Origin of the sequence: Bartonella florencae (assembly GCF_000312525.1) — a bacterium.
Lineage (GTDB): Bacteria > Pseudomonadota > Alphaproteobacteria > Rhizobiales > Rhizobiaceae > Bartonella > Bartonella florencae.
Genome location: NZ_HE997454.1, coordinates 49,913 through 165,255, shown reverse-complemented (window position 1 = coordinate 165,255; position 115,343 = coordinate 49,913). Strand labels below are relative to the sequence as shown.

The following is a 115,343-nucleotide window of genomic DNA, read 5'->3' as shown; positions in this document are numbered from 1 at the left end:
TTATGGGAGTGTCACTTTTGGTGGTAAAGGTAAAGTCGCAACAGCTCTTCATAATGTAGCGGATGGTGTGATTTCTGAGAATTCCCATGATGTGGTTACAGGTAGTCAGCTTAATACGATCTCTCAAGATGTTGCCAAGTTCTTAGGAGGTAGCGCATCCTTTACAGAAGGTACTTTTACAGGTCCGACCTATAAATTATCTGATGTTTCTGCAGCAGGCAATGTTACAGAAAAGGTCTTTAAAGATATTGGTACAGCGTTTAGCGGTCTTGATCAGAACATCCAGAATGTGAATAAGCGTATTAAAGAAGTATCGCAAGGTATTGCTGATGATTCTTTATTATGGAATGATGCTGAAGGAGCATTTGTAGCCCTTCATGGGGAAGGTAAAGACAGAAAAGATAGCAAGATTAGACATATTAAATCTGGAGATATTGCTGCTAATTCAAGTGAAGCAGTGAATGGTGGTCAGCTTTATGCAACCAATCAAAATGTGAATGCTGTATCTGATAATTTACAAACAGCAGGGACCAATATAGCGAATTCTTTTGGTGGTGGCGCTCGTTATGAGAATGGTGAGTGGACAGCTCCAAGCTTTACGGTTCACACTGTCAGTGAAGATGGTAGCAAGGTTGAAGAGCATAGCTATGATGATGTAGCACAAGCCTTTGCAAGTGTAGGTACATCTTTCAGCAATCTTCATAATGAGCTTAAGAATGAGATTAGCCAAGTTGTTAGTGATAGTCTTGTCAAGCAAGATAAAGACAGCAAAGTTATCAAGATTGGTGCTGAGAAAGAAGGCACAGAAATCACTATTGCAAATAGTGACGGTGCAGCCCGTAGTCTCTCTGGTGTAAAAGCAGGAGAGCTTTCAGCAGGTTCAACAGAAGCAGTGAATGGTAGCCAGCTTTATTCGTTGAATCAGACGTTAGCGAGCTATTTTGGTGGCGGTGCAGGTTATGAAGAAGGCCAATGGACAGCACCAAGCTTCAAGGTTTTGAGCTTTAAAGAGGATGGCAGTTCTGAAGAGACGAGCTATAATAATGTTGCGGCAGCTTTTGCAGGAGTGAATCAATCTTTCACGAAGCTTCACCATGATCTTTCAGACAATATTGAGCAGAATGCGTTGTTGTGGAGTGATGCGGATGAGGCATTTGTAGCGCTTCATGGCAAAGGTTCAGAGAAGCACAATAGCAAGCTGAGCCATCTTGTTGATGGAGATATTTCATCTGGTTCGACAGAAGCGATTACAGGTAATCAGTTGTATCATTTGAATCAGACGTTAGCGGCTTATTTAGGAGGAGGAGCAGGTTATAATGATGGTCAATGGACAGCGCCCACCTTCTCTGTTACTCAATTCAATGGCGATAGTCATGGTGATAACAAGAAGGATTATCATGATGTAGCATCTGCGTTTGAAGGAGTTAATGGAAGTCTTTCGAGTATCAACGAGCGTGTTAATGAAGTTTCTCAAAATGTTACATCGAATAGTTTACATTGGAATGATGAACTAGGAGGCTATGATGGTCGGCACAATGGATCGGACAGTAAGATTACGCATGTTGCTGATGGTAATGTAGAAGAAGGTTCGAAAGAAGTTGTGAATGGAGGACAGCTTTGGGAGACAAATAAGAAAGTTGAAGCTGTTGAGGAGCGTGTAGAAAGCCTAGATCAACATGTTAAGGATGTTGAAAGTGCTGTTACGAACGGTGCCGTTAACTACGATAAAGATGAAGAAGGGCATAAGACTAACAAGATCACGTTAGTTGGAGGTAATGAGAGTGATCCAGTTTTGATAGATAATGTATCGGAAGGTCGGGTTGAAAGTGGCTCGAAGGAAGCTGTCAATGGTGGTCAATTGCATGATTATACGGATAAACAGATGAAGTTAGTACTTGAAGATGCGAAGAAGTATACGGATGAGCATGTTGATAGTATGGTGAACAAAGGTCTTGAAGAGTCCAAAGCCTATACAGATATGAAGTTTGAGACGTTAAATTATGCCATTGAGGATGTTCGCAAGGAGTCCAGACAGGCTGCAGCTATTGGTTTAGCAGTATCGAGTTTACGTTACTATGATATACCAGGATCTTTAAGTGTTTCATTTGGTACGGGTATGTGGCGCAACCAATCTGCTTTTGCTATTGGAGCGGGTTATACGTCTGAAGATGGAAATATTCGTTCTAATTTATCTGTCACAAGTGCTGGAGGTCACTGGGGGGTAGGTGCAGGGATTACTCTGAGGCTGAAATGATAGTGAAAAGTAGTATCATGATAAAAAAACAAAATATTTTTGTGAAGATTTTGTTCGTTCTTGCCTTATTAGGCAAGAGCGAAAGCTTTGCTCAAGAGAACAATAATATTTATACTGTGCAACCGCCGCGTTTATCTGTTCCTAAGGGAGAGTCTGGTGAAACACGTCGCATCATTATGCAGTTTTTTCATTGGACCTTGATTTGCGATGAAAAACAGGATGAAAAACAAAAACTTAAGCAAGGCATATGTAATGTGACGCAGACTGTGCATGATCAGGAGGATAATACTATTTTTAGTTGGTCTCTTGTTTCTACGAAAAATGGTCAAGCAGTAATGCTCTTTCGAACATTGCCAAATGCTGATACAAATGTTCCCATTCGAATATTTATGGAAGGCATTAAAAAGCCTATTCTCGTTCAGTATACGCAATGTAATGAGACGATCTGTTTGGCGCAATCGCCTGTAGGGCCAATTCTTAGTAAACAAATAGAGAAAAATAAAAAAGTGCGTATTTCCTATAAAGTTAAAGAGGGAAAGATATACTCTTTAATTTTGCCTTTTAAAGGGTTAAGTGCAGCAATTAATTCCCTACAACGATAGATTACATAAAGTTTTTTAAAAGAGTAGGATATTCTAAATGGTATGATATAGACGCAGATTCAAACAAGAAGACATTTTACAAATATACAATAAAAATCAGAATTATATGTAAGAAAAAATCAAGTTAAATTTTTTCTACAAAACTTATAGAGTTAATTACGTAATTTGTTAAGCAGAAAAACTATAAAGAGAGCGAGTCAAAATAGCCAGATTACGGTTTTCTCGAAGACGAAAAAGATGTATCATTTTATTTCCATAAAAATTCTTTATGGATTTTTTAGAGCGATCTTATTTGATATAAATAATTTTCAATTGAAGTACTGTAGTCATTTTATAAAATACAATGATAACACTGAGCTCTCATGAGTACTAAGGGAAATGATAGTTAAAAAGTAGTTTAGAATATAAATTTATCTGTATACAATAGAAATAAATTTCATATGAGCAATATGATATAAAGAGAAATTAGCAAATTACAAAAATGGATAGAAAATCTTGAAGATAGAAAAAGAAGTAATGTTTTCTTGATATTTATCATTTAATATCGCATTGCTACTTTAGCTTTGTGAATGAGCAGAAGAGTTCTCGCGTTTGTTTATTGGGGGAAACGCTTAAGGGATAAGGAAAAATGACCCCATTAGATTATGATTTAAAAGAGTCAAAGCGGGGAAGGGTATCTGAGACTAAAGCAAAGCGAAAGCGATTATGTAATCACCACGGGCAAAATCAAAATAATCATTCTGGATTTTTACAGACAGGAACGTACTCTATTTCTGTTGATATAGAAAAACAACAGAGAAAAAGACAAGATAAACAAAAACGGGTATTTTTGCAATCGAATACAGCTTTTGAAGTACATAATCGAGCAATTGTAGGTGTAAAAAAAACAAAATATCTCAAAGCGCCTTTTTTTCCACGTTCTTCTCAACTAAAATCGCCACCTCTTTATGCGGCACTTGATTTGGGAACGAATAATTGTCGTCTTCTTATTGCATCTCCCAGTAAACCGGGATATTTTCACGTTGTTGATGCTTTTTCACGTATTGTACGCTTGGGAGAAGGTTTAGTAAATAACGGATTTCTTAATACACAAGCGATGGATCGTGCAATTGAAGCATTAAAGATTTGTCATTTAAAGCTAAAACAAAGGCGTATTAAAAGTTATCGCTTGGTAGCAACGGAAGCTTGCCGTTCGGCGAAAAATGGTAGATATTTTATTCAACGTGTTTTGGATGAGACTGGCCTTGAATTAGAAATAGTTGATCGTAAAACAGAAGCGCGTTTTGCTGTTGCGGGGTGTGGTACGCTTGTTGAGCGCAATACCGATGCAATTGTGCTTTTTGATATTGGAGGAGGCTCATCAGAAATTGTGCTTCTTGATGTTTCTAAAAAGCGTTCTTTTCGTTTAGCTGAACAGATTACAGCGTGGACTTCTCTCCCTGTTGGTGTTGTCACGCTTGCTGAGCGCTTTGGAGGAAATGAAGTTAGTTTAGACGATTTTGAAAACATGAAAAGCTATGTGCGAGGTTTTTTAAATAATTTTTCAGATCGTCATAAATTGGGAGCTTTAACGCAAAGTTCGAATTTTCATCTTTTGGGAACCTCTGGTACGATTACAACTTTAGCAGGAATGCACCTTAATTTAGAGCGTTATGATCGGAGAAAAGTTGATGGTATGTGGATGAATGATGCAGACATTAATCTTATGACAAAACGCTTATTGTCATGGGACATAAAGAAACGTGCAATAAATCCTTGTATTGGACGAGGAAGAGCAGATTTAGTTTTAGCTGGTTGTGCAATTTTAGATGTTATTCGAGAGGTTTGGCCAAGCCAACGTTTAAGAGTTGCTGATCGTGGATTGAGAGAAGGAATTTTGATAGAGTTGATGCTGCGCGATGGTGTATGGTATCGTCATAGGAAGGGAAAAAGCTTCAAACATTAGGATTATTAAGGATAGGGAGATGAATGAGTAACGATGAAAAAAACGATAAAAACACCGACTGGAGGCTATGGTGGTGCAGGATCGCATGAATTATATCAGCGTGTAAAAAAGAAAGCGGGAACCATTAAAGCATCGTCACGGCGATGGTTAGAGAGGCATTTGAATGATCCTTATGTTCATCAGTCGAAAGTGGATGGTTATCGTTCGCGTGCGGCCTATAAGCTCATAGAGATTAATGAGCGCTATAAGTTTCTCAAAAAAGGTCAAAAGATTATTGATTTAGGAGCAGCACCTGGAGGATGGTGTCAGGTTGTAAGTCGTATCGTTGGATCGAATGAGCAAAAGCCTAGTGTAGTTGGTATTGATTATTTACATGTTGATCCATTGCCTAGAGTTATTATGCTAGAAATGGATTTTTTACATGCTGAAGCACCGCAAAAATTAGTTGATGCTTTAGGAGTAAAGCCGGATGTGGTACTTTCTGATATGGCAGCACCAACGACAGGTCATCGTCAGACAGATCATTTAAGGACAATTTATTTATGTGAAGTTGCTGCTGATTTTGCCCTTTCAGTCCTTAAACCTGGAGGACATTTTTTAGCAAAGGCTTTTCAAGGTGGGGCAGAAAACAATCTTCTTACGACACTGAAACAGAATTTTAAAACAGTTCATCATGTTAAACCACCGGCAAGCCGATCGGAATCTGTGGAGCTTTACCTTTTAGCTCTTGGATTTAAAGGAAAAAACAAAAGCACAACATAGCTTCTTTTTAAAATATTTGAGTTTAGTTACATATTGAGAATATCAGAGTATTTTCAAACGGTTATCGGTGATATTGTGAGAAGTTTTTTATTTAAATAATGAAAAACTGGTAAAATGAACACATTGCCTATAGAGGTAGAAGAATTGATTCCTCAGTGAGTATTTCCAATGAAATTTCTTGATCAAGCTAAAATCTATATTCGTTCTGGTAATGGAGGAGCAGGGGCAGTATCATTTCGTCGTGAAAAATTTATTGAGTTTGGGGGACCTGATGGGGGCAATGGAGGGCGTGGAGGTGATGTTTGGGCACTTGTTGTTGATGGGCTCAACACGTTGATTGATTATCGCTATCAAAAACATTTTAGAGCAAAAACAGGAGGTCATGGCAAGGGACGAAACATGACGGGTGAGAAGGGTGATGATATCATCCTTAAAGTACCGGTTGGAACGCAAATTTTTGAAGAGGATAATAAAACGTTAATTTGTGACTTAACACAAGTGGGACAACGTTATCGTTTAGCAAAAGGTGGGAATGGCGGTTTTGGAAATTTGCATTTTACGACATCTACGAATCGAGCACCTCGCCGTGCGAATCCGGGTTTAGCAGGAGAAGAACGCACATTATGGCTTCGTTTGAAATTAATTGCTGATGGTGGGCTTATTGGTTTGCCTAATGCTGGAAAGTCAACTTTTTTAGCCTCTGTGACGGCAGCAAAACCGAAAATTGCGGATTATCCTTTTACCACTCTGCATCCTCATCTTGGTGTTGCTCGTATTGATGCTCGTGAGTTTGTTTTGGCTGATATTCCTGGTCTTATTGAAGGGGCGCATGAAGGTGTAGGCATTGGAGATCGTTTTTTAGGACATGTAGAACGTTGTCGTGTTTTACTCCATTTAATTTCTGCTCAAGAAGAAGATGTAGCCAAGGCATATAAAATTGTGCGTCATGAATTAGAGGCTTATGGAAACAATCTGAGTGATAAGACTGAAATTATAGCTTTAAGTCAGATAGATACTCTCACCAATGAAGAACGGAGAACTAAACAAGAGATTTTACAAAGCGTAACGGGTAAATCTGTGATGATGTTTTCTGCGGTTAGTCGTGAAGGTTTAGAAAATGTATTGCGTGTTATTGCACAAATTATCGAAATGGCACGTAGCGAGGATGATGGCGAAGAAGAGTAGGAGTGCTTAAGATGGCCGTTAGATTACAAAAACTTGCGCAGTATAAACGCATTGTGATCAAAGTTGGATCTGCACTTTTGGTTGACCCTCAGACAGGTTTACGGGCTGAATGGCTCAATAGTTTGATAAGTGATGTTGCCAAGTTGCGTCAAAAAGGCGTTGAGATTTTGTTGGTGTCTTCAGGTGCTATTGCTTTGGGAAGGACATTGCTGCAGCTTCCTAAAGGAGCTTTGAAATTAGAAGAGAGTCAAGCATGTGCTGCTTTAGGGCAAATTGAATTAGCCAAAACCTATGGTGATGCGCTTGCACAGTATGGATTAAAAACGGGACAAATTTTACTCACTCTATTTGATACAGAAGAACGACGGCGTTATCTTAATGCGCGTGCTACGATTAATGTACTTTTACATTTTGGAGCGGTGCCTGTTATTAATGAAAATGATACTGTTGCAACAAGTGAAATTCGCTATGGTGATAATGATCGTTTAGCGGCGCGTGTGGCGACGATGATGGGGTCGGATCTTCTGATACTTTTATCAGATATAGATGGTCTTTATACAAAATCTCCCCATCGTGATCCAAAGGCTGAGTTTATTCCTTTTATTGCATCAATTACCAGCGATATTGAAAAAATGGCAGATGTTGCTGCTTCAGAGCTTTCTCGCGGAGGAATGAAGACGAAGCTTGATGCTGGAAAAATAGCAAATTCTGCTGGAACGGCGATGGTTATTACTTCAGGCAAGCGTATGAATCCTCTTGCAGCTCTTGATAAGGGAGAACGTAGTAGTTTTTTTGCTGCCGGTGAAAAGCCTGTTAATGCTTGGAAAACTTGGATTTCTGGTCATTTAGATCCCTCTGGTATTTTGACGATAGATCAAGGAGCGGTTAAGGCTCTTGAATCTGGAAAATCATTATTGGCTGCAGGAGTTGTTGGGGTTGAGGGAAGGTTTAATCGTGGAGATACAGTTGCGATTGTGGATACAAAGGGGGTTGAGATTGCTCGCGGACTTGTAAGCTATGGTAAAGAGGAAGTTTTACGCATTATGGGGCATAAAAGTGAGGAAATTGAATCTATTCTTGGATATGAAGCACGCTCTGCTATGGTGCATCGTAACGATATGGTTTTACGCTGCTTGACCGATTCTGCTTAAAAAGTTATCTTTTTCTTCTTTATTGTTTTACAGAGTGGATGATATTATGGCTTTAAAAGAGCAGATGCAGGAGATGGGGAAAAAAGCACGCTATGCCGCTGCAGCACTGGCTGTTATGTCTTCTAAACAAAAGAACCAAGCGTTAGAAATGATAGCTTTAAGTTTAGAAGCTCAATCAACTGAAATCTTACGAGCTAATCGTCAAGATTTAGAGAATGCTGCTCAAAATAATTTGAAAGCAGCGATGGTTGATAGGCTGAAATTAGATGAAATGCGTTTGCGTGCAATTATAGATAGTGTTCGCCAAATTATTTCTTTGCCTGATCCTGTTGGACAAGTGATAAGCGAATGGACTCGTCCCAATGGACTTCATATAAGCCGTGTTCGTACACCTCTTGGTGTGATTGGTATCATTTATGAGAGCCGACCAAATGTTACGATTGATGCAAGCGCTTTATGCCTAAAAGCTGGAAATGCCGCAATTTTACGCGGCGGTTCGGATGGCTTTCATTCTTCTCATGCTCTTCATAATGCATTGGTGAGAGGATTGGAGAAAGCTGGTTTTCCTAAAGACGCTATTCAAATGGTTGGAACGAAAGATCGTGATGCTGTTGGAGAGATGCTCAAAGGATTAGATGGAGCAATTGATGTAATTATACCTCGTGGGGGAAAAAGTCTTGTTGCACGTATTCAATCTGATGCACGTGTTCCCACTTTTGCCCATTTAGAGGGGCTCTGTCATATTTATATTGATCAATCAGCAGATTTAGATATGGCACGTAATGTTGTTTTAAATGCAAAGCTGCGAAGAACAGGGATATGTGGTGCTGTTGAAACAGTTCTCATTGATCGTGCAGCATTAAAAAAGTTTCTTCCTGTTTTGACAGCCTTACAAGAGAAGGGGTGTGAAATTCGTGCAACAGAAGATATTGTTTGTCTTTTACCTGACCTCAAATTAGCTACTGAAGAAGATTGGTCGTATGAGTATCTTGATGCAATTCTTTCTGTCAAAACAGTTGAAGGTATTGAGGGAGCTATTGCACATATTCAGCGTTATTCATCGGGACATACAGAATCGATTATTGCTGAGGATATGAGGGTGGTCACAATATTTTTTAATCGTTTAGATTCAGCCATTTTGCTTCATAACGTATCTACACAATTTGCTGATGGAGGTGAGTTTGGTTTCGGGGCGGAAATTGGTATTGCAACAGGAAAAATGCATGCGCGTGGTCCTATAGGTGTCGAACAACTAACGTCATTTCAGTACCATGTTAAAGGAAATGGACAGGTTAGACTTTGAAAAATCCATTTTTTCCGTGGCGAGATCGCATGCCCCATGTTGAGAAATCCAATATTGTCGGGCTTTTTGGTGGCTCTTTTAATCCACCCCATGCTGGGCATCTTCTTGTTGCAAAAATTGCTATCCGGCGTTTGCGTCTTGATCAATTATGGTGGATGGTCACTCCAAGAAATCCCTTAAAAGTTTGCACACAGTTAGCCTCTTTAGAGGAGAGAATGCATTTGAGTGTTGGACTGATTGACCATTCGAAGATTCGTGTCACGGGTTTTGAGCAGGCAATAGGGAGTAAAGTATCAGTAGATACAATTTCTTATATTCTAGCGCATTGTCGCGGGGTACGTTTTGTATGGATTATAGGGGCAGATAGTTTTGCAATGATTCATCATTGGTATAGATGGCATGATATCATATCGATGCTTCCTGTTGCGGTTATTGATCGTCCTTTTGTGCGCATATCAGCACTCTCTTCACCTATGGCACATATTTACCGTTCTTTTCGTTTAGATGAGAGAGAAAGTATACGATTACCTTTTATAAAACCACCGGTTTGGACGTATTTACATGGACCTTTGTCTTTTCAGTCTTCGACGAATATTCGTTTAAAGCAGAATCATTTTTCTTGAATATTTTATCCGTAATGCTGTAAAATATTGTTTTTCAGGATGGTGATATAAAGCATATTGATACATGCCAGAAATGCAATGACGTCTATATGTGATTTTAATTTTGCATCAATTAAGTGTAGAAAGGTGAAGTCAAATACGATATTGAAGAAAAAATTTATTTGGCGAGCCTGTAAAGTGATCATGCAAGTGACGATCCGATAAAGTAAACTTGAGAGAAGCCAATATGATGAGGGATTGGTTGTGGTTCAGAATTTTCACTCTAAAAAGCAAAGAGGAGAGCAAAACCTTTCGCTTTTCTTTTGAAAATGCCCTCACTTAATTAAGAAAGGATATTAATCTGGAAAACATTTCACAAAAAAACTCTTATAATAATATTACATCATGTACAGAAGAGAAAATCTTTTCTGCGTGTGATAATCTTGAAATTATTCTCAAGAGTTTAGAAGATGCAAAAGCAGAAGATATCATCTCTATTGATATTCAGAGAAAGTCATCTTTAGCTGATTACATGGTTATAGCCTCAGCACATTCACAGCGCCATGTATCTGCTATTGCTGACCATTTATTACGTACTTGGAAAAACAATGGGTGTGGTCTTGCACGTGTAGAAGGGCTTGCGGGAGGTGATTGGGTATTGATTGATACAGGTGATATTATCATTCATCTTTTTCGTCCAGAAATCCGTCTCTTTTACAATTTAGAAAAAATATGGCAGGCTCCAGATTTCAACAATGCAAAACCGCTTCTTTTCGGAGATTATTAACATGCAAATTTCTATTTTTGCTGTTGGTCGTATGAAAAGGGGAGCGGAGCAAAAATTGGTTGATCATTATTTGAATCGTTTTTCTAAAGGTTCTGGAGCTGTAGGGTTTCATTTTAAAAGATTACAGGAAATATCAGAAAGTCGTGCGCAAAAAGCGTGCCAGCGTATGGAAGAAGAGGGGAGAAAACTTATTGAATTTTTGCCTGAAAAATGTCGATTAATCGTGTTGGATGAACGTGGAGAATCGATTTCGTCATCTTCTTTTGCTGAGAAACTAGTGCTTTATCGTGATGGAGGTATTCGTGATCTCGTCATTGCTTTGGGAGGACCTGATGGGCACAACGGACAAATAAGAAATCGTGCTGATTTTCTGTTATCTTTTGGTTTTATGACATGGCCACATCAAATTGCACGTATACTTCTTACAGAACAACTTTACCGTGCCGTAACGATTGTAAGTAATCATCCCTATCATAGGTTTTAAAAATTTTTATATAATTTTAGTACTTATTTATATATTTATTAATATTGTTTTAGCTGACACCCTTTAAAGCATCATTAGTTTATGCGATGATGCTTAATGGTTGGGCAAATGAAGAAGTTTCTTCATAAAAAGATACAACGTTTATATGAGAAATGCGTGATATTTGTCGTGCTGTTCTTGAGTATGGGGCTTTGCTTTCCTATATCACATGCTGAAGATACAATTTCAAGTATAGAAGCAGCACAAAAAGCATTGGGGGAAATTCGCCAAAATATTTCCATCTCGCGTGAACGTGTTGCTTTTCTTATGAAACAAGTTGAACGTTTAAAGAAAGATCAACGAGCTTTGAGTGATGCACTTATAAAAACTGCTAAAGGAGAACGTGCAGTAGCAAATGATATTGCTGAAAGTGAAAAAAAGCTAAAAAAAATGATAAAAAAGCGCGCACAAGTTCATCAAAATTTGAAAAACCGCCGTGCTGAATTTTCAGAAATTCTTGCCATCTTAGAACGTATGGGATTAAAGCCGCCTCCTGCTCTGATAGTTCGTCCTGAGGATGTGTTAGCTTCTGTACGGAGTTCTGTTTTACTAGGAGCTGTCGTACCTCAGATGCAAGAGAAAACGCGAGACTTAACAGAGAGTCTTAGGGAATTGACGACTTTGAGCGCTTCAATTTCTACGGAATATGCAGCATTAAAGACTAAAATGCAAAATCAAGCGGAGCAGAGAAAACGTTTAGAGCTTTTATTAGAGGAAAAATCTAAACTGCAAAAAAAGTCAGAAGTAGAACTTACAGACCAGCAACAAAAAAGTATTTTTTTTACTAAAAAAGCCCAATCTTTGGAAGAATTGATTTTAGAACTTGACCGTCAATCAAAACTTAGTACTGATACATCGCTACAGATGCAGAAAAATTTACAATTATTAGAACAATCCAATTTTGAAAGCAGAAAGGGCTCTTTGTTATTTCCTGTTTTGGGGACAAGAGTTGAGCATGCCCATAAGAATTCGCAGATTACACGCTTTGGTGAAATGATAGAAACAGAAGCATCAGCAGTTGTTATATCACCTGCTGATGCTCTTGTTGCTTTTGCTGGACCATTTCGTTCTTATGGACAGTTAATTATTCTCAATGTTGGAAATGGTTATCATATTGTTCTTATTGGAATGTCGAGAATTAATGTCACTCAGGGACAATTTGTTCTTGCAGGTGAACCTCTTGGAACGATGGGGAAGCAATTTATTGCGAACAGTATTGCATTGGATATAGGCAAAACTGTTCCAATGCTTTACATTGAGTTTAGAAAGCAGGGGAAGCCTGTAAATCCAACTCCTTGGTGGGGGACTAAAAAAACGAGAAGGAACCAAAATGATTCGTAAAGTTATTCTTTTGGTCGCTGGGGTATTGCTCGGCGCCAGTTCAATGATTATGGTGCAGTCTGTTGCTGCCAATAATGAAGGTGATGCATATAAAGAGCTGGCGCTTTTTGGTGATGTTTTTGAGCGTGTACGTATGCAGTATGTAACGGTTCCAGAGGATAAAAAGCTTATAGAGAATGCTATCAATGGAATGCTTACATCACTTGATCCCCATTCCTCTTATATGAATGCGCAAGAAGCCAAAGATATGCGTGATTCTACGAAAGGAGAATTTGGAGGTCTTGGTATTGAAGTGACTATGGAGAAAGGTTTAATTAAAGTTGTTTCTCCAATGGATGATACACCTGCTTCAAAAGCGGGCATTTTGGCGGGAGATCTCATTTCAAAAATCGATGGTGTGCAGACCAATGGTCATACATTGAATGAGGCTGTTAATAAGATGCGGGGAGCTCCTGGAACCCCCATTACATTAACAATTATTCGTTCTGGTGTTGATAAGCCACTCGAAATTAAGGTTGTTCGTGATATCATCAAAGTGAAGGCGGTAAAATATCGTGTTGAGGACGATCTTGGTTATTTAAGAATCATCCAATTTTCTGAACAGACTTTTGGTAACCTTCAGGTTGCAATTAAAGATATTCAATCTAAAATTCCTCAAGATAAATTAAAAGGGTATGTTCTTGATTTACGACTTAATCCTGGTGGGCTTTTAGATCAAGCTGTTAATGTTTCGAGTGCTTTTCTCAATAAAGGTGAGATTGTTTCAACCAGAGGGCGTAAAAAGAGTGATGTTACAAGATTTGATGCCAAGCCTGGGGATATTATCAATGGAAAACCTCTCATTGTGCTGATTAATGGTGGTTCAGCCAGTGCTTCTGAAATTGTTGCAGGTGCATTACAAGATCATCGTCGTGCGACAATTTTAGGAACGCAATCTTTTGGTAAGGGATCTGTTCAAACGATTATCCCCTTGGGTGAAGATGGGGCTTTACGTTTAACAACAGCGCTTTACTATACGCCGTCTGGGACTTCAATTCAAGGAACAGGGATTACGCCTGATATTATTGTAGAGCAGCCACTTCCTGAAAAATATAAAGGCTATGATGTAAAAGTCGGTGAGTCTGCATTAAAAGGGCATATCAAAGGCAAACGAGAAGACAATAAAGGATCTGGATCAGCTGCTTTTGTTCCGCAAGATCCAAAAGATGATGTTCAATTGCATGAGGCTTATAAGCTGTTACGGGGTGAAATGGCAAATGCAGCATTTCCACCAGATCCTAATAAGGATATTTTAAAGTAAGGTCTACAGTTTATGTCTTTTGGAGATAATTGAATGAATGCGGTGGTTAATTTGAAGGCTCTTCCTTATAGAAAATCTGTTGGGATTGTTGTTTTTAATGATATGGGTCAAGTTTGGGTTGGGCGCCGTTTAATGGCGTGCGCTCATGCCGATACTGAAATGTCTCATCGTTGGCAGCTTCCTCAAGGGGGGATCGATGAAAATGAAGAACCTTTCGATGCAGCATGTCGTGAACTTTATGAAGAAACGGGTATTCGATCTGTAAAGTTGATTAAGGAAGCACAGGATTGGTTCCATTATGATTTTCCACAAGAACTTGTTGAGTGCACATTAAGCAACAAATATCGTGGACAAATGCAAAAATGGTTTGCTTTTCAATTTACCGGAGATCCGCATGAGATCGCGATAAATCCTCCACCAGCTGGGAATAAAGCAGAATTCGACCAATGGAAATGGATTGATTTAGAAATCCTCCCGTCTATTGTGATTTCTTTCAAAAAGCAGATCTATACGAAAATCGTCAACGAATTTCGAGGTAGCCTTAAAGGATTATAAAAGCTATATAAAGACAGAAAGCTCTTTTTTATGAAGACGCTTTATATTATGTAAATCACTAAAAGATAATAAACATGTTTCTCTTTTATGTAAAGAACTGGAATATAAAATGAAAAAGTTATTTAATTTACTGATAGTTTTTACTCTCTTGAGTATTTCTTCTGTGGCATTTGCCTCAGATTCAAAACCAGCAGCAACCAAACCTGTGGCAGCTACATTGCCCAATGGTGCTTCTTCTTTAACGGAAACTTATGGTTTGTGGACCATTAACTGTGGTGTACAGGAAGGAAAAAAGATTTGTTTTATGGGCCGCCAAGAGGTGAATGATCAGGGCCGTGTTGTGGTGGCTATGAACGTTATTCTCAATGGGGATGGTGTTGTCTCCGGTAATTTAACAGTTCCTTTTGGCATTTTGGTTTCTAAGCCTGTTCGTTTACAAGTCGATGAAGGGAAAGCTGTGATTGAGACTGGTATTCGCACTTGTGTACCAGCAGGTTGTATTGTTCCAATAGTTTTTGACAAAAGTCATGTAGCAGCTTTACGTGCTGGAAAGCATTTGAAATTAGCTATGTCAATTGCTGCTCCAGGTGAACCACCTTTGAATGATTTATTTGTTCAGCTGAATGGTTTCAGCAATGCTCTTAATCGCTTGACTGCTTTGCAGAAATAATCTTGAAATATAAAAAAGACGGCCTTTTAAGGCCGTTTTTTTGTTTAAGCGCGTTTTTTATCAAACTTACGATTAAGACAACAGGATCATTATATAACGAATAGGAATGTTCAAAGTTTTTTTGAAGATTCTCAGACGATTTCCTGTTGTTTCTGTTTTAACAGCTCTTTTTATTTCGATATTTATTTGTTAGATTCATCATCATAATTATAAGAGATGAATCATTAGCATGTTATTTTCTCTTCATGGAAGAGGAACGATGGAGTGTAAAACCATTGTTCGGTAAACAGGCTTATTTCCATGAAAATTCTTAAGATCTTCTATTTCTTTGCTTAAAAGAAGGATAAGGTATGGTTTATACATTATTTCAAGTGATTGATTTGATTTTAAATATTTATATTGATATTCTTATTGCAAGTGTCATTTTTTCTTGGCTTTGTGTTTTCAATATTATAAATGTGCGCAATCGTTTTGCTATTTTAATAGGAAACTTTTTGTATCGTCTTACAGAACCGGTTTTAAGTCGTATACGGCGGCTTTTGCCAAATCTTGGAACAGTTGATATTTCACCTATTATCGTATTTGTGATTATTTATTTTATTCGTACTTTTATGTGGCGTGCTTATACAAACATCTATCTGTAAAAATAGTGCATGAAGGAAATGCAGATGTTTTATCAAGTTGATAAAAATGGCTTGATTTTATTTGTATATCTCATTCCAAAATCTTCTGTAGATCAAATAATAGGGAATGAGTGTAGGGACAACGGGAAGCAATATTTAACTGTACGTCTTCGTGCTGTTCCTGAGGATGGCAAGGCAAATAAAGCACTTATTAAATTTTTAGCTAAGCAATGGAAAATTCCAGCTTCTTGTATTTCTTTAAAATGTGGCACAACATCTCGCTACAAACAGCTTTATTTTTCAACACATTTAGAAGAGCTAAAGCAAATATGGCAATCCTTAGAAAATGGTAGTTCAAAGGAAAAGCCTATTTAAAAAATAGGCTTTATTTTTAAAAGAGTTACACTTCTTTATTTTTATTGCGCTCAATAGCTTGTTTAATAAGTTCACGAGCAAAATCTTTATTACGCCAACCTTCAATTTTGGCCCATTTTCCAGGTTCAAGATCTTTATAATGTTCGAAGAAATGTTCAATCTTCTTGAGTGTAATTTCAGGAAGATCTGTATAATCATGAATATTGATATAATGTTGCGTTAATTTTGGAGTAGGAATAGCAATGATTTTTTCGTCTTTTCCACCATCATCTTCCATAATCAGAGCTCCGATGGGGAGCACATTGATAACACAGCTAGGAAGGAGAGGACGGGTATTACAGATAAGAACATCAATGGGATCACCATCCTCTGAAAGTGTATGGGGAACAAAACCGTAGTTTCCAGGATAAACCATTGATGTATGAAGAAAACGGTCAACAAACAATGCTCCTGATTTTTTGTCCATTTCATATTTTATTGGTTGACCACCAAGAGAGACTTCTACAATAACATTGACATCTTCTGGTGGATTTTTACCAACGGGAATTTCTTTAATATTCATGTAAATATCCTTTCCGGAGTGTGAGGAAATAAGGTCTTATAAAACCTTTAATCGAAGAGATTATAAGATTAACTTGAAATTGAGATACGTGTTTTTTCAAAACGTTTTCGTTCATTGGGATCTAGATAAAGTTTACGGAGACGAATATTTTTAGGGGTTACCTCTACCAGTTCATCATCTTGTATCCAAGATAGGGCACGTTCTAATGTCATTTTAAGAGGAGGGGTTAATTTTACGGCTTCATCTTTTCCAGAAGCACGCATATTAGTTAGTTTTTTCCCTTTTAACACATTGACTTCTAAGTCGTTATCACGTGAGTGAATACCGATAATCATACCTTGATAAACTTTTACACCGGCATCAATGATCATAGGTCCACGGTCTTCAAGATTAAAAAGAGCATAAGCAACGGATTCGCCATTATCATTTGAAATCATCACACCATTGACACGACCACTAATGTCTCCTTTATAAGGTTCATAGGCATGAAAAAGACGATTCATAATGGCTGTACCACGTGTATCAGTTAAAAGCTCCGATTGGTAGCCAATAAGTCCTCGCGTTGGTGCATAAAAAACAAGACGGACACGATTTCCTCCAGAGGGGCGCAATTCAACCATTTCCGCCTTACGTTCAGACATTTTTTGTACAACGGTGCCAGAATATTCTTCGTCAACATCAATAACAACCTCTTCAATCGGTTCAAGCGTTGTTCCGTTTTCATCTTTTTGCATAACAACACGTGGTCGTGAAACACTAAGCTCAAATCCTTCACGACGCATATTTTCGATGAGAACGGCAAGTTGCAATTCTCCTCGTCCTGAAACATAGAAAGAATCTTTATCAGCTGATTCTTCAATTTTAAGAGCGACATTACCTTCAGCTTCTTTTAACAAACGATCACGGATAACACGGCTTGTTACTTTATCGCCTTCAGTTCCTGCAAGGGGGCTGTCATTAACAAGAAAACTCATAGTAACCGTGGGAGGATCAATGGGTTGAGCAGTGAGTGGTTCATTGACGGTAGGATCACAAAAAGTATCAGCAACGGTACCTTTTTGTAGACCTGCAATTGCTACAATATCTCCAGCAACACTCTCTTCAATAGGTTGCCGTTCCAGTCCACGAAATGCCAAAATTTTTGAAATACGTCCAGTTTCCAAAAGCTTGCCATCTTGTCCAAGAACTTTCACATTTTGATTGGATTTTATAGAGCCAGAATGAATGCGACCTGTAATAATGCGACCAAGAAACGGATCTGCCTCAAGAATCGTCCCAATCATACGAAATGGCCCTTCTGCTACACTAGGAGCAGGGACATGGCGGGTTACAAGATCAAATAAAGGACTTAATCCTTGATCTTTTGGTCCCTCAGGAGTTTCAGCCATCCATCCATCACGACCTGATCCATAAAGAATAGGAAAATCAAGCTGTTCATCACTTGCGTCAAGAGCGGCAAAAAGATCAAAAACCTCGTTAATAACTTCATCAGCACGAGCATCAGCTCGGTCAATTTTATTGATGGCAACAATGGGACGTAAACCCACTTTCAATGCTTTACCAACCACAAATTTTGTTTGCGGCATTGGTCCTTCAGCAGCATCAACAAGCACAATGACTCCATCCACCATATTTAAAATACGTTCAACTTCTCCGCCAAAATCAGCATGTCCTGGTGTATCAACAATGTTAATTCGAGTATCTTTCCAAACAACGGATGTTACTTTTGCTAGAATTGTAATACCGCGTTCTTTCTCAATGTCGTTTGAATCCATCATACGTTCACTGGTACGTTGATTATCGCGAAAGTTACCTGATTGTTTGAGAAGCTCGTCTACAAGTGTTGTTTTGCCGTGGTCAACGTGGGCAATGATGGCGATATTGCGCAATTGCATAAATTTTCTTCTTTTCGTTTAGTGGGATCTTATTTGAAGCAACAACCTTGCGTTTGTTACCTTACTATTACAAAAGCCTTTTACATGTTTTTTTACAATTTTGGAAGATGAAGGAAATATTTTTATAACCAAGTGGTTGCAAAGGCTTTTAATGGTTTGTTGGCGTAGAAAAGTTTTTTCAAAAATTTTGAGTATAGGGACATTCCATATGAAATATGCGCTAAAGAAAATCAATAACGCAATTTTCTCTCTTATAACCAAACTGTGTATTTTAGCTATTGCCTGTAAATCAAAATTTAGGTCCAATATGATTATATGTTTGAGCAGAGATTTAAATGATTTAAAAATTTTAGAAATTATTTCATTTTTGTATGCTACAGAGGAGTTAGAATCTCTCTCTTTTTATTTTCCATATTCTTTCATGAAATCATACATTTTATCAAAAAGAAGAACACACCATAAGTTTTTATTTGTACTCAATCCTATTTCCTAGGATTATCCAATAATATCATAAAACAGGATATATTGGATACACTGAAATTATAATTAGAGCTCTAAGTAAGAGTTATCTTTTATTTTGGCTCTACCATTGAAATGTTTTTCTGCTCATTCAGAACGACAGAATATTTGAAACAGCATAATATGATACTCCATAAAAGAAGAATAACTTAATAGGTATTATGCTGTTTATGCTCAATAATTAAGTGTTGCTTTGTAGAAACGATTTGAGGTTACATAAGATGCTTTTTCTTCCTATTTTAGAGTAGAGTTCCAGACAATATAAGGGAGGCAACAGAAAAATAGATTACGATCCCCATAACGTCCACTAAAGTTGCCACAAGAGGAGCTGAAGCAATTGCTGGATCAAATCTAAGACCTTTAAGGATAAAGGGAAGCATGGAGCCGGATAAAGAGCCAAAGGTAACAATTCCAACTAAAGCAGCACCAACTGTTATGGCAATAAACATCCAATGTTCACCGTAGTTATAAATACCCAGTTCTTGCCAAAGAGCAATACGTGTCATTCCAATAATTCCCAGTAAAAGACCAAGGGATATCCCAGCTGGGATTTCACGGAGGATAATTTTCCACCAGTCTTTGAGTGTGAGTTCTCGGAGAGCTAAGGCACGAATAATAAGAGAGGTTGCTTGTGAACCAGAATTTCCTCCTGAACTCATAATAAGAGGAATAAAGAGTGTGAGAGTAATGGCTTTTTCAAGTTCTGTTTCGAAATATTGCATAGCGCTTGCTGTTAGCATTTCGCCAAGAAAAAGCAATGCGAGCCAGCCCCCACGTTTTTTCATCATTCCTAAGAAGTTTATCTGCATATAGGGTTTATCAAGAGCTTCCATACCTGCGAATTTATAAGCATCTTCACTCATTTCATCAACCATTGTATCAAGCACGTCATCAACCGTCACAATACCAATGACGTGATTGTCATCATCAATAACCGGTACAGAGAGAAGATCATGGCGCTGAAAAAGACGTGCAATATCTTCATGATGTGTAAAAGGGGATATTGTAATAGGTGTGTCATGTGTGTGGACATTTAGAATTTGATCATCAGGTGAGGCAAGGATGAGGTTACGCAGTGAAACAGCCTTGAGAAGAGTTCCCGTTTTTGGATCAATGACATAGCTTGTATAAACTGTTTCACGGGTTCGTTCGACATCACGAATGTGATCCAGAGTTTTTTTAACAGTCCAGTTTGCGGGGACAGCTATAAACTCTGTTGTCATCAATGCACCGGCCGTATGATCAGGGTAACTGGTCAGTTTTTTTAGTTCAGCACGTGTTAAAGGTTTGAGCAGTGCATAAAGCCGCGTACGGGTTTCTTTATCCATTTCTTGAAAGACGTCGGCGGCGGCGTCAGCAGACATGCCATCAAGAATTTCAACGGAACGATTAACAGGAAGAAGTTCAAGAATAGCTGCTGGTTGTTCAAGTTCTGGTTTATCAAAGAGTTCAATAGCATAATCAAGAGGTAAAAGGCTTAAGATAGCTACGCGTTCCATGATATCGAGATCATTGATGATATCAATTGAGTCAGCAAAGTGATAGTTTTTTAATTCTTCGGCGAGAGCTTCAGGAGAAGAATTTTTAAAATCGAAGGACGTTTTAATTTCAGTCATAATAAAGTACCTTCTGAAAGGTTAGAGGATAATAAATTGAAATCATGGATTAAAAAATAAACTTGTGGAAGATTTAAGAAAAGCCCTCTCCAATTGTATTCTCCCAATTGTTAATATTTGTAATAAAGTCAAGGATAGATCACAGGTTATAAACAATTTCATGAATCAAATAGGCAGCGATACTTATTTTTGTTTATTGCTTAGTATTATAACGTATCCTTTATTTCTGCTCTTACAATAGTGGTCTGAAAGGCATTTTAAAGCACACGAACAGTTTAGTGTATCGCTTTGTATCGTGGCTGGTAGTTATACCTTAAATTTATAATTGGAGATAGGTCGTATTATGACAAAAATAGCAGTACTGGACTGGAAGGGATTTTCATGGCTTCCTGATTTTTCCTCGATAAATGATGAAGATTTTAAGCCTGCTTTTGAGCAAGCCCTTCAAGAAGCAGAAAAAGAAATGGAAATGATTGCAACGGTGCAAGAAGCACCAACACTTGAGAATTTTTTGCAGCCTTTTGAACTTTCTGGCAAAGCACTTGATCGTGTATGTTCAATATTTTTCTTACGCTCAGGTGCGCATAGTAATGCTCTTATTCAGCAATTAGAACAAGAATTTGTTGTAAAACTTTCCCGTTATTCTTCGAAAATTATGATGGATGCACGGATATTTGCAAAAATAGATAAACTTTATAAACAATCGCAGCAGGGCATGTATGATAGTGAAACAACACGTGTGCTTGAATTATGGTGGAAAAAATTTCGTTGTAATGGTGCAAAACTGGATGAAGAAGCGAAGAAACGGCTTGTAGAAATTAATGAACAGCTTGCTTTTTTAAATGCTACTTTTGGCCAAAATGTCTTAAAAGATGAAGCTGAATGGGTTTTATTTTTAAAACAAACAGATTTGTCTGGTTTGCCTGAAGATCTCATTGCTTCAATGAAAGAAATTGCACGTGAAAGAGGAAATGAAGGAGCCTATGCCTTAACATTAGCACGCTCCATTGTTGAATCTTTCTTAAAATTCTCTCATCGTCGTGATTTACGTGAGAGTGCATTTCAAGCTTGGTCTCAACGTGGTGAAAATAAGAACGAAAATGATAATAGAGCAATTATTGTAGAGATCGTTGCACTTCGAGATGAAAAGGCTAAATTATTAGGATATCAATCCTTTGCAGATTTGAAACTTGATAATACCATGGCCAAGAATGTTGATGCGGTTATGGATTTGCTCATACCTATATGGGAACGGGCAAAAACAAAGGCTTCTAGCGAACAGGTTGAATTGCAAAACTTTGCAAATAATCAGGGAAGCAACGAAACTTTAAAACCTTGGGATTGGCGTTATTATGCAGAAAAACTTCGTGCCGAAAAATTTTCTTTCGATGGCTCTGAAATTAAATATTATTTTCAGCTTGATCGGATGATTGAAGCAGCTTTTGCTGTGGCAGAAAAACTTTTTGGTATTACATTTGAAGAAAAAAGTGCTGTTACACTTTGGCATTCTGATGCACGTTTGTGGGAAGTAAAGAAATCTGATGGAAGTTTGCTTGGGCATTTTATTGGTGATTATTTTGCGCGCCCTTCAAAACGGTCTGGTGCATGGATGAGCAGTTTGCAATCTCAACATAAATTGGATGATGGACAAAAGCCTATTATCTACAATGTGTGTAATTTTGCTAAGCCACCCAAAGGGGAAGTTGCACTTTTATCCCTTGATGATGCACGTACACTTTTCCACGAGTTTGGCCATGCATTACATGGTTTGCTTTCTGATGTTACGTGGCCATCTATCTCGGGAACATCTGTTGCGCGTGATTTTGTTGAACTTCCTTCTCAACTTTACGAACATTGGTTAACGGTACCAGAGGTCTTAAAATCCTACGCTATACATACAAAAACAGGACTTCCTATGCCACAAACATTGATGGATAAAGTTTTAGAAGCACAGACATTTAATGCTGGTTTTTCTGCAGTTGAATTTATCTCATCAGCTTTAGTGGATATGGCGTTTCATCGAGGAGAAATAGTAACTGATCCAACAATATTTGAGTTTCAAGAATTAGAAAAGTTGCAAATGCCCGATGCAATTATTATGCGTCATCGTTCCCCACATTTTACACATATATTTTCGAATGATGGCTATGCCGCCGGTTACTATTCTTATATGTGGTCAGAAGTGCTTGATGCTGATGCTTTCCAAGCTTTTGAAGAAACAGGTGATGTTTTTAATTCAGAACTTGCTAATCGTTTAAAGCGTTTTATCTATTCTGCTGGGGGAAGTCGCGATCCCGAGGAGCTCTATAAAGCTTTTCGTGGACGGATGCCTTTACCAGAAGCGATGATTCAAAAACGTGGATTATAAAAGTAAAACGGTATGGTGTAAGCCATACCGTTTTTATATTTTTTGTTATTAAGGTAACGCAAACTCTTATCTCATCAATAACAAACTGACCCCATCATACTATTTGCCAATGCCCAATATTGCGATATTCTTGGCATCTGAGACGGTTTATAAAAAGCATTTTTACTTCTTTCTTCTATAATTTTATCCACACGCTAATCACGCTTTTAACGTGCAAGCGAATGGTTTGAATTAATTCTATATCAACAGATTTGAAATGAGAGAATCTTAGGGTATCAAAGTTTTTCATTTGGTATGAATAATAATAAATTATCATTATAAATCAATGAATTGTTGGTATACAATAGAGTTTTTAAATTTGTGAAATATTTTAAAAGACATCAAGGGAAAGAAAAATTATCAGCACGGTCTTTTTGATGTCCATTTGCAGGCGACCATAACTTTTTTATGAAATTTTGCTCTATTTTGTCCAATAGGCGGGTATTTTTTTGTGCTATGTCATCGAGGCTCATAGGCAATTGGCGCACAATATTATTTGGTTTTTGTGGAACGAGTGGAGTGTTGCCATTGAGTAAAAGTAGATTTTCTTGGGAGAATGTATGAAGATTTAAAATATTTTCTAATTTTTTTTCTAAATAAGAAGCAAGTTTTCTCTTTCCTGCAGATGTAAAATTGATACCATCATGCGTGCGCAATCTCATGATCTTCCCATTTGTATCATAGCCTGAAAAAGAAAATTGACCTTGTTCATCAGTAAAGCCGTTCCAGATATCAACGAAATACCCTCCTGCTTTTTCTGTTGCTTGTTTGTAGAGCGCATTAAAAATTTTCATTTTTTGTGTCAAATTATCATTTTCAAAAGCAGGTTGGCCCATCCATATCCATGGTTTTCCTGAATTGTGAAGGGTCTCAACAATTTCGATAATTCTTTGTTTGTAAATGTTAAACCATTCTGGCTGAGCTGTACTAAATATACCATAAGGCGTTGTGATTGATTGATTATCATTTGCGCCGATTACTATGACAAGAGCATCAGCTTTATTTTTATCAATGTATTGAGAAATAATGCTTTGCCAAGAAATGAGATCAGTTCTAACTAAACCAGAATTTGGGATTGTATCATTTATGATAATAATATCGGTATTATCAATAAAAAGCTTTTTGAGTGCATCCGCAAGAGCAGAAGCAACAAAATCTCCCATGATAAGAACGCGTTTTGCATTCTCTTTTTTTAGTTTTTCTACAGCTTTTTGTGTGACAATCTTTTTTGGGGGTTTGTATCTTTTTTGTTCTATAGTTTGTAATTGTTGTGGTGGTTGCACTTGTTGGTTACGTTGTGACAACCATTTAAAAAAGTTTGTTGCATGACTTGGAGAAGGGTATATGCTTCCCATGGCAAAGAAAGAAAAAAGCAAGAAAATCAAATATATTGAGCGAGAATGAGACAAACATTTTACTCCAAATTATTTTTTCTTAGCAAAGAGAGAATTTCATGGTTTGGATATCCATTTGCTGTTAAGCCATGGCGCAGTTGAAAAGCTTTAATTGCTTTTTGAGAGGCGCTACCAATTTTTCCGTCAATTTCTCCTTTATAATAGCCAAGTATAGCTAAGCGAGTTTGCAATTCTTTACGCTCACGAAAGTTAAGAGGTTGAAATGGGCGTTGCCAATCTTGAACCAATCCAGGATGTCCAGCAATGCGGTTAGCAAGAAGGCCGACAGCGAGAGCATAACGATCTGCATTATTATAGCGTTTAAGAACAAAAAAGTTTTTTGTAACTAAAAACACAGGTCCTTCTGGTCCATCTGGATATTTTAATATTGCTTGTTCAGAGGATGAAGGCAAAGGTTGTCCATTGGCCTGTTTGATACCTAGCTTTGCCCATTGTTCAAAGGAATGCCAATTCTCAGGGAAGTTTTTACCTTTCAGCAGTTTAACTTCTACTCCCCAAGGAAGTTTAGTCTGCCAACCATTCATATGGAGAAGATTAGCAGCGGTAGCCAAAGCATCTGGAACAGATGTCCAAATATCACGCCGTCCATCTCCGTTCATGTCAATGCCATAAGCAAGATAACTGCTTGGAATAAATTGCGTATGTCCCATTGCACCGGCCCAAGATCCAGTAAGTTGTGTACGTGTAATTTCATTCCTTTGGAGAATTTTCATCGCAGCAATCAGTTGAGTGTGCGCATATTTTGCACGTTTTTTATCAGCATAGGCTAGGGTTGCAAGTGAGCAAATGGTATCACGCATTACACCTTTATTTGTTAAAATTTTCCCATAATTACTTTCCATTGACCAAATAGCGAGAAGGATATTGCGATCAACACCAAAACGTTTTTCAATCTGGGAAAGCCATTTTTTCCATTTTTGAGCTTGGCGCTGTCCTTCCACAATTGCAATATCATGAACACGATTATCGAAATAGTTCCATGAAGGATCAACAAATTCTGGCTGGTGTGCAGCTCTTTTTAAAACTTCTGGATCAATTGCATTGATGCCTTTAAAAGCTATATCAAAAGTAGAGGATGAAATATTATTGGCGAGAGCTGTTTTTTTAAATTCTTTAATCCAAACTTTAAAACCACTATCAGCATGTAAAAATGATATAGAAAATATGCAAAAGATACAAAAAAGAGTGATTAAACCTCTGATAAAAGCTTTCCTATTTACGGATTCTTTTGAAGAAGAGAAAATTTTAGATTTTGTGTTTTGCATTTAAAAATTCTCCTCAATATTCAAGTATTTTTATGTGCAAAGGTCTCATTCTTTATTTTGTTTTATTGAGAATGTCACCAAGCGGAAAAGAAACGTTGAAACGAATTCTTTATTTTACAGGAATATTCTCAATAAATTATCATACTCTTGCATTTCTTTTCTGTCCATTATAATGGCAATCAAAATAATAAGATATCTTTTTTACTATTTGGTAAAAGCATATGTTAAATTAAATCAGAAATTTATATGATTCATGAGGAGCAGGAGAGTGAGCGCGCGTAAAATCCGGAAAGCAGTATTTCCCGTAGCTGGCCTTGGTACACGTTTTCTTCCTGCAACAAAAGCAGTTCCTAAAGAAATGCTGACAGTTGTTGATAAACCTGTTATCCAATATGTTGTGGACGAAGCACGTGAAGCTGGTATTGAGCATTTTATTTTTGTGACTGGACGCAATAAAGCAGTCATTGAGGATTATTTTGATGCGCAAGTTGAATTATATGCAACTCTTGCTGAACGTGGTAGAAAAGAAGAACTGAAGCATTTATATGGTTTGCAGCCTCCACCAGGTACCACTTCTTTTACGCGACAACAACAGCCTTTAGGGTTAGGGCATGCTCTTTGGTGTGCACGTGAATTAGTTGGAAGTGAGCCTTTTGCTTTATTGTTACCCGATATGCTCATACAAGCAAAAAAGGGATGCCTTTCTGAGATGATCAGTCTTTATGAAGAAATCGGTGGAGGAAATATTGTCGCGGTTCAAGAGTGTGATCCAAAAGAAGCGCATAATTATGGTATTGTTGGACAAGGAGAGAAGGTTGCAAACGGTTTTAAAATCACAACAATGGTAGAAAAACCAATCAAAGGAACAGCACCCTCAAATCTGTACATTAATGGGCGTTATATTTTGCAACCAGAAATTTTTAATATTCTCTCTAATCAGGAGCGAGGAGCAGGGAATGAAATTCAATTGACAGATGCAATGGTCCGGCTTTCAAATGAACAAAAATTTTTTGGTTTCCGATTAGAGGGGCGCACATTTGATTGTGGTTCTAAAGTTGGTTTTATTGAAGCCAACGTTGCATTTTCTTTAGCACGTGCTGATATGCATAGCCAAGTTTCTGCTTCATTAAAAAATTTACTAGAAATTATTAAAATTGAGAAATGATATAGATCTCATGTTTAATTTCATTTATCAAATTTAATTATGATAATACAGTCTCCTCATACGCCTTTACAGGGTGCCGTTGCTTCGGCGTTTAAAACTCTTGTCAGTGAAAAGCAAGGGCTTGAAGCCCTTGAGGCCGCTCTTCTTGGGAGCCTTTCTTCTTCTTTTGAAGCTGCTGTACAAACCATCAGAAATGCTCGTGGTCATGTGGTAATTACAGGCCTCGGGAAGAGTGGACACATAGGTACAAAAATTGCAGCGACCTTAGCCTCCACTGGGACACCTGCTTTTTTTGTTCACGCTGCGGAAGCTAATCATGGTGATCTTGGTATGATTGGATCTGATGATGTTATTCTTGCCTTATCATGGTCAGGTGAAACTTTGGAATTAAGTGGTATTATCAATCATGCTGCGCGTTTTCGTATATCACTTATTGCTATGACATCTGGTGAAAACTCCGTACTAGGAAGACAAGCTGATATTGTACTTTTGTTGCCAAAGATAGAAGAAGCTTGTCCTCACGGACTTGCTCCTACAACTTCAACCATTATGCAATTAGCGATGGGAGATGCATTAGCTGTTGCTCTCCTAGAAATACGTGGATTTAGTGCAATGGATTTCAAAATTTATCATCCGGGTGGTTCTCTTGGTGCAAGCCTAAAATATGTACGTGATATCATGCATGGGGGCGATCGTATTCCTTTAGTTGTGCAGGGGACAACCATGACTGAAGCGATGAATGTTTTGGTTGAAAAACATTTTGGTTGTGTTGGTGTTGTAAATCAAAAAGGGGAATTAATCGGAATTGTGACCGATGGCGATCTTGCACGTAATATACACTTTAATTTATCGCAATTTAATGTTGATGAAATAATGACAAAAAACCCCAAAATTGTAGAACCAAATACATTGGTTGGTGCTGCAACAGCATTTATTAATGATCACCATATTGGTGCTTTTTTTGTCGTTGAGGATAAAAAACCCATAGGTATTGTTCATTTTCATGATCTTTTGCGTATTGGCGCTGCGTAAATACAAATGCCTATATAAGATCAAATTTGATTCCATGATAAAATAGATTCAATAACAAAAAAGCAAAATTTTATTGGAATAGTAGCTTTACGCATTTCATGGCGTTTGCAAATTTTTCTGGTAGAGGATTGTGTCAATGTTTTTGTGTATTGTGGGAGCGAAATTCATCAGGAGGAGAATTTATACCTCCCGATATGTAGATTTACTATATTTCTAAGAGAAGCTATTAAAATTTTCTCTTAAGAAAAAATTGTGATCCTGTATATGATGTGCAGAGAAGCTGTGTTGCGTCTTGTGATATCATACAACTCACTTTAGAGATTGTTCCACGGAGAATGGAACGTATTTCAATTTCTATATGCTGGGCACTAACATAATTATAGGTGCCTTCTGACAGTTTCTCTTCTGTATCTGCAGCATGTGTTTCAAAAATACCTTCGCGAAAAGAAGAAATAATACCGTTTTCATCGATCCATTTACCATCGATTCTAGCCGGCATATTTGAACCATAATATTGCGAAAAGCTACAGGCACTTAATAGCAAAGTGGTAATTGTAAGACATAAAATGCGACAGATGTGTTTCATTTGTTTTGCTCTAAATTTATGATATTTTTCTCTCTGATCTCTATAACATTGTTAAATTACTCGCTGAGTCAAGATGAAAAATTTGATGAGAATCAATGAAAAAGCAAAACAATAGAAAAAAAAGCCTTAATGTTGTATTTAATTAACAGCTTTATGAAGTTAGTAGATAAAACACAAGAGGTAAATATTTCTTATGGTTTACAACAATTTTTATATTAAGCTGTTTAGTAGTCTCAAAGGAGATTATTAAAATTATGACTGGTCCCATTCTTGTTGCGAGTGAAGATTATGGAAGACGTATAGAGCTTTCTGCTATGCTCCGAGGTTTTGGTCACCGTGTCATTGAAGCAGAAAATGGCCTGCGTACGATTGATCTTTTACACAGACGTAAAAATATTGTTCTTGCACTCCTTGATGTTGCTATGAGTGATCTGAGTGTGGGTGATTTGATTAAAATGATTAGAGTTGCTGGTGTTTTTATTCCTATTGTTGTGATAGCACAACAAGAGAATCAAGAGTTACTCCAGAAAGCTTTAACAGCTGGAGCTATTGATTATTGGATTTATCCGGTTACACCGCTACGGTTAAGGGTCACTTTGGATACTCTTTCTCTTCTTTCTGCATTGGAGCGTGAGGTGAGCTATATTCGGCGCAAAAATGAGAATCATTTGCGATTTTCTGATCTTTGCATAAAAAGCAAGGCTATGCAGAGAGTTCTAGAACAGTCTAGGAGTGCAGCGGCTTCTTTACAGAATCTTTTGATAGAAGGTGAAGGTGGTACTGGTCGCGAAACATTAGCGCGCATTATTCATCATGAGAGTTTGTTATCGGAGGGGACTTTTATTCGCTTCCAATGTTCAGCTATCATAGATCCAGAGGAAGAAGATCGCCAGTGGTTTAAAGAATTTCTACCACTAGTTTCTTCTCTTGAAAAAAGCACACTATGCCTTTGTGATGTTGAGCGTCTCGAGCCTATACAGCAAAAGCGTTTCGCTAGTTATCTTGAAGAGAGGGCGAAGAACACAAAGACCAATTCTCCTTCCTTTCGTATTATGGCTATTTCAGCATCACGGCTTTTAGATCTTGTTAAAGAAGGTTGTTTTTCGCGTAGTTTGTTTGAACAACTTTCTCAATTATCGATCAGTGTTCCTGCTTTGCGTGAATTAAGAGATGATTTTTCAGAGCTCACGCAACGTTTGATTGACCGTATCGTTATCGAAACGGGACGATCGCATATACATGGTTTAGCAGGATCAGCTCTTTCATTGCTTATGCAGTATGATTGGCCTGGTAATCGGAACGAACTTGAAAATGTTTTGTTTCGTGCGGTTTTACTCAGTGAGGGACCATTGTTGACTGTACGGGATTTTCCCCAATTAATGGGGAATCCATTCATAAATATCCCCAATATTATTGAGAGTGATGTTCAAGAAGATCATGAACAAAAGTCGATACAGTTTTTAGATGCTGATGGTCATGTTCGAACTTTTACGGAGATGGAAAATGATATTATCGAGAAAGCGGTTAAACATTATAAAGGGCATATGAGTGAGATTGCTCGCCGTCTTCATATTGGTCGCTCTACACTTTATAGGAAACTAGAGGGATTGAGAGCAAGAAAAAGCCAAGAATGGAAATAAAATCTATGATAAATCTTCATCTATGGAAGCATAATTTTCAAAATTAAAGTATGGTGGCTTTTAATACATGCCGTAGATGGTTGTAGGCTTTTAAAAGAAGTAAAGAAGTATTGTGTATTGGAGATCTTAACTGTTGAAGGTAATTTAAAAAATGTCGGTTCCATTTAATGGAGTCATTTTCAATACTCTTTCTTTTTCGTCTTTACAACTTTATCTGAGTTTACGTTCATTTAAGATGAGAGATGATTTTATGCTTTTAGCAGTGAAACTAAAATTTTGAAATCATTGATATTAAGTTTATATTCTTTTAAGCAAAAGATGACATTCTGTCTGTTGCAATGGTAAAGATAGTATCATTATTTTAATATTGTGGTTCGTATTACGAATGGTGCAATGGCTTGAAAAATGGAAAGTTTGTCCTCTTTGACTCTGTTACAGATTATTATCGGTTTTATTATCTTTTTTTTGTTTCCTCTATGTTGGCTATTTACACATATGGGCGTTTTATGAAAAATGCTAGGGGAGAGTGTTCTTATGCATTAACTGTTGAGAAAGATGAAACCAAGCTTGATCGTATAGTAAATCAATTGGCAGAAGAAACAGGTGGATTAGGAGTTGAAAAAGACGCTCTTTCACTCATCATTAGCAATTTGGATGCATTTTGTGTTCGTGCGATAGGAGCAGCACAGGCTGGGCGTAGCCTTGATCTTATGTATTATATTTGGGATGATGATTTAACAGGGCGCTTATTATTAAGTGAAATAGTAGAGGCAGCAGATCGTGGTGTTCGGGTGCGTCTTCTTTTAGATGATATTAATGCTCAAGCACGTGATCCAGCTTATATTGCGCTGGATAAACATCCCTATATTGAGGTAAGAATGTTTAATCCAGGGCGATCACGTAAGTGGGGATTACGCCGTGGTTTAGAGATTATCTTGCGCGCAATTACTGTAACACGCAGGATGCATAATAAAGCTTTTATTGTGGATGGCCGAGTAGCTTTTGTAGGAGGACGCAATCTTGCAGATTCTTATTTTGATGCTGGTGATGAATCGCATTTTAGAGATTTAGATTTGATGTTAATTGGTCCTTCGGTTAAAAATGTGGAAAGCATTTTTGATGACTTTTGGAATAGCGCTGTCGTTTTGCCTATTCATACTTTAGTTGTTCCTAAAAGTGCAAGCGACCTTGGTTATTGGAAGGATAAATTACGAAAATTTCGTGATTCTAAAGCTGCAAAAGTTTATCTAGACTATGTCAAAGAGCATATTAATTTTGATTATTTTGTCGAGAGAGGAAAGCGATTATTTTTAGCAGATAAAGTTGTTGTTCTTTCTGATCCTCCAGAAAAAGCATTACGCAAAAAAGCAGGAAATTGGCTCATGAAGGCCCTCTCACAGGTTATTGATGATGCCAAAAAAACAGTCCAAATTACGTCGCCTTATTTTGTTCCTGGTAAAGTGGGTACACAGAATCTTCGCAATTTGGTTTCAAAGGGTGTTGATGTCAAAATTCTTACGAATTCATTAGCAGCAACTGATGTGGCACTTGTGCATGGTGGTTATGCACCATATCGTAAAACACTATTGAAAAATGGTGTTAAGCTTTATGAGTTAAAACCAGACGGAAATGCGCACGGACTAAGATTATTTCGCTCAAGTAAAGCAAGTTTACATACCAAAGCTTTTTTAGTCGATCGTAAAACCGCTTTTATTGGGTCTTTAAACTTTGATCCCAGATCTGTTGCGTTGAATACAGAAATGGGCATTCTTTTTGAGTGTGCACCGATTACAGCAAGATTAGATTTGCTTTTTTCTGAAGAAACAACGGGTGAAATGAGTTATCATCTCCGTCTTGGTAATAATAATCGTATTTATTGGGATTTTATTGAAAATGAAAAACAGCATAGCATTGATTATGAGCCAGAAAGCAATTTTTGGCGCCGTGCATTTGCTAAAATAATAAGTTGGTTACCTATTGAATCACAATTATAGGTCTTATAAACTATATTTTGAAAATTATTTTAATTTTTCTTTTCATTTTTTTGTAGCGTGGCATAATTTTGTGCCAATCCACAACGTGTGAAAACCGCAGTTGATAAAACTACATGCGGTGTTTTGTTATAAAAGGAATTTGGTAATGGCAAAGATTGTTGAAACGGGGACAGGTGTATTGGCATTGACTTTTGATGATGTGCTCTTACAGCCTAGTCATTCTCTTGTTATGCCTAGCCAAGTAGATTTGAGAACGCGTATTGCTGCTGATATTCAGCTAAATTTGCCTTTGCTTTCTGCTGCCATGGATACTGTAACAGAATCACGTTTGGCAATTGCTATGGCTCAAGCAGGTGGACTTGGTGTTATTCATCGTAATATGTCTCCTGCAGAGCAAGCTGAAGAAGTTCGTCAGGTTAAAAAATTTGAATCTGGTATGGTTGTTAATCCAGTAACAATTGGACCAGATGCAACACTTGAAGAAGCAAAAGCTTTAATGCGCTCTCATGGTATTTCGGGTATTCCGGTTGTTGAAAATGGTGTTAAAGGTGAGACTGCTGGACGGCTCGTTGGCATTTTGACCAATAGAGATGTGCGTTTTGCATCGGATCCAAAACAAAAAATTTATGAATTAATGACCCATGAAAATTTGATCACAGTGCGTGAAAATGTTCAACTCAGTGAGGCGAAGTATCTTTTACATCATCACCGTATAGAAAAATTATTAGTTGTGGATGAGCAAAATCGCTGTGTTGGCTTAATAACAGTTAAGGATATTGAAAAAGCAAAATTAAATCCAAATGCGGCGAAAGATTCTCAAGGCCGCTTGCGTGTTGGAGCTGCCAGTAGTGTAGGAAATGATGGGATTGAACGGGCTGAACGACTCATTGATGCAGGTGTTGATGTATTGGTAATTGATACAGCGCATGGGCATTCTCAACGTGTATTAGAAACCGTTGAGCGAATAAAAAAAATGACACCCTCTCCAGTTGTTATTGCTGGTAATGTAGCGACTTCTCAAGCAACGCAGGCATTGATTGATAGTGGTGCAGATTCGGTAAAGGTTGGTATTGGCCCTGGTTCTATTTGTACAACACGAATTGTTGCAGGGGTTGGTGTGCCTCAACTAGCAGCCATTATGAATGCTGCAGAAATTGCTGAAAAGGCAGGTATTCCTGTCATCGCTGATGGTGGGATCAAAGCTTCGGGTGATTTTGCTAAAGCTTTGGCTGGTGGTGCTTGTGCAGTTATGATTGGATCTCTTTTAGCTGGTACAGATGAAAGTCCCGGAGAAGTTTATCTTTATCAAGGGCGGTCTTTTAAAGCCTATCGCGGTATGGGGTCTGTTGGTGCTATGGCAAGGGGATCGGCAGATCGCTATTTTCAAGATGAAGTGCGTGATGAACTTAAATTGGTGCCTGAAGGTGTAGAAGGACAAGTGGCTTATAAAGGTCCTATAGCATCTGTTCTACACCAACTTGCTGGTGGATTGCGTGCTTCAATGGGCTATGTTGGAGCGAAAGACCTTGTAGAGTTTCGTGAAAAAGCGACATTTGTTCGTATCACCAATGCTGGGCTCCATGAAAGTCATACCCATGATGTTTCTATCACGCGGGAGAGTCCTAATTATCGCCGGCCTATTTGATGTATAAGAGCGTAGAAATCTATATATGATATAAGAATCTTTTGAGAAAATGCGAGCAGGTTATCATTTTTCTCTTTGTGCTTTGGTGTATAATTGCAAGGAAGAAAGAATTGGAGGCTAATATTCCAATTCTTTCCGTGGGTTATATGAAATTAAGGGAATTAACCTTTTGTTGTCTTCCGAGCCGACTTTGACGCACGTTGGCGAGTGTTAGCCTGATCACCTTGCATGGATTTCTTTCCATTGTTTGAGGGCATTGTATTGTGACGGCTTTTAGATGAAGGTGTTTTCCCATTATTGTAAGTATTCATTATTTTCTCCTTTTAAATTATCTGGCTTACAGCCAGTAGGATAAAAACGGTCATGCCAAATAGTGGTTCCAAGTATTTTCTAAAAAGTTAATATTTTGTTGGGAATAAGATGCGTTTTTCTCCCGTTTTACACAGTAATGAGAAGTTTAATGGTTTTTACATAACACATGACTGGAAGGGAATCTTTATGGATGATAACCTATTCTTTCATCTCAAGGAGGATTTAATATCTTTTAGAAGAAGAAAAGATAGCAAATAGAGAATAGATCAGTGATATAATTTCGATACACTAAAAAGCGTAAGTAATAAAATTATTTGGTTTTCAAGTCACATGTCCAATAATTTTGAAAGAATTCTATTGGAAAATGACAGAGATAATACTGTTTTTTGCTTAAAATGTTCAAAACTTTATGGAAATTTAATAGGAGCAATGGATGCGATTAGGTGGGCGTTTGCAGGCAGCAATAGATGTTCTAAAAGAGATAGAAATTCGGCATCGCCCCGTAGGAGAAGCTTTAAAAGATTGGGGGCTTTCTCATCGTTTTGCTGGAGCAGGTGATCGTGCCGCAATTGGTACAATTGTTTATGATGTTTTAAGACGACGTTATTCTTTACAATGGCGTATGGAGAGTGATGATATTCGAGAGATTGTTTTCGGTGCCTTATTGGATACTGGAAAAATGACGATTGAACAAATTGACAGTGAATTAGCAGGAGATCGGTTTGCGCCGCAGTTATTGGGGAACAAGCAACGTCAATCATGGCAAAGACGGCAATTAGTTGATGCACCAGATTATGTTCGTGGTGATATTCCCCAATGGTGTGAAGTGCATTTGCGTCCTGTATTTTCCGATAATTGGGTCATCGAAGCAGCTGCGTTAGCAACACGCCCTTCTTTAGATTTACGAGTCAATATTTTAAAGGCAACACCAGAAAAGGTTTTGCAGGAATTAGCCAAAACCAAACTTCAATCTCTGTCATGGTTCCGCCAAGCCTTAAGAATTGCACCAAGTGAAAAATTTGGTCGTCATCCCAATGTTCAAGTTGAACCAGCTTTTCAAAAAGGGCACTTTGAAATACAGGATTTAGGGTCGCAAATTGTTGCGCATCTTGCAGAAGCAAGGGAAAGCATGCAGGTATTGGATTATTGTGCAGGTGCTGGAGGAAAGACATTAGCTTTATCTGCCAATATGAACAATCGTGGGCAAATTTATGCTTATGATTTAGAGAAAGCGCGCTTGGCTCCTATTTTTGATCGTCTTCGCCGTGCTGGTGTTCGTAATGTACAGATACGGGCGCAGAAAGAAGAATTGAAGCCGTTAGTAGGTCAGATGGATAGAGTTCTGTTAGATGCACCATGTAGTGGTACAGGAACATGGCGTCGACGTCCTGATGCAAAATGGCGTTTAACATTAGAACAGGTAAGACAACGCCAGAGTGCACAAAGAACTATTTTAAATGAGTCTATAGATTATCTTAAACAAAATGGGCACTTAATCTATATCACATGTTCTCTTTTTGTGGATGAAAACGAGGAGCAAATTTCTCATTTTCTTCAACAGAATAGCAATTTTTGTCCAATCGATATGCGTGCACTTTGGCAGAAACATTTTAGTCTTTCCAATGTACAACCCACCTTTTCAAATTACGGACTCATCTTATCGCCAGCAACGACAAAAACAGATGGTTTCTTTTTATCTGTGTTACAAAAAAAACATTAATACATATTTTTATATTATTCTATAAGAATAGCTTTTTTCTTAAGAAAATAGACTTGTGAAAAGAGAAAGATTAAATAATAAACCTTATTGGTTTTCTTTTACAATTGTTGATTGGTTTTCCATGAGCATATCACATCTAGACACTGTTCTTATTATTGATTTTGGTTCACAAGTGACACAACTTATTGCACGTAGAGTACGCGCAATGGATGTGTACTCCGAAATTGTTCCTTTTCAATCCGCTTTAGAAGCTGTTCAGAGGATAAGACCTAAAGCTATTATTTTGTCAGGCAGTCCCTATTCAGTGATTGATGAGGATTCGCCACGTCTTCCGATGGAAATTTTTGAACTAGGTATTCCAGTTCTTGGTATTTGTTATGGTGAACAAGTGATGTGTGTGCAGCTTGGTGGAAAAGTTGAAGCTGGACATGAGCGTGAATTTGGACGGGCTTTTTTAGAGGTGGAAGAAGAGAGTGCACTTTTTGATGGTGTGTGGGAAAAAGGTTCTTGTTATCAAGTATGGATGAGTCATGGTGATCGTGTAACAGCTTTACCAGAAGGTTTTCGCGTCATAGGAACATCCAAAGGTGCGCCCTATGCTGCTATTGCTGATGAAAAAAGACACTTTTACGCAGTGCAGTTTCATCCTGAAGTGGTTCATACACCCAATGGTGCAAAACTTTTGCAAAATTTTGTTCATAAGATTTCTGGTCTTAAAGGTGATTGGTCAATGGCTTCTTATCGTGAACAGGCTATTGCGGCGATACGGCAAAAAGTTGGAAAAAGTCGTGTGATTTGTGGTCTTTCCGGTGGTGTTGATTCCTCCGTTGTTGCTGTACTCCTTCATGAAGCAATAGGGGATCAACTAACATGTATTTTTGTAGACCATGGGTTGATGCGCAAGAATGAAGCTAAAGAAGTTCTCACGCTTTTTCGTGATCATTATAATATAGAACTTATTCATGTGAATGCTGCTAACATATTTCTCAGTGCTCTAGAAGGAGAGACAGATCCAGAGAAAAAGCGCAAAACAATAGGGCGTCTTTTTATTGAAGTTTTTGAAGAAGAAACAAAAAAGATGGGGGGAGCAGAATTTTTAGCACAGGGTACACTGTATCCAGATGTCATTGAGAGTGTTTCAGCAATTGGTGGATCGGTCACAATTAAAAGCCATCATAATGTAGGTGGCTTGCCAGAACAGATGAATATGAAACTTGTAGAACCGTTGCGTGAGCTTTTTAAGGATGAGGTTCGCTCGCTAGGGAGGGAGTTAGGGTTACCTGAGCAGTTTATTAGCCGTCATCCTTTTCCAGGTCCTGGTCTTGCAATTCGTTGTCCAGGAGCAATTACACGTGAAAAATTAGAGATTTTACGCGAAGCAGATGCCATTTATCTTGATGAAATCCGTAAATCTGGTCTTTATGATAAAATTTGGCAAGCTTTTGCTGTTCTTCTTCCTGTTCAGACTGTCGGTGTGATGGGTGATGGTCGTACTTATGAATTTGTTTGTGCTCTTCGTGCGGTCACATCTGTAGATGGAATGACTGCTGATTTTTATCACTATGATATGGAGTTTTTAAGCAAAACAGCAGCGCGTATTATTAATGAAGTGAAAGGTATTAATCGTGTTGTTTATGATATAACTTCAAAACCTCCTGGTACCATTGAATGGGAATGATGAAAATAAAGTACAATCCTTACAGCCGTACATCTGATCAAAGAAGTAAGAGCTATTCATCATCTTATCTATGAGATAACCTAAAAGCCTATTCAAAATAGATTGTTATTAGAATTTGGTATTTAAGCGTATGAGCAGGAGAAGGTAGTTTCTAAAAAATTGTTTTTTACTGTCTATGATATTAAAAAAACTATTACCTGATTGTATGTTAATGCATATCGTTTAAAATTAAGAAGTGTGAAGTTTTGTATGTCTGAGAAAAAAATTGTTGCCCACCGTGGTGGAGCATGTCTTTATCCTGAAAATACGCTTTCAGCATTTGTTAACGCCATAGCGTTAGGTGTTGACGAGATTGAATGTGATGTTCATCTGCTTAAAAGTGGTGAGGTGGTTGTATTTCACGATTTTCGTTTAGAACAATTGGTTGGAAAAACAGGATATATTCATGATATTGATAATGAAACACGCAAACAACTGTGCGTAAAAGGAAGTACAGAACCACCTCCTTTGCTAGAAGAAGTACTTGATCTTTTAGCACCAACCAATGTTGGATTGCATCTTGAAATCAAAACTTGTGGTGAGGTTGAGCGTGAAACAATCTTATCTCAAAAAGCACTTGCATTAGTAAAAAGTCGAAATTTAGCAGAGCGAGTTTCTGCAATCAGTTTTGGTCCTGCAAGCCTTCGCTCCTTTATTGAAGCAGGAATAACATCTGGCCCATGTATTGATAGCTTTGAAGGTGATATGTACCAGCATTTTTCTGAATGGAAAAAATTAGGATATCGTGATTTGAGTTTATATGGCTCCATTGTCTCACAGGATTTTATTGAAGCTGCACTTGAAGCTGGCTTTATTGTGGGAGTATGGACAATCAATGGGAAAGCTCGGTTATCGTATTGGCTTGATATGCCTGTTCATTATATTACAACAGACCAACCCGATCTCGCTTTACAATTGCGTACACAGAGAGAAAGGGCATGATCGGTAATACAAAGAAACTATATCTCTTAACAAAGAATGGGATTAAGAGGAGAAAGTAAGAAGCCTTTTTATAATGCTGCTTATGAAATAAAAGCTCTACTTCATTTATTGATTTGTGCGCTTTCCTGTAGCTTTATTAAAAGTATGAAAATTCTGATGAGGAACAGTAAAGCTGAGCTTCTGACCATAGTTACTTGTCAGGCGCTCTTTTATTTCTATGGTAAAAATATTGCTATTCCAATGTGTTAGAACGTGGCACCCTGTCCCTACAGGTTTGATAAGTTCAATTTGTGTATGAAAAACAGACCCTTGATCTGGATATTCGCCTAACAAGATTACTTCAGGTCTGAATCCTAAAAGATCAGTATCCTTACAGTAAGATAATGAATGACCTAAGTGTTGTTCTAGAATTTGGCAATCAAGAAAATTCATGGGAGGAGAACCAATAAAATCAGCAACAAATGTTGTTGCTGGATAATCATAAATTTCCATTGGTGTTCCAATTTGCTCAATAGCGCCTTTATTCATGACAACGATTCTATCGGCAAGTGTCATTGCTTCTAGTTGATCATGGGTAACGTAAAGGCTGGTTGTACCCAATGAACGCTGGAGTGTTTTAATCTCAATACACATTTGTGCTCGCAATTTTGCATCAAGATTTGAGAGCGGTTCATCAAAGAGAAAAACACGTGGTTGACGTACAATCACACGCCCCATAGCAACACGTTGGCGTTGCCCTCCTGATAATTGTTGTGGTTTACGATCTAGAAATGTCTCTATTTGCAAGAGTTTTGCGGCGTGTGCGATACGTCTGTTTATCTCATCCTTAGGCGTTTTACGATTTTTAAGACCATATTCTAAATTTCCACGAACTGTCATATGAGGATAAAGTGCATAATTTTGAAAAACCATAGCGATATCACGATCGGCTGGTTCACGATTATTGATATATTCATTATCAATATAAAGTTCCCCTGCGGTGACTTGTTCAAGTCCGGCAATAATGCGCAAGAGCGTTGATTTTCCACATCCTGAAGGACCAACAAGAACAAGAAGTTCTCTATCGGAAACCGTTAAATTTAAATCATCAATGACCAGAATGCCGTTGTCATACTGTTTTTTTATATTTAATAACTGGATTATGGCCACAGCTATTTCTCCGTTTCAATAAGGCCTTTAATAAAAAGTCGTTGCATAAGAATAACGACAAGAACAGGGGGTAGCATAGCAACAACCGATACTGCCATAAGTATATTCCATTTAGGATCATGTTGAAGTGATTCCACAATAAGCTGTTTGAGAATAATCAGAATGGTTTGATGGTTTTGATCAGTTGTAATAATGAGAGGCCAGAGGTATTGTATCCACCCGTAAATGAACATAATAATAAATAAAGCGGCGATATTGCTTTTGCTGAGTGGTAGAAGGATATCTTTAAAAAATTTAAATGGTCCCGCACCATCAACGCGAGCAGCTTCTAAGAGTTCATCAGGAACAGTTAAAAAAAACTGGCGAAATAAAAATGTAGCCGTTGCAGAGGCAATAAGTGGAATAATCATTCCGCTATAGGTATTTATCATACCTAATTGTGCAACGATTGCATAGGTTGGAATAATACGAACTTCAACAGGAAGCATCAGTGTAACAAAGATAAGAGCAAAAGCGGTCTTTCGGAAAGGAAAGCGCATATAAACGATTGCATAAGCAGACAAGAGCGAAATAACAATTTTTCCAATACTAATTCCAAGTGCCATAATAAGCGAATTCATCAACAATGGCCAGAGATTGGGTAATCCAAGTTGTACAAGACCATCACCGAAGATAGTTTTATAATTTTCCAGAGTGTGATTTCCCGGCAAAAGTGGAAGTGTTCCTGAATTAAATGCTGCTGAACTATGGGTTGATGCAATAATAGCAACGTAAACTGGAAAACAAATAATGATAATACCAACGATGAGGATGAGATGAGTTAGAAATTTCAAAATAGGGCGATTTTCAACCATAATTTGCTTCCTAATATTGCACGCGACGTTCAATCCAGCGAAACTGGATAAACGTTAAGACAATAACCATCAACATTAATATTGCTGATTGTGCCGCTGATGCACCAATTATTTGGTTTTTAAAACCATCATCATACACTTTGTAAACGAGAGTGCTTGTTGCACGTGCAGGACCTCCAGAGGTTATGTTATCAATAATTCCAAATGTATCAAACATAACATATTGGGTATTAACGATAAAAAGAAAAAAGGTTGTTGGTGAAATTTGCGGAAAAATTATAGTCCAAAATCGTTTAAAAGGACTGGCTCCATCAATTGCTGCTGCTTCTATTTGGGAACGTGGCACAGATTGTAGACCGGCAAGAAAAAAGAGAAAATTGTAAGAAATTTGTTTCCAACTTGCAGCAATCACAATAAGGATCATTGCTTGGGTGCCATTAATACGATAATTCCATATAATACCTATTTTCTCCAAAAGAACGGGGATAATTCCGATGGTGGGATGAAAGATGAACAACCACAATATACCTGCCAATACCGGAGCAACAGCATAAGGCCAGAGCAAAAGCGTTGTGTAAGCCTTTTTTGCACGGATAACACGGTCAACACAGACAGCTAAAAGAAGTGCTATTGTCATTGAAATGACAGTAACTGAAATGGAAAATATTGCTGTTGTAAAAAGTGATTTCAGATACGCTAAATCAGAAAGAATTGTTACATAATTTTCAAAACCAATAAAAGTTGTTGTAAAACCAAAAGGATCTTCACGCTCGAAAGACGATTTTATTGCCTGGAGGGCAGGCCAAAAGAAAAACAAAAAAGTCACAATAAGCTGAGGAAAAAGCAGCCAATAAGCGAGGAGACTATTTTTGAAATGTGCTTGTTTTTGCATTCGTAGGGTTCTTTAAATATAGAAACTTTAGAAAACCGAACAAAAAAGAACTAAAAGAACTAAAATGTTCGACCAAGATTTTGATATTTAACGATAAAACAACCTTAATGATTAGCTTTTTCGAATTCACGTAAGAGCTTATTACCACGTTTAACAGTTTCATCTAATCCATCTTTTGGTGTTTTGGAACCGTTAAGGACAGCTTCTAATTCTTGATCAAGAAAGGAACGAATTTGCGGTAAATTACCAAATCTTACGCCCTTTGAGTTAACATTGGGTGGGTTAAGATTAATTTGCTTAATAGCAATATCTGCGCCAATATTTTTATCGTAGTAATGCTGTTTTTTGCTCAGTTCATAAGCAGACGTTGTGGTTGGAAGGTATCCTGTCGTTTGATGCCATTTTGCTTGGTTATCTGCCCTCGATAAAAACTTAAGAAAAGCAGCAGCTCCTGCATATTCTTTAGGGGTATGACCTTTTAGGACCCAAATAGAAGCACCACCAATAATTGAATTTTGTGGCGCATCTTTTATATCATCATAATAGGGAAGCATACCAAACCCAACTTTAAATTGCGCCTCAGAGAGGATTCCTGCACGAGACCCTGAAGACTGCATAAAAATTGCACAATTTTGCGTCATAAACATCGGTGTTGCATCTAATGCTCCAGCTGGACCTCCATAGCGAAAAATACCTTGATCAGACCATTTTTTAAGGTCAGTCCACATGCGCACTTGTAAAGGCCCATTAAAAGTAAGTTCTGAATCAAGTCCACTAAAACCATTTTCTTTTGTTCCAAAAGGAACATTATGCAATGCTGAGAAATTTTCCATGCCAATCCACTGCGCAGCATAAGACATTGTAAAGCCACAACTTGCTGCTTTAGCTTCAAGAATTTTTTTAGAAAAGTTTTCTATATCTTTCCATGTTTTTGGTGGCTGTTCTGGGTCAAGCCCAGCTTTTTTAAAGATATCTTTATTATAATAAAGAATTGGTGTTGAAGCGTTGAATGGCATGGAAAGCATTCGTCCCTGAACATCTGAGTAATAACCACTGATAGCAGGTAAATAATCTGTAGGATCAAATTCTTGTTTTGTATCAGCCATAAGTTGATAAACGGGGTAAACAGCACCTTTTGCAGCCATCATGGTTTCCGTGCCGATTTCATAGATTTGGACAAGAACTGGTTGTTGTTTTCCACGAAATGCTGCAATGAGTGAGACCAGACCTTCTTCATATTCACCACGAAATGAAGGAACAACTTTATATTCAGACTGGCTGGCATTAAAGTCGTTAATGAAACGCTCAGTTTGTTTTCCTAGCTCTCCGCTCATAGAATGCCAAAAACTAATTTTTGTTTGCGCAAACCCTGCTGTTGCCATACTGGTAGCAATTGCAAATGCTGCAAGAGAAAAATAAAAACGATTCATGGTTTCCCCTTTCTGAAGTGATCGAATACAGAGTGCCCTAATTGTATGGTATTACACATAAACACGCCATGATAGTTTTATTTTAGACATATATTGGTCCATTTAAACAGGAACCATCAAAAGGTCAAACGAATTTGTTTAGATGAGCTTGTTTTCTTTTGTGAAAGCTATTTTATGTGAACCAGATAATACCTTGTAAATATCTGGTAAGAAAAGACATAGCGCAAATAAGCAAGATCAATGATACAAAGAGTAAAGACCATTCTGTTGTAGCTATTCAGTATACAGATTTATTCTTTTAAAAAGAGAGAGTTTTTTATTCTATGTGTTAGGTAGCTTTTGAACAGTCATATTATGGTGAAACGTTTGCATTCGACTTGAATAATAATCTTTGCTAAAGCAAACTTTTTAAATTTATTTAACAGGTTATCGTCTTCCAAGATTTTTAAGTGTATTAACCAAAATGATTTTAGAACCCAGCCTTTAGAGACAAATAAGCCTTGATTTGAGGGGGATAAACACTTTCTGATCAATTAGCAGTATTTTTGATCTATAAAATGGTCTATTTTAGCGTGTCTACATGATGCTAAAACCGTGATTTATCTTAAGGTAACTGCTATGAAATTTTAAAAAGCCTTATAAGAGGCTTCAAACTTTTTGTGTAGCTGTTTTTTTATTTAATGTATCCCTAAATGTATTTTGATAACAAAGGGGATTTTTGCCGCTGAAGTATGATTTCACAGTTGTATGCTAAACCGTTTGGTTATGAGAAAAAGAGACTATGAGGCGCCGTAAAAAAGTTTTTTTGCTTTTAAGAAGCACGTTTTTTTATTTTTTCATTAAACATGGTTCGTAATCATATTTTTTATAGGTATAAAAGAAGTGGCAAAAACATACATAGTTTACTTTCTCATACAGACATCTTAGTGTTTTGTTATTGCATCGATAAGAGTGTTAACATTATGTTCCATCATATCGAGATAAGTTGCAGCAGGGCCATTTTCATTTGACAATGCATCAGAATACAATGTTCCACCGATTTTTAAGCCTGTTTCTTTTGCAATTTGTTTTATAAGACGTGGATTAGAGATATTTTCAACGAACAGTGCAGCTGCTTTATTGGTTTTAATTTGTGTGATAAGTTTGGCTATATCGGCCGGTGTTGCTTCAGCTTCTGTTGAAGCACTTTGGGGGGCCAGTATGGTAAAACCGTATTCTTGAGCAAAATAACCAAAGGCGTCATGAGATGTGATAATAATACGCTGATTTTTTGGAATAGTGGCAATTTTTGTTTTAAGTGTTTCTTGTACTGCTTTAAGTTTTTGTATGTAGGTTTCAGCATTTTGGTTGTAATTTGCGCAGGATTGTTGATCAATTTTACAAAAAGCAGCGGCGATATTTTTGATATAAATTTCAACATTTGGGATAGTTTGCCAAGCATGTGGATCAATATCACTGTGGTGGTGATGTTGTTGGGCACTGTGTTCTTGAGTTTTAATTTCACGAGGGGGGATGTTGGCACTTGCTTCGATAAGAGACGCTTTTGTACCGCTTGCTGTGATGAGGCGATCAATAAAACCCTCTAAATGAAGTCCGTTGATAAAAATAATATGCGCATTTCTAAGAACTTTGGCATCATGGGGAGTTGGCTCATAAGTGTGGGTATTCGCATTGGGGCCAACAAAAGTCGTCATAGAAATATGATCACCTCCTACATTTTTTACTAAATCTGCAAGAATAGAGAAGCTAACGACAACTCTAATCTTATCCTGCTTATCTGCAGTAGCAGAACATGGAAAAAGGGTAGGCAATAAGAGTGTTCCAAGCAGAACAAAGAAGTGAACAAATTTAGACACATTATTTCCTTAAACTAGGGAAGGACATATAAAAGAAACGTGGAAACCATGCCACAATAAAGCCGCGTGGACTGATGAAACAGGAAAAAAGATAAATACATCCTGCGACAATTATGATAGCGGGACCGGAAGGTAGTGACAGATGAAAAGAAAGCAATAGGCCACATATGCTAGCAATGATTCCCAAAAGGGTAGAAAGTATGCAAATAGGGCCAAGACGCGAAAGCCAAAAACGTGCTGTAATAGCTGGGATCATCATAATGCCGACAGAAAGGAGGGTTCCTAGTGATTGAAAACCACCAACCAGATTCAATACGACAAGTCCAAGCAATGATATATGAACATATTTGCTCAATGGAGAGAGTGATTTAAAAAAGAGTGGGTCAAAGCTTTCTAATACCAGTGCACGCCAGAAAATGAAAAGACTGCATATTGTAATCAGCATGATAGTGGTGATGAGTAAAAGGGCTTGTGTATCAAGAGCAAGCACCGAACCAAATAAGAGATGAAGCAGTTCAATAGTTGAGTTTTTTAGAGAAACAATAATAACACCTGCTGCAAGTGCAATGAGATAAAAGACTGTCATTGATGCGTCTTCTTTTTGGACGCTGTTTCGTGAAGTGAGAGCGGTTGCTAAAGCAACAATGATGCCAGCTAAAATACCCCCAAGTGTCATAGATAGTAGCGAAAATCCACTAATTAGAAAAGCAGTTGCAACACCAGGAAGAATGGCATGGGATATAGCATCTCCTGTTAGACTCATTCCCCGCAGCATCAAAAAGACCCCAATAGGGCAGGCGCTGATAGACAGAAGAACTGAGCCGATAAGAGCATTTTGCATAAAATGGAAATCAATGAAGGGGGCAAGAAAAAATGCGTACACGTATTATAACCTAGGAGAGTAAGAATCGTGAAGGGGGAAAAGTTGTTTTAGTGTGCTGGCATGCAAAGGGTTAGATGGAGGAGGTGGCAGAATGTGATGAATATTATCATGGAAAAACAGGGCGGTTTCTCCATAGTGGGCGTTTTGTTGATGAATGTGAATCATTTGGGGAAAACATTTTTGCACAATGAGGGGATCATGAAGCGCTGTGAGAACTGTTCGTCCTTGTTGTTGCCAATGTATAATTAAAGCAAGAAGATCCTTTTGGGTTTTACGATCCACACCATTGAAAGGTTCATCGAGCAAGATAATTTCGGCATCTTGTACAATAATACGTGCAAAAAGAGCACGTTGTAATTGTCCACTTGACAATGTATCAAGAGGACGGCTGGCAAGTGCTGTAAGCCCAACCATTTCAAGTGCATTCTGAATTTTAGAATAATAAGGACGCTGTTTTTTCCACAATCCACAAAAAGACCACAGCCCTGTTTTAATAAGCGTTTTCACATCAATCGGAAATGTTTGATCTATATCACATTGTTGAGCAAGATAAGCAATACTGCTTTTTTTCGGTTTTATAATTTTACCTTTGAGAGGTTTTATTTCACCAGCGATGGCTTTCAACAATGTAGATTTTCCTGCACCATTATCACCGGTTATTGCTACCAAGGAGCCCATTTTTAACTTTGCTGAAAAGCTTCTTATTGCTATTCTATTTTTATAGCCTAGTGTTGCACTATCAAAATGCAGATCCATAATTTATACCATCTTTAATGTTTCTCATGAACATATGTAATAATATAACGTTTGTCAATAAAACGTTATATTATTACATATGTTTTGGGTGTTGAGAATTTTAGTGGGAAGATCGTGGAAAATTCAAAATAATAATTGAATTCATCTTGACGAAAGAGAGTGTGTGTATACTATATATAGTATTAAAATGATTGGCGATTCTAAATAGGCACAAGTGAGGGTAGAGTGTGTTTCGTTTGGTTTCTAAGTTATCTCCACAATGTGATTGTAAAAAGTTTATTGACTAAGGGTAGAACAGCATTCTTGTTGAGGTACCTACTTTGGAAGGGTTTCCTTTCATTTTTGTGAGTTGATTTTTGTCATGAAAGAGTAAGGCTGAGCTATCGGGGCACGGTGGCTTGAGCCGTTATCTCTTCAGACTACAGGAGGGAATCGTAATGCAAGCAAAAGATTATTTTATAACTGGGGGTTTGTTTAGGTTGTAGAATGATCACTTATCCTCATCATAGTTTTAAAATTTGATGGGGATTTCTGTTAAGTTCTGGAAGCTATGTGTTATCTAAATAAGGTATAGCTATATGTGTTTGCGTACGATTTCTGTTTCTGTTTTTTGTTATCCTTGAGTATTTATAAAGTTATCAGAATGAACCCTTTAGGGTTGATTTTTTAAAATTATGAAAGTTGAAAAAAATGTCGATCACTATTTATAGCAAGCCATCTTGCGTTCAATGTGACGCTACGCGTCGCGCTTTTGATGCTAAAGGTATTCATTATCGTGTTGTAGACATTTCCCGCGATGAAAAAGCGTACAGTTTTGTTCAATCTTTGGGCTATCGTCAGGTTCCTGTCGTTGTTTGTGGTGAAAATCATTGGTCTGGTTTTAGACCAGATATGATTAGTGGTCTTTGTGTTTAATGGGGCTTATTGTTTATTATTCGAGTGCAACGGGTAATACTGAATATTTCGTTTTGCAGCTTGCTCAACGACTCTTCAAAATTGATAAAAAAAAGCCATCTGTGTTGGTTGATGAACCTTATGTGTTGGTTGTTCCTACCTATGCGGATGGTGAGGGAAGGGGGGCAGTGCCAAAAGCAGTTATTCATTTTCTTAATGAAGATGAGAATCGCAAATTTATTCGTGGTGTCATTGGTGGTGGGAATCGTAATTTTGGTCGCTATTATAATTTAGCAAGCAAGATCATTTCTGAAAAATGTTGTGTGCCTTGCCTTTATCGTTTTGAGTTACGTGGAACTGATGAAGACGTTATTTGTGTAAAGAAGGGATTAGAAAGATTTTGGAAACAATTGGGATAGAACAGTCGCAGAAATCAGGTCAAATTACTGATTATCATGCATTGAATGCCATGCTTAATCTTTATGATGAAAATGGTCATATTCAGTTTGATATGGATCGGCTTGCTGCACGGCAATATTTTCTTCAGCATGTTAATCAGAATACGGTTTTTTTTCATAATTTGAAAGAAAAAATAGACTATTTGATAGAAGAAGGTTACTATGAAAAATCTTTATTTGAGCTTTATGATTTTTCTTTTATCAAGAAACTTTTTAAGCGTGCTTATGCATTTAAATTTCGTTTTCCTACTTTTTTAGGTGCATTTAAGTATTATACCAGCTATACGCTGAAAACTTTTGATGGGAAGCGTTATCTGGAGCGTTATGAAGATCGTGTCTGCCTTGTTGCATTGTATTTAGCACAGGGGAATAGAGCTCTTGCCGAGATTCTTGTAGATGAAATTATTACAGGCCGATTTCAACCTGCAACACCGACATTTTTAAATGCGGGAAAAAAGCAGCGTGGCGAGTTGGTATCGTGTTTTTTGTTGCGTGTTGAAGACAATATGGAATCGATAGGTCGTTCGGTCAATTCAGCTTTACAGCTTTCTAAACGCGGTGGAGGTGTAGCGCTTTGTTTGACAAATTTGCGGGAAGCAGGTGCACCAATCAAGCAAATAGAAAACCAATCTTCAGGTGTACTCCCTGTAATGAAACTCTTGGAAGATTCTTTTTCTTATGCCAATCAACTTGGTGCACGGCAAGGGGCTGGTGCTGTCTATTTACATGCACATCATTTAGATATTATGAAGTTTTTGGATACGAAGCGTGAAAATGCTGATGAGAAAGTTAGAATTAAAACGCTTTCACTTGGTGTTGTAATTCCTGATATTACTTTTGAGCTTGCGCGTAATAATGAGGATATGTATTTGTTCTCATCTTATGACATTGAGCGTGTGACAGGAAAACCTTTTAGTGATATTTCTTTGACGGAGCATTATCGATCTTTTGTTGATGATGCGAGAATTCGTAAAAAGAAAATAAGTGCACGTGTTTTTTTCCAAACTTTAGCGGAAATTCAATTTGAGTCAGGTTATCCCTATATTTTATTTGAGGACACTGCTAACCGTGCCAATCCGATAGCTGGACGTATAAGTATGAGCAATTTATGTTCAGAAATTTTACAGGTCAGTGAGGCGAGTGAATTAGAGATAGACTTAACTTATCGCACTGTTGGAAGTGATATATCTTGTAATCTTGGTTCAATGAATATTGCAAAAGCAATGGAAAGTCCTGATTTTGGAAAGACAGTGGAAACTGCTGTTCGTGCTCTTACGGCTGTTTCTGATATGAGCGATATTGCTTGTGTCCCGTCCATTGCGAAGGGCAATGCTGAAAGTCATGCTATTGGTTTGGGACAAATGAATTTGCATGGTTTTTTAGCGCGTGAGAAACTCTATTATGGATCTCCAGAAGCAATAGATTTTACCAATATCTATTTTTATACTGTAGCATATCATGCCATACGTGCTTCTAATTTAATTGCACGCGAGCGTCAGAAAGTTTTTGCAGGATTTGAGAAGTCAGATTATGCAGATGGTCGTTTTTTTGCAAAATATATTGAGAAAGAATGGAAGCCGCAATTTGCACTGGTAAAAGAGCTTTTTGCACGGAGTAATATTATTATACCAGATCAAAAAGATTGGCAGGAACTTAGGGATTTAGTTGTTGAGTACGGATTATATAACCGTAATCTGCAAGCCGTTCCCCCTACAGGGTCTATTTCTTATATTAATAACGCGACATCTTCTATTCATCCAATTGCTTCAAAGATTGAAATTCGCAAAGAGGGAAAAATTGGGCGTGTTTATTATCCTGCTCCTTACATGGATAATACAAATTTAGATTTTTATCAGGATGCTTATGAGATTGGTCCTGAAAAAATTATTGATACCTATGCTGCTGCTACGCAGCATGTTGATCAAGGTCTTTCATTAACATTATTTTTTCCTGATACTGCGACCACACGTGATATTAATCGTGCACAAATTTATGCTTGGAAAAAGGGTATAAAGAGTATTTATTATATACGGTTGCGGCAGGTAGCGTTGAGTGGCACAGAAGTAGATGGCTGTGTTTCGTGCAGTCTGTAGGAGATAATCATATGACAAAGATTACAACCAAGAATCCTGTTGTTTGCGCTGTCAATTGGAATAGATTGCATGATGAGAAGGATCTGGAAGTATGGAATCGTTTAACTGGAAATTTTTGGTTGCCTGAAAAGGTCCCACTTTCTAATGATATTCCTTCATGGTCAAGTTTGACAGAAGAAGAACGCAAGCTAACGATTCGTGTTTTTACTGGATTGACTCTTCTAGATACCATTCAAAATACTGTGGGTGCCATTTCATTGCTTTCTGATGCAATCACAGAGCATGAGGAAGCAGTCTTGACAAATATTGCTTTCATGGAAGCAGTTCATGCACGTTCTTATTCCTCTATTTTTTCAACTCTTTGTTCGACGGTAGAGGTTGATGATGCATTTAGGTGGTCAGAAGAAAATATTCATTTGCAGAAAAAAGCAAGATTAGTGCTTGAGCGTTATGAAGGAAATGACCCGTTAAAGAAGAAAATTGCCTCAACTTTTCTAGAAAGCTTTTTATTCTATTCTGGCTTTTATTTACCAATGTATTGGGCAAGTCGCGCTAAATTAACAAATACAGCGGATCTCATTCGGCTTATCATCCGTGATGAAGCTGTACATGGTTATTATATAGGTTATAAATTTCAATTGGGATATGCAAAACTTGACGATGCCAAAAAGCAGGAAGTTAAAGATTTTGCTTTTAGCTTGCTCTTTGATCTTTATAATATTGAGTGCAAATATACTGAAGATCTTTATGATGCACTTGGATTGACAGAAGATGTCAAGATTTTTCTTCACTATAATGCAAACAAGGCTTTAATGAATTTAGGTTTTGAAGTTCTTTTTCCACCTGAAGTTTGCCGTGTTAATCCCGCTATTTTAGCAGCTTTATCACCAAATTCTGATGAAAATCATGATTTTTTTTCAGGTGCTGGTTCTTCCTATGTCATTGGCAAGGCAGTTGCGACCACAGACGATGATTGGGCATTTTAAAGCTCACACACAAAGAGAAGGGCACGGGGTATATTATTCAAATCTTTGCGCATTTCTAAACATTTAAAACCATTTTCTTCAAACAAGTTACAAACCGCTTTTTCTTGAGAATATCCGATTTCAACAGCGATAAAGCCTTTTTCTTTTAAGTGATTTGCTGCTTCATGAGCGAGTTTTCGATAAAAATCAAGGCCATCTTTTCCACCGATCAGTGCGCGCAATGGATCATAGAGTCGTACTTCTTTGGAAAGATTTTGAATATCTTTTTCTGGAATATAGGGTGGATTGGAAATAATAAGATCAAATTGACCAGAGATAGAAGCAAACCAATCACTAAGAAGAGGTGTAAAACGGTTGATAACTCCCGCCATCTCTGCATTTTTTGTCGCTGTTTTAAGGGCATCTTCAGATATATCAACAGCCACTGCGTGAGATATAGGAATTTGTTTAAGGAGTGTAATGGCAAGAACGCCACTGCCTGTTCCCATATCAAGCAGTGTTATTTTTTCTGAATTTTCAGCATGTTTTTTAAGCAGAGGGAGAACAAGATTGATGAGTGTTTCTGTATCAGGGCGTGGTTCTAATGTCTCTTGAGAGAGTGCGAAAGATATGCCATAAAACTCTCTCATCCCTATAATACGGAACACAGGCTCGCCAGCAACACGTCGTTGTATGAGCTGTTCTAATTGTGCAATTTGTTCAAAAGAGAGGCACATATCTGGTCGGAGAATTCTATCAGAGGAATTTGTACCTGTTACCCATTCAATGAGTATTTTTGTCTCAAGTTTGGCTTCAGAAATTCCTTTTATGCGCAATTTTTCTTGAGTTTGTTGGATGACACTGTTGAGAGAGTATTTGTTCATCCATTGTTATCCATTTCCATCAGGAGTGCTGTTTGGTGATCAGAGATGAGTGCATGAATAATTTCATTAAGATCGCCTTCTAAGATGCGGTCAAGTTTATACAGAGTGAGATTAATACGGTGGTCCGTGACACGTCCTTGTGGAAAATTATAGGTACGAATACGCTCTGAGCGATCACCGGAGCCAACTTGATTTTTACGAGAAGCTGAACGTTCATTTTCTGCTTTTTGTCGTTCAATATCAAACAAGCGCGCACGCAAAATTTGCAGCGCCCGTGCGCGGTTTTGGTGTTGTGATTTTTCTGCTTGTACAACCATAATTCCTGTTGGAATATGGGTGATACGAACAGCTGAGTCCGTTGTATTGACATGCTGCCCTCCTGCGCCGGATGCACGCATGGTGTCGATGCGAATATCTTCTGGACGAATTTCAATATCAATTTCTTCAGCCTCTGGAAGAACTGCAACTGTAGCAGCAGATGTATGAATACGCCCACCGGTTTCTGTCTCAGGAATACGTTGCACACGATGAACGCCTGATTCAAATTTCAGTTTAGAAAAGACCCCCTTTCCTGAAATGCTCGCAATAATTTCTTTATATCCACCAACTTCTCCCTCATTAAGTGAAACAACTTCTACTTTCCAGTTATGAGAAGCGGCATAACGTTCATACATGCGGAAGAGATCACCAGCAAAGAGTGCTGCCTCTGACCCACCTGTTCCTGCTCGAATTTCCACAATAGCACTTTTTTCATCAGCAACATCTTTAGGCAAAAGAAGAATCTGGAGTTCTTTCTCAAGTGGTTGCATTTTCTGACATAATAACGGGAGTTCTTCTTGAGCAAGATGTCGCATCTCTGCATCTGTTAGTTTATCATTAATGATCGTTTCTAGCTCTGTGATCTCTTCGTAAAGTGCATTTAATGTCCTTATAGAGGCAATAATTGGCTGTAGTTCTGCATATTCAGAAGCTAATTTTACATATGTTTCAGCATCTGGATTTTGGGCCATTTGGCTTTCAATTATTTCAAAGCGCTTTTCGAGTTGCCTCATACGATCTTTTGGCAAAGAAACCATGATAATATTGACCTAAGTTGTTATAATATTTTTTATGATACAAACAATTGATTGCCTTATAGCATCAGATAAAATCGGGTAATAAAGCAGAAAAACTTACTTGCCAATGAAAACTATAATTTTTTTAATTAAACTTATAGAAAATCTCGTTTTTATAAAGCATTTTTTTGATGACATATATGAGATCAGCTACTCAAGAGTTGTTTTTTTTCCGTAAAGTTCAAGGCGATGATGAATAATATCATAGCCAAGCGATTTAGCAATTTCTTCTTGCAACTTTTCGATGATATCAGAATGAAATTCGATAACTTGCCCTGTTTCCACATCAATGAGGTGATCATGGTGTTGCCCATCTGCTTGCTCAAAACGAGAGGGCCCACCACTAAAGCTATGGCGATGAATTGTTCCGTTTCCTTCTAATATTTTCATTGTTCTATAAACAGTAGAGAGCGAAATACTCGAATCTATTTTGTGAGCACGCTGAAAAATTTCAAACGCATTGGGATGGTCTTTTGTTTCAGTCAAAATATCAAGAATAATGCGCCTCTGACGTGTTACTCTTAAACCTGCGGTGCGTAATTCTTGCTCATAATTTCGCTTTTTATTCATCTTGCTCATTGTTTTTTCAAACGAAGGCACCATGACAATGTTTGTATTTTTTCTCTGAACCACAGGGGCAACGCTCATTGCGTCCAACTTTTCCCCATGTCGTTACATCGTTAGGATCACGGTCTTTCGGGTTAACAATTCTATTTTCCTGTGTTCGTGCCCACAGGGTAGGAGTATTTTCTTCTCCTTGATCATGGGAGAAAGAGTTATCGGCATCCAGCTGTTCAGGCATGAGTGGTTCTGTGGGTTGTTGAATAATTTCAAAACGCATGAGTTTAGAAGTCACGATTCTGCGTAAATTTCTCAGCATGTTCTGAAAAAGTTCAAATGACTCTGTTTTATATTCGTTAAGTGGATCTCTTTGTGCATAGCCACGAAAACCAACCACAGAACGCAAATGGTCTAAACTAACCAGATGTTCACGCCATAACGTGTCAATAGTTTCAAGTAATATTGCCTTATGAAAATAAGCCATAACTTCTGGAGTGTAGCGTTCAGTACGTTCGTTTTCAAGTTTTGTAACAGCATCTGATACGCGTTCTAAAATCTGTTCTTCGGCAATTCCATCTTCTTTTGCCCATGTCTCGATTGGAAGTTCAAGATTGAAGAGTTGGAGAATTTCCTCTTGTAAAGCTTTCACATTCCATTTTTCAGAATATGTTCCAGATGGGATGTAGGTTTCCACAAGATCTTCAACCACTTCATGACGCATTTCAAGGATCATTTCTGTCAAATCATCCGCATTCATCACTTCCATACGCTGTTCAAAAATAACCTTGCGTTGGTCATTCATGACATCATCGTATTTTAATAAATTTTTACGGATTTCAAAATTTCGTGCCTCGACTTTTTTCTGCGCTTTTTCAAGAGCTTTATTAATCCATGGATGGGTAATAGCTTCATTTTCTTTTAATCCAAGTTTTTGCAGCATACCATCCATACGGTTAGAACCGAAGATACGCATGAGATCATCTTGAAGAGAAAGAAAGAATTTTGAGCGACCAGGATCACCTTGGCGACCAGAGCGGCCACGCAGCTGGTTATCAATACGACGACTCTCATGGCGTTCAGTAGCGATGACGTAAAGACCACCAGCAGCTAATGCTTTTTCTTTAAGTTTCTTGACATCTTTTTTTATTTCTTCAATTTTTTCAGTCCGCTCTGCTCCATCTGGCAGATCCTGTAATTCTTGTTTGATACGCATTTCAACATTACCGCCAAGCTGTATATCAGTACCACGACCAGCCATATTAGTTGCGATAGTGAGAGCTCCAGGAACCCCTGCTTGAGCAATAATGTAGGCTTCTTGTTCGTGATAGCGGGCATTTAAAACTCTAAAATCGGTAATGCCTTCTTTTCGTAAACGCTCTGCTAATTGTTCTGACTTTTCAATGGATGTTGTTCCAACAAGAATAGGTTGTCCTTTTTCATGTGCTTGACGGATATCACGTACAATAGCACGATATTTTTCTTCTGCTGTTCGATAAATTTCATCATCTTCATCAAGACGCTGAATAGGCAAGTTGGTGGGGATTTCTACAACCTCAAGACCATAAATATTATTGAATTCTTCAGCTTCTGTTGTAGCAGTTCCAGTCATCCCAGACAATTTCCTATACATACGGAAATAATTTTGGAAAGTGATAGAAGCGAGTGTCTGATTTTCTGGTTGAATAGCGACATGTTCTTTAGCTTCCAGAGCTTGATGAAGCCCTTCAGAATAACGCCGTCCTGGCATCATACGACCTGTGAATTCGTCAATGATAACAATTTCATCATTGCGTACAATGTAATCCTTGTCACGGACAAACAGTTTATGCGCTTTAAGGGCGTTATTGACATGGTGAACGATAGCAACATTTTCTATATCGTAAAGACTTTCACCTTTAAGATAGTCGGCTTGTTCGAGCATTTTTTCAATTTTTTCAGTACCAACTTCAGTAAAGGTTGTTGTTTTTTGTTTTTCGTCTATCTCATAATCTTCTGGAGTTAATGCAGGAATAAATGTATCAATAAGGTTATAGAAGTCAGTACGATCTTCTAGAGGACCAGAAATGATAAGAGGGGTACGTGCTTCATCAATGAGAATCGAATCAACTTCATCAACAATTGCATAATGATGTCCCCGTTGAACCATTTGATTACGATCAAAGGTCATATTATCGCGCAGATAATCAAAGCCTAATTCATTATTTGTTGCGTAGGTGATGTCGCATGCATAAGCTGCTCGGCGGGCATCATTATCAAGATCATGAAGAATCACACCTGTTGTGAGTCCCAGAAAACCAAAGATTTTTCCCATTGTTTCAGCATCACGACTAGCAAGATAATCGTTTACTGTTACGACATGAACACCTTTTCCTTCCAATGCATTGAGGTAAATTGGCAAAGTTGCCATCAATGTTTTACCTTCACCAGTGCGCATTTCAGCAATACCACAGTCATGAAGCACCATTCCACCAATAAGCTGTACATCAAAAGGGCGCATATCATAAACACGTTTTGCTGCTTCACGAACTGTTGCAAAAGCCTCTGGTAAGAGCGAGTCAACGGTCTCACCTGCAGCGAGACGTTTACGAAACTCGTCAGTTTTTTGGCAGAGCTGTGCATCACTTAATTTCACAAATTGTTCTTCTAATGCATTAATTTTGATAACTTTTTGGCGAAGAACTTTGAGACGTCTCTCATGAGCTGAACCAAAAAATTTACGTGCAAATACACCTAAATTGACCATCTCTGGCCCTTTCTTTTAATTTTTGCCACTATTATTAGGTCATTCATATGCTATCCCCATATTTTGCATCCCTCAAGGTGTTTAATATAATTGGAAGCAAGTGATACCATTATACTTGTGGATGTGCAATTTTTCACTTTGATTATAGAGTAGAGATAAGAGGCGAAGTGCATCGTGTCAACTTTAGGTATGTCATTTTCTCTATTATCATATTTCCCATGAGCATTAGATAGGGTGAAATAAACGAAGATAAAAGGATAAATTTATGCTTTTTAAAATAAAATTACTGATTTATTTATCTTTGTTTAGAGATTAAACTGTTACAGTCAAAGAAAATTAGAATCTTGAACCTGCCTTCATTTTTAAGGAGTATATTTATGAAATTCAACTTTATCACGCTGTTTTTGACATCAGCCTTATTGACGAGTACGAGTTTAGGCGTAATAGCTCAAGAAAATTTGAATTCACCGTCAAGTGATTTAAAGACTTTGGAGAAAGCTTCGGAAAAGGCAGTTTCTCCCTCTCATGTTATGGCCGTTATTGATGGGAAGGATATTACCGCAGGACAATTGGATGAGTTAGCGCTTGAAATAAATCCTAGTTTAGTACGTTTTCCTGATGAACAACGCCGTATAATGGTTTTAAAAGCTTATTTAGATATGCAGGCACTTGCTAAAGAAGCAAAGAGTAAGGGTATCGATAAGACTGAGGCTTATGATAAACGTATGGCAGTTATGCGCGATAATGTCCTTCAGCAGCTTTATTTTAAACAGACAATTGTTGATCAGATTTCGGATAATGATTTGGAAGCTCTTTACAAAAAGGAAGTTGCTGCTTTACCCAAAGAGGATGAGATTAAAGCGCGTCATATTTTGGTGAAAACGAAAAAAGAGGCAGAAGCTATCATTAAACGTTTAAATAAGAAGGAAAATTTTGAAGAGATTGCAAAAAAGACGTCAACAGATGGTTCTGCTGCTGTGGGAGGGGATCTTGGCTATTTTAGCCATGGTCAAATGGTTAAGTCTTTTGAGGATGCTGCATTTGGCTTGAAAGTTGGTGAATATACGAAAGATCCCGTTGAAAGTCCTTTTGGTTGGCATATTATCAAACTAGAAGACCGTCGTGTAAAACAACCTCCTGCATTTGATGATGTTAAAGAGATGTTGCGTACACAGCTAATAAAAGAGCGCTATCAAAAATTGATTGTTGATTTACGTAGCAAAATGGATGTGAAATATCCTGATTCTAATGTAATAAAACTCATGCAATCTCTTAATCAAAACGGAACACCGCTTTCGGATGGAACACCAGACGAAGAAGATACGGAGTAGCAAAGGGGAGTAGGTAGATAATATTTTTGCTAGGTGATTTGAGAGATGATTTTTGTTCAAAAAGCCTAGCAGTTATTTTATGAAAGATTATTTATCTGCAATTATTTTATTTGTTTTTATGGAAAGCATAGTGTGGTTTTAAAAATATCTCCTTTGTCTCCGCAAAACATACAGGAGCTTCCGCCATTATCTGGTGTACGAATAGCAACAGCTGAAGCTGGGATTAAATACAAAGGTCGTCCAGATCTTCTTTTTATCATATTTGATAAGCCGGCAAGTGTGGCGGGTGTTTTTACGCGCTCAAAATGTCCATCTGCTCCTGTAGAACATTGTCGATCATCGCTTCCTCACGGGGTTGCGAGGGGGATTGTTGTTAATTCTGGGAATGCAAATGCTTTTACGGGACGTAAAGGAAGGCATACGGCTAATGAAATCGTTTGTGCAGCGGCAAGTGCTTTGAAGGTAAGAGAAAATGAAATTTTTATAGCTTCTACAGGTGTTATTGGTGAGCCAATGGATGCATCGTCTATTGTAAGTCTTTTACCAAATATGCTGGAAACAGCAGAAGAAGGGCATTGGTTAAAGGCTGCAAAAGCCATTATGACGACTGATACATTTCCAAAACTTGCTACGCGCAGATTTGATTGCGGGGGAGAGATTGTGACCATTAATGGCATTGCAAAAGGTGCTGGTATGATCGCACCAGATATGGCAACGATGCTTTCTTTTGTTGTAAGTGATGCAGGAATTTCTTCGGATATACTGCAATCAATGTTATCAGAGGCGGTTCAGGGCTCTTTCAATTCTATTACTGTTGATAGTGATACCTCAACATCAGACACAGTCATGATGTTTGCGACAGGAAAAGAAAGCTTTCCTCCCCTTACACAGAAAACGGATCCGCGTTATGAGGTATTCTCAAAGCATTTGTGTACGCTTTTGCATGAGCTTGCGTTACAAGTTGTCTGTGATGGAGAAGGTGCTCGCCATTTAATTGAAGTGAATGTGAGTGGTGCAACAACAGACAATGCTGCGAAAACTATCGCCCTGTCAATTGCAAATTCGCCTCTTGTAAAAACGGCTATTGCTGGTGAAGATGCTAACTGGGGACGTGTAGTAATGGCCGTTGGCAAGGCAGGTGTTGAAGTAGACCGTGATCTGTTGACGATTTGGTTTGGGGAATATCGCTTAGCTGCCAATGGTGAACGAGATCCTGAATATTGCGAAAAGACAATAGCCGCTTATATGCGAGGTAAGCACATTGCAATTCGTGTTGATATTGGTTTGGGCGCTGGTAAGGCGACAGTTTGGTCTTGCGATTTGACGAAGGAATACGTTATGATCAATGGCGATTACAGAAGTTAACGAATATATCATAAATTTGACATCAGATATCTGTATATCTGGGAGAGAGCAGGGAGTATTTTAGCACTTTTATTTTGATAAAGAGTAATAGGGAAGAGATGGTTATCTTTATCCTGTTTGGAGAGTGGTATGTGTACAAAAAGTTTACTTCTTCTTGTTGTTGCGTGTGCATTATTAGATCAAGATAATCGCGTTTTGCTTACAGAACGCCCTCAAGGAAAATCATTCGCTGGTTTATGGGAGTTTCCTGGTGGAAAGGTTGAACAAGGCGAAACTCCAGAAGCATCATTAATTCGCGAATTAGAAGAAGAGCTTGGTATTCATGTTCAGGCAGGTAATTTACGGCCCTTAACATTTGCAAGCCATAGCTACGAAACATTTCATCTCCTAATGCCATTATATCTTTGTCGCCATTATGAAGGTGTTGCTCAAGGACGAGAAGGGCAAAATTTAAAATGGGTTTTTATTGGTGATCTTGAGAAATATCCTATGCCTGATGCTGATAAACCGTTGGTTCAACTCTTGAAAAATTTTCTTTTTAAATGAATTTTTAGAAAGAAAATATTCTTTACAAATAAAAAATATCTTTTTTCTGTAATGAGCTGCTTGTTCGTTAGGGTGTTGTACAAACTTTTGTATCTCTTTTTAATTCAGCTTTAAGGTGTTCAAAAATAGCCACAGCAGTATCCTTTAAATAATCGATATTGCACAACACTTCATACTTTTATTTATTGGTTTTTTTTGAATAGAGCTATACTTCTCATACAAAATAGAGTGTTGCAGAATGTTATTATGTTACACACTCAGGCGCGTTTAAAGAAATATTTTTCAATACTTCCGAGCGCATCTCACGATTACGTTTGTGGAAAATATAACATAAAATCCATAGAATAATATCATTTTTATACTTATGAAGCCGCAAGCCTACACCATCATATTATTTACGAGTGCAAAATACTGCAATAGCTTTTACATTTGAGAGCATTTATAAGAGTCATGTTAATGGTTTTTATAAACACCCGTTAACTTCGTTTATAGTTTACAAGTAAATGATTTTCGATTGATGCAATATAAGAGATTTTAGTTAAGTATATAAGAAGGCAATATAATGATATGAGAACATTCATTATGAAGACCTTAGATCTTGTAAAAGAACCAGAGAAACAAAGACATAAGGCACTGTAAAAATTCTATAGCTTTTAAAAGATATTGCTCTGCATATTTTTAAAAGCTATGGAGCTGAATAAGAAGGAAGCGATGAATTCTAACAATAATTCCGATCTCTTTATAAATATATCTCCTACCAAAAGTAATACGTGAATACTGAATATAACCTTTAACAAGAAATCGAGTTATAAACTCTTCTTGACATAAATAATTTTATAAAAATGTTTCTCGCTCCCATAAGATCAACAGCTTTCTTTTATCCATATCATTATTTTTAAAGGATTCAGGCTCCATGAAAAAACATAACAGTAGAAATATTTGTTAATTGTACTCGTATTAGAATACAACTTACGTTTTGGGTGTTGGTCGGCGTTTTTCTATAGGATATCGTTGATATTTTTCAGCAATGCGCGAAATTACTTCTTCAAGTGGTTCGATTATAACATCCATAGAAAAGCCATTTGCATGAATGATATTTTTATCATCAACCATAATGGCAGCATGACCTTTCCAAAAAATCAAATCACCCCGTTGAAGTTCATCACTGTCTGAGAGTTGATGTCCTATAGTTTTCTGCTGCATGTCAGTATCGCGTAAAACCCTTTGACCGGTCATCATCATAGAAAGTTGGATAATTCCTGAGCAATCAAGCCCAAAACCACTGGTTCCACCCCAAAGGTAAGGCGTGCGGATAAACATTTCAGCAACGGCGACATAATCTTTATACACGTGCTCAATAGGACTAAGATGATTGCTAATGATTGCTTTTCCGTCTTCAAGTATAGAATACATGGTTTCACGGACTTCAACTTTATCAACAACAGTTACTTTACTTCCCATGGATAAAGGATATTCCATTGGCCCACGCAAATCAGCTTGAAAATATTGAAAAGTACGTGGTACTGAAACAATATGTGTTTGTGTGACAGCTGATGTACAAAGGGCTGTTGTATCAATATAGCCAACATAATCATCTTTGAGGGATTGTCCCCACGACATCACTTCTCCTTGTTCAAAGATGAGTAGTTCTTCCCCCAATAAGCACTCTGTTTGTCTTTCACTTTTTTTATTGTTTTCTTTAAACAGTCCAGCGACAGGCACATTAACACGTCTTTTTTCACCTTCCACAAAGCGCCGTGCTGTAATTTCTTTTTCAAGACGTTTGTCTGCTAGATCTTCTCTGAATGCATTTAATCGCGGATCTATGGAGATCATTCATTTACCTTCCATTTTTATCTTTAAACAGGCCCACAACAATTGTACAGGCAGAACTTCTCATCTTTAAATAAAACACAAAACGTAATTAAAGTTATAAGACAATTCTTCTGAAACTTCAAAATTATCTATATTTGTGGAAATTTTGTGTCTAATTTTGGTTTTTAAAAAGATTATAAAGAGCACGAATAGTTTGTGCAGATCCACCAGTAGGAAAACCTGGTTTTTCTTTTGGAATCCACCCATAGAGATCAAAATGCGCAAAATATTTGGTTTTTTCAACAAAAGAGTTAAGAAATAAAGCAGCAACTATAGAACCAGCAAAGGTATTTCCAGTTATATTGTTCAAATCAGCAATTGGCGATGATAACATTTCCAAGTAGGGTTTCCAAAGCGGCATTTGCCAAAGAGGATCGCAAACAGAGTGAGCAGATTGAGAAATTTGTTGTGCCCATATTGCATTATTACAATAAAATGCCGGAAGATCTGGTCCTAATGCTATACGCGCTGCTCCCGTTAAAGTTGCCATACAAAGCATAAATTGTGGACTTTCTTCATCAGCATAGGCAAGTGCATCGGCAAGGACAAGTCGTCCTTCAGCATCTGTATTGCCAACTTCAACACTTAAACCTTTACGACTTTTGAGAATATCACCTGGCCTATAAGCATTTGCAGAAATTGCATTTTCAACAGCTGGTATTAAAACACGTAGACGAAAAGGTAATTTGGCATCCATAATAAGTTTAGCCAATCCCAAAACATGTGCTCCACCTCCCATGTCTTTTTTCATGAGTGACATGTTATTGACTGACTTAATATCGAGTCCTCCAGTATCGAAGGTTACACCTTTACCAACCAATGTTATTTTAGGGTGATTTTCTTGGCCCCAGTGCAGTTCAATGAGTCGTGGTGCGGTGCTGCTAGCACGTCCTACAGCATGGATCATAGGAAAATTATGTGTTAAGAGATCATCTCCACAAATACTTTTGATATCAGCACCATAAGTTTTTGCCAATTGGCGTGCTTCTTTCTCGAGAGTATCAGGATTCATATCATTGGCTGGAATATTGATAAGATCACGGACAAAAAAGACAGTTTCATAAATTCTTTGAAGCTCATCAAAATCAACTGTATCATTAACATAGATAGACAATGTTTTGGAGGGAGAGTTTTGGCGATAACGATTAAATTGATAACTTCCAAATGCTAATCCGAGATAAGTGTTCATTTCATGAGAAGCTTCTCCTTCTAAATGCCATTGACCAGCGGGAAGCTTTTTAGCGAGAAGCCCTGTGATAAAAGCTTCATCACCATTGCCAAGTCCAAAAAAAACTTTTTTCAAATGCCCTGTCTCGTGAGGAACAAAGAGTATCTGTCCTTCTTTGCCAGTGAAATCATGAACTTTCATCCATGCTTTTGTTGATGCATCAAGTGATAAGTTAGCAAGATTTCTTTGGTTTACTAAGATGATAGGGCAACTGTTATCGGTACGTATTGAGCTAAAATGAATGGAGTTCTGGTGCATAGTTATGAGATCCTTATAGTCGTCTAAGTGCGACATACTCGACCAAATGATTTTTTCCCTTTCGTAGAATGAGATTGGACCGTGGTCGTGTTGGTAATATGTTTTCTTGTAAATTTTTTAAATTAATCGTTTGCCAGATATTTTCAGCGATTTTTAAGGATTCCTTTTCACACAGGAGTGCATAACGATGAAAATAAGATTCAGGATTTTGAAAAGATGTTTTACGCAAACGTTTAAAACGTTCTAAATACCAGTGTCGAATGACTTCTGTTTCAGCATCTACATAAATTGAGAAATCAAAAAAGTCTGAAACAAAAGGAATAATTTTTCCGTCTTTAGGAAGGTCACTGACTTGCAGGACATTAATACCTTCAATAATTAAGATATCAGGATGGTCAATGGTAATGGTTTGATTTTCCAGAACATCATAGGTCATATGCGAATAAAGTGGAGCGCTAACATTGCCAATACCAGCTTTTATAGCAGAAAGAAAATTCAGCAATTTTTTGATATCATAAGAATCTGGGAAACCTTTACGATTCATACGATTTTTTTTCTGTAAGACAGCATTCGGATAGAGAAAACCATCTGTTGTAATTAAATCAACTTTCAGATTAGATGCCCAACGTTTCAAAAGTTCTTGCAGAATACGAGCAGTAGTTGATTTTCCCACCGCGACAGAGCCAGCAATACCAATGATAAAAGGCGTTTTTCGCATTCCTTCTTGATGTAAAAATTGTTGACGCTTGTGAAAAAGTTCTTGTACTGCTTCAACATGACATGAGAGTAGACGCGATAAGGAAAGATAAATGCGTTGCACTTCTTCAAGATCAATTGGATCATCAATTGAGCGTAAACGTTTAATTTCATCAAAGGTCAAAGTCAGAGGTGTATCCGCACGAAATTCTGACCATTCTTGTGCAGTAAAGACGCGATAAGGTGAGTATCGATCAGAAATAGATTTGACCAAGTTATTTTTTTGGTCAATTTGTGAGAGAATCATATCAATCATTTGTATTCAATCGAGATCTTTTTTGCCAAAGCAATTGATTAAGAAACAAGACGCGCTGTTTTGCATGTTCTTATTTTTTGAAATAATAAATAATCTTTCGTTAGCTTATAGTCCAGTTATTCCATTGCGTCTTGATTTGTGCTAATGAATATCCTTGTGCCAAAAAAGCCCATAAAAGTAAACGCGCTTTTACTGCTGATAAATAACCAGACATGAGAGCACCAGAAGCAATCAAATCAACTTCTGAACCTTTATAGCCATAAGTTGTGCGGGTTGTTGAGCCAGTACAAGCACGGCTCGCGATAATAATGGGCATTTTTTGTGTATATTGTCGCACAATGTCTGCTTCTTCAAAACTACAATGTCCTGATCCAAAGCCGGCAATGACAAGTCCAGCATAATATCCACTTTCAAGGCAGAATTTCATCAATTCTGTGTCAGAGGATAAAGAGGAGTATAGGAGTGCAACTTGGTGATCATAATTTTGGGGAAGATCGAATATTTTAGGGAAAAAATTTCGATCATTAAAATAAATCAGCCTTCCTTCCAAAAGACTACCTAAAACACCTGTCAATCCTGATTGGAATGTCTCAATTTTGACAGTATGGTTTTTCTGAACCCAATAAGGTGAGTGAATAGTATCGTTAATTACAACGAGAACACCTCTGTTACGACTTTGGGGATGAGCTGCAACACGCGTTGCTGCTAAAACATTTGCCGGTCCATCAGCACCTGCTTCATGGGGTATGCGCATAGCACCAGTGATAATAAGCGGTTCTTCTCGATCCCAATAAAGGGAAAGAAAAAATGCGGTTTCTTCTAGTGTATCAGTGCCTTGGGTTAAAACAACACCTTCAGCACCAGCCTTTATTTGTTGTTTTGCCCATTTTATGATCTCAAAAAGAATTTTAAAAGATAAAGAACCACTCGGCAATTGTGTGAGTGTTTGTGTGTGAATATGAGCAACATCATTTAAATCAGGAACACTTTTAATAAGGACCTCTGATGTCAATGTCGGTTGCATTTGGCCAAAATTGTCAGCAGTCATTGCAATTGTTCCTCCCAATGTTCCTATAGCTATTTTTTTCATCATTTTTCCCTTAGAAGACGCAAAATGTTTTTAAAAGCTATTTAACAACAATTTGCATCGATAACAATGCAATCATTTTTTACTTTAACAAATTGAATTGTGCTAAATTATTGTGTTTTGCAATATATGTTCTTAAATAGGGACAATAATGATTAGATTTTACATTTGATGGAAAGAAATCAATATTAAAAAGAAGAGAAGTCAATATTCAAGGAGTCTCCTTATGGCAGAACATAAGCCAAACATAATGTATGGTACCACTATTATTACTGTACGAAAAGGTGGTAAAGTCGTGATAGCTGGTGATGGTCAGGTTTCACTGGGGCAGACGATTATGAAAGGCAATGCACGAAAAGTCCGTCGCCTTGGGAAGGGTGGAGCAGTTATTGCTGGTTTTGCAGGAGCTACAGCAGATGCCTTTACTTTGCTGGAAAGATTAGAAACGAAGCTTGAGCAATATCCTGATCAACTTATGCGTGCTTGCGTAGAGCTTGCAAAAGATTGGCGAACAGATCGCTATTTGCGTCGTCTAGAAGCAATGATGCTTGTAGCTGATAAAAAAGTAACTTTAGCTTTAACAGGGCTTGGTGATGTTTTAGAGCCAGAAAATGGGGTTATGGCAATTGGTTCTGGAGGCAATTTTGCTCTTTCAGCTGCGCAGGCGCTCATAGATATGGACTTGGATGCCGAAACTATTGCTAGGAAAGCTATGGATATTGCCGCTAAAATTTGTGTTTACACCAATGATCATTTTACAATTGAAACATTGGATGCAGAATTATCTTCTTTAGAGAAAGCTATTTGAATGTGTATTGTATTTTCCCCTCGTGAGACTGTTTCTGAACTTGATCGTTTTATTATTGGCCAAAATGATGCCAAGCGTTCTGTGGCTATTGCACTGCGTAATCGCTGGCGTAGACAACAGCTTGATGGTCCAATGCGTGAAGAGGTTATGCCAAAAAATATTTTGATGATAGGCCCAACAGGTGTTGGTAAAACCGGTATAGCGCGACGATTAGCAAAACTTGCTGGAGCACCTTTTGTTAAAGTAGAAGCGACTAAATTTACTGAAGTTGGTTATGTGGGACGCGATGTTGAGCAAATTATTCGTGATCTTGTTGAAATTGCCATTTCTCTTGTGCGTGAAAAAAAACGAGATGAAGTTAAAGTAAAGGCTCACATAAATGCTGAAGAGCGCGTTTTAGATGCTCTTGTTGGCAAGACAGCAAGCCCTGCTACCCGTGATAGTTTTCGCAAAAAATTACGCGAAGGTGAATTGGATGAAAAAGAGATTGAAATTGAAGTAGCTGATAATAATAGCAATAGTTCTTCAACCTTTGAAATTCCTGGTATGCCTGGTGCACAAATGGGAATTATGAATTTGTCGGATATTTTTGGTAAAATGGGAAGTCGTACAAAGGTCCGCAAAACGACGGTAAAGGATGCTTTTAAACCTCTCATTGATGATGAATCCGAAAAACTTCTTGACCAAGATCAAATTATTCAAGAAGCACTTCGTGTTACTGAAAATGATGGAATTGTTTTTATAGATGAAATTGATAAAATTGCAACGAGGGATGGTGGGGGAAATGTTGCTGTTTCCCGTGAGGGCGTTCAACGAGATCTTTTACCTTTGGTTGAAGGAACAACAATTGCCACAAAATATGGACAAATCAAAACAGATCATATTCTTTTTATTGCGTCAGGCGCATTTCATGTTTCCAAACCATCTGATTTATTACCAGAACTTCAAGGACGTTTGCCGATTCGTGTAGAGCTTAATGCTCTTACAAGAGAAGATTTACGACGTATTCTCACCGAACCTGAAGCTAGTCTTATTAAGCAATATATTGCTTTAATGGCAACGGAAGAGGTTCATTTAGAAATTACCGATGATGCAATTGATGCTTTGGCAGATATTGCGGTGGATTTAAATGCAAGGATTGAAAACATAGGGGCACGTCGTTTGCAAACAGTGATGGAACGTGTTTTAGATGAAATTTCTTTTACAGCACCTGATAAAGCTGGTACATCATTTAAAGTTGACGCTGCTTATGTGAGAAAATCAATAGGTGATCTTGCGGCTGATATTGATCTCTCACGTTTCATTCTTTAAGGGTATCGCTTTTTTATCTGCGTGCTTGGATAACTTTGAAACCATGGGCTTTTTCATGAATCAAGACTGTATGAAAGATGTCTTTTAACAATGCTTCATAGGGCAGGTGGCGGTTGGCGACAAGAAGCAGATTGCCACCTGGTTTGAGGCATTTTGCAGCATTTATAATAAAGAGCTGTCCTAATGAGACATCTGTCGTTTGTTGTGTGTGAAATGGCGGGTTTGAAATGATTGTATCATAGAAATCTGTGATTGGTTCATGCACGAGATCATGCCAATAAAAATGAATCGAACAAGAAGCTATTATGGCTTTAAGGTGCTGTTTGGCTGCTCTCAAAGCATTATAATCGGCTTCATAGAGATCAAGAGTTGTTAGTTTTTCGCTTTCCTCAAGTGCAGCGTAAGAAAGAAAACCCCAGCCTGCGCCAAAATCAGCAGTTTTTCCAGAAATAATTTCTCGCATATGCAAAGCAAGTAGAGCAGATCCAGGATCAATACGACCATGCGAGAACATACCAGAAGAGGTTTGAAATTTATTCTCAAAATTGAGCGGTGGGGAGCGCAACTGTGCAATCTTCTGTCTGTCTATTTGCTGTGGAACTTGAAGCCAGAATACCAGTCCGTGATTTTTGGATAATTTATCGGTGATGGGAATAAATGTTTTAACCCATTTCATCATTGAAGCGGCACCAACAGTTTTATTTCCACCAATAACAATCCATCCACCAGGCTTTACACATTCTAATAAATCAAGGAAATAATTTTGGTTAAAACCACGATATTTGCTCAAATGCAAAAGCGCACCATCATAGGTGAACTTTTTATCTATTTGAGGTACACAGTGAAACTGGGCATTGGCAAATTTTAAAAAATCTGATCGCCAAGGCGTTATAATTTTTAAGTTTTGTCTCCATTCTAAAGCAGGAATTTCAGTCAACCCAAAACCCAACCATGACTGGCTTGGATTGGGAAGAGGAAGGCTATGGTTTTCAAAAGGTAAAAACAATAACACATTAGCTCTTTCAAAGATACAATGCCATTTTCATATAAGAATGGCATTGTATGACAAGAGGAAAAATTACTCTTCTTTTTTCTTACGACGGCGCTTATTTTCGGATTTATTTTTTTCATCCACGCACTTATCTTGCTCTTCTTTTATTAGCTTATCACTTGTAATTTCTTCACCGGTTTGCTGATTGATAATTTTCATTGATAAGCGAACTTTACCACGTTCATCAAAGCCCATGAGTTTCACCCAGACTTTGTCACCTTCTTTAACAACATCTGTTGTTTTTGTGACGCGTGCTGATGCGAGCTGAGAGATATGAACAAGCCCATCACGTGAACCAAAGAAATTTACAAACGCACCAAACTCTGCAGTTTTTACAACTGTTCCTTGGTAGATAGCACCAATTTCAGGCTCATCGACAATAGAATGAATCCAGCGTTTTGCTGCTTCAATGGTTTTAGCATCAGCGGAAGCAATTTTAATTGTTCCATCATCTTCAATATTGATTTTTGCTCCAGTTTGTTCAACGATTTCCCGAATAACCTTACCACCAGAGCCGATCACATCGCGAATTTTATCAACAGCAATATTCATCACTTCAATGCGTGGAGAAAATTCGCTGAGTTCAGCACGTGCACTGGTTAAAGCTTTGCCCATTTCATGAAGGATATGAATTCGACCGTCTTTAGCTTGTTCAAGTGCAATTTTCATAATCTCTTCGGTAATACCATCAATTTTGATATCCATTTGCAAGGCAGTAATACCATTTTCCGTTCCTGCCACTTTAAAATCCATATCTCCAAGATGATCTTCATCTCCTAAAATATCAGACAGCACAGCAAAGCGCTCCCCTTCTTTAATCAAGCCCATAGCGATGCCTGCGATAGGGCGTAGCAGGGGAACACCGGCATCCATGAGTGCAAGTGAAGTTCCGCAAACCGTTGCCATGGAAGAGGATCCATTAGATTCCGTAATCTCTGAAACAGTGCGAATAGTATAAGGAAAGGATTCTTTGGTTGGCAACATGGGATGGAGAGCGCGCCACGCCAATTTCCCATGTCCAATTTCGCGGCGACCAGGAGAACCAAGACGTCCTGTTTCTCCCACGGAAAATGGTGGAAAATTGTAATGGAGGAGAAATGTTTCCTTATACATACCTGTCAAGGAGTCCACATACTGTTCGTCTTCACCAGTTCCCAGTGTTGCTATAACCATCGCTTGTGTTTCACCGCGGGTAAAGAGTGCAGAACCATGGGTCCGTGGTAAAATACCAACCTCAGATTGGATAGGACGTACGGTTGAAAGGTCACGTCCATCAATACGTTTTCCTGTATCAAGAATATTCCAGCGAACAATTTTTGCTTGCAACTGTTTAAAAACAGTAGCAATTTGGTCAGCACTAAATTTACAGTTTTCTTCTGTCTCTGGAATAAATGTATTGATAATTTCTGTTTTAAGAGCATCAATTGCGGCGTAACGCTCTTGTTTATCAGTAATTGTATAAGCCTTTCGAATATCCTGTTCAGCAGTTTCCAGCATAGCCTTTTCAAGATCAGAAAGATCTTCAGGAACAAACTCACGTGGATCTTTTGCGGCAACTTCAGCAAGCTTTATGATGGCATCAAGAACAGGTTGCAAACCTTTATGCCCAAACATAACGGCACCCAACATGATATCTTCCGGCAACTCTTGTGCTTCTGATTCAACCATCAACACAGCACTTTCCGTTCCAGCAACAACAAGATCAAGTTTTGATTCAGGCATCTCATCGATATGAGGATTGAGAACATATTGTCCATTACAGTAGCCAACACGGGCACCAGCAATAGGCCCCATGAAAGGAACACCTGAGAGGGTCAATGCGGCAGAAGCTGCAATCATCGCAAGGACATCAGGATTATTTTCAAGATCATGCTGTATAACAGAAACAATAACTTGCGTATCATTTTTATAACCATCAGCAAAAAGCGGACGAATTGGACGATCAATCAAACGTGAAATCAAAGTTTCATTTTCAGTTGGTCGGCTTTCACGTTTTAAATAACCCCCTGGTATTCTACCAACAGCATAAGATTTTTCTTGATAATTAACGGTAAGCGGAAAAAAATCTTGGTCTGGTTTTGAATTTTTTGCCGATACAACGGTTGCTAAGACAATGGTTTCCCCGTAAGTAGCAATGACTGCACCATCAGCTTGACGCGCTATTTTTCCTGTTTCAATGGTGAGTGGCCGGCCAGCCCATTCAATTTCTATCTTATGCGTTTTGAACATTTTTTATCCTTAATAACCAGTGTTCACATCTTTGAGTGCTTACATTCTAGTTTTGCTTAGCAAATTTTAAAACCATGATCAGGATGACAAGACACTTCTGTTTTTTCGCGAAAAGAAAAAAATAAATCGCAATTTAAACGCAAAGCAACTAGCAATCCTGCCTCATGATGGTTACTGATTAGTTTTTAACTAAAAACAGCAAGCTAAAAAAATTGGGTGGATTTCGTAGAAATATCACCCATCTATTTTTTCTAGCGACGCAAACCTAATTTCTTGATAAGTGCTTGATAACGATTTTGGTCAATTCCTTTAAGGTAATCAAGAAGGCGACGGCGTTGAGAGACCATCTTTAAAAGACCACGACGAGAATGATTATCCTTTTTGTGTGATTTAAAATGGTTCGTTAAATTAGAAATACGTTCAGAAAGTACAGCAACCTGCACTTCTGGTGATCCTGTATCACCAACTTTATTTGCATATTCCGCGATAAGAGCTTGTTTACGTTCAGCTGTAATCGACATCGTACTATCCTTTCAAAAAATAAAGCACCAAAAGCCACCCATAGCCGAGATGTCGTTCAGCAAGGGTCCGTGAAAAAACAAGAAGAGTTGAAGACTCTCACCTGTCTTGACATTTATATAGGAAAGGAGGTTAAAATGCTAGTCCTTAAAAGCACTTTGAAGACCTTCTTTAAATAGATGATTTTGTTTTGAAATATTGCTTGTTAACAGGGGTGGGTAGGAAAAGTTTTTAAGGGATTATGCATTCTTTTGATACAAAGATTACTGCTTTACAGAGTGTGTGTATAATAACAAAAGCAATAAATACCGATTTGGAGGCAAAAGATGCAGAGCGTTTCAACATTCGAACTTTTTCGTAATTCGGTATTTCGAAATTTGTGGTTGTCTACTCTGATTTCTAATTTGGGGGGGCTTATACAAGCTGTTGGAGCAGGGTGGTTAATGGCATTGATTAGTTCTTCGCATTCCATGGTTGGGCTTGTTCAAAGTGCTACAACATTACCCCTTGTTATGTTTTCTCTGATGGCAGGAGCATTAGCTGACAACTTTAATCGCCGCCAAATTATGTTGTGGGCGCAGATTATGATGATGGTTATATCCATGAGCTTGGCTATTTTATCCTATATGGGCTTTTTAACACCTTTATTGTTATTATGTTTCACATTTTTGATTGGTTGTGGAACGGCCTTTTATAATCCTTCTTGGCAGGCGACAATAGGAGACATTGTGAGCAGAGAAAATATTCCTGCTGCTGTGAGTTTGAACAGTGTTGGCTTTAATTTGATGCGTAGTGTAGGTCCTGCTATTGGTGGTGCTATTATTGCAATGTTAGGGGCAGCAGCAGCTTTTTTGTTTAATGCAATAAGTTACATTCCCTTAATTGGTGCTTTATTTTTCTGGAAACCGAACTATGAAAACAACATTTTGCCGCGAGAAAGACTTCTAGGAGCTGTTTCAGATGGTTTGCGTTATGTTGCGATGTCCCCCAATCTTCTCAGTATTATGGTGAGAGCATTTCTTTTTGGTATTGGAGCGATTTCAATTTTGGCGCTTTTGCCAATTGTTGTGCATAAAATCCTTGGGGGAAATGCGCTTCTTTACGGTACATTACTCGGTTGTTTTGGTTTTGGAGCCATGATAGCAGGTATGATTAATTCATTTGTACGCAGTTATTTTTGTTTAGAGACAATTATTGCAAGTGCATTTATTGGTTTTGCTGTTTCTTGCTTTTGTTTAGCAATGAGCCGCTCACTGATTATAAGCCATATAGCCTTATTTCCTGCAGGCTTATGTTGGGTTCTAGCATTATCGCTGTTTAATACATCTGTACAGCTTTCTACACCACGTTGGGTTGTGGCACGTGCTTTAGCGCTTTATCAAACGGCATCATATGGAGGGATGGCTGTTGGAAGTGCAATTTGGGGAGCTTTAGCTGATGGTTATTCTCCAACAGTTGCTCTGAGTATTTGTTCTCTCTTCTTAGTTTTGGGAGCCTTGGCGGGGATAAAATTTAGAATTCAGGAAATTCCCCAGATAGATCTGGATCCGCTTGATCATTTCAGAGAACCGGAGCTTTTGCTTGATCTAAAAGCAAGGAGTGGTCCGATTATGATTATGATCGATTATCAAATTCATGAAAATGATCTTGAAGAATTTCTCAAAGTCATGACACGTCGTCGTCATATTCGTTTACGTGATGGTGCTCGCCAATGGGTTCTCTTACGCGATCTTGAAAGGCCCCAGTATTGGACAGAAGCATATCATATGCCAACATGGGTTGATTATTTACGCCATAATCACCGTCGCACAAAAGCGGATGCAGAGGTAAATAAACTTCTACGTCACTTAAATCGTGCGCCCAACGGTATAAGAGTCCACCGCATGATTGAACGACAGACAATACCACAAGCCAATGAGATGCTTTTAAAGTCTTCTGCTGATCAATTACTTTGATGGCGAGAGGACAAAAACAGTTTTTCTAAACTATTAAAATATGTACAAACCTATTTTAATGGATTAATTCATTGATATAAATAGAATAGCGGAAATTTTAAATGTTTTGAATAAAACATTTTATGTTGTTGGTAATTTGTGTAAAGATTTTTACTGAACAAACAGTGAGAGGTTACGAGTATTTAAGATCAAGCCTGAGTTTCTTTATTCTACAGAGATCTTTTCCTCAAAACTGGAGTACATGTACTCCGAAATAATCAAAGAGGTGACTTAAAACAGCAAACACAGATTTTTAAATTTTAAGAATTAAATGATGAATGCTAGCTATAAAAATTATAGAGCATCGACATCTTTATGCATGAAAGTGCCAACTGTCTCTATTATACTATCAGCCTGCAATATTATAGTACTCTTTATTTGAGGGCGTTCATAAGAAGTATTTTTTATTCATACGCTCTGTTTGTGAAATGCAAACAAACAATTTTGATTAATTTACCGTAAATAGGTTTCAAATAAGAGAGTTCCACAATATTCAGGATTTTAGTTTATTATAAATCAATAAATTATATGAATGTGTCACGAATTTAGTTTTTGATATGAACTATTTTAAAAAGGCGAATACAGAGCAATGGGCAGCAAGGCATTTCTTTGACCAATAAAATCCTTTTTTGCAAAAGATTGTTGTAAGAAAGAATAAATTAAATTGTGAAAATCCGTTTTGGTTTAAACAAACTTTTGTCAAGACTACCTATAGCAAGCAGTTGCTCTTTGTAGAAAACACAGGCCTCATCTTCATCAAGAGATGCATTGTGATGACAAAGAGGCACTGGAATACCCATCATAACTCGTTGTGCTTGAATTTCACTAAGAGTGTAATGAGGGAGGCAATCTAGTGCAGCTCCTGTATCTATTAAAAGTGCATCAAGTTTTGAAAAATCTCTTTTGGAAGAAGCGTCATTTTCATTTGTTACAGTTTGATCTAGTTCTGCTGCTTTTAACATTTCCCATGTGATGAGATCATTTTCATAAAACGGTGCTACTGCGATACGTCTTAAATCAGCAATATGTCCATAACAACTAAGGTCACGTCCCATATCGCGTGCGAGGGAGCGCACATAGGTTCCCTTTCCGCAAGCTATTTCAAAGACAGAATACTCTCTGGTAGGGGTATCTATTAATTTAAAGGTTTCTATTTCTACTTGACGCGGTGGAATTTCAACAATCTCACCTTCACGGGCTAAATCATAGGCACGATTACCAGAAATTTTAATGGCTGAAAATTGTGGAGGTGTTTGTAGAATGACACCTGTATATTGAGGAATAAGAGCGAGTATCTCTTCTTTTGTCGGGCGTTTGAGAGATGTCTTGGTGACTTCTCCTTCTAGATCATCTGTTGATCGTTCTTCTCCCCATGCTATATGAAAACGGTAGGTTTTTGTGCCTTGCATCACGTAGGGAACGGTCTTAGTTGCTTCACCCAATGCAATTGGGAGGAGACCAGAAGCAAGAGGGTCCAGTGTACCCGCATGCCCTGCTTTTTGTGCATGAAAGAGCCATTTTATTTTTGAAACAGCTTCTGTCGATCTCATTCCTTTTGGTTTATCAAATATGACCCAGCCAGAAACAGAACGGCCTTTTTTTTATGTTGCCGTGCCATGTCTTTAATCCTCAACTTCATCATCATTATCATTCTGGTGAAGATCACGTGTTACCTCAGGTAAGCGGAGTAGAGCATCAATTCTTGAAAAATTATCAAAACTACTATCAAGACGAAAACGTAGTTCAGGCATATATTTCATCTGTCGTAACGCATGACTGATTTCTCTACGAATAAAACGGCTGTGTTTGTTGAGGATATCAACGATATCAACATGAGATGTGTTCTCAACAATACTGAGAGGAGAAATAAAGCAGGTGGCAATTTTTAAATCTGGTGACATGCGTACTTCAGAGACTGAAATAACCATATTTTTCAAAAGATCTTCAAGAAGAATACCGCGCTGCAATATATGGGCTATTGCGTGACGGACTTGTTCTCCTACTCTGAGTTGCCGTTGTGATGGTCCTGCATTTTTCATAAAATCTTATCCTTATTACAACATCCCTTCTTTTAACCATCTTAAAAGATTAAGAAAGAACAAAGGCGTTTCATATAAATCCAATAACTTTCTTCATTTTTTGATTGAGAAAAGCCACAGGATTCCACGGGATTATTTTATAATGTGCGGTTAATGTGTTCGATACGGAAGGTTTCAATAACGTCTCCCGCGCGTATGTCTTCATAGTTTTCGAAAGCCATTCCACATTCCTGACCACTTTGCACTTCATTGACCTCATCTTTGAAGCGTTTGAGTGTTTTAAGTTTTCCTTCATGAATGACAATATTATCACGGATAAGGCGAACACCAGCTCCCCGTTCTATTTTACCTTCTGTAACGCGACAACCTGCAACTTTTCCGATTTTTGTAATGTTAAAGACTTCTAAAATTTCAGCATTACCAAGGAAAGTCTCACGCTGTTCTGGTGAGAGCAACCCTGACATGGCAGCTTTGATATCATCAACAAGATCATAGATGATGTTATAATAACGAATTTCAATTCCTTGTGTTTTAGCAGAATCACGTGCCTGTTTATTAGCACGAACATTAAAACCAATCACAGCCGAGTTAGAAGCTTCAGCAAGAGAAATATCACTCTCAGTGATACCTCCAGCACCGGAATGGACAATGCGCGCCCGCACCTCTTCATTTCCTAGTTTTTCTAATGCCGAAGCGATTGCTTCAATTGACCCCTGTACATCTCCTTTAATGATAAGAGGAAATTCTTTAACACCAGTGGTTTGTAATTTACTCATCATCTGTTCAAGAGAACCACGAGAACCAGTTTGTCGAGCTACAGCTTTATCACGTGCTAGTCGCTGACGGTATTCAGCAATTTCTCGTGCTTTTGCTTCATGAGTGACAACAGCGAAACGATCACCAGCTTGTGGTGTTCCTTGCATACCCAAAATTTCAATAGGTGTAGAGGGAACGGCTTCTTTAACGTGACGACCATGATCGTCAATCAAAGCACGTACGCGTCCCCACTCATTACCGGCAACAATAATATCAGAAGGATGCAATGTACCTTTTTGAACAAGAACTGTTGCAACAGACCCACGTCCCCGATCCAGTTTGGCTTCAATAACAACACCCTCTGCGGTTCGCTGAGGGTCTGCTTTGAGATCAAGAATTTCAGCTTGAAGAAGAATAGCTTCGAGAAGTTTATCAAGATGTTGGCCAGTTTTAGCAGAAACTTCAACGTCCAAAGTTTCACCACCCATAGTTTCAACAAACACTTCGTGCTGTAGAAGTTCTGTACGCACTTTCTGTGCATTCGCAGCTGGTTTATCAATTTTGTTGATAGCAACAATAATAGGTACACCAGCGGCTTTGGCATGATTTATCGATTCAATTGTTTGTGGCATGACACTATCATCAGCAGCGACAACCAGAACAGCAATATCGGTAACACGGGCACCACGAGCGCGCATAGCCGTGAAAGCAGCATGTCCTGGTGTATCAATAAAGGTAATCTTTTGACCGTTTTGTTCTACTTGATAAGCACCGATATGCTGCGTAATACCACCAGCTTCACCAGAAACAACATTAGCTTTTCGAATAGCATCAAGAAGAGAAGTTTTTCCATGGTCAACATGACCCATAATTGTTACAACGGGTGGACGCGGCTGCACTTTTTGAGGATCATCAGCAATATTAAAGATGCCTTCTTCTACGTCAGATTCTAAAACACGTTTAACAGTGTGACCAAATTCAACGGCGATAAGTTCAGCAACATCTGCATCAATAACATCGCCAGGTTTCATCATTTGTCCCTGTTTCATCAGAAATTTAATGACATCAACGGAACGTTCCGTCATACGCTGTGCAAGTTCTTGAATTGTAATGGTTTCAGGAAGAACAACTTCGCGAGAAATTTTTTCTCTTGGTTCTTGGTTTTGTGCGCGTTTAAATTTTTCTTGCCTGCGTCGCATAGCAGCCATTGAGCGCCCACGTGCATTTCCTTCTTCGTCCAGAGCGCTATTGAGAGTGAGTTTTCCACGGCGTCGCTCATCTGCTCCTTTTACAACCTTTGGTACACGTACTTCTGATTTAGCAGGGTTAGCGCGTCGACTATGTCGATCTTCTTCTTTATTCTCATCTGCTTTACGTTTTTCAATTACAGCAGTATTTTTAGGCGTGATAGGAATATCTATAGCTTCTATAAGGGAGGGCGCAGAGCTAAGAGACGGCGTCTCTTCCAGTATATTTTCTTCTTCTTGATGTATTTTAGTTTCTTGAATTGACTGTTTTAAACTTTCTTCACGTTCTTTTGCACGTTTTTCTTCTTCGGCTTGTTCACGCATTATTTTTTCTTGGATATGCGCTTCTTCTAATGCACGAAGTCTTGCTTCCATTTCAGCAGACGATAGATTGTTTTTAGCGACAGGCTTACTCGGTTTAGCTTCCTCAAATCGTGGTTTAGAGCGTTGGGAAGCTACATGCGGTTTTGTAATTGGCTGTTGTATTTCAACTTTTTCATCAGGACGCGTAATTTTGCGCCGTTTGGTTTCGACAACCACAGCTTTTGTACGGCCATGGCTAAAATTTTGTTTAACCGTACTCGTTTCTAGGACTGACTTCTTTAAAGTTAGTGTCCTTTTGACTGTTATTTTGTCGTTGTTCTTTTCACTCATTGTACTTCCTTCACGGCTTTGGCCGTCATCTCACCAGACTTGCTGTGTTTTTCATCACGATAGACGAGTAGTTTATGTATCGTTTTGAGAAACCCTTCGGCAGCTTTAATGTCTAATAAGGCTGCATGCATAACAGGATTAGCGCCAAAAGCCACCCGCATTTCATCACTTGTAAATAAAGATATAGTTTTTATATTCCGATTTGTTTGTTGTTGTACTGTATGGATAGCTTGTGCAATTTTTCGTTTTCCATCTTCTGTCGTTTCTTTAGCATGAAGTACGAGAATAACTTGACCAAAGCGGATAGCAGCATCAACTTTTGTTGCTCCCATAACAATGGCACCTGCTTTCCTCGCCATAGAAAGGCTTGTAAGAGTAGATTTTAACAAAAGTGTATCGACAATATGCGCAAGATTTGGCGTAACTTCAACCTCTGTTTTAAAACTTCTTTGAAAAGCTTTTTGTTTGATTGCTTTCTCAATGACAGAATGACGAGCAGAAACCCAAACCCCTCGTCCTGGCAAATTAGCTTTAAGATCGGGGACAATTTGATTATTGGGACCAATGACAAAGCGGATCAGCGTTTCTGCTGAAGCACTTTTTCTGGTCACAATGCAAGTCCGTTCATTCATTTAAAGTGTATCCACGTTCAAATCATCTATTTTTTCATCTTTTACAGAGTTTTCATTCTCTGCAGGGGTTTCTGTAACAAGATCAGCTTGGTCTATCCAACCTGCTTGCACACGTGCTGCTAAAACCATAGCTTCTGCATCAGCACGTGTAATATCAAATGGGGTCAAAACACCAGAAAAATTTTGTATTTGACCTTCTTTACGTTCTCTCCATCCTGCCAAATCGTCCACTGCATAGCCAGCAAAGTCTTCCATTGTTTTTACACCATCTTCACCAACAGCGACCAACATAGCACTTGTCATTCCAGGAAGTGTTCGCAATTCATCACAAACACCGAGTTTCCTGCGTTTTTCATCAAGTTCTTTTTCTTGATGATCGAGATATTCGCGTGCACGGCTTTGGATTTCACCAGCAGTTTCATGATCAAAGCCATTAATAGAAGCTATTTCTTCGAGATCAATATAGGCAATTTCCTCAATAGAAGAAAAACCTTCTGAAGCCATAACTTGTCCGATCATTTCATCAACATCTAAGGATTCCATAAACAATTTACTGCGTTCAGTAAATTCTTTCTGACGATTTTCAGATTCTTCCTTTTCCGTTAAGATATCAATATTCCACCCTGTTAATTGGGAGGCTAAACGAACATTTTGTCCACGTCGTCCAATAGCAAGGCTAAGTTGGTCATCAGGCACAATGACTTCAATACGTTCTGCATCTTCATCAAGTACAACTTTAGAAACTTCAGCAGGTTGTAGTGCATTGACGATAAATGTTGCTGCATCAGGGGACCAAGGAATAATATCAATTTTTTCACCTTGTAGTTCTGCGACTACAGCTTGTACACGGCTTCCTCGCATTCCTACACATGCTCCAACAGGATCGATGGAACCATCACGTGAGACAACAGCAATTTTAGCACGTGAACCTGGATCACGAGCAACGGATTTAATTTCTATAATACCATCATAAATTTCTGGTACTTCCATGGTAAACAACTTCACCATAAATTGGGGATGTGTGCGTGAAAGAAAAATTTGTGGACCACGTGATTCACGGTGCACATCATTGACAAAGGCACGGATACGGTCTCCATAACGGAAAGATTCACGGGGAATTAATTCATCACGACGCACGATAGCTTCGCCCCGTCCCAGATCAACAATAACATTGCCGTATTCTACACGTTTTACTGTACCAGAAATAATTTCACCAATTTTATTTTTAAACTCTTCATATTGTTGGTCACGTTCTGCATCGCGTACCTTTTGCACAATAACCTGTTTAGCAGATTGTGCTGCGATACGCCCAAAATCCATAGGAGGTAAGAGATCAGCAAAAAAATCACCAATTTTTGCATCTGCTTGGCGTTTGAGTGCATCGGACAAAGTGATTTCACTTGTATAATCTTCAACAACATCAACAATTTTGAGTAGGCGTTGTAATTTAATTTCACCTGTTTTGGAATTGATTTCAGCACGGATATTGGTTTCTTGACCATAACGAGAACGTGCTGCTTTCTGAATAGCGTCAGCCATCGCAGAAATGACAATTTCACGGTCAATTGATTTTTCACGTGCAACAGCATCTGCAATCTGCAGAATTTCAAGCCTGTTAGCGCTTGTAGCCATCAATTTTCTCCTTCTTTTTGCCACATAATGGACATTTCCCAGTGATATTAATTTTTGTAATCTGGCGTCTGCTTTGAGATATGAGGATTATCTTCGGGAATGAATTGTTGATTTAAATCTTTATTTTTTTTCAATGCATCGCGAATAAGTTCGTCTGTCAGCACCAAATGCGCATTTATGATATCACAAAAGAGAATAGAGACATACATCGCTTCTCCATAAGCAGCTTTATCGGTGTTTAAAGTAAATCCATCTTGTGTGATATTTGTAAGAGTTCCACGAAACTTTCTGCGTCCATCAATTGTTATTTTGGTTTCAATCTTTGCAAGATGCCCTTGCCAATGAAAAAAGTCAGACTTCCTTACCAAGGGACGATCAATTCCAGGAGATGAAATTTCTAAATGATATTTGCGTTCGATAACATTTTGCACATCGAGAAGGGGTGAAACAGTTCGACTAACAGTTTCACAATCTTCTACGGTCATAGAACCATCAGCGCGTTCTGCCATAATTTGAAGTGTTAAACCATTTAAGCCAAGAAGTTTTACGCGAACCAAACGAAAACCTAAAGGCTTAAGCAATGGTGTGATAAGAACACCAACGCGTGCCTCGATGCCATCTTCTTCAAACAGACGCGGCTCATCAAGATCGTTTATTTTTTCAGTTTCGCTCATGCATTTTATCCAAGTCATCTTTCATTAGCTTTATGACATTAAAAAAGAGCGGGTCTAATGTCCCACTCTTCATCATAAGACCAAGAATTCAACTACTGATACTCTTAAATTCAAAATTTTTCAAGTTGTTTATAAGAAAAGCAGGCCATCATTTATTTCTTAATAAAGGTGAGATAGGCAGGTGTTCGTCCCTCACGTAGAGCTTTTGCTTCATAGCGCGTACTTATCCATAGTGGATAAGGCATTTTCCAATCCTTAGGATTTTCTGCTTCCCACTCAAAGAAATTATATTGTGCACAATGATAGAGGGTCCAGTTTACATAACTGTCTATATCGCTGGCAAAGCGCAATTTTTTCCCTGTTTTAAGAACACGAGCAAAACGGTTAAGATTTTTTATATTGATAAAACGTCGTTTCCAGTGTTTCTTTTTAGGCCACGGATCAGGATAGAAAAGATCTATGCCATCAAGTGATGTATCTGGAAGCCAATCAAGGAGGGCTGTTGCATCATCATCATAAAGGCGAAGTTGATTTTGATATTGTTTATGCTGTTCAAGAGACAGCAATATTTTTGCCATGCCGTTGATAAATGGCTCAATGCCAATAAAACCAGTTTGTGGAAAATGTTCCATTTCATGCAGTAAATGTTCACCACCACCAAAACCAATTTCAAGCCGAACTTCTCTTACTTTACTAGGAAATAAGGATGTGAGATTCAGGGGAGCAGGATTATTTAAATCAATATGAAAAGATGGAAGCAGCATTTTTATACGCGCAAGTTGACTTTCTCGTAGCCGTTTTCCTTGTCGGCGACCAAAGAAAGCTTTATTTACGCGCGTATTATGGTCATTCATGGTATTTTAATCATTGTTTGAAGCACTTGAACGAGATCCGTTTTTTCCCATGAAAACGAACCATCAGGTCTTGGTTTACGCCCAAAATGACCATAAGCAGCTGTTTTTGTATAAATAGGTTTATTGAGATTAAGATGTTTTCGAATGCCAGTCGGAGAAAGATCCATTATTTTGCGGATAGTTGCTTCAAGAATTTTTTCATCAACTTTTCCGGTTCCGTGGAGATTCAGATAAATGGATAAGGGTTGCGCAATACCAATTGCATAGGAGAGTTGAATGGTACATCGTTCTGCTAAATCAGCTGCAACAATATTCTTAGCCAGATAGCGCGCAGCATAGGCTGCGGAACGATCAACTTTTGTTGTATCTTTTCCTGAAAAGGCTCCTCCACCATGAGGTGCTGCACCTCCATAAGTGTCAACGATAATTTTACGCCCTGTCAATCCAGCATCGCTTTGAGGACCACCGATAACAAATTTTCCGGTTGGGTTAATATACCAACGACATTGAGCAGAAATAGGAATATCATGTAAAGCTTGACGAATATAAGGTTCAACCACTGTACGGACTTTATCCGAATTCCAATTTTCATCTAAATGTTGTGTTGAAAGAACAATGGACGTTACTTCTATGGGCTTTCCATCTTTATACCGTATTGTTATTTGGCTTTTGGCATCTGGTCCTAATTTTCCGGTTTCTTCTTCTCCTTTATGGCGGGCTGCAGCAAGAAGTTTGAGAATTTTATGTGCATAATAAATGGGAGCAGGCATAAGATCCGGTGTGTCACGGCAAGCATATCCAAACATGATGCCCTGATCACCTGCTCCTTCTTCACCATGCCGATCTGTAGCATTATCAACACCGCGTGCAATGTCTGTTGATTGAGGACGTAAAAGAACATCAATTTTAACAGTTTTCCAATGGAAACCTGCTTGTTCATAACCAATTGCGCGAATAGCATGACGTGCTACTGCACGAAAACGCGCAGGATTAATAAGTGGACAGCCAGTTTCATCGTAGATAAATTTTTTATTTTTATCTCTTTTTAAGAGTGTATCAGGAACACGTACTTCACCAGCAATAACAACACGATTAACACTCACAAGAGTCTCACATGCAACCCGCACCAACCATGGGTCTGTACCAGTTTTTTGCGCTTCTCTATAGACCATATCAACGATTTCATCGGAAATACGATCGCAAATCTTATCAGGATGTCCTTCTGATACCGACTCACTCGTAAAAAGATAATCTTGATGCGGCATAGGAACTCCTTCAAAAAAGAAAACCAATGGTTTATTCATTGTCTATTAAAGCTGCTCCTATTTGCCAAGCACATGGCAAATCGTCAATACTCATTTATAAGTATCACTGAGAGAAAATACGTAATTTTTATTTTATAGCTTGTTCTTCTTCAGAAAGTGCTTTTGCCAAGTCAATAATTTTTCTACGCACTTTAGCATCAGAGATATTTGTAAAAGCACGCATCAATTGAATTCCTTCATTGCTGGAGCAAAAATCTATAAAATCATTATCACTTTCAGCGAAGCCTTCTACATGCTGTGTCTGCAGACCTTTATCAAAAAAATAAGAAACAGGAACATCCATAATTTCTGCAATTGCTTGAAGACGACTTGCTCCAATACGGTTTGTACCTTTTTCATATTTTTGAATTTGCTGGAAGGTGACACCTAATTTTTCACCTAGTTTTTCTTGAGTAAGTCCCAAAATATTACGACGCAAACGAATACGGGTTCCAACATAGATGTCTATAGGATCGGGTTTTTTTCTAGTCTCGGCCATAATGCAACTCTTTAATTTCCAGCACTTTTCTTCTAAACCAACAACAGATTTCTCTAAAGTTGGTTTATCATACAATTAAGATAATATGTAACACTTTTCCCAATATTATCGGCATACACAATGTAATACCGTACATGGGCATTTGAATCATTTAAGATGTTTTGTAGAACCAAAACCGATGCGGCACAATAGCATAAGAATAAATAAGATAAAAGTAGAGAATATTCTGTATCCATTGCTTCCTATGGGGGTAATGGGTGATGGAATTGGTGAATCAATAATGCCAATAGCATTTTGTTGGAGAGCTACAACGATTCGCCCATAAGAATCAATAACAGCCGATATTCCATTATTGGCTGCTCGTATGAGGGGAATTCCCAGTTCAACGGCACGAAGCTGTGCTTGTTGAAGATGTTGATATGGACCAGGTGTTATACCAAACCATGCATCATTTGTAATATTAATGATTGCTTGAGGAGAGGAGCCTTTAAAAGTCATTTCATTGGGAAAGATGACTTCATAACAAATCAGCGGAAGATAAGAAAATCCATTTGGCATTGTGACAATTTTGCGCACATCCGCAGCACTATATCCACCTATATTATCAGCAAGGATATGTAATCCAATTTTTTCCAAAAAATTTTGATAAGGAAGATATTCACCAAAAGGAACCAAGTGCAGCTTGTCAGAAGTGTTTAAAATATCACCTTTATTGTTAACTACGGCAATTGTATTAAAATATTGTATTTGCTCATTAAGGGGATCATTATGAGCACGTATAGCACCAAGAATAGCCCATTGTTTTGGTTTTAGAAGAGAAGCAATGCGCATTGTGGTTGTAGAGTTATCAGAGAGAAGATAAGGAATAGACGCTTCTGGCCATATGATAAAGTCAGGCTCTCTATTATGAGCTGCTGTTGGTGTTGTACTCAAACGCATATGAGCCTCAAATATAGCTTCTCGTATTGTATCATTCAGTTTTATATTTTGCTGTATAGAAGGTTGAACAATGCGTACCCAATAACGATTTTTTTGACCATCAGTGATGTTTTCTGCAGTATTGAGGCGGTAGAATCCAAAACCACTGTGAATGAGTATAAGCGATAAGCAAAGAAAAAGTGCGGTTTTCTTTTTTTCATCTGTTAATAAAACAGTGGGGAAACTATAGGCTAAGACAGCAAGAATATTCATTCCGTAAAGTCCCACGATTGCACCAGATTGCATGAGCATAGGGGTTGGCATAGCTGTATAGCCAAGAGCATTCCATGGAAAGCCTGTGAAAAGGAGGGCGCGCAACAATTCTGCTAGTCCTAGTGCAAAAGCTAGAATAAAAAAACGCGCTATCCCTTTGGTCCATAACAAGCCAACAAGAAATCCAGCAAAAAACCAATAAAGAGCAAGGTAGAGGGGAGGGCCAAAAATGGCAAATGGTACCGCCCAACCAAAAGAAACAGGATCTACAAATAAGGCATTGCATAGCCACCAAAGACTACAAATAAAATAACTAAAACCAAAATTTCCACAGCTAAAAGCGTAGGTTAAAAAGCGCTTTTTAATGTTTTGAGTGGTCTTTATTGTGTCAAGTAAAACAATAAAGACAGGGAAAGTTAAAAAACACAGAGGTGTCAAATAAAAAGGTGGGAGTGCAAAAGACGTAAGCGCACCACATAAAAACACCCACATTTGCCGTTTCCAACCGGTAAGAGAGGATAAGAAAGCTATGAAACGATTTACAAGCGTTTGACTATTTTTCAGAAGGAGCATTTTTCTCAAAACTCTCATTTTCTGAAATACGAAAAATACGCAATCGCTTAATTCTGCGTTTATCAGCTTCTAAAATACGAAATTGATAACCAGGAACTGCTTCAACAACTTCACCTTTTGCAGGAATGCGATCAAGAATGGAGACAATCAAACCACCAATGGTATCAACTTCATCACCATATTCCCCGACGATAAAATCAGGACCAAGTGCTTTTTCCACATCTTCTAGTTCGGTTTTTGCGTCAACAAGCCATTTATTATTGGGTTCGCGCACGATAGCATTGTCGACATGATCATGTTCATCTTCTATATCACCAACGACCAATTCGACAATATCTTCCATTGAAACAAGACCGTCTGTGCCCCCATGTTCATCAATAACCAAAGCCATTTGTGTTCGTGTTGTTTGCATACGGGTTAACAATTTGCTTGCGAGCATAGAACTAGGAACAAAAAGAACAGCACGAACCAAATCCAATTCACCAATTGGGGTATGTAAATGCATATGATTTAGCTGGAGAAAATCAGATTTCTGTTCAGCTTGGGATGCGTTAATAATAAAGTGAGTCATATAATTAAGAATATCGCGGATATGGATCATCCCTCGTGGATCATCCAGAGTTTCAGCGTAAACAGGTACGCGAGAATGACCAATTTCTGCAAAACATTTAAGAGCTTCCCCAAGTGGAGTATTGATTTCCAATGCTTCGATTTCAGAACGTGGAATCATAACATCATCAACGCGTGCTTCACGCAAGCGTAAGATATTATGCAGCATCGTGCGTTCTTCAGGAGAGAAGGGGGCAGTATCCTTTTTGTTGTCAGTAGTAAGAGCAACGGTAAGATCATCGCGCAGTGATGTAGAATTACGCCGACGTAAAAATGAAAATAAATGATTTATCAGGGAGGGTTTTTCCGTATGATTTACCTGTCGTGAGGAATGTTCTTCAATATGAGAAGATGTCTGAGGGTTATTTGGTGCATTTATTTTGTTTGCCATGATTTTGAGATCTTAAAACTTTCTTTTTAGAGGCATAAGAGATTTTAAATTATATGATGGTGATATTAATTTAAAAAGGTAGTTTTTATCATTTTAAAATTCATTATAGGGATTTTTTATGGAAAGTTTTTGAAGAATTTCTTTTTCAAGTTTCTCCATTTGGTAAGCTTCATCATCGGTTTCATGCTCATATCCAAGAAGATGAAGAACACCATGAACAATCATATGTGTCAAATGATCCTGAAATAATTTTCCCTCTCTCTTTGCTTCAAGTAAAATAGTTTCTCGGGCAACAATGATATCACCAAGCATGGGGCCTGGAATCTGCCCAACTTTAATTGGAAAAGCGGGAAAGGACAATACATTAGTGGGTTTGTTTTTACCACGCCATTGCGCATTGATCTGTGCCATATGTTGGTCATCGGTAAAAAGCATGCTGATTTCACTTACAACACCTTCTAATGAAAGATAATGCATTATTGTTGTCAATGCTTTCTCAGTGATATTATAGAGCACTTGTTTATCATCCCATCCAGAGCTCTCAATAGTTATATCAATAGTAATCATGATAAATTGAGCTCACTTTTTTGACGAAGTGCTTGAAGATGGCATTTTTTTAATTTGTGTAGCAGAATCATCATCATAAGCACGAACGATAGCAGCAACAAGAGGATGGCGTACAACATCTTTTTCATTAAAACGAATAATTGCAATATTTTCTATGTTTGAGAGAATGCGTATTGCTTCGCTTAAACCTGATTTTTGTCCGCTCGGTAAATCAATTTGGCTTACATCACCAGTGATGATCATACGTGCTCCTTCTCCAAGACGGGTGAGGAACATTTTCATTTGCATAGGCGTGGTATTTTGTGCTTCATCAAGAATGACAGCTGCATGGGTAAGTGTTCGCCCGCGCATAAAAGCAAGAGGAGCAATTTCTATGACACCAGAAGCTAAAATGCGCTCTACTTTTTCGGCAGGGATCATATCATAAAGGGCGTCATAAAGAGGACGTAAATAGGGATCGACTTTTTCCTTCAGATCACCTGGAAGAAAGCCAAGATGCTCTCCAGCTTCAACGGCGGGACGTGAGAGGATAATGCGTTCAATAATTCCACGCTCTAGAAGCATAGCAGCATGAGCAACGGCAAGATATGTCTTACCTGTTCCTGCAGGACCTACACAAAAAACAAGTTCACTATGCTCCATTGCACGTATATACGCATCTTGTGTTGGTGTCCTAGCATGGATTGTTTTTTTATGGGTATTTAAACGTGCGGGGATACGTTTTTTTGCAGATTGTATTGTTGTGAGGGCTTCTTGCTGTTCTTGTAGCAAATTTGCCATGGCAATCGCTCCTTCTGTATCTGATAAAGTGAGCTCTTGGTGCGTTTTGGCGCGTTCATAAAGTTGTTGCAATACATATTGTGCCTGTTTTACAGCAGTAATATTTCCACGGATTAAGACCTCATTTCCGCGCGGATGAATGTTAAGTTTGAGTTTTTGTTCAATGTAGATAAGATTTTCATCAAGTTTACCAAAAACCGTTTTGGCATATTTATTGTTTTCAAAAATGAGAACAACTTGATGAGCATCTGATACCCTTGCTTTTCGCAACATACGAGTATTTTCAGGGCAAGCATTTACTTTTTCGATTGAATCTTTCAGCCTATTCTCCATCTACGCGTGAATTTATACAATTTCTTTAACAAATTCTAGATGTAATCATTTTCTTCGAAAATAAAAGAGGTTCCTCAAATCTTTGCGGCAAATAAGGGAGTTGAGACATATTTATACATTTGCTATTTCACCAACAAAACTGTTTGAGCTTGCATTTTTAATATGCGTTGTTACCACACAGCCTGTAGAAGCATCTGTATCCACGACAACAGGTAAAAGCCAAGGCGAGCGTCCTACCATTTGTCCTGAGTGACGCCCAGCTTTTTCAATAAGAACATCGGTTGTTTGACCGATTTTAGAACGCAAAAAAGTATTTTGTTGTTCAAGGAGAAGTACTTGTAAATGTTGAAGCCTAGCATCTTTTACAGTTTCATCAACATGATTTTTCATTGTAGCCCCCACTGTTCCTGGACGGGGAGAATATTTAAAAGAATAGGCAGAGCTGTATTGCACTTGTTTAATAAGTTTAATGGTTTCTTCAAAGTCTTCGTCTGTTTCTCCTGGAAATCCTACAATAAAATCGCCTGAAAAAGCAATATCGGGTCGTGCGTTGCGAATTTTTTCGATAAGCTGAAGATAATGAATACTTTTATGTTGGCGATTCATTGCTTTTAAAATACGATCCGAACCAGATTGGACAGGCAAATGGAGATAAGGCATCAATATGTCCAGATCCCTATGGGCGGCAATAAGGCTTTCATCCATATCTCGCGGATGACTTGTTGTGTAACGCAGACGCTTTAAACCATCCAGTTTGGCAAGGTGATAGAGAAGATCACCAAGACGCCAAGTTTTACCATCTGCACTTTGCCCATGCCAACCATTTACATTTTGTCCAAGCAGCGTAATTTCTTTGACTCCCGCTTCAATAAGTTGACGGGCTTCTTCAGTAATTTGCTCGACAGGTCGCGATATTTCAGCACCGCGTGTGTAAGGAACAACACAAAAAGTACAAAATTTATCGCAGCCTTCTTGTACTGTTAAAAATGCACTTACACCCCGCTTTCTTACAGCACGTTTATTATGAGGTGCTAAATGAGCAAATTTATCTTCAACAGCATAGTCTGTTTCGATAATTTTTTTTCCTTGTTTAGCTTTTTCTAACAAGTCTGGTAAGCGGTGATACATTTGCGGACCAATGACAAGATCCACTATTGGAGCACGGCGTAAGATTTCACTTCCCTCAGCTTGTGCAACACAACCAGTCACACCAACTGTCAAGGGTTTATCGGGAGCTCTTTCTTGACGCATCACCCGCAAGCGACCAAGATCAGAATAAAGTTTCTCTGCTGCTTTTTCACGAATATGACAGGTATTAACAAGAATAAGATCTGCCTCGTTTGGCGTTTGTGTCGTAACATAACCTTGTGCACTGAGGCTATCAGTCATTCGTTGGCTGTCATAAACATTCATTTGACACCCATAGGTTTTGATAAAAACCTTTTTAGGAACAACAGGAGATGTATTTTTAGGATTTACTTTATTCATAGCCTATGTCTAAATGTTTTTTACATAAATCTCAATCTATTTGCTTAAAAGTTTTTTGCATGATAATTGCATCACCGCGACCATTTTTTGACGGGTAGTAGGCCAGACGTTCAGAAATTTTTTGAAATTCAAAGCGTTGATAAAGGTTTAAAGCAGAAAGATTTGTAGATTCTACTTCCAAGAATAATTTTATAGCGTGCTTATCGTGAAGATAGTGAATTGTCTGATCGATAAGTAAGGTACCAATTCCTTGTTGACGATAATGAGGAAGAACAGCAATTGTGATAATTTCTGCTTCATCAAGAATAAGGCGGCAGAGGCAAAAGCCTAAAATTTGCTCAGGTTGACCAATGAGGGAGGATTTGTATCCGAAAATAGAGTGATCTATTAAGAAATTATCAAAGGTTTGTTTTTCCCAAGCAGGGACAAAGCAATGCTGATGAATTTGATGAAGAGAAGCACTATCATCAATTTGTAGCGGAGCAATTTCAAAATGATTTTTTTTCAATGAAAATTCGGACATACTTTTTTTCGTGGTAAAGCAAAATCAGTTTGTTGTTTTGCATCAGCATTGCGTAAATAAAGTGGACAAGGAGGGCTTTGGGGTTGTTTATTCGCTGCAAGATAGGCATAGCTTACAATGTCGGCCGCCTCGCAAAGAATTTTGTCTAGGACAATTTTTTTGCTTATCTTATTATTTTCCATATAGAACGCTACGATATCAGCTGCAGGACCAATCAATTTTGTTTGTTGCGGTAAATCTTCGATGATATCTTCAATTGTTTTTAATCCTGGTGCTCCTAAAGGAGTCAGATTTGTATTAAAGTTTTGATGGTAGAACATGCCTTTTCCTGCTTCAATGACAACGGTGATTGCTGATGCAGTATTTTTATTAATTGTTGTCTGTGATGCTAACGCTTCAAGAGCGCTCACCCCAACAGCTGGTATTTCGAGCGCTAATGCCAAAGCGCGTGCTGTTGAGACTCCCACACGCACACCAGTGAACGATCCAGGTCCAATATTAACAGCAATACGATCAACTTGATTAAGGATGATATTGGCTTGGTTCATTACCTGTGCGATGTATCCAATAAGTTTTTCAGCATGTCCTTTGTGCATGCGCTCATTAATACGCGCAATAACAGATTTATGGCGAATGAGTGCAACAGCACAATAAATTGAAGCAGTATCTATAGCAAGAATAAGCATAAGAATATTTTAATTGAATGATGTGAGAAATAAAAGATCTACTGTATTTTTTAATTTTTTCCATTTGTTTAGTAATTTTTACAATATTTTAGAAAATTTGCAAAACTAAAAGATATCAATATTTTACTATAGAAAGTCAAATTTCACGATGTTTTTATCTCTATACAGAAGATCAATCATTAAGACAGAATGAGCTTTTTTGCAAAATGCAATATCTTTTTTTATTAGGTTTCATGGGGGTTGATTGAATCTTGACGATATTTCGTTGCATCAACAGAATAAGCAACATGCATTTGAAAGTAGCTAAGTCATAATATTACATTTGTTATTTTGCTAATAAGAGCATGTTTCATACTTTTTGTAAAAACTTTATTTTTATGGGAGAAAATAAAAAGGGACTTACTTTTGAGAAATTACCTTTCCGGTATCACGGCACACCGCTACAAGCAATAGTTTACGAAGAAAGAAGTTGTTTAAAGGAGTTTATAAGCTTGTTACGATATTAAAGGAGAAATGGATACGATCTTTTGACAAAATTTCAAGAAACTTCTTAAAATTTTGTCATTATTGAGCAGAAAAATATTGCAATATTCACAAACCCCTTTGGAGTTATTCGGTAAATTTCACTGAAAAGGGAAAAAATAACTTTAGCGATTCTTTTAAAATGTTATTTGGTTTAAATTAATTAATTGTATCATAATAAGGCTACAAATACCGAGAATAATGATGGAACAAGTTGAAGCCAAAATAACACGCCATCCCGCTTTTTTTAATGAACGGATATCAACGCCTAATCCTAATGCTGCCATTGAAATGATCGTTAATACTTGAGCAGTTAATTTAATGGGGTTAATAGCTGCTTCAGAAATAAGTCCACTTGAGCGAACAAGCATCATCATAACAAAACCAATGATAAACCATGGTACAAGAGTGTGCCAACGCAAGCGTGTTTGCGATGAGCGATGGTAGATGATTGAAAGAGCAAAAATAAGAGGACCTAACAACAAAACCCGCACCAATTTAACAACTGTTGCAATTTGGACACTTACGAAGGATATGGATGCTGTTGCAGCTAAAACTTGTGGTACAGCATAGACAACCATACCAGCAAGTATCCCATATTGACTAAATGACAAACCGAGAAGTGGATGTAAAAAGGGAAGAAATAAAATAATAAGAATACCCAAAAGAGCAGTAAAAGCAATTGATGCAGCTACTTCATCATGTTTTGCTTTAATGACAGGTGCAACGGCAACGATAGCTGAATTGCCACAAATAGCATTTCCACAAGCCACCAACATTGCTAAATGAGAAGAAAGCCCAAAAAGTCTACCGATAAAAAAACTCATAAGAATAGTTATGAATATAACGAATATGACGCTAGCAAGCAAACTCCAGCCGGTTGCAAGAACAGCGTGAATACTAATGCTTGCTCCTAGAAGAACAATAGCAATTTCAAGAAGTGTTTTTGCACAAAAAGTTATCCCTTTTTGAAAATATGTTGGTAAAGGAAAACAACTACGGGTGATTGATCCTAAGAGAATTGCTAAAACAAGACTTTCGAGCCATGCTTCTGAGAAGAGCTGTTTCTCTACGACTTCTAAACCGTAAGCTAAGGCTGATATGAGTAAACATACTAAAATACCAGGACAAAAGTCGTTTAAAAGTGACAGATTTTTTTTGATCATTTTAGTATTTCCCCATAAGAAAGAGTTAAAAGAAAGTCTTAAAGATTTGTTCTTGCTTGTAAGGCCGCTGCTAAAGTTCCATCATCAAGATAATCAAGTTCACCACCTACGGGAACTCCATGAGCAAGCCGAGTAATTTTAACGGAAAAATTAGAAAGTTGGTCGGTGATGTAGTGTGCTGTTGTTTGTCCCTCAACAGTAGCATTGACAGCGAGAATAATTTCTGTGATTTGGTTTTGTGCAATGCGCTGTATTAAGGAGGCAATATTGAGTTCGTCAGGACCTATTCCATCTAAGGGAGAGAGTCGTCCACCCAATACATGATAACGTGCGGCCAAAGTTTTTGCACGCTCAAGCGCCCACAGATCAGCAATATCCTCGACAACAATAATTGTTGTATCATCGCGGCGTGGATCAGTACAAATCGAACAAGGATCAACAGTATCGACATTTCCACAAACAGAACAAATGCAAACTTTATCTACAGCCACTTGTATTGCCACTCCTAAAGGTTCCAGCAATGTTTCCTTTTTTTTAATAAGGTGAAGTGCAACACGACGAGCAGAACGTGGCCCAAGACCCGGCAACCGTGCCAAAAGCTGAATGAGACGCTCAATTTCAGGTCCAGCAATGTATTTAGACATATTCTTGTCTCATGAGATTAAAGAAAACCTGCTTTATTAGAATGGCAATTTTAAACCTGATGGAAGTGGCAATCCTGCTGTTATATTTTTTGTTTTTTCTTCTATGGCTATTTCAATTTTTGCTCTAGCGTCATTATAAGCTGCCACAATAAGATCTTCAAGGATTTCAACTTCCTTAGGTATAAGTAATGAAGGATCAATGTGAAGCTTTGTTATAATATTTTTGCCGTTTAAGGTAACATTGACAAGACCGGCACCTGCCGTGCCAATCACTTGAAGCTTTGCTATTTCTTCTTGAACTTTCTGGATTTTTTCTTGCATTTCTTTGGCTTTTTTCATCATATTCATCATATCACGCATAGAAATAGATATCCTTATTCATTATGGGTTTCACTTTCATTTTTAAAAGTCTCAGTACTTTCAAAACTATTGGGTAGCAAATCAAGGTCGTTTTCTTGTTTATTCAAGCGAATGTCGACAATTTTTGCTTCTGGGAAATGATTGAGTATTTTCGCGATATCGGGATCTGTTTCTGCATTGGAAAAAAGTGTTTTTTGGATAGCTATACTTTCTTCCTGTAGGGTTGGCCCTCCACCTTCATTAACAAAGGTGATAGCCCAGCGTTTTTTAGTCCATTGAAGGAGCATTTTTTCTATATCACGAGCAAGAGAATGTGGAGCATTTTCAGAAAGTCTTAAGGTAATATGCCCAGCTTTAAAAGAAACAGGATGAACAAATTCTCTAACAAGTATCTTAAAATGGATATTATTATGCTGTTCAGCTAATTTAACAATATCGTGTAAGGAATTGATAACGGTGGTTTGCGGTTCAGTAATTTCTGTTGCACTTTTTGTAGAGGGATGTGGTGAAATTGCAAGTTTTTCAGAAATTTCAACGGGCTGAGAATTTTCAAGAACTTCTTTTACTTGCAAGGAATGAGTGCTTTCAAAGGTTTGAATATTAGCTAGATCTTTTTCTTGCAAGGAGTGATTAAATTGTTTTCCAAATGTTTTTAAATCTGATTGGTTGGCTGGTGTGTTTGGAGTGCTTGAGGAACTATGAGCATATACAGCTGTTGTTGTATTATTTGCGTTTGTGGATTCTTGATGAGAAGAATTTGGAACAATTGTGAGAGGTGTTTTTTCTTGGGTAAGCTTTTTCAAAGCTTCATCGAGAGTGGGGAGCTCAGCAGTGTGTGCAAGACGAATGAGTAACATTTCTGCAGCTTGTAGTGGATGTGCTGTCTGACTTACTTCCTGTAAGCCTTTGAGTAACATTTGCCAACTTCGGGATAAAACAGGGATGGAAAGTTTTTGTGAAAAATCTAAGCTTCTTAAACGTTCATCTTCAGTAAGTGAAAGGTCTTCGGCTATCTCTGGAGTAAAACGTAAACGTGTTACCAGATGATTGAAATCAGCCAATTCTGTCAATATAGTGAGAGGATCAGCCCCAGCATCATATTGGCTACGCAATTCACGTAAGGCATCCACAACTTTGCCCTTCATGATGAATTCAAAGAGATCAATGGTACGTGCTTGATCAGCCAATCCTAGCATGTCGCGTACTGTAATGGCACTGACATTTCCATTGCTATGAGCAATTGCTTGATCAAAAATAGACAAAGCATCACGTACAGAGCCTTCTGCAGCGCGGGCAATCATGGAGAGTGCTTGATCTTCCACTTCCACTTTTTCACATTTCCCAATTTGGCGCAGATGTGTGCTTAAAACTTTTGATTCAATACGTCGCAAATCAAAACGCTGACAACGTGAAAGAATTGTAATAGGAACTTTGCGAATTTCTGTCGTTGCAAAAATAAATTTTACATGCGCTGGTGGTTCTTCAAGTGTTTTCAAGAGACCATTAAATGCTTGCGTTGAGAGCATATGCACTTCATCAATAATATAAACTTTATAGCGAGCAGAAACAGGACGGTAACGTATTTGTTCAATAATTTCACGAATATCGTCAATGCCCGTATGAGAAGCGGCATCCATTTCTATAACATCAATATGGCGTCCTTCGATAATTTGTGTGCAATGCTCACCAAGAGAGTCCAATACAGTTGTTGGTTGGTCAATATCTTTTGTTTTATAATTGAGCGCACGTGCTAAAATACGTGCTGTTGTGGTTTTACCTACTCCACGAATTCCTGTTAGCATCCAAGCTTGTGCAATACGCCCTGTTTCAAAAGCATTTGTGAGGGTACGCACCATAGCCCCCTGACCAATGAGGTCAGAGAAATTTTGAGGTCGATATTTGCGAGCAAGAACACGATAGGTTGTTTCTACCGGCATATTTTCTACCAATGATTCCACTTTGGAGCTCTTATGCGTACAGTTAGGTGACACGAAGGAATAAATTAACACCCTAATCTAATATAAAAGGATTTTTTCTCAATCAAATTATTTTTTTAAAGAAGAGAGCAATTTTCTTAAAAACAGCAAAAAATCTCTTACTTCTTTATACACAATACCGCTGTGAAAATTGCACACACTTCACAGAAAAACAATAAAAATATAACTTATACAATAACAGAGGAGGCTGGTACAATGACCCGTACAAAAACCCGTTGGGGCTGCTTCTTTCCAGACCTGACCCAGTTGGCGAGCAGTTCGTCCACCACCAACCTCCCAAATTCATATTGTCGATTTAAAATAAAAAATCAAGCTAAGAAACAAAAAATATGACACGAACAACGAAGATTTTTTTCTTTGAGCTTAATTTTTGTAATAAGACAATAAAAAAATGGAAATTTAGTGCTTTTCATTGGCACAACGTCTTCTCTTGATTTGCCATAAACAAAGTTTTTTATTTCTCAGAAATCGAGTTTTGATAATTTACGATATCCGATTTCGAAAAAAGCTTACTTGAGTCTTTTTATACATCTATGCAAAACCAAAATATTTTTGGGAATATTATTAATAACCCCCTGTATCACAGTCTATTCCAGTAATTTTTTTAAAAGTATAATGTCCTGATGAAGGAAAACTTATATGGAGGGATTTTACACTTTTGAGCGTAAAAACCTTATGTTCTCTATCATGTATTATTTTTTTATCATCTGCAACAATTTGTAGTCTGTCTAAGTCAGAAGGGGATGAGTACGATAAAGCAAAGGAAGCTTTTTTAGGTTTAAATGCTTTGCAAGCATATTCAACACCTTGATGTATTGTATCGAACATACCAATTGTAGCAGTTTCATTTGGCGCAAAATTCCATTTTTTCTCACCAAATCCAGCAAATGCAACACTTGAACAAACGAGAATATTGGCAACAAATAATCCTTGAGTGCAGATTTTTTCATTATCGTTCTCTTATATATTAAAAATACAGTTAATCATAAATCGGTATTCATCGATATAAAAGATGAAACTTTATTGCAAAAAGCAGAAGGGATAACTACGATTTTCAGTTTTATAAAAATTATTTTGAGCATTGCTTTAAATCCCAAAAATTGTGTTTTGGCATTTGTGTTGTTTTAAATTTTTTCTCAATATATGTTTTTTGATTATGTAATTCATGGAAAAATATTATTTGGATAATTTAAGTATTTCATTTACAGGTGACATCGCTCATTTTCCTTTTCAGTGTTTATTATGAAGTTCGTTGGCAAAAGAGGATAAGCTTTTCAAAGCAAATTGCACTATAGAATATTTATGCAAAATGACGCAATTTAATTGTTCTTCATACAGGTGTTCGATCATTTTGAGCTGGATAAATGCCAATAATGCGAAGTTCAGCAGAAAAAAAAGACAGCTCTTCGAGGGCAAGTTTCATCATGGGGTCTTCAGGGTGCCCTTCGATATCAACGAAAAACTGTGTTGCATTAAAATTTCCACCAATTTGGTAGCTTTCTAATTTTGTCATATTAATACCATTCGTGGCAAATCCTCCCATGGCTTTATAAAGAGCAGCAGGCACATTACGTACGCGAAAAAGAAGACTTGTGATGATTTTTTCGCCATTTTGGGGTTGTGGTACGTGCCTTTGAAAACGTGAAAGTATGACAAAACGCGTAATGTTATGAGGATTATCTTCAACATTTTTTTCAAGAATATCAAGTCTATAGAGCTCTGCTGCAATCAGAGGAGCTAAGGCTGCTTGTGAACGTTTAGCATTTTCTTTAATAAATTTTGCAGCTCCAGCAGTATCAGGTGAAATAACAGGAATCCAACCATTTTTCCGAATAATTTTCCGGCATTGTGCGAGGGCATGCGTATGGCTGTGAACGGTTTTAATTTCCTCATGCCTAACGCCGGGTAAAACCATGAGTTGAAAATGAATAGGTAAAAAATATTCATCAATAATGTAAAGGGATGATTGCGGTAAAAGATGATGAATATCCGCAACGCGGCCAGCAAGAGTATTTTCAATAGGAATCATAGCAAGATCAGCTTGCCCACTTTCCACTAAATTCAGCGCCTCTTCAAAAGTTACAGAAGGAACAGCTTCCATATTGGGAAACATATGAGTACAAGCAATATGGGAATTAGCGCCATATTCTCCTTGAAAAGAGATTTTATTGGTTTTTTTAAGTGTTTTCATGCTAAAATCTTGCGTACTCTCTCAAGGTCACGTTGTGTATCCACTCCTAAGGGAATTGTATTGATTATCTCTACATCGATACGCATATTATGTTCTAATGCACGTAATTGTTCAAGTTTTTCACGTTGTTCGAGGGGAGAAGGTTTAAGCGCTACAAATTGCTCTAAGGCTTTGCGTCGATAGGCATATATCCCAATATGATGATAAAGGGGGCCATCTCCATAGGGCGCTGTTGTGCGGGTAAAATAAAGAGCACGAAGGCGATTTTGAGAAAGTGGTGTACCGATAATTTTGACGACATTGGGATTTCTCTTTTCGTTTTTGTCACTAATTTTTGCACCCAAAGTTGCAATATCAGTCAAGCTATTTTCCAAAGGGCGTAAAGCACTAATAATTTCATGAGGTGTTATTGTTGGCAGATCACCTTGTACATTCAAAATGGCATTGTAGCGTTGTTCAGGATCAATACGCGTTAAAGCTTCATAAATGCGATCAGAGCCAGATTTATGGTCACCATATGTTATGATACACTCATGCCCATAAGTTGTAACAGCTTTGGCAATTTCATGATGATCTGTTGCCACAAGAATACGTCCTATTGCAGTTTTTTTTGCTTGTTCAGCAACATGAACAATCATCGGCTTTCCAGCAATTTCAGCAAGAGCTTTTTGAGGCAGACGCGTTGAATTCATACGAGCGGGAATCAGAATAATCGGTTCAAGTGTCATGGCAAAATTCCAAATGCCGTCTGTAAAGCATTTATCATGTTGTATGTCATAAAGAAAAAGCTTAAACTAAAAGTAGTAATGAAAAGATAATAAACGTTTAAATTTTTATGAAACGCTCGACAGTTGTCTATTTTGCTTTTTCTTGTGTATGTGTGTTGGTGATTGTGGTGGGAATTTCTACACTCAGCGATATAGTCTATGATCATTCTCCATCGGTTCAAAAGCCTTATACAGTTACAAGAAATGATGCGTTCAAGGAAAAACAGAAGGTATTTAATAATTCTTTGTCCTTAAACGATCGTCTTCAACAAGGCAATCTTGAAAATGGGCGTAAAATCTTCCGCCAATGTGCCATATGCCATACCTCTGGACGCAATGAATCTAGCCGTGTTGGTCCAGTACTTTGGGATATAGTGAACCGTTCTTTAGCATCGGCGCCAGACTTTGCTTATTCACGGGTTTTGCGTGCAAATTCTGATCAAAAATGGGATTTTATAACGTTAGATCGTTATTTACAATCACCGCAGAAAACATTTCCTGGGACTATTATGTCTTTTCGTGGGATAAAAAATGATCAAGATCGTGCCGATCTTTTGCTTTATTTACGCAGTTTGTCTGATCATCCTGTTCCTTTGCTAATAGATAATAAAGAAGGCGAACCAAACTAAATTATACCATAGATGTTTTCTTGAGAAAGAGATGTGATTGGTTTTGAGATTTTTATTTGTAATTTGGGTTTCAATCTGTTTCTAATCTACTCATCAATCTACCTTATTGCATAATTCAATTCACTAAATAATACAAAAGTGTGTAGGTACTTATCCTTAACTGGTCGGTTTATCATGAGAATACCGTAATTCTTTTATTACAAAGAGCATTTTAAAGCTTTGTTTAATTGGCAGTTTTTCATTCTCAACAGTAAAAATTTATTCAGTAAAAAGGTAGGGGGCGGATGTGTTGAATTCGATAGCCACTTAAAAAATGTGCATGATAAAGCTTCCGTCAGCATTTCTTTTATCTATTGTTTTTAATGAGACAAAACATGCTTAGAGTGGGTTAAATCAAAATAATCTGATTCAAGTTGGAAAATACAAGTATCAGGCAAAGCTCTATTTAGAGCTACGCTTAAAAAATAAAATTGATATCATCTCCATATCAAAGAGAAAGATAGTGAGTGAATGTTTTGGTGTACATGATGTGATTTTTTTTTGAAGCGAACCCACTAAGTGTCATAGAAAATAAAAAAAGTAATAAGAAAAAGATTCACCTATCTTTGGAATGCAAAAGAGAGTTCTAATATGTATGGGGTGTTTTCTGTTTTCTAAGGAGCTCTATGAGTATTTTGATAAGGATATTCATATTAACGTGTATTGATAATAATGATGTTCTGAAATGAAGTTCTGATTTATCTTTCTCCTCCATCGCATTAGTAGCGGATAATAAAAGCATAGAAATTAAGGGAAGGTATCATAGATCATATTTTTTGTAATTAATAAATAAGAAGAGCTCTTTTCCCTGAAACTACTTTTTAGGAAAAAGGGTTTTTATAAGTGAATGTTTGTGGGGGAGAGGCTATGGAAAAACAATACATTTTAGGAAAATACACACCTGTTGTTGTTCGTGAAAAAGGATACAATTTGGGGTGTAGAATCAAAGCAGTTTGTTATCAATGAGAAAAAAAACTGGGAAAATTTGATACTTATCACAGCGTAGTGGATCGAGAAAAAGACGGTGGAAGAAGTTTACAGTTTGCTCTCGTTACTCATGTTAAGAGAAGACTTTAACCGTGCATTTTACTTTTTTGTTTTTGCTGAGATATCGAATAAAATTTTTAATAATCGGTATTCCAGAAATCATTTCCATTATCAAAGTTACTGTAAGAATCTAGAGTCTTTTCAACATACTCTTTCACGAAAAGTAGTGGTCATTTTAGGGTGTGGTGGGATTGGTAATCATGTATCAGCAACACTTGTTACTTCTGGTATGGAGAAATTATTCTTGTCGACAATGATGTGATTGAAATAACTAATCTTACCAGACAAATTTTTTTACTGAACAAGATGTTAGACTTTCTAAGACGATCGTTCTTCGGCGTGAATGATTAGGGAGAAACAGTGAGAGTGAAGTTACTGAGCTCAAGATGTCAATCATGACCAAAACGGATATCAACAAATTGCCCAGAGCTGATTTGTGGATTATTTCTGCTGATACATTTGGTTAGCTGGTGCCATGGATAAACGAATAGTATGTAAAAAATCAACAAGCTTATATAAATTCTGGATATATTAATGATATATCTGCGTTTGGATCTTTTTACACACTAGAAAAAACTAGTTGCTATATATACCGTTCATCGATAGAAAATCTTCCTCCCCCAAAACGCGACCCTTTAATATATAAGGCTTACACTGCTATTCATAATAACTTCAAAGTTGCGAATTTCTTCCTGTGAATGCTCTTTCAGCTTCTGTTTGTGCTAATGATGTCCTTAAATTTTGGGGTGGTTATGGCACTTTACTTTTCACTGATCATCGTGTGAGAATATGGAGCAGAAAACTTCTCACAGAAGAACGTTCTTAAAAAAAGCTCATTGCAAAGTTTGCGGAACAAAATCATAAACAGATCCAAAATACTTGCTGTAATCTACGGGTTTTATCACGCGGGTTTTTCTAATGTCTATGCGGCTTACCTTATCTCAATGCGCTATGCCTCAAGTTGCTTTTTAGGTAACTGTTTTGCTCTTTGATTTTCTCTGTACTGTTTTAGCTGATATATATCGGTGCAAATATTCAGTCACGGTCGGAGTTTTTATGACAGGATCATTTTATTTTCTATGTCTGTAAGCTCTCAATATGAAAGCACTTATCATTGCACAAATTCTCTATGGAGCAGGAACTTGCTTCATTGCCAGCGCTATTGGCGAATGACTTTATCGTTCTCTATGTAATAAACAAGATCGCGTTTCACATTATCGTTAGCATGATCAGTGGTATCGTAGAGATTGGAACGATATATTATCTCAGGCATCATGATGGGAGTAATTTTCTTTATATTTCTTATTGTTCCTGAAGAAAAAACATCTGTGAGGGAAGGACCAAAAACAAAAAATATTCTGCAAAATGCTAAGAAAACGCTTTGGGTATTTAAAAACACGGTGGGTGGAGCATGGTTTATTTTGCTGATGTGCCTTTTCAGCGCTGGCATTCAAGTTATTTATCACTTCTGGCAGCCAATAATACTCTCTGGTGGAAGATTAGCCACCCCAACAGTTCCGCAGGTGCTGGTACTCATGTTCTGTCATATTAGGAGCCTTCTCTGTTCAATATTTTTCCAATTCACTTATGTCTAAATATCACGCATTTGATAAACAATATAAGAAATCTATAAAGTGTTTTTCATTATTTTCTACCTTGATGTATATTGGCTTTTATTTTTTATCCATAGCAATCAAATTGCAGCTTCAGTTATCGCATTTTCTTTAATTCATGGATTTATTTGCACTGTACCGATAGGAGCAAAGCCTCTTTTTTTTCAAAGCTTACCCAAAAACAAACTGGGCATATTTCTGGTATTATTGGTGCTGTATCTTTCAGTGGAAGAATATTTTCGATTTCGGTGTTAAGCATTATTTCTTTTTTGCCTGCAAAAGTTTCACCGTCATACTACCTTGTACTACCAAATTTAACTTTTTTCATGTGTGGCTTGGTCACCATCAGATGGATATCACTTTCTAGTAAAGCTATTTTGAAAAAAACTATATAACAAATATATTTGATAAAGTGATTGTTTTTGAAGTTTTATAGAGCAGGAAAATGAGCAGGATTTGTTTTACTAATAAAGTTAAGACAATCTGCGTCCAGAAAACTTTTCTATCTTATAAATTACTGAATTAAGTGCATTGAAATCATACAGAATTTTTTACTGCTAAATCTGGTTTATTGCATCAAACACAGTTTTTAAGATTTCTTTGAAAAACTGCAACTTTGTTTTTATTCGGGCGTGGAGAAGAAAGAATTTTATCAGAAGTCATGAGGATTATGAAAAAGATAAAATCATTGATATATTAAAGCTTTACATGGGCTGATAGCTCTTTTTTCTCCATCATTTTATCCCCATGAGTTTTCTGGTGTACAGAGACAACGAATTGCTCTTGGGGCAGGTGCAATCATTTTTAAGCCGCGCTTTATGGTGTTTGATGAACCAACCTCTTCTTTTGATGTAAGTGTACAGGCATAAATTATTAATTTTTTGTGTCGTTTACAAAAAAAATATCATTCGTGTTATTTGTTTATTAGTCATGATTTGAAAGTTGTTAAAGCAATTTCACATGAAGTGATTATTATGTGCAAGGAAGAAATATTTGAATATGGTGCTGCTGTCGTATTTTTTCTTCTCCGCTAAATTCCTACATGTAAAGCTTGATGTCTGCAGCCTTTGCATGAGAATCTAAACACTTATAGGCCATGATCTTAAATTATATTGACAATTTCTTATAAAAGAAGAGTTTTCTCTGCTAACAGTTTTTTCTGATTTCAGTGTATCTCGAGAGAATGCTGTAGGTTTGCAGAGATGAGCATCATCATCTTTTTCCAAAACTCTTAAGTAGCTTCTATATTTACACTGGAAACTGAACGTTTATAAGTAATAATATTAAACTGTGCAGATAATCCGTTATAGAGAAGGATTTTCCCCACTAACGGTTCACCAATATTTGTAATCAGTTTAATGGCTTCCATGGCTTGAAGTGTTCCAATAACGCCAGGTAAAACACCAATGATTCCAGTTTCAGCACATGTTGGGAGCGTGCTAGGAGCTGGCGGATTAGGAAAGAGGTCGCGATAGTGAGGATTATTGTCTTTATAAGGCATAAGCACTGTTAATGAACCACTAAAACGTTCTACAGCGCCACTTATTAAAGGTTTTTTGCACTGAGCGGCATGATCGGCAAGCAAATAACGTGTGGTAAAATTATCGCATCCATCAACAATGATGTGGTAGGCGTTGAGGAGTCTATCCGCATTACTTTTATCCAAACGTATGTTATGTTTTTCAACTATAACATGGGGGTTTATGCCTTTTATAAAAGCTGTAGCGCTATCTGTTTTGCAGTGATGAATTGTGCTGGTTTTGTGAATAACTTGGCGTTGTAAATTGGAAAGCGAAACGATATCATCATCAACAATTCCAAGGGTACCAACACCTGCGGCAGCTAAATAAGTTAAGATAGGAGCACCAAGTCCACCAGCGCCAACAACAAGAACACGGGCAGCTTTAAGCTTTTGTTGTCCCGCTCCACCAATCTCAGGCAAAATGATGTGACGTGCATAGCGTTCAATTTCTTCACTGCTTAATTTTGTATCAGCATCTTGTCTCATAGGTTTTCTCTTGTCATAGTTTTTTATTATTTACTGAGTTTATGGCGCATAGGCCAGTCCGCTTTTACTATAGGGAGGTTTTATTCATGAAAATTGCCATTCAGATGGATCATATTTCAACCATTCAGATTCAAGGGGATACGACATTTGCACTTGCTTTAGCAGCGCAAGAACGTGGACACTCTCTTTTTCATTATACACCGGATCGTTTATCTATGCGTGATGGTTGTGTGGTTGCATGGCTAGAATCATTAACGGTATATGATAAAGAAGAAAACCATTATCAATTAGGCACGCCTTTCCGTACGCAATTGATAGATATGGATGTGATTCTTTTACGCCAAGATCCTCCCTTTGATCTCAATTATATTACCACAACACACTTGTTAGAACGTATTCATCCTCAGACTCTTGTTGTGAATGATCCAGCATGGGTGCGCAATAGTCCAGAAAAAATTTTTGTAACAGAATTTCCTGATTTGATGCCAGAGACTTTAGTGACCAAAGACATTGAAGAAATCAAGGCTTTTAGAGACACATTTGGTGATATTATTGTGAAACCACTTTATGGCAATGGAGGTGCTGGTGTTTTCTATTTGAAACAGAATGATCGTAATTTAGCATCACTCTTAGAAATGTTTGGACAAACTTATCGCGAACCTTTTATCGTCCAGCGCTATTTAGAAGCAGTGCGAAAAGGGGATAAACGAATTATTTTGCTTGATGGTACGCCTGTGGGAGCGATTAATCGGATTGCTGCAGAAACGGATGTTCGTTCTAACATGCATGCTGGAGGTCGCGCAGAAAATGTTGAATTAACAAAACGTGATTATGAAATTTGCGAACGTATTAGTTCGACTTTAAAAGAACGCGGACTTCTTTTCGTGGGAATTGATGTGATTGGAGATTATATAACAGAAATTAATGTAACATCCCCTACTGGAATTCGTGAAATTAAACGCTTCTGCGGTACAGATATTGCTCATCTTTTTTGGGATGTTGTTGAGTTTAAACGTTCAAATTAAATTTATTTGAACAAAGAATCCAAAAATGATTTTGTTAGAAAAAATGAACAATGTTGCTTTTTTATATTTGTTATGCTGCAAATGTGAACTAGAATTATTGTGCTATACGAATAATAGTTCTTGGTTTAGGTTTTAGGGAGTTTATAGATGAACAGGATGTTATCAGTTGGAGTAGGGCTGTTTTTTGCGGTACTGTTGTCTGCTAATATTGGCAACGCACGCGGTCAAATTCAGATGACTGGTTCATCTACAGTTTTACCTTACCAAAAGATTGTTGCTGAAACGTTTGGGGAAATGTATCCTCATTTTAAGGTTCCTGTTATTGAATCAGGTGGAACAGGAGCTGGTATTAAAGAATTTTGCCGTGGCATTGGAGAGAACACCGTTGATATTGTTAATGCTTCGCGAGCAATGAAGCCTAGTGAATTACAATCTTGTTTTGATGCTGGTGTAAAAGATGTTGAAGAGATACGCATTGGATATGATGGCATTGTTTTTGCAACAGATATAGATGGTCCTGATTGGAAATTGCAACCAGTAGATGTTTATAAGGCTCTTGCTGCTCGGATTGTGAGAGACGGAAAATTGCAGACCAATAACGTTTCGAAATGGAACGAAGTCAATAGTGATTTTCCTAATTCGACGATAGCAGCTTATATCCCTGGAGAAAAACATGGAACGCGTGAAGTTTTTGAAGAACAATTGCTCATTGTAGGCTGTAAGGAGAGTGGAGCAGTGGATACGATGAAATCTTTGGGGATGGATGATAAGGCAATACACGCTGCTTGTGTTGCTGTACGTAAGGATGGTAAAGCCATTGATATTGATGGCGATTATTCTGAAACCTTTGCACGTCTCACTTCTAATAAAACAGGAGTGGGTTTTTTTGGTTTATCTTTTTATCAAAATAATGCCGATAAGCTAAAAGTTGCAGATATTAATGGTGTTGCGCCAACTGTTGAAACAATCTCTAGTGGTCAATATCCAGTTTCTCGTCCACTTTTTTTCTATATTAAGAAGGCGCATTTAGGTATTACTCTGGGGTTGCGGGAATATGTTGATTTTTTCCTTTCTGATCAAATGATTGGTCCAGATAGTCCTTTAGCTGAATATGGTTTGATTGCTGCTTCTGAAGAGGAGCGTCAAGCGCAGCGTTCTGCTTTTTCTGCTGGCCGTGTGATGACGTTGAAATAATTTTCTAGATTTGCAAGTGTAGACATTTTCTGTGCTGCTTTTTTATAAAAATTGAAAGACAATATGCGCATTTCCTTCATTATTTTTCTGTTATTAATTCTTGGATTTTTGGGCTTTTGTCTTTCTTATATGCGGGCCCGTACTCTTGAATACAAACAATGCAAGATGCATTCTCGTGCGTGTTATTATGGGTGGTGGACATTTTTAATGACGGTTATTCCACCTCTTATTTTTTTGATTTTTTGGAATGGTGGGAGTGCAATTTATTTAGAGTATAACGCTTCTCGAGAGGTTGAGGCATATAGTGCACAGATAACAGGGCTTGTGAATCATGACCTATTTTGGGGAACACTTCGAAGTCTGGTTAAAATGCTTCATCAGTTTGATGGGGATCTTATGAGCGCTTCGTATGAAGAAGTACGGGCGCAATTATTCGCGAAAGGATTAATTTCACCTCATGAAGTATCAGATGATGTGTTAAAGATAGCACAGTCGTGGGTATCTTCTTCTAAAAAGCTTCAATTTATTGGTCACGTTTTTCTTTTTATTATTGCGTCCTTTGGCTTTATTGGTGGAATGATGCAAATTGCTCCACATCATCGCGCGCGCAATAAGGTTGAGAGTTTGATTGTTATTGGGTTAGTTTGTGCGTCTATTGTTGCAGTTTTGACAACCATAGCCATTGCACTTTCCATGTTCTTTCAAACGGTGAATTTTTTTCAGTCTGTATCCTTTTCAAATTTCTTTTTTGGAACAGTTTGGGACCCGCGTTTTTCAGCGGGAAGTTCGGGGGATGGCGTGGGGCAATTTGGTTTAATCCCATTGCTTGCTGGCACACTTTATATTGCATTTGTTGCAATGCTTTTTGCTGTGCCAATAGGATTATTTTCTGCTCTTTATATGGCTGAATATGCTTCGTCTCGATTACGCTCAATTGTAAAGCCATTATTGGAAGTTCTTGCTGGTATTCCAACCATTGTTTATGGTTTTTTTGCTTTAAAGGTTGTTGGGCCATTTTTACGTGATCTCTCTATTTCTCTCTCGGGTGGTGTTGGTTTTATTATGGCGCAGAGTGTTTTAACTGCTGGAGTTGTGATGGGCATTATGTTGATACCTTTTGTTTCCTCTTTATCGGATGATGTTATTACAGCTGTTCCACGTATTTTACGCGAAGGTTCGTATGGTTTAGGAGCAACGCAATCGGAAACAATTAAAAAAGTGGTTATACCGGCAGCGCTTCCAGGGATTATGGGAGCAATTTTATTGACAGCATCACGTGCAATTGGAGAGACGATGATTGTGGTTTTGGCGGCAGGTGTTGCAGCAAACTTAACACTTAATCCATTTGAAGCGATGACCACGATGACGGTTAAGATTGTTAACCAATTAACCGGTGATCTTGAATTTAATTCTCCCCAAACTCTTGTTGCTTTTGCTTTAGGGATGACACTCTTTATTATGACTCTTTTGATGAATATTCTTGCTCTTTATATCGTGCGTAAATATCGGGAACAATATGAATGAATGAAGTTTTTCTTTTCCCTCGTCGCAATATTAGTCTCAAACGTCGATATTGGGCAGAACGTCGTTTCCGTGCGTATGGTCTGATTGCTATTTTTATTGGTTTGTTTTTTTTATTTGCACTTTTATGGTCTATTATTAGTCAAGGTTATACAGCGTTTTTTCAAAGTGAAATGACCCTATCGATTTATTTGGATGAGAAGATTATTGATCCAAGTGGTCAGCGTTTGGTAAATCCACAGATACTCATAACGGCCAATTATCCTCTTCTTGTACGCAATGCTTTAGTGAAGAAGCTTGGTATAGATCAAAATGATCGGGCATCATTACGGGATATTCGCCGTATGTTTTCAAGTAGTGTACGTGTTCAACTACGTGAAATGGTGACAAAAGATCTACAATTAATTGGTACAATGCAAAAAATCAAAGTCTTAGTGGCAGCGGATATTGATTCTGCTTATAAGGGACAGATTGATTTGCGTGTAGCAGAAAAAAATCGCAAAGTTTCTAATCGCCAAATAGAATGGATGAAACGCTTAGCCGATGATGGTACGCTTTATAAAACATTTAATTTTGGTTTTTTTACCTTTGGTGCCTCAAGTCGTCCTGAGACTGCGGGATTAGGTGTTGCAATTATTGGCTCTTTTTACATGATAGCTATAGTTTTACTGCTTTCACTTCCCATGGGGATAGCTACTGCGGTTTATTTAGAAGAATACGCGCGCAAAAATAAATTTACAGATTTTATTGAAGTGAATATCAATAACCTTGCAGCGGTTCCCTCGATTGTTTTTGGTCTATTGGGGCTTTCTGTTTTTGTTAATTTTTGGGGGTTACCACGTTCAGCCTCTTTTGTTGGTGGGCTTGTTTTAGCCCTTATGACGCTCCCTACAATTATTATTGCTACCCGTTCTGCTTTGCGGGCTGTTCCTCTCTCTATTCGCTCGGCTGCTTTAGGTTTAGGGGCATCAAAAACACAAATGGTTTTTCATCATGTTGTTCCTTTAGCGGCTCCTGGTATTTTGACTGGTACGATTATTGGAGTGGCGCAGGCTTTAGGTGAAACGGCACCTTTACTTTTAATTGGAATGGTTGCTTTTGTTGTCAATATTCCTGCTACTCCCATGGATCCAGCAACAGCTTTGCCTGTCCAAATTTTCATGTGGGCGGGAGAAGCAGAGCGTGCCTTTGTTGAAAAGACATCCGGTGCTATTATTGTATTGATGACTTTTCTTGCTATCATGAATATTTCTGCGTTTTTTTTACGTCGACGATTTGAACGACGCCAATAATTTGAATGAAGCAGTAACTTCGATAAAATATTCATTGTGATAAGATTTGTGTTTTAAAAGTAAGGTGAGTTTTTGTCATGAAAATTAAAATGCGTGGTCAGGATGTGAAGGTTTTTTATGGGGAAAAAGAAGCACTTCATGGTATTACTCTTGATATTCCTGAACATCATGTCACGGCTTTGATAGGTCCTTCAGGTTGCGGAAAATCGACTTTTTTGCGTTGTTTTAATCGTATGAATGATATGATTGAAGGTGCTAAAATAACGGGGCTTATTACTTTAGATGGGGAAAATATTTATGATCAAAAAATTGATGTTGTAGAGTTGCGCGCCCGCGTAGGAATGGTTTTTCAAAAACCCAGTCCTTTTCCAAAATCTATATTTGAGAATGTTGCCTATGGTCCACGTATTCATGGTTTAGTGAAATCGCGTGCTGAATTGCATGATGTAGTTGAAAAGAGTTTGAGACAGGCGGGTTTATTTGAGGAAGTAAAAGATCGTCTTCATGAGGCGGGCACAAGTTTATCAGGAGGACAACAACAGCGTTTGTGTATTGCACGTGCCATTGCGGTTAGTCCTGAAGTTATTTTGATGGATGAGCCTTGCTCAGCTCTTGATCCCATTGCGACGGCTCGGATTGAGGAGCTTATCGATGCATTACGGCAAAATTATACAATTGTTATTGTGACACATTCTATGCAACAGGCCGCACGTGTTTCTCAATATACGGCCATGTTTCATTTAGGGCATTTAGTAGAAGTTGGTGCAACGGAAATGATTTTCACCTCACCAAAAGAACAACGGACGCAAGATTATATTACAGGACGTTTTGGATAGGTGAATGGAGGAGTGTAAGATATGTCTATGAACCATACTGTTCGTTCTTATGATGCAGAACTAAAATATCTAAAAGTAAGGATTTCAGAAATGGGAAATCATGCAGAAAGAATGATTGAGCGTTCTATTGCATCGGTTGTCTGTAGTGATCTTCAACTAGCAACGGCAGTGATTGCTGATGATGTATTTTTAGATGAAGCAGAACGTGACATTGATGAAAAAGCGGTTGCTATTATTTGCAAACGCCAACCGATGGCTGTAGATCTGCGTGAAATTATTGGAGCCATTCGTATTTCTTCTGATCTTGAGCGGATTGGGGATATGGCTAAAAACATTGCTAAGAGGACTGTAGCCCTTTCGGAAATACGTCAATCCGCCTCCTTTTATCATGGGCTTGAAGCAATTACAGCCTTAGCGCTTAGTCAGTTAAAAGAAGTTTTAAATGCTTATGAGAGTCACTTATTAGAGCGTGTTGACGCTGTGCGTGAGCGTGATGAGAAGATTGATGCTTTGTATACTTCTCTTTTCCGTGAACTGTTGACCTATATGATGGAAGATATGCGCAATATTACAGTTTGTACGCATTTATTATTTTGTTTAAAGAATATTGAACGAATTGGGGATCATGTTACCAATATTGCTGAAATGTTACATTATATCATAACGGGTTATCATATGTCTTCTGATCGTCCTCGTGATGACCTTACGTATAAAGTTGGTGTAGGTGAAAAGAAAGGAGATTAAATTTTTCTGAGATGTCTAAAATAAGTTTGTGATAGATTGAGCATTTTCGTAAAATAGAGCTATAGAAAGAATATAATAACCATATTATGAAAAAGCCACAAAGGGGCCGTATGGCAGATTGTGGACTCTTGATTTGACATATTTGTATATTGAATGATACCATCATCTATATTTTGATCAGAGGGGATTTTTTCTGATCATTTTCTAAAGTTTATATTAAGGGGATAGCTGTATTATTTTTTTCAATATTGATACCAAGAGTTTTAATGTCCCAATCTTTTTCGTATGTAGAATGAGAGGGGAGTTTTTGAATTTTATTGCGATGAAAATACGAGGGGTATTATGGGTTGTTTTTGGCTATTAGGAATGACAGTATTGGTCTATAAATTAATATTTTTTTATTATTTATTTCGCACAGATAGTTTTTGATTACCACTTGTATTAAAATTTTACTGAGTGGTGACGATTAACCGTATACTTTCTTTGAAGATACATTTAAAACGCACTCGGATTTTGAGTACTTCAAAGATATGGGGATGTATTGTATAAAATGAAGAAAAATTTCTGGACTGTTTTTGTTAGCTGTTTTCTGGCACCGTTTGTTATTGTAGGATGTGCGTCAGATCATTTTAGTGTTGGGAACGTGAATGATAATAAGAAGACAAAGACAGTAATGTATCCGCTGACTGAGCGTCAATGTCTTATGCGTGCAATGTATTTTGAATCAAATCGTACGAGCCGTGAAGGGATGATTGCTGTGGGCACTGTTGTTATGAATCGTGTTAATTCAAGTGCTTACCCAAAAACGATTTGCGGTGTCGTTGGTCAGTACAAACAGTTTGCTCCCGGTGTTTTAACGCGTCCTATGACAGAATCCTCATCTGTTGATCGTGTTAAAGAGGCTGCAGATGCTGTTTTACGCGGTGAACGGGATAAGAAACTTAAAAACGCTAAGTTTTTTCATACAGCAGGTTTATCTTTTCCTTATAAAAACATGTACTATGTTCGTATTGCAGGGGGAAATGCGTTTTATGAAAAGCGCTCACGTGATGGATTTCTTCAGGTTCCCACGAATGATCGTCCCTATGATGTTGCTTATGCTTTTGCTCAAGAACGTTCTGGAAAGGTGCCAAGTTTCACGGATTTTGAATTAATGAGTGAAAGATTAAAGGTAGAAAAAAACCAAAATACATCTTCTTCGATAGAGGTGGCGCAAGCAAATAGGGTGGGTCCTCAGTCTTTTTTTACAGTACAACTTGATAAAGTTCCCATTCCCACGTCAGCACCACATCATATAGAGAAGGAAGGGGAGAACAAAACAATTGTAGCTTATACTATGCCCTCATCAGAGCAGTTAAGTGCAATTGTTACAGTGTTAGAAAAACGGTACAGAAGCCGGTAATTTTCACAACCAAAGTAAAGGATATTGGTAATGTACTTTGATATTCATGAGTCAATTTCGCCTGAAATGCTTAATCGTCTTGCAGAAATTACGGTAAAAGTCGGGCTGAATTTACAAGAGGGACAGGATCTTGTTCTAACTTCTCCAGTTTCAGCATTACCTTTTGTTCGGCGTATTGCCTATCATGCTTATAAGGTTGGTGCTGGTGTGATTACACCACTTTTTAGTGATGATATGTTATCGCTTACGCGTTTTGAAAACGCCCATACTGCTAGTTTTGATTGTGCACCTTCTTGGTTGTATGAAGGAATGGCGAAGGCTTTTGAAAATGGAGCTGCACGTTTAGCGATTGTTGGTGATAATCCTTTGCTACTTTCCAATCAAGATTTTGATAAGATTTCACGTTTAAATAAAGCGACTTCAATGGCTTATCAGCCAGCTCTCAAAAAAATATCAAATTTTGCTATGAATTGGTCGATTGTTTCTTATCCAACAACAGGGTGGGCTGAAGCAATGTTTCCTTCTTTGCCACTTCATGAGGCGATTAAAAAATTAGCTGATGCAATTTTTTCTGCTTCCCGTGTTACAGAAGAAGACCCAATACATGCATGGGCTGTTCATAATGCAACTTTGAAGCAACGATCATCTTGGCTTAATGAGCAGCGTTTTTCTGCTTTACACTTTACAGGGCCAAGTACTGATTTAACAGTTGGTTTGGCGGATGATCATGAATGGCATGGTGGTGCATCCGCTGCAAACAATGGCGTTGTCTGCAATCCTAATATTCCAACGGAAGAAGTATTCACCACTCCTCATGCTCATAAGGTTGAAGGTTTTGTTCGTTCAACAAAGCCTCTTTCCTACCAAGGAGCACTCATTGATAATATTGAGGTGCGGTTTGAAGCTGGGCGTATTGTTGATGCGCGTGCTTCAACAGGGCAAGAAGTTTTACAACAGGTTTTGCAAAGTGACGAGGGTGCAAGTCGATTAGGTGAAGTTGCTCTTGTCCCACATTCTTCACCGATTTCTAAAAGCGGCTTACTTTTTTATAATACTTTATTTGATGAAAATGCTGCATGTCATATTGCTTTAGGGCAGTGTTATTCCAAATGCTTTTTAGAGGGAGCATCATTGACAGCAGAGGAGATTGCAGCACGAGGCGGTAATAAAAGTGTTATTCATATTGACTGGATGATTGGATCTGGTGAAATTGATATAGATGGCATTACGCAAGATGGTATGAAGGTTCCTGTATTTCGTAAGGGTGAATGGGCTTAATATTTTATTTTTTCAATGGTAGTGTTGGAACGCATAGTGATTTAAGAAAATAAATGCCTGAACTTCCTGAAGTAGAAACAGTTCGTCGTGGCCTAGAACCTTTTGTAACTGATGCAAAGATACTATCCGTCAGGCTTAATCGTAGAGATTTGCGTTTCTCTTTTTCCGAGGCGTTTTCTGAGCGACTTATCGGGCGCACAATTGTAGAGCTGGGTCGGCGCGCGAAATACTTGTTGTTTCATCTTTCACAAAATGAAACGATTTTGAGCCATTTAGGAATGTCTGGGTCATGGCGTATAGAAGATGCATTTTTAAGAAAAGCATCTTCTGCTACAGGAAAATTTGTGAAACATGATCATGTTGTTATGAATATTCTGGCAAAGGATGGCAAAGTTTATCATCTTACTTACAATGATGTGCGTCGTTTTGGGTTTATGCTTTTAGTAGATACAAGTAGGCTTTATGAGCATTCGCTTTTAAAAAAGCTAGGGATTGAACCCATGAGTAATACATTTTCTGGTCGTTATTTACAAAAGGCTTTTATTAATAAAAAAACATCTCTTAAAAGTGTCTTGCTTGATCAGTCTATCATTGCGGGTCTTGGAAATATTTATGTTTGCGAAGCACTCTGGCGTAGCCGTTTGTCTCCGCAACGCAGCGCATTTACATTGGCATCGAAAACTATGCATGCGCGTAAATTGTCAAATTCTTTAGCACAGAATATACGCGATGTAATTTCTGAAGCGATTTTATCTGGTGGGTCTTCTTTACGTGATTATATGCATGTAGATGGCTCTCTTGGTTATTTTCAACATGCTTTTTCGGTTTATGGGCGAGAAGGCAAAGAATGTTTGCAATGTGGAACGCCTATAGTGCGTATTTTACAGTCGGGACGTTCAAGTTTTTACTGTTCACAGTGCCAAAAGTGAATATGATCTCTTGCAAAATCTTATAAGAAGCTTAAAGTCGCGTTTTATAATTATATAAAGATTGGGAGGCTTTTTATGCTGAATAAAGTATTAACACATCTTGACGAGAATGTAGAAAAAAGCCTTGAACGCCTTTTTTCTCTTTTACGTTTTCAATCGATTTCTACAGACTCAGTTTATAAAGATGCATGTCGTCAAGCAGCTGATTGGTTAGTAGAAGATTTAAAAACCATAGGCTTTGAGGCTTCACGGCGTGATACACCTGGTCATCCAATGGTTGTAGGGCATCATCCAGGTCCTTCAGATGATTGTTTACATGTATTGTTTTACGGACATTATGATGTTCAACCTGTTGATCCGTTGAGTTTATGGGAAGATGATCCATTTACACCTTCTTTAAAAGAGAGAAATGGAGAGAAAGTTATTTGTGCTCGCGGTTCTTCAGATGACAAAGGTCAGCTTATGACCTTTATTGAAGCGTGCCGTGCATTTAAGAAAGAAACAGGGCAGCTTCCTGTTAAAGTTACTATTTTATGTGAAGGTGAGGAAGAATGTGCTTCTCCTTCTCTTATTCCTTTTTTGAAAGCAAATAAGGAGGAGCTTAAAGCAGATTGTGCACTGGTTTGTGATACATCTATGTGGGATGCTAATACACCATCTATTGCTCTTTCTCTTCGGGGAATTATGGCGGAAGAGATTCTTATCACAGCAGCGAATCGTGATTTGCATTCTGGTTATTTTGGAGGAGTAGCAGCCAATCCCATTCGTATTTTAGTTAAAGTTTTGGCAGGGCTTCACGACGAAAATAATAAGGTAACACTTCCTGGTTTTTATGATGGAGTAGAAGAAACACCTCCACATATTTTACAATCATGGAATGCGCTTAATTGTACTTCTGAAAATTTTCTTGGTCCTATAGGTCTTTCAGTTCCAGCTGGTGAAAAAGGACGGAGCATTTTAGAGCTTGCATGGGCACGTCCTACCATGGAAATTAATGGTATTAGTGGAGGTTATGAAGGGGAGGGGATAAAAACGGTTATTGCTTCTCAAGCGAGTGCAAAAGTATCGTGTCGTTTAGTACATAAGCAAGATCCAGAAAAAATACGCCAAGCATTGCGTGATTATGTATGCAGTGCGATTCCTGCTGACTGTAAGGTTGAATTTAAGAGTCACGGTTCTTCTCCGGCACTTCAGCTTTCCGCTGATTCATCTTTTATCAAGGTGGCGAAGGATGCTTTATCACAAGAGTGGGAACTCCCTGCTGTATTGACAGCTATGGGAGGCTCGATTCCAATTGTTGCAGATTTTCAGTCAATTCTTGGTATGGAAACTGTTTTGGTTGGTTTTGCTCTGGCTGATGATTGCATTCATTCGCCTAATGAAAAATATAATCTAAAGTCATTTCATAAAGGGCAACGGTCTTGGGCACGTATTCTTGCAGCTTTAGCAAAAAAAGGAGGATAGATGACAGAAATCCGCGTTCATCAAGGTGATTTACCAAACTTAGACAATTATAAAACTGATGCTGTTGCGATTGATACTGAGACTTTAGGTCTGCAACCATATCGTGATCGTTTATGTGTTGTTCAGCTTTCTTCTGGAGATGGTACTGCTGATATTATACAGATTTCTAAAGAACAAAAGAATGCTCCTAATTTGGTTAAGCTACTTGAAGATAAGGCAATCACTAAAATATTTCATTTTGGGCGTTTTGATCTTGCTATTTTAGCTTATACATTCGGTGTTATGCCAGATGTGGTTTTTTGTACGAAGATCGCTTCAAGACTGACGCGTACTTATACGGATCGTCATGGATTAAAGGAAATTTGTGGTGAATTGTTGAATGTAAATATTTCTAAACAGCAGCAATCTTCGGATTGGGCTGCTGAGACTTTATCACGTGCGCAAATTGAATATGCGGCATCAGATGTTTTATACTTGCATCGTTTAAAAGATATATTTGAAGAACGCTTAAAACGTGAAGAGCGCGAACATGTTGCAAAGGCATGTTTTCAATTTTTGCCTATGAGGGCAAAACTTGATCTTCTGGGATGGGCGGAGGTTGATATTTTCGCACATCATAGCTGACTTTAAATTCTTTTTAAAAACCAGATTAAGAAGAATTACTTTGATGCAACAGAAAAAAACAC

At 37.8% G+C, this 115,343-nt stretch carries 94 protein-coding genes, 1 other RNA gene and 2 pseudogenes (1 of these 97 cut by a window edge); 48 read left to right on the top strand and 49 right to left on the bottom strand.

The features are described 5' to 3' along the window. From BN202_RS07440 to BN202_RS07365, 16 genes are all read left to right on the top strand, one after another. On the top strand, window positions 1-2,254 hold part of the coding region annotated (locus BN202_RS07440; RefSeq protein ID WP_034987783.1) for a Vomp family autotransporter (this coding region is incomplete at its 5' end). The annotated region extends 6,665 nt beyond the left edge of the window; 2,254 of 8,919 annotated nt are visible. A 17-nt stretch (window positions 2,255-2,271) separates the two neighbouring features. Next, on the top strand, window positions 2,272-2,856 hold the full coding sequence (locus tag BN202_RS07435; protein ID WP_425277564.1) for an invasion associated locus B family protein: 585 nt from the start codon (window positions 2,272-2,274) through the stop codon (window positions 2,854-2,856). A 628-nt stretch (window positions 2,857-3,484) separates the two neighbouring features. Further along, entirely contained in the window at window positions 3,485-4,801 is a 1,317-nt protein-coding gene (locus BN202_RS07430; protein ID WP_019220002.1) for a Ppx/GppA phosphatase family protein, read from the top strand. A 33-nt stretch (window positions 4,802-4,834) separates the two neighbouring features. Beyond that, the gene (locus BN202_RS07425; RefSeq protein ID WP_019220001.1) at window positions 4,835-5,563 is read left to right on the top strand and encodes an RlmE family RNA methyltransferase; all 729 of its coding nucleotides are present in this window, start codon (window positions 4,835-4,837) and stop codon (window positions 5,561-5,563) included. A gap of 168 nt (window positions 5,564-5,731) precedes the next feature. After that, entirely contained in the window at window positions 5,732-6,748 is a 1,017-nt protein-coding gene (gene obgE, locus BN202_RS07420; RefSeq protein ID WP_019220000.1) for a GTPase ObgE, read from the top strand. 11 nt (window positions 6,749-6,759) lie between these two features. Next, complete coding sequence (proB, locus tag BN202_RS07415; protein ID WP_019219999.1) at window positions 6,760-7,899, top strand: glutamate 5-kinase; 1,140 nt, start codon at window positions 6,760-6,762, stop codon at window positions 7,897-7,899. A 46-nt stretch (window positions 7,900-7,945) separates the two neighbouring features. After that, window positions 7,946-9,202 (top strand): glutamate-5-semialdehyde dehydrogenase, encoded by a 1,257-nt coding sequence (locus tag BN202_RS07410; protein WP_034987831.1) that lies wholly within the window; start codon window positions 7,946-7,948, stop codon window positions 9,200-9,202. Between the two features lie 29 nt (window positions 9,203-9,231). After that, on the top strand, window positions 9,232-9,825 hold the full coding sequence (locus BN202_RS07405) for a nicotinate-nucleotide adenylyltransferase (RefSeq protein WP_034987829.1): 594 nt from the start codon (window positions 9,232-9,234) through the stop codon (window positions 9,823-9,825). A 334-nt stretch (window positions 9,826-10,159) separates the two neighbouring features. Then, complete coding sequence (rsfS, locus tag BN202_RS07400) at window positions 10,160-10,591, top strand: ribosome silencing factor (RefSeq protein ID WP_034987780.1); 432 nt, start codon at window positions 10,160-10,162, stop codon at window positions 10,589-10,591. Window position 10,592: 1 nt separating this feature from the next. Further along, a complete protein-coding gene (gene rlmH / locus BN202_RS07395) occupies window positions 10,593-11,075 on the top strand; it encodes a 23S rRNA (pseudouridine(1915)-N(3))-methyltransferase RlmH (protein WP_019219995.1) in 483 nt (160 codons plus the stop codon). 96 nt (window positions 11,076-11,171) lie between these two features. Continuing rightward, a complete protein-coding gene (locus BN202_RS07390; RefSeq protein WP_083859168.1) occupies window positions 11,172-12,455 on the top strand; it encodes a murein hydrolase activator EnvC family protein in 1,284 nt (427 codons plus the stop codon). Next, window positions 12,445-13,755 (top strand): S41 family peptidase, encoded by a 1,311-nt coding sequence (locus tag BN202_RS07385; RefSeq protein WP_019219993.1) that lies wholly within the window; start codon window positions 12,445-12,447, stop codon window positions 13,753-13,755. Before BN202_RS07390 ends, BN202_RS07385 begins: the two co-directional genes overlap by 11 nt. A gap of 33 nt (window positions 13,756-13,788) precedes the next feature. Then, window positions 13,789-14,310, top strand: coding sequence for an RNA pyrophosphohydrolase (locus BN202_RS07380; RefSeq protein ID WP_019219992.1), 522 nt, complete (start codon window positions 13,789-13,791; stop codon window positions 14,308-14,310). 109 nt (window positions 14,311-14,419) lie between these two features. Further along, a complete protein-coding gene (locus tag BN202_RS07375; protein WP_019219991.1) occupies window positions 14,420-14,980 on the top strand; it encodes an invasion associated locus B family protein in 561 nt (186 codons plus the stop codon). Window positions 14,981-15,330: 350 nt separating this feature from the next. Beyond that, complete coding sequence (locus tag BN202_RS07370) at window positions 15,331-15,624, top strand: YggT family protein (protein ID WP_019219990.1); 294 nt, start codon at window positions 15,331-15,333, stop codon at window positions 15,622-15,624. Window positions 15,625-15,648: 24 nt separating this feature from the next. Next, window positions 15,649-15,978: a DUF167 domain-containing protein gene (locus tag BN202_RS07365; RefSeq protein ID WP_019219989.1), complete on the top strand. Its 330-nt coding sequence runs from the start codon at window positions 15,649-15,651 to the stop codon at window positions 15,976-15,978. 25 nt (window positions 15,979-16,003) lie between these two features. On the opposite strand, the gene ppa is transcribed toward BN202_RS07365, so the two are convergent. The 3 genes from ppa to mgtE form a co-directional block, all read right to left on the bottom strand. Continuing rightward, window positions 16,004-16,540: an inorganic diphosphatase gene (ppa, locus tag BN202_RS07360; protein WP_019219988.1), complete on the bottom strand. Its 537-nt coding sequence runs from the start codon at window positions 16,538-16,540 to the stop codon at window positions 16,004-16,006. Window positions 16,541-16,608: 68 nt separating this feature from the next. Further along, window positions 16,609-18,435, bottom strand: a complete 1,827-nt coding sequence (typA, locus tag BN202_RS07355) for a translational GTPase TypA (protein ID WP_019219987.1) — start codon at window positions 18,433-18,435, stop codon at window positions 16,609-16,611. 758 nt (window positions 18,436-19,193) lie between these two features. Then, the gene (gene mgtE / locus BN202_RS07350; protein ID WP_019219986.1) at window positions 19,194-20,570 is read right to left on the bottom strand and encodes a magnesium transporter; all 1,377 of its coding nucleotides are present in this window, start codon (window positions 20,568-20,570) and stop codon (window positions 19,194-19,196) included. Between the two features lie 343 nt (window positions 20,571-20,913). Between mgtE and BN202_RS07345 the strand changes: the two genes are divergently transcribed. After that, window positions 20,914-22,938 carry a M3 family metallopeptidase gene (locus BN202_RS07345; protein WP_019219985.1) on the top strand — a complete coding sequence of 675 codons (2,025 nt, stop codon included), beginning with the start codon at window positions 20,914-20,916 and terminating at the stop codon, window positions 22,936-22,938. A gap of 380 nt (window positions 22,939-23,318) precedes the next feature. Here the strand turns inward: BN202_RS07345 and BN202_RS07340 are convergent, their stop codons facing one another. After that, complete coding sequence (locus BN202_RS07340) at window positions 23,319-24,332, bottom strand: SGNH/GDSL hydrolase family protein (RefSeq protein ID WP_034987823.1); 1,014 nt, start codon at window positions 24,330-24,332, stop codon at window positions 23,319-23,321. 59 nt (window positions 24,333-24,391) lie between these two features. Beyond that, the gene (locus BN202_RS07335; RefSeq protein WP_019219983.1) at window positions 24,392-25,657 is read right to left on the bottom strand and encodes a lytic murein transglycosylase; all 1,266 of its coding nucleotides are present in this window, start codon (window positions 25,655-25,657) and stop codon (window positions 24,392-24,394) included. A 253-nt stretch (window positions 25,658-25,910) separates the two neighbouring features. Here BN202_RS07335 and BN202_RS07330 point away from each other — a divergent pair, with 253 nt between their 5' ends. Together BN202_RS07330 and BN202_RS07325 are read left to right on the top strand one after the other, a co-directional pair. Then, on the top strand, window positions 25,911-26,822 hold the full coding sequence (locus BN202_RS07330; protein ID WP_034987774.1) for a UTP--glucose-1-phosphate uridylyltransferase: 912 nt from the start codon (window positions 25,911-25,913) through the stop codon (window positions 26,820-26,822). Between the two features lie 39 nt (window positions 26,823-26,861). Then, window positions 26,862-27,854: a KpsF/GutQ family sugar-phosphate isomerase gene (locus tag BN202_RS07325; RefSeq protein ID WP_019219981.1), complete on the top strand. Its 993-nt coding sequence runs from the start codon at window positions 26,862-26,864 to the stop codon at window positions 27,852-27,854. A 226-nt stretch (window positions 27,855-28,080) separates the two neighbouring features. Here the strand turns inward: BN202_RS07325 and omp10 are convergent, their stop codons facing one another. Beyond that, entirely contained in the window at window positions 28,081-28,440 is a 360-nt protein-coding gene (omp10, locus tag BN202_RS07320; protein ID WP_019219980.1) for an outer membrane lipoprotein Omp10, read from the bottom strand. A gap of 254 nt (window positions 28,441-28,694) precedes the next feature. Between omp10 and BN202_RS07315 the strand changes: the two genes are divergently transcribed. The 6 genes and pseudogenes from BN202_RS07315 to BN202_RS07290 all read left to right on the top strand — a co-directional run bounded on the left by BN202_RS07315 (window position 28,695) and on the right by BN202_RS07290 (window position 38,410). After that, window positions 28,695-30,080, top strand: a complete 1,386-nt coding sequence (locus BN202_RS07315) for a sigma-54-dependent transcriptional regulator (RefSeq protein ID WP_019219979.1) — start codon at window positions 28,695-28,697, stop codon at window positions 30,078-30,080. A gap of 423 nt (window positions 30,081-30,503) precedes the next feature. Further along, a pseudogene (locus BN202_RS07310) lies at window positions 30,504-32,074 on the top strand (phospholipase D-like domain-containing protein). 145 nt (window positions 32,075-32,219) lie between these two features. Continuing rightward, complete coding sequence (gene guaB, locus BN202_RS07305; protein ID WP_019219978.1) at window positions 32,220-33,719, top strand: IMP dehydrogenase; 1,500 nt, start codon at window positions 32,220-32,222, stop codon at window positions 33,717-33,719. Between the two features lie 745 nt (window positions 33,720-34,464). Beyond that, a complete protein-coding gene (locus tag BN202_RS07300) occupies window positions 34,465-35,751 on the top strand; it encodes an RsmB/NOP family class I SAM-dependent RNA methyltransferase (RefSeq protein WP_019219976.1) in 1,287 nt (428 codons plus the stop codon). 121 nt (window positions 35,752-35,872) lie between these two features. Continuing rightward, on the top strand, window positions 35,873-37,429 hold the full coding sequence (guaA, locus tag BN202_RS07295; RefSeq protein WP_034987817.1) for a glutamine-hydrolyzing GMP synthase: 1,557 nt from the start codon (window positions 35,873-35,875) through the stop codon (window positions 37,427-37,429). Window positions 37,430-37,678: 249 nt separating this feature from the next. Further along, on the top strand, window positions 37,679-38,410 hold the full coding sequence (locus tag BN202_RS07290; protein ID WP_019219974.1) for a glycerophosphodiester phosphodiesterase: 732 nt from the start codon (window positions 37,679-37,681) through the stop codon (window positions 38,408-38,410). Between the two features lie 105 nt (window positions 38,411-38,515). Here BN202_RS07290 and BN202_RS07285 read toward each other — a convergent pair whose 3' ends face one another. The 7 genes from BN202_RS07285 to BN202_RS07255 form a co-directional block, all read right to left on the bottom strand. Further along, on the bottom strand, window positions 38,516-39,559 hold the full coding sequence (locus tag BN202_RS07285) for a sn-glycerol-3-phosphate import ATP-binding protein UgpC (protein WP_019219973.1): 1,044 nt from the start codon (window positions 39,557-39,559) through the stop codon (window positions 38,516-38,518). 2 nt (window positions 39,560-39,561) lie between these two features. Continuing rightward, window positions 39,562-40,413: a sn-glycerol-3-phosphate ABC transporter permease UgpE gene (gene ugpE / locus BN202_RS07280; protein ID WP_019219972.1), complete on the bottom strand. Its 852-nt coding sequence runs from the start codon at window positions 40,411-40,413 to the stop codon at window positions 39,562-39,564. Between the two features lie 10 nt (window positions 40,414-40,423). Further along, the gene (ugpA, locus tag BN202_RS07275) at window positions 40,424-41,305 is read right to left on the bottom strand and encodes a sn-glycerol-3-phosphate ABC transporter permease UgpA (protein WP_019219971.1); all 882 of its coding nucleotides are present in this window, start codon (window positions 41,303-41,305) and stop codon (window positions 40,424-40,426) included. Between the two features lie 104 nt (window positions 41,306-41,409). Beyond that, window positions 41,410-42,735, bottom strand: a complete 1,326-nt coding sequence (ugpB, locus tag BN202_RS07270; RefSeq protein ID WP_019219970.1) for a sn-glycerol-3-phosphate ABC transporter substrate-binding protein UgpB — start codon at window positions 42,733-42,735, stop codon at window positions 41,410-41,412. Window positions 42,736-43,658: 923 nt separating this feature from the next. After that, a complete protein-coding gene (locus tag BN202_RS07265) occupies window positions 43,659-44,591 on the bottom strand; it encodes a metal ABC transporter solute-binding protein, Zn/Mn family (protein WP_019219969.1) in 933 nt (310 codons plus the stop codon). 1 nt (window position 44,592) lies between these two features. Then, window positions 44,593-45,474, bottom strand: a complete 882-nt coding sequence (locus tag BN202_RS07260; RefSeq protein ID WP_034987770.1) for a metal ABC transporter permease — start codon at window positions 45,472-45,474, stop codon at window positions 44,593-44,595. A 3-nt stretch (window positions 45,475-45,477) separates the two neighbouring features. Then, the gene (locus BN202_RS07255) at window positions 45,478-46,230 is read right to left on the bottom strand and encodes an ABC transporter ATP-binding protein (protein WP_019219967.1); all 753 of its coding nucleotides are present in this window, start codon (window positions 46,228-46,230) and stop codon (window positions 45,478-45,480) included. A gap of 690 nt (window positions 46,231-46,920) precedes the next feature. On the opposite strand from BN202_RS07255, the gene nrdH reads away from it, so the two are divergent. From nrdH to nrdF, 4 genes are read left to right on the top strand one after another with little or no spacing between them, the layout of a single operon-like run. Beyond that, a complete protein-coding gene (gene nrdH / locus BN202_RS07250; protein WP_019219966.1) occupies window positions 46,921-47,145 on the top strand; it encodes a glutaredoxin-like protein NrdH in 225 nt (74 codons plus the stop codon). Beyond that, window positions 47,145-47,543: a class Ib ribonucleoside-diphosphate reductase assembly flavoprotein NrdI gene (nrdI, locus tag BN202_RS07245; protein ID WP_019219965.1), complete on the top strand. Its 399-nt coding sequence runs from the start codon at window positions 47,145-47,147 to the stop codon at window positions 47,541-47,543. The genes nrdH and nrdI overlap by 1 nt, the downstream gene beginning before the upstream one ends. Next, window positions 47,525-49,675, top strand: a complete 2,151-nt coding sequence (nrdE, locus tag BN202_RS07240) for a class 1b ribonucleoside-diphosphate reductase subunit alpha (protein ID WP_019219964.1) — start codon at window positions 47,525-47,527, stop codon at window positions 49,673-49,675. The genes nrdI and nrdE overlap by 19 nt, the downstream gene beginning before the upstream one ends. Before the next feature lie 11 nt (window positions 49,676-49,686). After that, window positions 49,687-50,661, top strand: a complete 975-nt coding sequence (gene nrdF / locus BN202_RS07235) for a class 1b ribonucleoside-diphosphate reductase subunit beta (RefSeq protein ID WP_019219963.1) — start codon at window positions 49,687-49,689, stop codon at window positions 50,659-50,661. On the opposite strand, the gene prmC is transcribed toward nrdF, so the two are convergent. The 4 genes from prmC to secA form a co-directional block, all read right to left on the bottom strand. After that, complete coding sequence (gene prmC / locus BN202_RS07230) at window positions 50,658-51,524, bottom strand: peptide chain release factor N(5)-glutamine methyltransferase (protein ID WP_019219962.1); 867 nt, start codon at window positions 51,522-51,524, stop codon at window positions 50,658-50,660. The genes nrdF and prmC overlap by 4 nt on opposite strands. Continuing rightward, entirely contained in the window at window positions 51,521-52,600 is a 1,080-nt protein-coding gene (gene prfA / locus BN202_RS07225; protein WP_019219961.1) for a peptide chain release factor 1, read from the bottom strand. Before prfA ends, prmC begins: the two co-directional genes overlap by 4 nt. A 189-nt stretch (window positions 52,601-52,789) precedes the next feature. Beyond that, window positions 52,790-53,287 (bottom strand): Fur family transcriptional regulator, encoded by a 498-nt coding sequence (locus tag BN202_RS07220; protein ID WP_034987767.1) that lies wholly within the window; start codon window positions 53,285-53,287, stop codon window positions 52,790-52,792. Continuing rightward, a complete protein-coding gene (gene secA / locus BN202_RS07215; RefSeq protein WP_019219959.1) occupies window positions 53,226-55,943 on the bottom strand; it encodes a preprotein translocase subunit SecA in 2,718 nt (905 codons plus the stop codon). The genes BN202_RS07220 and secA overlap by 62 nt, the downstream gene beginning before the upstream one ends. A gap of 377 nt (window positions 55,944-56,320) precedes the next feature. Between secA and BN202_RS07210 the strand changes: the two genes are divergently transcribed. The 3 genes from BN202_RS07210 (at window position 56,321) to mutT (ending at window position 59,185) form a co-directional block, all read left to right on the top strand. Further along, window positions 56,321-57,274, top strand: a complete 954-nt coding sequence (locus BN202_RS07210) for a peptidylprolyl isomerase (protein ID WP_019219958.1) — start codon at window positions 56,321-56,323, stop codon at window positions 57,272-57,274. 132 nt (window positions 57,275-57,406) lie between these two features. Continuing rightward, entirely contained in the window at window positions 57,407-58,639 is a 1,233-nt protein-coding gene (argJ, locus tag BN202_RS07205) for a bifunctional glutamate N-acetyltransferase/amino-acid acetyltransferase ArgJ (RefSeq protein WP_019219957.1), read from the top strand. A gap of 129 nt (window positions 58,640-58,768) precedes the next feature. After that, a complete protein-coding gene (mutT, locus tag BN202_RS07200; protein ID WP_019219956.1) occupies window positions 58,769-59,185 on the top strand; it encodes an 8-oxo-dGTP diphosphatase MutT in 417 nt (138 codons plus the stop codon). Between the two features lie 969 nt (window positions 59,186-60,154). Here the strand turns inward: mutT and BN202_RS07195 are convergent. From BN202_RS07195 to BN202_RS07180, 4 genes are all read right to left on the bottom strand, one after another. Beyond that, window positions 60,155-61,021 carry a C40 family peptidase gene (locus tag BN202_RS07195; RefSeq protein ID WP_019219955.1) on the bottom strand — a complete coding sequence of 289 codons (867 nt, stop codon included), beginning with the start codon at window positions 61,019-61,021 and terminating at the stop codon, window positions 60,155-60,157. A 151-nt stretch (window positions 61,022-61,172) separates the two neighbouring features. After that, entirely contained in the window at window positions 61,173-62,546 is a 1,374-nt protein-coding gene (locus BN202_RS07190; protein ID WP_034987761.1) for a leucyl aminopeptidase family protein, read from the bottom strand. Between the two features lie 13 nt (window positions 62,547-62,559). Beyond that, window positions 62,560-63,504 carry a type I pantothenate kinase gene (gene coaA, locus BN202_RS07185; protein ID WP_244426433.1) on the bottom strand — a complete coding sequence of 315 codons (945 nt, stop codon included), beginning with the start codon at window positions 63,502-63,504 and terminating at the stop codon, window positions 62,560-62,562. A 154-nt stretch (window positions 63,505-63,658) separates the two neighbouring features. Then, the gene (locus BN202_RS07180) at window positions 63,659-64,648 is read right to left on the bottom strand and encodes an asparaginase (protein WP_019219952.1); all 990 of its coding nucleotides are present in this window, start codon (window positions 64,646-64,648) and stop codon (window positions 63,659-63,661) included. Between the two features lie 223 nt (window positions 64,649-64,871). Between BN202_RS07180 and hslV the strand changes: the two genes are divergently transcribed. Further along, complete coding sequence (hslV, locus tag BN202_RS07175; RefSeq protein ID WP_019219951.1) at window positions 64,872-65,453, top strand: ATP-dependent protease subunit HslV; 582 nt, start codon at window positions 64,872-64,874, stop codon at window positions 65,451-65,453. Then, entirely contained in the window at window positions 65,454-66,764 is a 1,311-nt protein-coding gene (gene hslU, locus BN202_RS07170; protein ID WP_019219950.1) for an ATP-dependent protease ATPase subunit HslU, read from the top strand. It abuts the gene before it with no gap. 13 nt (window positions 66,765-66,777) lie between these two features. On the opposite strand, the gene BN202_RS07165 is transcribed toward hslU, so the two are convergent. The 3 genes from BN202_RS07165 to rpsO form a co-directional block, all read right to left on the bottom strand. Continuing rightward, the gene (locus BN202_RS07165) at window positions 66,778-67,776 is read right to left on the bottom strand and encodes a class I SAM-dependent methyltransferase (protein ID WP_019219949.1); all 999 of its coding nucleotides are present in this window, start codon (window positions 67,774-67,776) and stop codon (window positions 66,778-66,780) included. A 66-nt stretch (window positions 67,777-67,842) separates the two neighbouring features. After that, window positions 67,843-70,044 carry a polyribonucleotide nucleotidyltransferase gene (gene pnp, locus BN202_RS07160; protein WP_019219948.1) on the bottom strand — a complete coding sequence of 734 codons (2,202 nt, stop codon included), beginning with the start codon at window positions 70,042-70,044 and terminating at the stop codon, window positions 67,843-67,845. 251 nt (window positions 70,045-70,295) lie between these two features. Next, window positions 70,296-70,565, bottom strand: a complete 270-nt coding sequence (gene rpsO / locus BN202_RS07155) for a 30S ribosomal protein S15 (protein WP_019219947.1) — start codon at window positions 70,563-70,565, stop codon at window positions 70,296-70,298. A 324-nt stretch (window positions 70,566-70,889) separates the two neighbouring features. Between rpsO and BN202_RS07150 the strand changes: the two genes are divergently transcribed. Continuing rightward, window positions 70,890-72,518 carry an MFS transporter gene (locus BN202_RS07150; protein WP_019219946.1) on the top strand — a complete coding sequence of 543 codons (1,629 nt, stop codon included), beginning with the start codon at window positions 70,890-70,892 and terminating at the stop codon, window positions 72,516-72,518. 698 nt (window positions 72,519-73,216) lie between these two features. On the opposite strand, the gene truB is transcribed toward BN202_RS07150, so the two are convergent. From truB to BN202_RS07030, 24 genes are all read right to left on the bottom strand, one after another. Next, window positions 73,217-74,107, bottom strand: coding sequence for a tRNA pseudouridine(55) synthase TruB (gene truB / locus BN202_RS07145; RefSeq protein ID WP_019219945.1), 891 nt, complete (start codon window positions 74,105-74,107; stop codon window positions 73,217-73,219). Between the two features lie 72 nt (window positions 74,108-74,179). Beyond that, window positions 74,180-74,596 (bottom strand): 30S ribosome-binding factor RbfA, encoded by a 417-nt coding sequence (rbfA, locus tag BN202_RS07140; RefSeq protein ID WP_019219943.1) that lies wholly within the window; start codon window positions 74,594-74,596, stop codon window positions 74,180-74,182. A 137-nt stretch (window positions 74,597-74,733) separates the two neighbouring features. After that, window positions 74,734-77,253: a translation initiation factor IF-2 gene (infB, locus tag BN202_RS07135; protein ID WP_019219942.1), complete on the bottom strand. Its 2,520-nt coding sequence runs from the start codon at window positions 77,251-77,253 to the stop codon at window positions 74,734-74,736. Next, entirely contained in the window at window positions 77,250-77,885 is a 636-nt protein-coding gene (locus BN202_RS07130) for an RNA-binding protein (protein WP_019219941.1), read from the bottom strand. Before BN202_RS07130 ends, infB begins: the two co-directional genes overlap by 4 nt. Beyond that, window positions 77,886-79,517, bottom strand: a complete 1,632-nt coding sequence (gene nusA / locus BN202_RS07125) for a transcription termination factor NusA (RefSeq protein WP_019219940.1) — start codon at window positions 79,515-79,517, stop codon at window positions 77,886-77,888. It lies immediately after the preceding gene. A gap of 47 nt (window positions 79,518-79,564) precedes the next feature. After that, entirely contained in the window at window positions 79,565-80,191 is a 627-nt protein-coding gene (gene rimP / locus BN202_RS07120; protein ID WP_019219939.1) for a ribosome maturation factor RimP, read from the bottom strand. A 152-nt stretch (window positions 80,192-80,343) separates the two neighbouring features. After that, window positions 80,344-81,045, bottom strand: coding sequence for a tRNA (guanine(46)-N(7))-methyltransferase TrmB (locus BN202_RS07115; RefSeq protein WP_019219938.1), 702 nt, complete (start codon window positions 81,043-81,045; stop codon window positions 80,344-80,346). Beyond that, window positions 81,042-82,310 carry a methionine adenosyltransferase gene (gene metK / locus BN202_RS07110; RefSeq protein WP_034987811.1) on the bottom strand — a complete coding sequence of 423 codons (1,269 nt, stop codon included), beginning with the start codon at window positions 82,308-82,310 and terminating at the stop codon, window positions 81,042-81,044. Before metK ends, BN202_RS07115 begins: the two co-directional genes overlap by 4 nt. A 127-nt stretch (window positions 82,311-82,437) precedes the next feature. After that, window positions 82,438-82,848: a helix-turn-helix domain-containing protein gene (locus BN202_RS07105; protein WP_019219936.1), complete on the bottom strand. Its 411-nt coding sequence runs from the start codon at window positions 82,846-82,848 to the stop codon at window positions 82,438-82,440. Between the two features lie 147 nt (window positions 82,849-82,995). Next, entirely contained in the window at window positions 82,996-84,630 is a 1,635-nt protein-coding gene (gene lnt / locus BN202_RS07100; protein WP_034987757.1) for an apolipoprotein N-acyltransferase, read from the bottom strand. After that, window positions 84,593-85,612: a hemolysin family protein gene (locus tag BN202_RS07095; RefSeq protein ID WP_019219934.1), complete on the bottom strand. Its 1,020-nt coding sequence runs from the start codon at window positions 85,610-85,612 to the stop codon at window positions 84,593-84,595. Before BN202_RS07095 ends, lnt begins: the two co-directional genes overlap by 38 nt. 93 nt (window positions 85,613-85,705) lie before the next feature. Then, complete coding sequence (gene ybeY / locus BN202_RS07090; protein WP_019219933.1) at window positions 85,706-86,179, bottom strand: rRNA maturation RNase YbeY; 474 nt, start codon at window positions 86,177-86,179, stop codon at window positions 85,706-85,708. 12 nt (window positions 86,180-86,191) lie between these two features. Beyond that, window positions 86,192-87,292: a PhoH family protein gene (locus BN202_RS07085; protein WP_019219932.1), complete on the bottom strand. Its 1,101-nt coding sequence runs from the start codon at window positions 87,290-87,292 to the stop codon at window positions 86,192-86,194. Window positions 87,293-87,403: 111 nt separating this feature from the next. Next, entirely contained in the window at window positions 87,404-88,780 is a 1,377-nt protein-coding gene (gene miaB, locus BN202_RS07080) for a tRNA (N6-isopentenyl adenosine(37)-C2)-methylthiotransferase MiaB (protein ID WP_019219931.1), read from the bottom strand. 31 nt (window positions 88,781-88,811) lie between these two features. Then, the gene (gene rimI / locus BN202_RS07075) at window positions 88,812-89,303 is read right to left on the bottom strand and encodes a ribosomal protein S18-alanine N-acetyltransferase (RefSeq protein ID WP_019219930.1); all 492 of its coding nucleotides are present in this window, start codon (window positions 89,301-89,303) and stop codon (window positions 88,812-88,814) included. Further along, entirely contained in the window at window positions 89,285-89,989 is a 705-nt protein-coding gene (tsaB, locus tag BN202_RS07070; protein ID WP_019219929.1) for a tRNA (adenosine(37)-N6)-threonylcarbamoyltransferase complex dimerization subunit type 1 TsaB, read from the bottom strand. The genes rimI and tsaB overlap by 19 nt, the downstream gene beginning before the upstream one ends. 659 nt (window positions 89,990-90,648) lie before the next feature. Next, window positions 90,649-91,677: a YeiH family protein gene (locus BN202_RS07065; protein ID WP_019219928.1), complete on the bottom strand. Its 1,029-nt coding sequence runs from the start codon at window positions 91,675-91,677 to the stop codon at window positions 90,649-90,651. A 38-nt stretch (window positions 91,678-91,715) separates the two neighbouring features. After that, window positions 91,716-92,321, bottom strand: coding sequence for a recombination mediator RecR (gene recR, locus BN202_RS07060; RefSeq protein ID WP_019219927.1), 606 nt, complete (start codon window positions 92,319-92,321; stop codon window positions 91,716-91,718). A gap of 36 nt (window positions 92,322-92,357) precedes the next feature. After that, window positions 92,358-92,681, bottom strand: coding sequence for a YbaB/EbfC family nucleoid-associated protein (locus tag BN202_RS07055; protein WP_019219926.1), 324 nt, complete (start codon window positions 92,679-92,681; stop codon window positions 92,358-92,360). Between the two features lie 14 nt (window positions 92,682-92,695). Further along, window positions 92,696-94,618 (bottom strand): DNA polymerase III subunit gamma/tau, encoded by a 1,923-nt coding sequence (locus BN202_RS07050; protein WP_034987808.1) that lies wholly within the window; start codon window positions 94,616-94,618, stop codon window positions 92,696-92,698. 239 nt (window positions 94,619-94,857) lie between these two features. Then, window positions 94,858-94,955, bottom strand: an RNA gene (gene ffs / locus BN202_RS09530) — signal recognition particle sRNA small type. A gap of 287 nt (window positions 94,956-95,242) precedes the next feature. Then, complete coding sequence (locus tag BN202_RS10360; RefSeq protein WP_034987754.1) at window positions 95,243-95,620, bottom strand: hypothetical protein; 378 nt, start codon at window positions 95,618-95,620, stop codon at window positions 95,243-95,245. 388 nt (window positions 95,621-96,008) lie between these two features. Then, on the bottom strand, window positions 96,009-96,869 hold the full coding sequence (locus BN202_RS07035) for a prephenate dehydratase (protein ID WP_019219922.1): 861 nt from the start codon (window positions 96,867-96,869) through the stop codon (window positions 96,009-96,011). After that, window positions 96,866-97,597 carry a 3-deoxy-manno-octulosonate cytidylyltransferase gene (locus BN202_RS07030; protein WP_019219921.1) on the bottom strand — a complete coding sequence of 244 codons (732 nt, stop codon included), beginning with the start codon at window positions 97,595-97,597 and terminating at the stop codon, window positions 96,866-96,868. Before BN202_RS07030 ends, BN202_RS07035 begins: the two co-directional genes overlap by 4 nt. 107 nt (window positions 97,598-97,704) lie before the next feature. On the opposite strand from BN202_RS07030, the gene BN202_RS07025 reads away from it, so the two are divergent. Both BN202_RS07025 and BN202_RS07015 read left to right on the top strand, forming a co-directional pair. Further along, on the top strand, window positions 97,705-98,265 hold the full coding sequence (locus BN202_RS07025; RefSeq protein ID WP_019219920.1) for a c-type cytochrome: 561 nt from the start codon (window positions 97,705-97,707) through the stop codon (window positions 98,263-98,265). 1,946 nt (window positions 98,266-100,211) lie between these two features. After that, a pseudogene (locus BN202_RS07015) lies at window positions 100,212-101,359 on the top strand (MFS transporter). 836 nt (window positions 101,360-102,195) lie between these two features. Here the strand turns inward: BN202_RS07015 and BN202_RS07010 are convergent. Then, entirely contained in the window at window positions 102,196-102,972 is a 777-nt protein-coding gene (locus tag BN202_RS07010) for a molybdopterin-synthase adenylyltransferase MoeB (RefSeq protein ID WP_019219917.1), read from the bottom strand. 86 nt (window positions 102,973-103,058) lie between these two features. On the opposite strand from BN202_RS07010, the gene gshB reads away from it, so the two are divergent. The 11 genes from gshB to BN202_RS06955 all read left to right on the top strand — a co-directional run bounded on the left by gshB (window position 103,059) and on the right by BN202_RS06955 (window position 115,281). Further along, the gene (gshB, locus tag BN202_RS07005) at window positions 103,059-103,997 is read left to right on the top strand and encodes a glutathione synthase (protein ID WP_019219916.1); all 939 of its coding nucleotides are present in this window, start codon (window positions 103,059-103,061) and stop codon (window positions 103,995-103,997) included. Between the two features lie 147 nt (window positions 103,998-104,144). After that, the gene (locus BN202_RS07000) at window positions 104,145-105,191 is read left to right on the top strand and encodes a substrate-binding domain-containing protein (RefSeq protein WP_034987750.1); all 1,047 of its coding nucleotides are present in this window, start codon (window positions 104,145-104,147) and stop codon (window positions 105,189-105,191) included. A gap of 63 nt (window positions 105,192-105,254) precedes the next feature. After that, window positions 105,255-106,715 (top strand): phosphate ABC transporter permease subunit PstC, encoded by a 1,461-nt coding sequence (gene pstC / locus BN202_RS06995; protein ID WP_019219914.1) that lies wholly within the window; start codon window positions 105,255-105,257, stop codon window positions 106,713-106,715. After that, on the top strand, window positions 106,712-108,004 hold the full coding sequence (gene pstA / locus BN202_RS06990) for a phosphate ABC transporter permease PstA (protein WP_019219913.1): 1,293 nt from the start codon (window positions 106,712-106,714) through the stop codon (window positions 108,002-108,004). The genes pstC and pstA overlap by 4 nt, the downstream gene beginning before the upstream one ends. 77 nt (window positions 108,005-108,081) lie before the next feature. After that, complete coding sequence (gene pstB, locus BN202_RS06985; RefSeq protein ID WP_019219912.1) at window positions 108,082-108,840, top strand: phosphate ABC transporter ATP-binding protein PstB; 759 nt, start codon at window positions 108,082-108,084, stop codon at window positions 108,838-108,840. A gap of 21 nt (window positions 108,841-108,861) precedes the next feature. Further along, window positions 108,862-109,584: a phosphate signaling complex protein PhoU gene (gene phoU / locus BN202_RS06980; protein WP_019219911.1), complete on the top strand. Its 723-nt coding sequence runs from the start codon at window positions 108,862-108,864 to the stop codon at window positions 109,582-109,584. Between the two features lie 550 nt (window positions 109,585-110,134). Then, window positions 110,135-110,986, top strand: coding sequence for a cell wall hydrolase (locus tag BN202_RS06975; RefSeq protein WP_019219910.1), 852 nt, complete (start codon window positions 110,135-110,137; stop codon window positions 110,984-110,986). Between the two features lie 30 nt (window positions 110,987-111,016). Continuing rightward, window positions 111,017-112,264 (top strand): aminopeptidase, encoded by a 1,248-nt coding sequence (locus tag BN202_RS06970; RefSeq protein WP_019219909.1) that lies wholly within the window; start codon window positions 111,017-111,019, stop codon window positions 112,262-112,264. Between the two features lie 53 nt (window positions 112,265-112,317). After that, entirely contained in the window at window positions 112,318-113,193 is an 876-nt protein-coding gene (mutM, locus tag BN202_RS06965) for a bifunctional DNA-formamidopyrimidine glycosylase/DNA-(apurinic or apyrimidinic site) lyase (RefSeq protein WP_019219908.1), read from the top strand. 75 nt (window positions 113,194-113,268) lie between these two features. Next, window positions 113,269-114,657: a M20/M25/M40 family metallo-hydrolase gene (locus BN202_RS06960; protein WP_019219907.1), complete on the top strand. Its 1,389-nt coding sequence runs from the start codon at window positions 113,269-113,271 to the stop codon at window positions 114,655-114,657. Continuing rightward, window positions 114,658-115,281: a ribonuclease D gene (locus tag BN202_RS06955; RefSeq protein WP_019219906.1), complete on the top strand. Its 624-nt coding sequence runs from the start codon at window positions 114,658-114,660 to the stop codon at window positions 115,279-115,281. It begins immediately after the preceding gene. Window positions 115,282-115,343: the final 62 nt, after the last annotated feature.

Coding starts and splice junctions, on each gene's coding strand:
- BN202_RS07435 (WP_425277564.1), top strand. CDS start 2,272: ATGATAAAAAAACAAAATATTTTTGTGAAGATTTTGTTCGTTCTTGCC.
- BN202_RS07430 (WP_019220002.1), top strand. CDS start 3,485: ATGACCCCATTAGATTATGATTTAAAAGAGTCAAAGCGGGGAAGGGTA.
- BN202_RS07425 (WP_019220001.1), top strand. CDS start 4,835: ATGAAAAAAACGATAAAAACACCGACTGGAGGCTATGGTGGTGCAGGA.
- obgE (WP_019220000.1), top strand. CDS start 5,732: ATGAAATTTCTTGATCAAGCTAAAATCTATATTCGTTCTGGTAATGGA.
- proB (WP_019219999.1), top strand. CDS start 6,760: ATGGCCGTTAGATTACAAAAACTTGCGCAGTATAAACGCATTGTGATC.
- BN202_RS07410 (WP_034987831.1), top strand. CDS start 7,946: ATGGCTTTAAAAGAGCAGATGCAGGAGATGGGGAAAAAAGCACGCTAT.
- BN202_RS07405 (WP_034987829.1), top strand. CDS start 9,232: ATGCCCCATGTTGAGAAATCCAATATTGTCGGGCTTTTTGGTGGCTCT.
- rlmH (WP_019219995.1), top strand. CDS start 10,593: ATGCAAATTTCTATTTTTGCTGTTGGTCGTATGAAAAGGGGAGCGGAG.
- BN202_RS07390 (WP_083859168.1), top strand. CDS start 11,172: ATGGTTGGGCAAATGAAGAAGTTTCTTCATAAAAAGATACAACGTTTA.
- BN202_RS07385 (WP_019219993.1), top strand. CDS start 12,445: ATGATTCGTAAAGTTATTCTTTTGGTCGCTGGGGTATTGCTCGGCGCC.
- BN202_RS07380 (WP_019219992.1), top strand. CDS start 13,789: ATGAATGCGGTGGTTAATTTGAAGGCTCTTCCTTATAGAAAATCTGTT.
- BN202_RS07375 (WP_019219991.1), top strand. CDS start 14,420: ATGAAAAAGTTATTTAATTTACTGATAGTTTTTACTCTCTTGAGTATT.
- BN202_RS07370 (WP_019219990.1), top strand. CDS start 15,331: ATGGTTTATACATTATTTCAAGTGATTGATTTGATTTTAAATATTTAT.
- BN202_RS07365 (WP_019219989.1), top strand. CDS start 15,649: ATGTTTTATCAAGTTGATAAAAATGGCTTGATTTTATTTGTATATCTC.
- ppa (WP_019219988.1), bottom strand. CDS start 16,540: ATGAATATTAAAGAAATTCCCGTTGGTAAAAATCCACCAGAAGATGTC.
- typA (WP_019219987.1), bottom strand. CDS start 18,435: ATGCAATTGCGCAATATCGCCATCATTGCCCACGTTGACCACGGCAAA.
- mgtE (WP_019219986.1), bottom strand. CDS start 20,570: ATGACTGAAATTAAAACGTCCTTCGATTTTAAAAATTCTTCTCCTGAA.
- BN202_RS07345 (WP_019219985.1), top strand. CDS start 20,914: ATGACAAAAATAGCAGTACTGGACTGGAAGGGATTTTCATGGCTTCCT.
- BN202_RS07340 (WP_034987823.1), bottom strand. CDS start 24,332: ATGGGAAGCATATACCCTTCTCCAAGTCATGCAACAAACTTTTTTAAA.
- BN202_RS07335 (WP_019219983.1), bottom strand. CDS start 25,657: ATGCAAAACACAAAATCTAAAATTTTCTCTTCTTCAAAAGAATCCGTA.
- BN202_RS07330 (WP_034987774.1), top strand. CDS start 25,911: ATGAGGAGCAGGAGAGTGAGCGCGCGTAAAATCCGGAAAGCAGTATTT.
- BN202_RS07325 (WP_019219981.1), top strand. CDS start 26,862: ATGATAATACAGTCTCCTCATACGCCTTTACAGGGTGCCGTTGCTTCG.
- omp10 (WP_019219980.1), bottom strand. CDS start 28,440: ATGAAACACATCTGTCGCATTTTATGTCTTACAATTACCACTTTGCTA.
- BN202_RS07315 (WP_019219979.1), top strand. CDS start 28,695: ATGACTGGTCCCATTCTTGTTGCGAGTGAAGATTATGGAAGACGTATA.
- guaB (WP_019219978.1), top strand. CDS start 32,220: ATGGCAAAGATTGTTGAAACGGGGACAGGTGTATTGGCATTGACTTTT.
- BN202_RS07300 (WP_019219976.1), top strand. CDS start 34,465: ATGCGATTAGGTGGGCGTTTGCAGGCAGCAATAGATGTTCTAAAAGAG.
- guaA (WP_034987817.1), top strand. CDS start 35,873: ATGAGCATATCACATCTAGACACTGTTCTTATTATTGATTTTGGTTCA.
- BN202_RS07290 (WP_019219974.1), top strand. CDS start 37,679: ATGTCTGAGAAAAAAATTGTTGCCCACCGTGGTGGAGCATGTCTTTAT.
- ugpE (WP_019219972.1), bottom strand. CDS start 40,413: ATGGTTGAAAATCGCCCTATTTTGAAATTTCTAACTCATCTCATCCTC.
- ugpA (WP_019219971.1), bottom strand. CDS start 41,305: ATGCAAAAACAAGCACATTTCAAAAATAGTCTCCTCGCTTATTGGCTG.
- ugpB (WP_019219970.1), bottom strand. CDS start 42,735: ATGAATCGTTTTTATTTTTCTCTTGCAGCATTTGCAATTGCTACCAGT.
- BN202_RS07255 (WP_019219967.1), bottom strand. CDS start 46,230: ATGGATCTGCATTTTGATAGTGCAACACTAGGCTATAAAAATAGAATA.
- nrdH (WP_019219966.1), top strand. CDS start 46,921: ATGTCGATCACTATTTATAGCAAGCCATCTTGCGTTCAATGTGACGCT.
- nrdI (WP_019219965.1), top strand. CDS start 47,145: ATGGGGCTTATTGTTTATTATTCGAGTGCAACGGGTAATACTGAATAT.
- nrdF (WP_019219963.1), top strand. CDS start 49,687: ATGACAAAGATTACAACCAAGAATCCTGTTGTTTGCGCTGTCAATTGG.
- prmC (WP_019219962.1), bottom strand. CDS start 51,524: ATGAACAAATACTCTCTCAACAGTGTCATCCAACAAACTCAAGAAAAA.
- prfA (WP_019219961.1), bottom strand. CDS start 52,600: ATGGTTTCTTTGCCAAAAGATCGTATGAGGCAACTCGAAAAGCGCTTT.
- BN202_RS07220 (WP_034987767.1), bottom strand. CDS start 53,287: ATGAGCGTTGCCCCTGTGGTTCAGAGAAAAAATACAAACATTGTCATG.
- secA (WP_019219959.1), bottom strand. CDS start 55,943: ATGGTCAATTTAGGTGTATTTGCACGTAAATTTTTTGGTTCAGCTCAT.
- BN202_RS07210 (WP_019219958.1), top strand. CDS start 56,321: ATGAAATTCAACTTTATCACGCTGTTTTTGACATCAGCCTTATTGACG.
- mutT (WP_019219956.1), top strand. CDS start 58,769: ATGTGTACAAAAAGTTTACTTCTTCTTGTTGTTGCGTGTGCATTATTA.
- BN202_RS07195 (WP_019219955.1), bottom strand. CDS start 61,021: ATGATCTCCATAGATCCGCGATTAAATGCATTCAGAGAAGATCTAGCA.
- BN202_RS07190 (WP_034987761.1), bottom strand. CDS start 62,546: ATGCACCAGAACTCCATTCATTTTAGCTCAATACGTACCGATAACAGT.
- BN202_RS07180 (WP_019219952.1), bottom strand. CDS start 64,648: ATGAAAAAAATAGCTATAGGAACATTGGGAGGAACAATTGCAATGACT.
- hslV (WP_019219951.1), top strand. CDS start 64,872: ATGGCAGAACATAAGCCAAACATAATGTATGGTACCACTATTATTACT.
- hslU (WP_019219950.1), top strand. CDS start 65,454: ATGTGTATTGTATTTTCCCCTCGTGAGACTGTTTCTGAACTTGATCGT.
- pnp (WP_019219948.1), bottom strand. CDS start 70,044: ATGTTCAAAACGCATAAGATAGAAATTGAATGGGCTGGCCGGCCACTC.
- rpsO (WP_019219947.1), bottom strand. CDS start 70,565: ATGTCGATTACAGCTGAACGTAAACAAGCTCTTATCGCGGAATATGCA.
- BN202_RS07150 (WP_019219946.1), top strand. CDS start 70,890: ATGCAGAGCGTTTCAACATTCGAACTTTTTCGTAATTCGGTATTTCGA.
- truB (WP_019219945.1), bottom strand. CDS start 74,107: ATGAGATCGACAGAAGCTGTTTCAAAAATAAAATGGCTCTTTCATGCA.
- rbfA (WP_019219943.1), bottom strand. CDS start 74,596: ATGAAAAATGCAGGACCATCACAACGGCAACTCAGAGTAGGAGAACAA.
- infB (WP_019219942.1), bottom strand. CDS start 77,253: ATGAGTGAAAAGAACAACGACAAAATAACAGTCAAAAGGACACTAACT.
- BN202_RS07130 (WP_019219941.1), bottom strand. CDS start 77,885: ATGAATGAACGGACTTGCATTGTGACCAGAAAAAGTGCTTCAGCAGAA.
- nusA (WP_019219940.1), bottom strand. CDS start 79,517: ATGGCTACAAGCGCTAACAGGCTTGAAATTCTGCAGATTGCAGATGCT.
- rimP (WP_019219939.1), bottom strand. CDS start 80,191: ATGAGCGAAACTGAAAAAATAAACGATCTTGATGAGCCGCGTCTGTTT.
- BN202_RS07115 (WP_019219938.1), bottom strand. CDS start 81,045: ATGAATGACCATAATACGCGCGTAAATAAAGCTTTCTTTGGTCGCCGA.
- metK (WP_034987811.1), bottom strand. CDS start 82,310: ATGCCGCATCAAGATTATCTTTTTACGAGTGAGTCGGTATCAGAAGGA.
- BN202_RS07105 (WP_019219936.1), bottom strand. CDS start 82,848: ATGGCCGAGACTAGAAAAAAACCCGATCCTATAGACATCTATGTTGGA.
- lnt (WP_034987757.1), bottom strand. CDS start 84,630: ATGAGAGTTTTGAGAAAAATGCTCCTTCTGAAAAATAGTCAAACGCTT.
- BN202_RS07095 (WP_019219934.1), bottom strand. CDS start 85,612: ATGGCAAACAAAATAAATGCACCAAATAACCCTCAGACATCTTCTCAT.
- ybeY (WP_019219933.1), bottom strand. CDS start 86,179: ATGATTACTATTGATATAACTATTGAGAGCTCTGGATGGGATGATAAA.
- BN202_RS07085 (WP_019219932.1), bottom strand. CDS start 87,292: ATGGAGAATAGGCTGAAAGATTCAATCGAAAAAGTAAATGCTTGCCCT.
- miaB (WP_019219931.1), bottom strand. CDS start 88,780: ATGAATAAAGTAAATCCTAAAAATACATCTCCTGTTGTTCCTAAAAAG.
- rimI (WP_019219930.1), bottom strand. CDS start 89,303: ATGTCCGAATTTTCATTGAAAAAAAATCATTTTGAAATTGCTCCGCTA.
- tsaB (WP_019219929.1), bottom strand. CDS start 89,989: ATGCTTATTCTTGCTATAGATACTGCTTCAATTTATTGTGCTGTTGCA.
- BN202_RS07065 (WP_019219928.1), bottom strand. CDS start 91,677: ATGATCAAAAAAAATCTGTCACTTTTAAACGACTTTTGTCCTGGTATT.
- recR (WP_019219927.1), bottom strand. CDS start 92,321: ATGTCTAAATACATTGCTGGACCTGAAATTGAGCGTCTCATTCAGCTT.
- BN202_RS07055 (WP_019219926.1), bottom strand. CDS start 92,681: ATGCGTGATATGATGAATATGATGAAAAAAGCCAAAGAAATGCAAGAA.
- BN202_RS07050 (WP_034987808.1), bottom strand. CDS start 94,618: ATGCCGGTAGAAACAACCTATCGTGTTCTTGCTCGCAAATATCGACCT.
- BN202_RS07035 (WP_019219922.1), bottom strand. CDS start 96,869: ATGAAAACACTTAAAAAAACCAATAAAATCTCTTTTCAAGGAGAATAT.
- BN202_RS07030 (WP_019219921.1), bottom strand. CDS start 97,597: ATGACACTTGAACCGATTATTCTGATTCCCGCTCGTATGAATTCAACG.
- BN202_RS07025 (WP_019219920.1), top strand. CDS start 97,705: ATGAAACGCTCGACAGTTGTCTATTTTGCTTTTTCTTGTGTATGTGTG.
- BN202_RS07010 (WP_019219917.1), bottom strand. CDS start 102,972: ATGAGACAAGATGCTGATACAAAATTAAGCAGTGAAGAAATTGAACGC.
- gshB (WP_019219916.1), top strand. CDS start 103,059: ATGAAAATTGCCATTCAGATGGATCATATTTCAACCATTCAGATTCAA.
- BN202_RS07000 (WP_034987750.1), top strand. CDS start 104,145: ATGAACAGGATGTTATCAGTTGGAGTAGGGCTGTTTTTTGCGGTACTG.
- pstC (WP_019219914.1), top strand. CDS start 105,255: ATGCGCATTTCCTTCATTATTTTTCTGTTATTAATTCTTGGATTTTTG.
- pstA (WP_019219913.1), top strand. CDS start 106,712: ATGAATGAAGTTTTTCTTTTCCCTCGTCGCAATATTAGTCTCAAACGT.
- pstB (WP_019219912.1), top strand. CDS start 108,082: ATGAAAATTAAAATGCGTGGTCAGGATGTGAAGGTTTTTTATGGGGAA.
- phoU (WP_019219911.1), top strand. CDS start 108,862: ATGTCTATGAACCATACTGTTCGTTCTTATGATGCAGAACTAAAATAT.
- BN202_RS06975 (WP_019219910.1), top strand. CDS start 110,135: ATGAAGAAAAATTTCTGGACTGTTTTTGTTAGCTGTTTTCTGGCACCG.
- BN202_RS06970 (WP_019219909.1), top strand. CDS start 111,017: ATGTACTTTGATATTCATGAGTCAATTTCGCCTGAAATGCTTAATCGT.
- mutM (WP_019219908.1), top strand. CDS start 112,318: ATGCCTGAACTTCCTGAAGTAGAAACAGTTCGTCGTGGCCTAGAACCT.
- BN202_RS06960 (WP_019219907.1), top strand. CDS start 113,269: ATGCTGAATAAAGTATTAACACATCTTGACGAGAATGTAGAAAAAAGC.
- BN202_RS06955 (WP_019219906.1), top strand. CDS start 114,658: ATGACAGAAATCCGCGTTCATCAAGGTGATTTACCAAACTTAGACAAT.